Here is a 115,343-nt window from a genome sequence, read left to right on the forward strand (position 1 = left end):
GCACAAGTCTCGGTCAATGGCTGGATCAACTTCGATGGGTTTGACGGTGGTGGATTTTCAAACAACGAAATTCCAAGCACGGATGCCCCGAGCAACTTCATCGCCGCGTTCTGGGATGACCTGGATATGCGTACTCAAGGAACGGTGCATACCTACCACGACCAGGCCAACAGCCGCTTTATCATCCAATGGACGGATGTAGAGAAGTCGTTTGATGATGGATCAGAGCTCACGTTCCAGGCCCAGCTCTACACCAATGGGCTTATCCGCCTACAGTACCTTGAGATGGAAGGGACAATGAGTGCCTCTACAATTGGTATTGAAGCACCTGCCGGGCTTGACGGCCTGCAAGTCGCCTTCAACACGCCGTATGTCGAAGACGAGCTTGCGATTGACATCGAAGCCGTCCCGGACTTCATCGCGGATGTGAACCCGGCCTCGGGCTCACTCGCTGGAGGCGATAGCGACGACGTATCCATTACGCTCGACGCTGAAGGCGTTGCACCGGATACCTACGAAAATGAGCTGGCACTGACGACGAATGATCCGAATGCTGAATCGACCCTGATTCCGTTCGACATCACCGTTGACGCCGGCCCGGCCGCCATTGCGGTGAACCCAGACGAGATTGACTTTGGTGCGTTGATCGAAAACGATGAGGCCACCGAAAGTCTGTTTGTCGATAACGTAGGCGGCGATGATCTGGAAGTAACCAGCATCACCTCCGACAGCGACGACTTCACCGTCGATATCGAGACGCCCTTTACCGTTGGGTTTGCTGATCCAGCGCGCGAGGTCCCCGTGACGTTCTCCCCCACATCGGTTGGGGACATTAGCGGTACGATTACGGTTGAGAGCAACGCCGAAGACAATGAAACCGTAACGGTTGAGGTGACCGGCGAAGGATTGCCGGCTCCGGTCATTGGCGTAGATCCCGAGAGCATCGAAGCCACTGTTGACGTAGGAGCGACCGAGGAACGGACGCTCACCGTAGATAACACCGGTGGAAGTGATCTCGACTTCGAAGCGATTGTCATCACTAACGGGGAAGATGTAGACCCCGAAATGGTCGCTGCTCCGTTTGAAGGCCGCACCGGCACAAGCACGTCGGCAGACGCCTTCTCAAGTCAACGTCCTGCAGGCGAATCGGCCACGCCGATGCCGTTTCAGGCCAGTGACTTTGTGTATCAGCTCGATGATGGATCCAGCGAAAACGCACTCGGCGCAGGTGGAGGCGACATTCTCTGGCTGAATGCGTTTGAAGCGATCGAAGGCGCCACGACCATTACGTCGATTGCCTCGGCGTTTGGAAGCAGTGAAGCATCTGGTCTGCCTGAAGGCGAACCGGTCGAGTTCTTGCTCTACGACGACCCAACCAACAACGGCGATCCAAGCGATGCCGTACTGCTTGAGCGGGTCGAAACCACAAGCGAGAACCCGCACACCGATGAGTTTCAGGTGGTAGACATTGCCCCAACGGACGTGGAAGGCACGTTCTTCATTGGCGTGGTCTATCGCGACTACGTGGATCAGCAGTTCCCGGCTCCGATCGATGAGAGCAGCCCGTCGCAGGGCGCCTCGTGGGTGGTAGCCGATGCGCAAGGCGTCAACGAGAGTGATCTCGGCGACAATGAATTGGGCCCAGATAACATCGACGAACTGGGCTTCCCCGGCAACTGGCTCTTGCGCGCCGACGGAACGTCGGGTGTGGTCGCTGTATCGCCTACCTCAGGTACTGTAGCGCCCGATGAGGCGACGGATCTAACCGTCACCCTCGATGCTACAACCGCCGAACCGGGCACCTACGAAGGAAGCATTCGTCTGTTGAGCAATGACTTTGCGAATAGTCCGCTCAACGTACCGTACGACGTGTTCGTCGATGCCGGCCCCGCACAAATTGCTGTATCGCCTCAAGTCCTTGAGTACGAGCCGCAATTGGTGGGAGCAACCGCTACCCTCTCGTTCGAGGTAACGAACGAAGGCGGCGACCCGCTCGCTGTAGACGACGTGGTCTCTGACTCCGACGACTTTACGCCGTTGGCAACGAGCACGGACTCGCTCGGCTTTGGTGAAACGGCAACCATTGCGGTTGACTTTACGCCAACAACAACCGGGCTGCGTGTTGGAACGCTCACGGTAGAAAGCAACGCCGAAAACCGTCCCAGCATCGAAATTGCTGTCGTCGGTGAAGGATTGCCAGCACCCACAGCGGGTGTAGATCCCGAATCGTTTGACGTGACTGTACCCATCGGCGAAACGCGCGATGAGACATTGACCGTCGAAAATACGGGAGAAGCCGATCTGGATTTCGAGCTCGAACTGATTTCGGATCCCTCTTTGGCCTCACCTGCAGCGGTTGCTGCTCCGTACCGTGGCGAGAGCATGGCTGCATCCGCAGGAACTGACCGTTTTGCGTCAGCTGCTCCTGTTGGAGAAGCCACGCCGATGCCGTTCCAGGCCAGCGATTTTGTCTATCAACTTGACGATGGATCCAGTCAAAATGCACTGGGTGCTGGTGGAGGCGATATCCTCTGGCTTAATGCATTCCAGGTCGTAGAAGGTGCTCCGATTATTACGGAGATTGCCTCGGCTTATGGAAGTAGTGAAGCTGACGAGTTGCCTGAAGGCGCTACGGTGGAGTTCTTGCTGTACGACGATCCAACCAATGACGGCAATCCAAGCGATGCCGTATTGCTGCAGAGCGTCGAAACCACAAGCGAGAACCCACACACCGATGAGTTCCAAACCGTTGAGATTGAGCCCACCGAAGTGGAAGGCACGTTCTTCGTAGCCGTGGTGTACCGCGACTACGCAGACGGGCAGTTCCCGGCTCCGATCGATGAGAGCAGCCCGTCGCAGGGCGCCTCATGGGTTGTGGCTTCCGGTGATATCAATACAGAGGATCTCACCGACAATGACCTCGGCCCGGACAATATCGATGCGCTGGGCTTCCCTGGAAACTGGCTCTTGCGAGCCGATGGCGAGGCAGGCGAGACAGAAGTCCTGCCTCCAATCCCAGATGAAGCGATTGCGTTCTCACCGGACGCTGGTACCGTGGCTCCGGGCGAAAGCCAAGAGCTCACCGTCACGTTCGACGGTACCGAGGTGCCTGCTGGGCAATATGCCGGTAGCATCCGCGTGCTAAGCAACGACCCGGTGAACAGTCCGCTCGATGTGCCCACGGAGTTGCTCGTAGATGCGGGGCCGCCCTCGCTTACGCTCAATCCCGAAAGCCTCGAGTTTGATGCGCTGATTGTGGGCAACACAAGCACGCTCACCTTTGAGGTTGGCAACGAAGAAGGCAATCCGCTGGTGGTTGAAGAAATAACCTCCAGTTCAGGCGACTTCATCGTTGATGTGGAGACCCCGTTCGCCGTTGGTGCTGAAGACGAAGCACGCGAGGTTAGCGTGCAGTTTGCTCCAACTGCAGCGGGAACCCGCTCAGGTGAACTTACCATCGAAAGCAACGACCCTGATCAGGAAACGGCAACGCTTCCTGTTGAAGGAGAAGGCATTGAAGCGCCTGTCACGGCACTCAGCCCTGAAGTGCTGCAAAGCACCCAGGAAACCGACCAAGAAGTCGATGTGCCGCTGACCGTCACGAACGATGGAGCAGCCGGTAGCACGCTTGAGTATAGTTTCCCAGCCTTTGCGGCAGAAGCAGCACTCAATCAGCCCGGCGTACAGCTGAACAACACATCGAGCATCGTCAGCGGAACCCGCGACTTCGACAAAGGAGACGTGGATCCGCTTGCCGGTGAAGGTCACCCTGTGCTTCTTGGCGCGGGCGGCCCCGATGAGTTCGGTTACACCTGGATCGACAGCAACGAAGAAGGCGGCCCGACATTCAGTTGGGTGGATATCTCCGAGGATGGAGAGGCTCTTCCGATTGGAGATGAACAGATCGAAACGGTAGACCTGCCGTTCGACTTCCCCTTCTACGGGGATACCTTCTCTGAGATCAGTGTTGGCGACAATGGAGCACTTACCTTCACCGGAGAAGTGCCTGGGTTTATCACTGGCGAAATTCCGGGTGATGGGACTCCAAGCATTGCGCCGTTCTGGTTTGATCTAGATCCCAGCGCGGGAGGCGAAATCTATGCGTACGCTGATAGCGAGAATGATCGCTTCATTGTACAGTATGATGAAGTGCCCCCGTGGACATTTGGGATTACCGATGACGCCTACACCTTCCAGATCATCCTGACAGAAAATGGAGCTATTCGCTACCAGTATCTGGATATGGATGGCATAACGGATGCAGCAAGTATTGGCATTCAGAACCTGGACGGAAGCGATGGTATCCAGATTGCTTTCAACACCGACTATGTGGAGAACAATCTGGCCGTTGACGTTGCCCCTCCGGTAGACTTCATCACCGCAGTCGATCCGATTTCTGGGTCGCTTGACTCCGGCGAAAGCCAGGAGGTAAGCGTTACCTTTGACTCGGAAGGGCTCCTGCGCGATGTCTACGAAGATGAGCTCGCAATCTCAACGAACGATCCGAGCCGGACATCACCGCTGCTGACCGCCATCCTCTCCGTTGTCGGACCGGATGGACCCACCGTAGAGAATCCCATTGCTGATCAAGCGTTAACACTTGGCGGAGCCCCCTTTGAGGCGGATCTTGCCGGCGTGTTCAGCGATCCGATTGGCGACGGACTCGACTACGAGTTGGAAGTGCGTGGTGAAACCATCGTAAACGCTGAGCTTGATGGAAGTCAACTCACCGTAGAAGCAATAGCCGGAGGCAGCGCTGAAGTGCTCGTCACGGCATCCAATATCGATGGAACGGCCCAGGCTGGTTTCCTCGCTACGGTTGGGCAGCTTGCGGTAAATGTCGACCAAGACTTCGGCGATGCCGATGGCGAAGTTGGCAGCTACCGTCTGGTTGGACTCCCCGGTGTCATCGAGACGCCGCTTACGGATCTGATCAGTGGCGAAGCCGGTCTGAACTGGCAAGCTTTCTGGGACGATGGAGACGACGATGAAGGGTTGATTCGCTTCAGCGATGCTCCAGATGCGTTCACCTTCGTACCGGGACGTGGCTTCTGGCTCACCAGCCAAGAAAGCTTCACCTACGAAGCTGAGCATACGGCCATTGAGCTGCAGGAAGAGGATGGCCGTGTTGCTATCCCGCTGCACGACGGCTGGAACATTGTTTCCAACCCGATGGGCATTGACCTCGATATCGAGGACATGGATGCGCTCAACGACGGGGCCATTAACAATCCGCTCTGGTCGTTCAATGGCGCGTTCAGTGCCGACAGTACATTTGCCACGGCCCGCGATGGGGAAGCGTATTACTTCCTCAACGATGGTGGCATGAGCGAAATGGTACTGCAGCCCGGCGATTCGGATGAAGAGGAGGCCGCGATGGCCGCCGCAACAACCGATGAAGCCGATGTGCCGCCAATGCTGCGCCTGAGCGCTCAGCTACAAGAGCGCGACATCGCTTCGACGGTGCAGCTTGGCGTGACGGATGGATCGGTTACTGCTGATGCACTCATTGCTCCGCCTACGGACTTTGAGATGGTCAGTCTCCGTATCCAACCCGATAGCGATGTGGATGCCGCACAAAACCGCCTCGTTATGAACGAGCAGCGGATACTGCGTGGAGAGGGTGAAACCTTCGACCTGGAGCTGAGCGCGCGTGGCGACACGCCGGTCGAGTTGCATGTCGATGGGTTGGACGCCCTGGGCAACCATGAGGCTGCCCTGCTCCATGCCGATGCTGGCACCACATACGACCTGCGCACCGAAGGACCGGTTGAAATCACCCCTGGTGATGAGCCCGTCACCCTACAGGTGGCCATCGGTACGAGTGCGTACGTTGAGCAGCAAGTGGACGAGGTGCTGCCCACAGAACTCACGCTCACAGCGTATCCGAACCCGGTACGCGGACAGGCAACTGTTGAATACACGCTGACCGAAGCCGAAGAGGTACGGTTCGAAGTGTATGACGTGCTTGGCCGTCGGGTTACTACGCTGACCGAAGGACAGCAGCAAGCTGGAACCCACGAGGTGCAATTTGACGCCAGTGGGTTGGCCAGCGGTGTTTACTTCGGACGTCTGACTGTGGGTGGGCAAACGCTCACGCAGAAGATCACAGTAGTTCGATAACCCGCTCGTGAGTCACTAGGGGAGAGGCTTTCCTCTCTCCTGGTGGGCCTCGCGAATATCTAATAGCGGCATGCGATCTTCAACTGATCGAAATGTATCGTCTACCTCCGACACTGCAAACCCATAAGACTTTTTTCTCTATGCGTTTATTACTACCACGATCGCTAACCACTGCCGTCTTGGCTCTGACACTGTGCTTCGTCTTCGCAGCCTGCGACGACGGTCCAGTGACCGGCGAGCCTCGAATTGGCACCGATGCGGATCCCCCCGTTCCCAGTGCTGTCACCGCTGAGTCGGGTGATGCTGAAGTCAGCTTAACCTGGGAAGGACAAGACCCGGCGTCTAACTTTCGGGCTACCTCCTTCGCTGTGTATCGGGACACTGCTCCGTTCGATGATGTAGATGAGGATCTGCTCCTTGACGAAACAGGCAGTGATTCATTCACTGATGCAGAAGTGCAAAACGGGACCACGTATTACTACCGGATCACGGGATTCACCGGCGACACAGAGGGACAGGCTTCCGAGCAAGTTTCGGTAACTCCCTTTGCTGAACCGGGACGTCCGTCTTTGACGGAGTAAATCCGTTAGTCAATTACTTATCACGTTGCGAAAAGGGAGCTCTCGTTACCGCGAGAGCTCCTTTTTGCATGATTGTACCGTTCCCACTGCTACAGAGGCAAAAGGCGCGTAAGGAACGGAAGGGTGACATCATCAATTCAATGACTATCAATCACCTACCGATTACCCCTCTGCAGCGTCATGTGGGCTCGATATCAATCCGTATTTCAGTTTTTGCTCAAGGGGTTAGCCATCTACGGCATCTGGTATGTCGTGTACGACCTGTATCTATTGCCCGACGGACGCCTCGATGAATGGCTGTCTGTAAACGTGGCCAACGTCAGCGCATTTCTAATGGGCGCACTCGGATTTGAAGCGGTTGCCGACTACCGCTCGGTACTCATGGCGGGGGTGCCCGGGGTGAAAATCATCAACGGCTGCAACGGACTCACAACCATTGGGCTGTTCATCGGATTTGTAGCTGCGTTTCCCGGCTCATGGAAGCGACGCCTGTGGTTTATTCCGTTAGGCATCCTCGTTGTTTATCTGGCAAATATCTTTCGCGTGCTGGTTATGCTGGGGCTGCAGCTGTACTGGCCGGCTGCCTTCGATCCGATGCACTCGTTTGGCATGACCACCTTCTTTTACGTTGTTGTGTTTGGTCTTTGGATGGCGTGGGTGCATCTCAACGAAGATCAGTTGTCGTCGTCTTCCGAGTCTGACCCTGATGCAGAAGAGCCTTCGTCTTCAACAGCACCCGCGCTGTCGTAGTAGTGTGTCACTCCTCAATCTGCGGGTAATGCTTGGATCCCAAACGTACCGAGAAAACCCACACCCTTGTCATTGCGAGCGGAGCGAAGCAATCTCATTGCTTCCAGACTGGATACAGCCGCCCAATCAACGGCATGAGATCGCACCCCAGGAGTTACTCGTTCGCTGCGCTCACAGCGCCGCGTGGGTCGCAAGCTCCCTCCCCGCGATGATAATTTTGGAACATGACTTTCAGGTGTGACAGAGCAGTAAGCATCTATGATGACACTCGATACGGTCACACGCTCTCTGCAGGCTATTGCAGTACGTCTGCTTTTGATGGGATTGCTATTTGTGGGGTACTGGACCGCGTGGCGTCCGGCTCGTGCTATTATCCTGAACGAAGCCGCTGTACCCGTCTTGCAGTGGAGCGCCGACCATGAGGAGCAGGTGCGCCCTACGGCGGGTCCCGTGCGGCTGGAGTTGCCATCCGGAGCTGACCGATCTATGCCGGCCCCAGCAGGTGTCACGTTTTTGCTACCGGCCCTGTTTTTGGTCGCTGTGTTTCCAGACCGGCCATACTGGCTTATCTTCTGGGCGGGACATTGCCTGCTTTTTGTGTTCATCATGCTTGCCTGGGCCGCAGCACTCATGCATACGCCCGGCGCTGAGCCCATCGCCGGATTTCTACAAACCTACGGCGTGGATATCTACAGTATGGGGCTTCCTATCATCTGGTGGGCAGCGCATCGGCGCCGCGTAGCACGTGCATCGTAAGGGTACTATCCCTTACTGCCCTTGAGGCCCGAGAGGCTGCGCTCGGCCAACAGGTTCACATCATAGGTTTGGATGCGACCCGCCTGCAATTCGAAGCGTTCCTGGGCCGCCTCTATCATGCGGTGCATCAGTTCGTCGAACGGCACGCCGCTGGGCTCCCATAGATAAAATGAAAACGAGCCTGGTATGGTGTTGATTTCATTGAAATAGACTGCTCCGGTATCCGTATCCATCATAAAGTCGATACGAGCCACTCCTGCACACTCAAAGAGTTGGAAGACGCGTAGGCCCAAGTTCTGAATAGACGTAGTGGTGTCTGCATCCAAATCAGCAGGAATGATGCGATCTAATGATGCCATCCCTTCTGGCGAGGCTGTTTTGCTTCCGGAGGCACCGTCTTCGCGCATGTATTTGTCTTGGAAAGAGAGGACGGCTTCTTCCGTTGAAGGAAGCGGCTCTTCAAGAACGCTGGGCATAGCTTCTGTTGGAGAGCCAAGTACCGAGCAGTTAATCTCGCGGAGGTTGATCACGGCCTCTTCCACGATTACCTTGTCATCGTAACGAAAAGCATCCTCAATGGCGGCATCAAGTTCGGTCCGAGTGTCGGCTCGTGTAATTCCGATCGACGAGCCGCAGCGTGCGGGCTTCACCACCACAGGCAAGCCCAACGTATCGATACACACATCAAGTTGATGCTCTTCGTGGTGAGCCCAGTCGGATTCACGCAGCGCCACAAAGTCCACGACCGGAATGTCCGCATGCTGGCATAGTTGTTTCGAGAGCACCTTGTCAATGCCGATGGCCGACCCTGCGACACCGCTGCCGGTGTAAGGAACGCCAAGCGTTTCGCAAAGCCCCTGCACGCTTCCATCTTCGCCCGGACCGCCATGGAGCCCCAACAGCATCACATCAATGGTGTGCTGGATTGGGGTGTGCCACAGGCGCTTCCATGCTGAAGATGGCGGCTGCGTCACAACCTTCGCCGTGCCATACCGGCCCGGATGCATTGAAACAGGATAGGCGTTTGCCCGCAATGCGTCTATGTCGCGATACGTATCCACCGCAAGAAGGTCGGGGCCTGTATACCAGGTGCCGTCTTTGGCAATGTAGAGTGGAACAGGACGGTAGCGACTTCGGTCGAGCGCAGCCGCCGCCTGAAGCGCCGAGATGATAGACACTTCGTGTTCAGGAGCCACGCCTCCCAGGACGATCCCCACCGTTGTTTGCGAAGAAGACACAGACACATACCTACAAATGAGACAACCAACGACACCACCGGCACCGGTCCGGATCATCCATCAACAACGGGGTTTTTAGGACGGAGTGCAAGAACTATCGGCGGTGCCGCTCATTGATTGCGTGTCAAACTGAACTATTGCGCATCTATGCACTAGTCCCCAAGGGCGTGCAATACATGCGGTTGTGTTGCATTCACTGATGTTGTATCCACTGAACTCCAGGTTACTGTGCGTTTAGCCATTCTGTCGGATATCCACGCTAACCTGCAAGCATTAGAGGCGGCGTTGCGTGTCGTGGACAAGGCGCAGGTTGATGCCGTCTACTGTTTAGGAGATATTGTAGGATACAACGCAGATCCCCAAGCGTGTTTGGACCTGGTGCGTACGCACTGTTCTGTCGTTGTACAGGGCAACCATGATTATGTCGTGGGTACAGGGCAAGGAATGAACGTGCTACCAAGGTCGGCTCAAAAGGCAGCACAGTACCATCGCGAGGTGCTTGCGGAAGAAGACCTAGCGTACCTACGCGATCTGCCGCTTGTCGAGACAACAGATACGTGTACCTTTGTACACGCTACGCCGGATGTCCCGCAGGAATGGAAGCATCTTTCAGACTATCGGGCGATCCAAGCACAGTTCGACCACTTCAATACCCCGTTTTGCTTCACCGGCCACACGCATATTCCTGCCGTGATTGCCGATTCGCTTGGCGTGTTTGAAGTGCGTGAGGGACATCGATACCTCATCAATGTAGGAAGCATAGGACAGCCCCGCGATCATTCTCCCAAAGGCAGTTTGGTTCTGTTCGATACGACGTCGCGGCTTCATCGATGCGTCCGGTTCAGCTATAATGTGGATGGAGCCGTTGCGCGTATCGAGGCCGCTGACTTACCCAGCCGTCTTGGTCAACGGTTGCGACAGGGACAGTGAAAACAAGGACAGAGCATGTGTCATACTCCAACCTGATCTTTTCGGATGCGTGTCAGTACACACCACAGTCCTTTTTGTGTGTATACCTTGCAGCTTATGAAGCGACTCAACTTTACCCTTGACGAAGAAGCCGTTACACTCCTAAACGAACTGGCCGAAACGTACTACGGCGGCAACAAGTCGCGCACGGTGCGGGCAGCGCTGGAAAGCTTGGCCACGCATACCGGCCACGACGGATGGGTCATATCGGGATATACGCCGATACAGCTTGATCACGAAGCATCGTGCTATACATGCGGTACGCATTATCACGAGGGCGACTTTTTGCTGCGTCCCGTTTTTGAGCGTGGCGCTAGCCCCAAAGCACTGTCCACAATTCCTGCTGAGGAATGGCTCGACTGTCCTGATTGTGCTGAAGAACGTACGGTATAAGCGGCTGCCTTAGAAGGGGTATCGAATGCGTTCGACCCTTGCGTACCCGTGCAGGAAATCGGGACCGATGCCAAGGCACCGGACACAGAGGTGATAGCAAGCAAAGCGCGAAGAAATGGGTACAATGGGCGATTGAACTTTCGTTTGCAACGCCCATCCCGTACGTTAGCAAGTACATAGACTTCGTGCGTTGATTATTACGGCTTGGCTTATAATTTCATGACTGCTTTTGGGTGTGCCACGCTTCCCCCTGATACATCCTTTGCCGAGCGCTTTGCCCAGCACCATCACATTCCGTGCGTTTCAGCAACCGTTACGCAGTTTCCAGATGGTGAACTCGAACTGCAATGGCCGCCTGAACATCTGCACGCGTCCATGATACTGGTCGCATCCACAGCCACAACGCCAGACCAGTCGGTGCACGACCGCCTGATGCAGCTTGTTTTTGGCATCCATCAGCTTAAAACGGCAGGCGTAAACACATGCATTGGAGTTATTCCCTATCTGGCGTATGCCCGCAGCGACAAACGGAGTACGCCTACATCGCTCATGGGCCTGAACATTGTGATGCAACACCTCCAACAGGCTGGGCTAGATGCCTTGCTTACAGTGGATGTGCACACGCCGGCAGCCCTTCACAACGCGTTTGCTGGCCCGTCGTGGTCGGTAGATGCCACCGCACAAATGGCTGATGCCTTGCGGGGACACCTTCCCGATGACGAACCCTTGGCCGTATGCGCCCCCGATGCGGGCGCTTGGCGGCGTGCCCGAGCCTGGGCCGATGCGCTGGCCCCGCATCGGTCGGCTGCTACCGAACTGGCTCTTGTTCACAAGCAGCGCGTACATCCTGACCAAGTAACCGAAGAAGCCTTCACGGGCACCGTTGAGGGACGCACCGTCGTGGTTGTCGACGACATGATTAGCACAGGAGGCACCATGGCACAAGCTATACGAGCATGTCGAAAACGGGGAGCAAAAACGGTGTGGGCAGCCGTTACACATGGTCTATTTTTGAACGAGGCTCCTACACGTCTAATCGAGGCCGGACTCGATGGGCTGCTCGTAGCCAATACCTTATCCGCTGATCGAATAACAGGAACCCCAATTGCCGAGTGCACACATTACGTGGATGTGGCGCCCCTCTGTGCGCAACGTATCGACCGGGTGTGGATGCGTCGGTAGAGGCGCTTGGTTTAACGAAAGATCATGCAAGAGCACAAATGCAACTGGAACCGAGTGCCCCGCCTCTCGTTTTGACCCACACATAGCGAATCATGGGGCTATAGCTCAGTTGGTAGAGCGCTGCAATCGCACTGCAGAGGTCAGCGGTTCGAATCCGCTTAGCTCCACGGCCCCTAACCCTGCTTCAGCTCCCGCTGAGGCGGGGTTTTGTTGTGGCGGGATGTAAACCACCTATCTGATCTGAACAATCATCTGAATCCTAACCATGCAACACCGCAATCGGCTGTTGGTAAACATTAGGTAGAGTGGAGGGCTTGCCTACACGGAAAAGCCCCCTCACTAGATTTCTCATCAACCGCTGTTGCCTCTTTGATTGCAACCTCTCCGGACACGACCGAATCGGCTCTCATTGTGGGGGTTATTACCCCCGATACGTCGCGCTGGGCCGTGCGCGATAACTTGAACGAACTGGAACAGCTGGCGCGTACCGCCGGCGCCCACGTCAAAGAGCGGGTGACGCAGTCGCGCACTCGCATTGACCCGGCTACTTTTATCGGGTCGGGCAAAGTCAAAGAAATTAAGCGCATGGTTGCAGATCAAGGCATTGATCTGGTCATCTTTGACGATGACTTAGCGCCTGTGCAGGTCCGCAACATCGAGCGGCAGATGGATGCGAAGCTCCTCGATCGTTCCGGGCTGATCCTTGACATCTTTGCGGGGCGTGCCAAAACGGCGGCAGCTAAAACACAAGTCGAACTGGCGCAGCTCGACTATCTGCGCACGCGGCTCACCCGTCGATGGACGCACCTTTCCCGTCAAAAAGGAGGCATCGGAACGAAAGGGCCCGGCGAAAAGCAAATCGAGACCGACCGTCGCCTGATTGATAAGCGCATGGCAACGCTTCGTGAGAAGCTGGAGCAGATTGATCGTCAGCGAACCACCCAACGCAAGGCGCGCACCTCGCAAACACTTGTCTCGTTGGTCGGATACACCAACGCAGGCAAGTCAACGCTGATGAACGCGTTAGCGAATGAAGATGTGTTGGCCGAAGACCAACTCTTTGCTACGCTTGATGCGACCACACGCACCATCACGCTGAGGGAAGACGAAGAGATTTTGTTGTCGGACACGGTCGGTTTTATCCGTAAACTGCCCCACCGTCTCATTGAGAGCTTCAAGAGCACACTCGATGAAGTGCGCACATCCGACCTGTTGCTCCACGTTATCGACGTTACCCACCCGCGCTTCGAGGACCACATGCGCGTGGTTGATGAAACGCTGGAAGAGCTTGAGGCCAACGAGTTGCCTACTCTGCTCGTGTTCAACAAAGTGGATGCGCTAGAAGACACCCACTTGCTTCGGGCGTTGCGTCGAGACTATCCTGATGCGGTGTTTGTGTCAGCCCTGCGTGGCATGGGGTTGGCCCAGTTGCGCGACGATCTGCTGGCGCTGATCCGAAAGGATTACGTAGAACGCACTGCAGTGGTGCCTGTTACCGAGCCCGAGCTCATCGCACAGATTCACCGTCTGGCCACAGTAATCAACGAGGAGTACGTGTACACCGACCACGCTGGACAAGGGGATGGAGCCAACGGTCCTCAAGCAGTGGCACAAATACACTATCAGGCCCCTCCGCACCAAGACCGTCGCATTGCGTCGATGATTGATGCACTGGATTATGGACGCTTGCAAAGCAATGAGACCGCCGAAGTGGTCACGTAGTGGTGTGTCACACCTGAATGTTGTAGTCCGAAGTTGTCATCGCGAGGAGGGAGCTCTGCGACTGACGCGGCGCTGTGAGCGCAGCGAACGAGTACTCTTGGGGTGCGACCTCATGTCGTTGATTGGGCGGCTGTATCCGGTCTGATAGCATGAGATTGCGTCGCTCCGCTCACAATGACATGCTTGTGTGTCTTCGTACCATGTTTGGGCATATCGGCACCACCAAGATGGACGTGTGACATTGACAGCTTGTACCGCGGCTACATTTCCACCCGCAAGTTGTGCCGAGCCTGAAATATACGAAGGGTATGGGCACAACGGCACGTAGATTGCTTTATATGTATTATGCATACGCTCCCTCAATTATTGCCGGGTTGCCCGGACAGAGCGCCATGAAAGTGCAAGAAGCGATACACACTGACACACCGGCTCTTAATCCTACCGATACGGTGGGAGATGCCCTGGGCGCGCTTATGGAGCATCACGTTCGTCATCTTCCCGTTGTGGATGAAGACAACACGCTCCTTGGCATGATGTCCGAAGAGGTGTTGCTGCAGGCAGACAATCCTGATCATACGGTGGGCGACTTGGTTACTCCTCATCCAGTGGGGGTGCATCCCAATGATCATATTTTTGAAGCGGCTCGTACTATGGTGCGCCATGGGTTAAGCACCGTTCCTGTAACGGATACCGAGCATCAGTATCTGGGATTAATACGCCGGTATGACATTTTTGACCGTTTTGCTCAAATGCTTTCAACGCATGCATCAGGGGCTATTCTGGCACTTGAGGTGAGCCCGCGTGACTACGCGCTCGCAAAACTGGTGCACCTGGTTGAGCAAAATGAGGCCAAGGTGTTAGCGGTAGCCTCCGAATCGCCTGAGCAGTCTAGCACCGGCAAAGTACGTGTAACCCTGAAGCTAAATGTGATCGATACCACGCGCCTGCGTCATGTGCTTGAACATCACGGTTACGAGGTCGTAGCTTCCTTTGGCGATGAAGATGATGAGCTTCTTGACCGTATTGAGGCGTTTATGCACTACCTTGAAGTGTAACGCCTTCCCCCCATCCCTTCCATCGGCATGAGTTCGCGCCTCTGGAGTCGCTCTCTGGGGGCTCAGTGCGGGCTCATGCCGTCCTTTTGCTCTTCTCTGAAGTCTGCCCTTTTCGGCTATGTCGGACACCCCCGCTGCAGCTGCTGTATTTGAATCCATGACGTTGCTAGCTGCGCTTTCCACGGCATCAGATGTGCACCAGGGTGTGCAAGAACGTCGCGCTGGGAATGATCCTACGGCGCAAGAGCCTGTGGAGGTAGCCATTGCCCGATTGCAACGCGTACGCGATCCGTTTTGCGATGCGGCGCTTTACTTGATGCGCAGTACAGTGCCCCAAGCGGCAGCCAATGACGAATTGGCCACGGTGGTACGTCACTTCGATGAGCGCATGAACGTCTATCGACTCGGGCAATGGGCCCACGATATTCATCAGGCGCTGCTTAGTCTGTATCCGCGCGTGTCTGAAGCCCTTGTTGAAGAGGCTCGTGGGCTCTCCGATATCGCTTTAGCCCTGGCCGAGGCACCCACCTCTGTGTTCATAGACGAGCTATACGTTGTGGCGCAGCACGCTCTTAGTCTTATCACATGGGTAGAGCAAGAAGTGAGTTTGTGATAAGCCAGACGGGCGTCAAATAGCAAACCGGGACGCCCCAAAGGGGGAGCCCCGGTCTAGCGCGTAATGCATTACAACAGACACTCGTGTTTCGGTTTACGCAGTGCGTACTCCTTTCAGATGAGGGATCACATCACGTCCGATGCGCTCGACCTCCTCGAGCATCGGGCTGCATTGTACCAGTATCAGGTCAAGACCGACGTCGGCGTAGGCGTTCAGACGCTCCACAATCTGGTCGGGCGTGCCTACCAAATTCGGACGTAGCCCCCGGTTGGAGACGGAGTAATCTTTCAGGTCGACCTCGGAGTCCAGCTCTGAGTTCTCCACGAAGTCGTCGTAGCTATCGAAGCCCTCCGCTTCGTAATTGACTGTGGTGATGCGCTCCAACTCTTCTTGTGCTTCCGCTTCTGTGTCGCGGCAGATCATGTACGCGGCCATACCGAACTGCATATCGTCAGGGTCGTGACCCGCCTGAGCGCGGCGCTCACGCAGGTCTGCGATGTTGCCAGCGATCTTATCGACCGAGCCGCCATGCATCAGGTAGTGGTCGCACTGTTCGGCGATGAACGTACGCCCCGCTTCAGAGCCCCCGCCGGCGTACAGCGGGATACCGTCGTCTTGCACCGGCTTCGGAGCGAGTACGGTGTTTTCGATTGTGTAAAAGTCGCCATCGTACGAGAAGCGATCTTCGGTCCAGACGCCGCGCATGATGTCTACAAACTCGCGAGAGCGTTCGTAGCGCGAGTCATGGTCGATCCACTCGCCCGCATACATCTTCATCTCTTCCTCCCACCAGCCCGAGACCAGGTTGATTTCGAAGCGCCCATCTGACATGTGGTCGATGTTGGCGGCCATCTTGGCAGCTACCGCCGGTGTGCGAAAGCCCGGACGCAGCGCCGCCATGAGGCGAATATCCTCGGTAACCGGCGCCAGTCCAGCGGTGGTTGTCCAGCATTCCAGGCTGGGCGCCTCAATGCCTTTGATGTCGTTCAGGTTCAGTTCAGCAATTAGGATGGTGGAGAAGCCCGCCCGGTCAGCGGCCTGGGCCACCCGCTTGTTGTATTCAAACGTGGGCGGCATGCCCTCGTCTTCAACGTTGCGGAGCCATCCGCCAAAAATGGGAAGCCAGATGCCAAGATCGATCATGGGTACAGAGGGATTCGGAGAGTAAGTCAAATAAAAAAGAGCGCACCGACACGAAGCCGATGCGCTCTATGAAGCCGTAGCTTCCGTTGCAGTAGATCAATCTACTGCAGGAATTAGTCCGCGTGCTTCGAGCGCATCGACGATCTGATCCACGCAGGTTTCTACGTCATGTTCGTCGGTGCGAACGACAATTTCAGGATCTTCTGGTTCTTCGTAAGGGGCTGATATGCCAGTGAAGTTCGAGATCTCGCCCTTCTCGGCTTTCTCGTACAGTCCCTTAGGATCCCGCTCTTTACAGACCTCGATCGAACAGTCTACGTGCACTTCCAAGAAGCGGCCCTCAGGCAGCAACTCGCGCACGCGATCACGATCATCGCGATAGGGCGACACGAAAGTACACAGCGTAAGGGTGCCTTGCTCAAAGAAGAGGCGCGAGACCTTGCCTACGCGACGCACGTTTTCTTCCCGGTCGTGGGCCGAGAACCCCAGATCACCCGAGAGTCCATGGCGCACATTGTCGCCATCGAGGTGCATCGTTTGGACATCGCGATCGAAGAGGCGTTCTTCCAGTGCTTTGGCGACGGTGGACTTGCCTGCTCCTGACAGGCCGGTGAACCACATGACAGCCGCTTTGTGACCGTTGCGCTCTTCGCGTTTCTCGCGCGGGATTGCGAGTCCCTCCCACGTCACATTCGGGCTTGTTTGTTGCTCTTTGGAGGTTTGGGGTTCCTCACCAACAGCGGCTACGTCTTGCCCCACGCCACGAATCATGCCCGCCGCAACGGTCGCATTCGTATCGGGATCAATCAGAATGAAGCGCCCTGTGTGTCGGTTCACGCGGTATGGATCGATAAACAGCGGGTCGGCTGTTTCGATTTCGACGCGGCCAATTTCATTGAGCGTCAGGGTGTTTGCCTCTTCGCGATGCAGCGTGTTCACGTTGATGCGATACACCAGGTTCGACACATACCCCTGCGTTTCACGCGTGGTGTGCTGCACAATGTAGGGCCGATCTTGGCGGAGCTTTTCCTCGTCCATCCAGCACAGGTCGGCATCCACACGGCGTGTGTTTTCAGGACGGTTGCGGCTGCGCACGATCATGGAGCCTCGGCTTACGTCGATCTCGTCGGCGAGAGAAATCACCACCGATTCGCCCGGACCGGCTTTTTCCTGTTCGCCGTCGAGGGTGACGATGCTTTCAACTTCCGTGCTGATCTTAGAGGGAAGCACCACCACTTCTTCGCCCGGACGCACACTGCCTGAAGCAACTTGTCCTGCGAACCCGCGAAAGTCCTGGTGCGGACGGATTACGTTTTGCACGGGAAAGCGAAAGTCTACCTGGTTGCGATCGGTCTGCGTCTTCACCGTCTCCAGGCGGTGCAACAGTGTAGCGCCCTGATACCACGGCGTCTTCTCGCTTTCGGTGACGACGTTGTCGCCCTTAAGTGCCGAGATGGGAATGAACGTAATGTCATTCACATCGAGCTTGTCGGCGAAGCCGCGGAACTCGTCCACAATCTCACGGAAGCGATCTTCGCGGTAGTCAACCAGGTCCATTTTGTTGACCGCCACAATCATGTGCGGGATTTGGAGCAGCGACGCGATGAACGCGTGTCGATGCGACTGTTCGAGCACGCCTTTGCGTGCATCAAGCAGCACAACAGCAAGCTCGGCGGTCGACGCACCGGTTACCATGTTGCGGGTATACTGCTCGTGACCAGGCGTATCCGCAATGATGAACTTGCGCTTCGGCGTGGCAAAGTAGCGGTATGCCACATCAATGGTAATCCCCTGTTCGCGCTCGGCTCGCAGGCCATCCGTAAGAAGCGCGAGTTCGAGGTCGTCATCATCGCGGTGCGTGTTGCGCTTGATCTCGGACATCTTCTCCTCGAAGATGGCTTGCGTGTCATAGAAGAGCCGCCCAATGAGCGTGCTCTTGCCGTCATCTACGCTTCCGGCAGTGGTGAATCGAAGTAAATCCATAAGAGGGAATCATCAGTTAAATATAGAGGAGCAGGTTCGGCGTGGGGCCGATGTAGAGTTAGAAGTAGCCTTTGCGCTTGCGATCTTCCATTGCTGCCTCGGAGCGCTGGTCGTCGGTGCGTCCGCCCCGCTCTGAATGGTTCGCCGTGGCTACCTCCTCAATCACTTCAGGGATGGTGGTAGCTGTTGATTCAACGGCACCGGTGCACGTCATGTCGCCAATGGTGCGAAAGCGGACCATTTTTTCGGCGTAGTGCTCGCCTTCGCGCAGCGAGATGTATTTGGACTTCGCCAGCAGCGAGCCGTCGCGTTCCACCACGTCACGCTTATGAGCGAGGTAGAGGCTTGGGATCTCCAACTCTTCACGGGCGATGTACTGCCACACGTCGAGCTCCGTCCAGTTGCTGAGCGGGAAGACGCGAAAGTGTTCTTGCGGATTCCGTCGTCCGTTGTACTGATTCCAAAGCTCGGGGCGCTGCTTCTTCGGGTCCCACTGTCCGAACCGGTCGCGGTGTGAGAAGAAACGCTCTTTAGCACGTGCTTTCTCCTCATCGCGGCGCGCTCCGCCAAGCGCTGCATCGACATCAAGTTCATCCAGCGCGTCGAGGAGCGTCACGATCTGCAGCTTATTGCGGCTGGCGTTCGGGCCCTGCTCTTCTTTGACGCGTCCTTTGTCGATGGATTCTTGCACGGTGCGCACAATCAATTCGGCACCGATGCGCTCCATGAGATCGTCGCGGAAGCGAAGGGTCTCTGGGAAGTTGTGGCCCGTATCCACATGCAGCAGTGGAAACGGGATGGGAGCCGGGTAGAAGGCTTTGCGGGCCAGGTGCGTCATGACCAGCGAGTCTTTGCCGCCCGAAAACATGAGCACGGGGCGCTCAAACTGAGCGGCGGTCTCACGAATAACGTGAATGCCCTCTGACTCTAATGTATCGAGATGTTTGGCTTCGTCGGGTGATACGTTCATACGTCGCGTGTCGCGCTTGAAAAACGCTATCGAATGATGTAAAAAAGATACGTGTCGTGTTGAGGCTTTATTTTATGCATCAGCTGTTGCCGAGGCGTTGACCGCCTCACGAAAATAGTCGAGGGTTTTGCGAAGGCCCTCGCGCCGGTCAACGGTGGGGCTCCACCCTAATGTTTCGCGAGCCTTCGTAATATCGGGCTCGCGCACCTGAGGGTCGTCTTTGGGAAGCTCCTCGTACGTGATGGTGCTCTTCGAGCCTGTCAGGTCGATGATCTCCTCGGCAAACTCCTTGATCGTGATCTCTTGCGTATTGCCAATGTTGACGGGTTCGTTTTCGTCGCTTAGCAGCAGGCGGTAGATCCCTTCGACCAAGTCGTCGACATAGCAGAAGGAGCGTGTTTGGCTGCCATCGCCGTAGACGGTAAGCGGCTCTCCGTTAAGCGCCTGACTCATAAATGTGGGCAGCGCGCGTCCGTCGTCGATGCGCATGCGTGGGCCGTACGTGTTGAAGATGCGTACGATACGCGTCTCCACACCATGGTAGCGCTGGTACGCCATCGTGATGGCTTCAGCAAACCGTTTGGCCTCGTCGTACACGCCGCGCATCCCAATGGGGTTGACGTTACCCCAGTAGTCTTCGGGCTGCGGATGTACAAGCGGATCGCCGTAGACCTCGCTGGTGGAGGCGAGCAGGAGCCGGGCATTTTTCGCTTTGGCGAGCCCGAGCGCTTTGTGCGTGCCCAGGGCGCCTACTTTGAGCGTCTGGATCGGCAGACGCAGGTAGTCGGCGGGCGAAGCGGGGCTTGCAAAGTGCAGCACGTAATCAAGCTCCCCGCTAACGTGAATGAAGTTCGTTACGTCGTGCTTGATGAACGTAAAGCGTTCGTCATCGCGCTCGAACAAGTGGGCGATATTATCGGTCGAGCCCGTGATGAGGTTATCCATGCAAAGGACTTCATGGCCTTCGGCAATGAAGCGGTCGCACAGGTGCGAACCAAGAAAGCCGGCACCGCCGGTGATGAGTGTGCGAGGCATAAGAATCAGGGAGCATCGGTGAAAAAAGCGGGAGTGAGACGCGAAACTCACTCCCTGTAGAAGTGGGTTGGTCGTAGCCAGGCGACGCGCTACGCGGGTTGTCCGTTTTCGGCGAGGGCTTCCTCAATGGCGTCTTCATCGCGTTCCGGTGGCAGGCTCGGGCGCCCGATGCTGGAGTAGATGAAGCCCATCTCGGCCATGTGCTTCGGATCGAAGACATTGCGTCCGTCGAAGATCACCGGTTGGGCCAGGCGGTCGCGCACATCGGCCAAGTTGGGACGGCGGAAAGCGTTCCACTCGGTGCATACAACGAGCGTGTCGGCCCCGTCGAGGGCGCTATACATATCGTCGGCGTAGTCGATCGCATCGCCAAATACGTTGCGCGTGGTTTCGATGGCTTCGGGATCGTATCCTACGATTTCGGCGCCCGCTTCGAGCAGGGTTCGGATGATGATGTGCGACGGTGCTTCGCGGATGTCGTCGGTATTTGGCTTAAACGAAAGTCCCCAAATGGCGATTTTCTTATCGGCGACATCGCCATCGAAGTATTCGATGACCCGCTCGGCAAGCATTTTACGCTGCCGGTCGTTCACCTCTAGCACCGAATCAAGAATCTTGAAGTCATACCCATTTTGGCGTCCGGTGCGGTGCAGTGCCTGCACATCTTTTGGGAAGCAACTGCCCCCAAACCCGATACCTGCATACAGGAAGTGCCGACCAATACGGTGATCTTTGCTAATACCGAGCCGCACCTTATCGACGTTGGCCCCCACTTTTTCGCAGAGATTGGCGATCTCGTTCATAAACGAGATGCGCGTGGCGAGAATGGAGTTGGCCGCGTACTTGATCATCTCGGCCGAGCGTTCGTCGACCACAACGATGGGGTTGCCCTGACGCACAAACGGCTCGTACAGGCGCGTCATCATATCGGCCGCCTTGTCGCTGGAGGTGCCAATAACAACGCGGTCGGGCTTCAGGAAGTCGTCAACGGCTACGCCTTCGCGCAGAAACTCGGGATTGGAGACGACATCGAACTGCTTGCCTGCTTGCAGACCAGCATTTTCGAGCACATTTCGTACCTGGTCGGCGGTGCCAACAGGAACGGTGCTCTTGTTAATGATCAGCCGATAGCGCTCTTCGTCTTCGTTGTTGATGAGTTCGGCGATGTCGCCAGTTGCCTGCAGCACATACGAAAGATCGGCTGAGCCGTCTTCACCAGGAGGCGTGGGCAGGGCAAGAAAGATCAAGTCGGCGTGGGTAACGCCGTCGGCCAGGTCGGTGCTGAAGGTAAGGCGCCCTTCGCTGGTGTTGCGGTTGAAGTAGTGCTCCAGGTCTGGTTCGTAGATGGGGAGTTGCCCGTTACGGAGCTGGTCGATTTTGTTCTCGTCGATGTCAATGCAAACGACGCGGTTGCCCATTTCAGCGAAGCATGTTCCAGACACCAGGCCTACATAGCCGGTGCCTATAATTGCGATGTTCATAAGTCGGAGGTTCTCAAAGTTCGAAAAGAAGTAGACCGTATGGTCCTCCTGTTGGCGTGGAGCTCACCTCCGGAATATAAGAGGAGGTGTTCATTGCGTAGTGCATGGTTCGGAGACATGCACAAGGGAGTATTGGTGTATAGATGAGCCGGGGTATGGCGCACAGGTGTGCACGTTTGGCGTTTAGGAGGATGTTGCATGCTTTTCAATCTCCCTACCCGTTCTTATGTTGCAGGAGGCATTTGCATCTGGTGTTGCCCTGCGCTTGCTTCGGGTTCGGCAACAGTAGGTGATTGCTTGCTCCGTTTAGTATGAGGTTCGTCAGGAGCTTTGCACCCCGGCGGCCGCATGTGCTTAACATGGCTAATGCACATCAGGGTTGCAACGAATGAGCCTGTGGAAGGTGCAGCGTGCGTACATCTTTTCGATGATACACGCGTCTATTCCCCCAAATTTCGCGTTTTTCCTTCAGGGAGGCGGGTAATCCTCTTCATCAGAACGGGCAACACGCTGTTGGTTCTTGGGGCGCGTCTTGTTATATTAACGCACGTATGCAAATTGACCAATCGTGCTGCCACCTGTGTCTATTCCTCTGGCTCGCCCCGACATTACCGATCATGAGCGTGCTGCCGTTGCATCGGTGATGCAAGGAGATCGGCTATCGATGGGACCGGCATTAGAGCGGTTTGAAGAAAAAATGGCAATGCGTTGCGGCACCGACCATGCGGTGGCCGTAAGCAGTGGAACGGCTGCGCTTCACTGCATTGTTCGAGCGCTCGACTTGCCCAAAGGCGGAACAGTCATCACCACGCCGTACAGCTTCGTCGCTTCGGCAAACGTGCTCCTTTTTGAAGGACTAACGCCCCGATTCGTAGACATTGACCCTGAAACCTACAACATCAACCCTGAGCGTGTTGAGGCAGCATGCACCGACGACACCTGCGCGATTCTTGCCGTCGACGTGTTTGGGCGTCCGGCTCCGTGGCAACGCCTGCAGGACATTGCGGATGCCTATGATCTCGCCCTTATCGCCGACTCCTGTGAGGCGCTGGGGGCAACATCCCATGACCAACCGCTCGGGGCCTGGGGCGATGCCGCGGCATTTGGGTTTTACCCAAACAAGCAAATCACAACCGGGGAGGGAGGTTGTATTACCACCAACGATGCAGCGATTGCCTCCATCTGCCGTTCGCTCCGCAATCAGGGGCGGGCTACCGATGGAGCGATGCGCCATGTGCGCCTCGGGTACAACTACCGGTTGAGTGAACTTCAGGCTGCGCTGGGGGTTGCCCAACTTGACCGCCTCGATGAGATTTTGTCAGCCCGTGCTGAGGTTGCCGCCCGGTACCATGAAGCCCTTGAACCATTTGCGAGCGATTTGCGTCGCCCGGCTCTTACGATAGCAAACGGTACGCGAAGTTGGTTCGTCTACGTGGTTGAACTGCGTCCTCCCTGGTCACGCACGCACCGCGATGCACTTTGCGAGGTGTTACGTACGGCGGGTATTGGGTGTGCGCCGTACTTCCCGGCGATCCATCTACAGCCGCTTTATCGGGAGCGTTTCGGGTTCGCCCGGGGCACGTTTCCCCATTGCGAATCGGTATCGGCTCGCACGCTGGCGCTCCCATTCTTTGGAGCGCTCTCTGATGCGCAAATGGACCGCGTTGTTGAGGCGCTGCATACCTATCTCCCGGCCTGTGCACCGTCTGACGCCGTTTCCTCATCGGCTTCGTTATGACTTATACCTTCTGGAAGCCCATTTTGGATCGTCTGATTGCGGGAGCGGTGCTTGTTTTGCTTAGTCCTGTACTGGGTGCTATTGCGGTTGCCATTATCCTGCTCGATGGGCGTCCGGTTCTCTTTACACAGCAACGGGCCGGGTATCGAGGACGTCCATTTCGCATCTATAAGTTTCGCACACTGCGTCAGGAGGCACACGACCCGGCATGCCCACAGGCGCACCTGACGCGTACCGGCGGGGTGTTGCGGCGTTGGGCGTTAGATGAACTCCCGCAGTTATGGAACGTGTTGCGTGGCGATATGAGCCTGGTGGGTCCGCGTCCAACCCTGCTCGATCAGGTTGCCCAGTACGAGGCGTTCGAGCGGAAACGGCTGGAGGTAAAGCCGGGACTTACGGGCTGGGCACAGATCCACGGACGCAACGCGCTTTCGTGGCCCGAGCGCATTCGGCTTGATGTGTGGTATGTACGTAATCAGTCGTTCTGGGTGGATGCAAAGGTTGTGCTGCATACCCCAATCGTGCTGTGGCACGCTACTGGCGTGTATGGTTCAGCAGGTACCAATGAGACCTTCCGTGCACAGTCGTTGTCTCCCGAGACCAAGAGCATTACGGAATGAAGCGTCTTGCAATCGTAGGGGCTGGTGGGTTTGGTAGAGAAGTGGCTCAATTGGTGGAGGAAATCAATGCCGAAGAAGAATCCCAGTGGATGATCGAAGGCTTTGTTGATGACGATCCTGCTGTACATGGTCGGTCATTCCTGGGATATCAAGTCATGGGAGGCAGCACAACTCTTAAAACCCCCGAGTCTCCTATTGAAGCAGATGTGTATGTGCTTGCCATTGGCAACGGACAGGTGCGTCGTCGTCTCTTCAATGTGGTGTCCCATTCAACACTGCAGTCTGCGACGCTCATTCACCCCTCAATTGAAGTTCATAGAAGTGTTACTATTGCCCCTGGGGCAGTTGTGTGCAATGGAGCTACGCTAACAGTTGACATTCGTATTGGAGCGCATGTTATCATAAATTTGGGTAGCACAATTGGACATGATACAGAGATCGAAGCGTTTGCAACCCTGCATCCGGGCACGCACTTGTCTGGCAATACGCATGTCGGTGAAGCATGCGAATTGGGTACGGGAGCGGTTGTGCTGCCTGGCGTTCGTATTGGGGCAAAGGCTCGTGTGGGAGCAGGGGCGGTGGTCACAGAAGACGTGCCGGCTGGAGCAACGGTAGTCGGCGTTCCGGCTCGTGTCGTCTCATAGCTGTCTATTGAAATACCGCTGCCTTTGCATGCACATTGTTCTGTTCCTACAATACTACCACACGCCCGACTGCCCCACCGCAGCACGCCCGCATGCGCTTGTCAATGCGCTTGCCACGGATCACAAAGTTACATTAATCACAACCCAAACGGGACGGCAGCGCCGGATTACCTTCAACGATGACTGGGTGCCGCCTACTGTATCAGTTCATGAGTTGGTCGTCCCATATCGCAATGAAATGCGTCCACTACAGCGCATACGGGCCTTTGGGCAGTACGCGGCAAAAGCCACCTTGCATGGGTTTCGAATCGACGCGCCTGATGTGATTTTGGCGTCTTCTACACCATTATCGGTTCCCATGGTTGCAGCATGCGTAGCCCATCATTACGGCGTCCCCTGGATATTCGAGGTGCGCGATCTCTGGCCCGATTTTCCGATCCAGATGGGCACGGTGCCCTCGGCCTGGGCGCAGCGCATGCTGTATGCGCTGGAGCGCAAGCTGTATCACAGCGCGGCTCATGTGGTCGCCCTCTCGCCCGACATGGCTGCTCACGTGCAAGGGTATGTTGGGCGCAACCGCGTGACCATGAATCCATACGGCACCGACCTTTCACTGCTGCGAAACGCATCGGCCAAAGACGTGCTCTGTGATGTAAGCAATGAACAGCATCTTGTTCTCTACGCCGGTTCGTTCGGGCGTGCCAATGCTATTCCGACGTTGCTCGACGCTGCCGCTCGACTGCAAGATCGCTCCGATATTGTCATGTTGTTTGTTGGAGCCGGGTACCATGAGCCGACTGTCCGTGAGGCAGCTCGGTGCCTGCCCAATGTGCGTCTGCTGCCCTCACAACCGTATCCACGCACACTGGCCCTTTTCAAGCGAGCCGATCTATCTATTACCTCATTCATCAATCGACCGGTGCTTAATGCGAACGCTCCGGCTAAGCTTTACGATAGCCTGGCAGCAGGCACGCCTGTCATTGTAACGAATGGCGGATGGACAAAGCGACTTGTCGAGTCTGGAGAATGCGGTTGGTACGTGCCTCCTGAAGACCCCAATGCTTTAGAATTGTGCATTCGGCAGCATGCAGATGCACCCCGATCCAGCCACAACCGCTGGGCGCGCAACGCAATTAGCCTCGCCCACACCCGGTTTGATCGCGCATGCCAGATGCAATCCTACAGAGAGTTGGTCGAGACCATTGTTTGACGCGACAGTACATAACAAAAATCAGACGGGCCTTTCCAGGCAGAACGGGCTTATGTACTAGCAGTACAGAGCGTGATCCACGCTGAAGAGTAGTTGGTTTCACCCGACTTTTTTGTTCAGTACCGTGGCGGAAAGCCGAGTTTCATCAAAAATAGTACATAAATAACACGACTTAATCGATGGTTGCGTAAAAACGTCTTACATTGCATATTAGTGGGTAGTATCTCTAACGATGTTAAGAAAAGTGAAGTGCTATCCGTAAGTTTAGAGACTACCCTTAACACAATCTGCTTTTGATCGGGCGCATTTTATCATGATCAAATCGATCAGTTCTATACCACGTTGGATTCGGCGTATTGCCTGGCTGGGAGTTGATGGTGCCATTCTTGTCGTGGGGTATATTGTTGCCCAGGCGCTTGTTGGAGGAGCGGACTTAACGGAGCAATTTGTGGGTCTAACCGCTGCCGGAGCAGGGCTACTTTACCTGGGCGCACTCGCTTTTGCCAAAGGATATGCGCGCGAGGTCCACACACTCCATCTTCGGGCGTTTGTACGCATGGCGGCTGCACTTACTGCCGCTGCACTGGCAACGATGGCTCTGCTATATTTAAGCGACTCTGGAGCCTACATGCCACGTGAGGTTGTGCTCGTACACTGGCTGATGGGAATGGTGGGCATGCTTGGCACCCGCGCCATGGCCCGCCTTATTGTGGAACAGCAGCGGGTGCCTGCCACACCCAATAGGCATCCTGATCCCATTACTCTAGAAGAGGTTACCGATCGCCCTGCTTCGGACATTGATACCAACGCACTGCGTAACGTGCTGGCCGACCGTACCGTTGTGGTCACAGGAGCAGCAGGGTCGATCGGGAAAGAGTTAAGCCTGCAATTGCAAGCGCTTCACCCCTTTCGGTTGGTGCTTGTCGATATGAGCGAGTACAACTTGTATCAGTTGCAGCACGCCCTGCGGGAGCATTCCTACGAAGGGAGCATCGAGCGGTGCTTGCTCGACGTACGCAATACCGAAGCCATGCAACGCCTTTTTCAGCGCGTTGCGCCCGATGTGGTGATCCACACCGCTGCTTACAAGCATGTACCGTTGATGCAGCACCATCCCGCCGAGGCATTTCACAACAACACGCTTGCCACGCTTCAGCTCCTCGAGTTGTGTGAAGCGCATGACGTGGAAGACTTTGTGTTCGTATCCACCGATAAGGCGGTAGAGCCTACCAGTGTGTTAGGGGCTACGAAGCAACTCGCGGAGTGGTACGTGCGCTCAGCCACCTCGCCGGTGCAGCGTACCATTGTTCGATTTGGCAATGTGTTTGGCAGCCGGGGTAGCGTGGTGCCGTTCTTTGAAAAGCGATTGGCAGAGGGCAAGCCCGTGCCTATCACGCACCTCGATATGGAGCGCTACTTTATGAGCACGTCGGAGGCCTGCAGCCTCATTTTGCATACGCTGGTGCTAGATGCCCATCCCGTATATCTGTTTCGGATGGGCGAGCCGGTGCGTATCATGGATCTTGCCAGGCAGTTGGTGCAGCGCTGGTATCCTCACCTGCCCGCAGAAACAATGATTGATGTGGTAGGGCGGCGTCCCGGAGAAAAGCTAAGCGAAGTATTGGCCGGCCCCGAGGAAACGGTGGAAGACACTGCGCATCCCTCTATACTCGGCGTACAAGGCACCATGCCCCACAGTCGTACCGAGCTCGATTTGCACATCCAGCACATTGCGCGCCAGTGTCGTAATCCCGATGTGCCTGCATCGCATCTTCGGCGGCTCATTATCGATCCTTCTGCAGGAGCGGCCTCATGGATGCATGCCGACGAGTAGTTTGCCCATTACTCTGCGTAGACTCGTATGCATGTTCTGGTCATTCCCTCCTGGTTTCCCACGGACGTAAAGGCATCAGGAGGGTATTTTTATGACCAACTTAATGCAATTCAAGCAGCAGGGCACAGCGTGGGCGTTGTGTATCCGGAGCACCATAGCCTGCGGCGGGTCACATTGCAAGCCCTTTTGCACCACCGCTTTCAAATACGCTGGCGTATAGAGCATGGGCTGCCTGTTCTCCGGAAGCATAGCTGGAATGTGCGTTCTCGACTCAACGGCACCTTCGCCGCACGTATCCGCGATGCCGGGCAGTTAGCCGAGCGTTATGCAAACACGTATGGAACGCCAGACCTGATTCATGCCATGAGCGCCCAATGGGCAGGAGCTGCGGCAGTGCGTATTGGAAGGCAGTGGAACCGGCCGGTTGCGCTTACCGAGCATTTTAGCGGATTTGCGCGGGAGACACTGCTTCCTGAACAGCGATTGAGGGCCCGGCGCGCGTTTGCGCAAGCTGATGCCGTGGGGGCTGTGAGTCCGATGATGCGCGATGTGCTTCAGGAAAAATGGGGCGGTCCGTCGTCAATGCGTATCGTTCCCAATTTTGTGGATACGGACTTTTTTGACATCCCCCAGCGCACGGCTCCCCCTCCGCTACGGTTTGTGACGGTTGGGCGTCTGGTGCCGGAAAAGGGCGTGGATGTGCTGCTGAAAGCCTTTGCGCAGGCCTTTGAAGACACCCCGTCGGTAGAATTGCACATCGGCGGAGACGGCCCCGAGGCGAAGGCCTTGCAGCATACGGCACAGCAAAAAGGCATTGCGTCACAAGTGAAGTTTCATGGACACATATCTGGAACGGAGGTGCGCTCCTTGCTTTATCAAGCGCATGTATTTGTGCTACCAAGCCGATATGAAACCTTCGGCATCACAGTGCTAGAGGCATTGGCTACGGGATGCCCCGTGCTCGCAACACGATGTGGCGGTCCAGAGTACACAGTAACTGAACAAACTGGGTCGCTTGTGGCCCCCAACTCTGTTAGCGCGCTCGCCGCGGGGCTTCGTCGTATGCAGCACAAGCATGATCAGTATGTCCCCGAAACGCTTCGGGCCTCCTTGCACAATCGCTTCGACCGTCGTACGTTTGTAAGACAGACGAAGGCCTTGTACCGTGAGGCAATGGCATCGTATAAAGGAAGGGCGTTTTGAATGTAACGAGACAAGGCTGGCGCGGTACATAACAGATAGGACATCCCATAAAGATCCCTTATAACGCCAGTGGCTTTTCCCTTATCACTCACGTATCCTCATACTATCATGATGCGGTTTTGGGTACCCACTTGGTACGTGTTATCCACCATTGTTGGGCTGTTAGCTGTTGGAGGAGCGCAAACCCTGAAGGCGCAACATGGCGGGCTAGACTATGACACCTCTTGGTACGAGCCCGGGATGCCGTACATCCAAATCGATGTAGCCGAAGACGGTGTATATCAGATAACAGGCAGCGACATCGCCGAAGCCCTTCCTGATGGACAAACCCTGGATAGCATCGACCCGTCAACAATACAACTCTTTGAGCACGGCACCGAAGTGCCCATTGATCTGTCGGCTGAGGAGACACTAACCGATGACGATGCGCTGACCTTTGTGGGGCTTCGGAATCGGGGGGATGACGAGTTATGGGCGTATAACGATAACGCGAACTGGCAGAGTAGCGACCACCGCAGCCTGTATACCGACACCACCACGTACTGGCTTACGTGGGGACAGACGACTGAAGGGATGCGGTACGAAGCATCAAGTCACGAGCCCACTTCTCCTACAAGCACGGTGCGCGATACGGCATGGGCCGAGCACGACACGCGATATTACTTCGGACGTTCAGGAGAAAACTTTACGCCCATCTACTCCAGTTCTGAGGGCTATTACTGGCATCGTTTTTCGCACAGTGGTACCGCCGAGCGTATCTTCGAGTACACGTTGCCAGTAAGTCGTCGCGATGCGGCGGCCAGCACGCCTTTGACCCTCACCGTACGTCTAGATGCAGAAACAAGCACCTGCCATCGGGTCGAGGCAACGGCACGACTCACTGATGGAAACGGCATGACCTACGAATCACTCGACGAGGTGTCCTGGCAAGGCCAAAACCGTGCTACCATCGAAACGACTGTCGACCCGTCGCGCATTCCCGACGATGGGCTTGACGTGCGGCTTATCTCCTACAACGACGGATTCGATAGCAGTTGTCCGCCGCCCTCTAGTACGCCCAATCGTGTGCTCCTGGACTGGATTGCCGCCGATTACGATCGCACCCTTGCTGCGCGTCCAGGAGAAGACTGGCAGCACTGGACGCTTGCAAGCACGGGTTCGCAAACATTTGAGTTGAGCGATCACAACGGCACGCCTATTGTGTACGGCCCTGAAACCGCCACGAAAACCGAGGGCGAAACCGTCACGGTAGTTGCCGAGGATTCCGACGATACCTTCTGGGCTGTAGGCTCCAACGGATACCAATCGCCGGAAGGGATGGAGCCGCACATCGCTACCGACTGGGTCGATACCGACTTACACAGCGCCGATTATGTGCTGATTACACCGCCTGCGCTCGAAGAAAGTGCCCAGGCGATGGCCGACTATCGCAGCATTCAGGGCGGATACGAAACCGTCGTGGTTCCGCTGGACGACATTTTCGCAGCCTTTGACTATGGGCGTCCCACTCCCATTGCTATTCGGCGGTTCGTGCACAGCACCCAGAGTTGGAGCAATGCCCCCGACTTTCTAGCGCTTTGGGGAGATGCGCAGCACCCCATCTACACCAATCTAGGAGGAGATGAGCGCGTGCCCGATTGGAGCATTCCATCATTCGGCTATTCGCCTTCCGATGGGTGGTATGCCATGCAGCAAAGCGGACCGAGCGACTGGAGTGAGTTTCTTGCCATTGGGCGCATTCCTGTGCGTACCAACGCGCAAGGTGAGCTCTTTATCGACAAAATCGAGGAATACGAGTCAGCTCCCCTCGATCTATGGCAACAACGCATGATGTTGGTAGCCGGGGGGACCTCAGCATCCGAACAGCAATCCCTGCAATTTTACTCCAATCGATGGGGCGAATGGGCCACAGGTACCGAAGATTCGCTTTACGTTGCTGGGATGGATACCACCCGCTACTACAAGCAGGTGGATGACCCGCTTGACTCCACCTTTCGTGACTCCCTGGCCGTAGACCTTGAGCGCGGCGCAGGCTGGCTGAATTACTTTGGGCACTCGGGCGCGCAAACCTGGGAAATTGTGACCGATCCGCCCGAAGAGTTTAACAATGCCGGACGGCTCCCCGTTGTGGTATCGCTGGGATGCCGCACCGGCGCGTTTGCTGGGCGCACCTTTGGAAATACGAGCAGTGGTTCGTTGGGCGAGCGTCTGGTGGTGGGGCAGCGCAACGACGACGGTACGCCGGTAGCGGGCTCTGAAAACGGAGGGATTGCGCATTGGGGCACCTCGGCTTTGGGCAATCGCATTCCATCGGCACGGCTGAACGACGAACTCATTGAGCGTGTGTTTCAGGATACCGTGCGGGTACTTGGCCTCGCTACGCAAGAAGGCAAAGCGGAAATTGCCGATCGGTTTGGAACCAGCACCACCTACCGCGACCATCTGATGCAGTACGGGCTGCTTGGCGATCCGGCCACAGAAATAGCCATTGCAGGCAAACCCGATTTCCATATCACTAGCGACGCGATTCGTTTGTCCTCGGCCGCCCCTATTCCCGGCGACGATCTAGACATTGACGTGCGCCTTCGTAATCGAGGGCTTGTTGCCCACGATAGTGTGACCGTTGCGTTGACCTGGACACGCCCCGACGGATCTACCAACACCAAAGAGCGCCGCGTGCCTCGCTTTGCAGTAGAGCGCGTTGAAACGTTTACATTGGCAGTGGACGAACAAGCTGTAGGCACCAATCAATTTCGGGTCGCTATTGACCCTGAAAACGAGTACGATGAAGAGGTGCTTACCAACAACGAGGCCACCCGCGAACAGGTCATTTTTGACACGGGTGTAGAACTCATCTCCCCCATTGATCAGCATGCCGTCAATACATCTACGCCGACGCTTCGTATGAACCTAGTGCGGCAAGCCAATTTCGCTGAAGACCTTACGGTAGAGATGCAAGTCGATACGGTGGACACGTTTGACTCGTCGGCGCTCCAAACACACACTGAATCGGTCAGTGGAGCGCTGCTGGAGTGGACGCCAAGCCCTTTGGATGACGCCACAGTGCACTACTGGCGCGCTCGTCTCGTCATCGACCCGAATGCAGAGCCTATCTGGAAAACGGGGCGCTTTATCGTTGATACCGAGCGTCCAGATGTTGCCTGGAATCAGCGGGACGCATTGTTTGCAACAAACACAACCGATGATGTTCGCTTCGATGCGGCGGCGCAAGGATGGGCGTTTGATACGTTCACCAACAACGTGAGCATCTATTCGGAACGCGGGCAGGGCGAGAACACACATGGTTTCGTGATCAACGGATCGGCCAACTACCTCTACCTTTCTTTTGGGTTTGGCCTTCTGGTGATGGATGGCACCACCGGTGAAGTGCGCGATGCCCAAGCCTTTCCAACGTACGATTTGCGCTCTGATCTCATTGGCGATAATGGCGATCAGGAGGAGGCGATCGAAGCCATGGCTGAATTTTTAGATACGGTGCCTGAAGACGGTGACTATATCTTCCTGCGGACTCGGCATCTGGGCCGAGAGAGCGGAATCACCATTCCCGATGAGGTCAAAGACATGCTCCGTAACATGGGCACCGATCCGGCGGATGAGCCCTACAGCGCCGCCATCGATACGCTCGATTACCGCCACGTGTGGGCATTGAAAACACAGAAAGGCGATCCGGCCGAAACCGAAGAACTCGTAACCGATCCTAGCGCCGAGCCCGACGAACGGAACATCAACGGACTCGATCACGAGATTGCGTTTGCCCGCGCCTCGGGCACGGTACAAACGCCGCCTATTGGGCCCGCTTCGGGATGGGGAGAAATTGAGTGGCATGCTGAAAGTCCATTCCCTGATAGCGAGATGCGAGTTGATGTCCGATCGGCATCCGATTCCACGTTGCTTATCAGCGATCTAACGGGATTGGAAGTTGCACATACGCTTGATGAGATCGACGCCGAAACCCATCCGTACATCTTTCTGGATGCTACGTTGCGTAATGAGCCCGACCGTGTGCCGCCTCAGCTCCGCGCCTGGTCGGTTGACTACGCGGGGGTGCCTGAACTTATTCTAGACCCGACTCCACTGGCCGAATTGCCCGACACGTTACAGGAAGGGGCCGACTTGCCCGTTGAAACACGGGTGGTAAACTGGGGCTCAATAGAAGCGTCTGAAGTCACGGTGCGTTATGCCATCAATGATGCCGGAAACGTCACGGAAACAGCGACGGTCGATACGCTCGGTACCCTCGCTCCTGATGCCAGTTACGACAGCAATGTGACGATCTCTACGCTCGGCCGTGTGGGCACAAATGCCCTCAACGTACGTGTGCAGCAAGATCGATACGAAGAGCGCATCGACATTAACAATGCAACAACAACCCCGTTCACGGTTACCGCGGATCAAACCATTCCGGCGGTGAAAGTACGTGTTGAAGGTCGCGAACTTCCAGCCAACCCCGAACCACTGGTTAACCTGACCGACCCTGCACTTCCCTATGTGTCTACGCGGCCCACATTTGAGATCGTCATCGAAGATGATAACGAACTCAGGCCTATTGAGAATCAGGAGTTAGTAGATGTGTACCTCAACGATGAACAGATTGAGTATGACGGTGAGGTGCTCACTTTTGAGCCAGCCACCGATGAGCAGGATGCACGTGTATTGTACGAGCCTGATTTGTCGGGGCGTGATAGCACCTACACACTTCGCGTAGAGGCGGAAGATGCAAGTGGAAATGAACTGGAGGAGGCCTACCAGACGCACGTTCGCGTTGAAGAGGATCAGCAGATCGACGTAATGTATCCGTATCCGAATCCGATGGTCGACCATACGCAGTTTGCCTTTCGGATTCGTGGCGGAACCACCGCTCCCAGCGACCTGCGACTGCGTATCTACACCGTATCAGGACGACTGGTGCGCGAGTTGCGAGGTGAGCAGGCCAACGATGGAGCCGGGCTCCGCAGCACCGACTGGAATATGATTCGCTGGGATGGGCGCGATGCCGATGGCGATCGCGTTGCTACTGGGGTCTATCTGTACCACGTTCGCATGGAGGGCGACGAAGGAACGCATGAGGGCGAGGTGGGCCGTGTTGCGGTGATTCGATAAAGGGAGCTCGCTAATCCAGCCGCTTCTTTGAATTGTACACATACGCCTCTGATAAGGGCTGCAACTGTGGCAGATGGTTGCTACATTGCAAATAGAACATTGCAATGCACCATCTTTCGTCTTTTTCCACGCTCCTCTGCGAGATTTTATGACTTACGCTGTGATTATGGCCGGTGGCATTGGTAGCCGCTTTTGGCCCGAGAGCCGCAAAGATCGTCCTAAGCAGTTTTTGAACGTGTTCGGCGATGCCACGCTGATTCAAAATACGGTGGGGCGTTTGCAAGGCATTATTCCGCCCGAGCGGTGCCTGGTAGTTACGCATGAGCGCTACGTAGAGCAGGTGCAGCGGCAATTGCCGGCTATTCCAGTTGAGAACATTCTTGCAGAGCCCATCAGCCGCAATACCGCTCCGTGCATTGCTTACGCGGCACACAAGATTCAGGAGCGCGATCCGGAGGGTACTATGGTGGTGTTGCCAGCCGATCATATCATACGTAACGTGCGGCGCTTTCATACAGTACTAAACACGGCCATTAAGGCAGCACAAGCGCCTGATACACTGGTTACTATTGGCATTCAGCCTACGCACCCAGAAACGGGGTACGGCTACATTCAATACGACGGACCCACGGACATTTCTACCAACGATGGCGAAGCACCGGGGGCGTATCCGGTCCGCACATTTGCCGAAAAACCAGATATAGCTACCGCTGAGCGCTTTCTGGATTCGGGCGACTTTCTTTGGAATAGCGGTATGTTTATTTGGCGGGCTGATACCATTTTAAGTGCGATTGAGTCGCACCTGCCCGACCTGCACGAGGCTTTTCAACCGGTGGCACAGTCGCTGGCCGAAGGCCAGGCCGAGCCGCTCGAAGATGCATTCGAGGCTAGCCCAAGTGTATCCATCGACTATGGTGTGATGGAGCAGGCCGAGACGGTCAAAGTGGTGCCGGGCTCATTCGGGTGGAGCGACGTGGGCGACTGGCGCGCCGTCTACGAGCTCAGCGAAAAAGATGAGCATGGCAACGCGCTGCAGGGCGAAGTCATCATGCATGACTCCAGCCGCTGTTATGTACAAGCCGACAACCGCCTCGTTGTACTGGTTGGGATTCACGATGCTGTCGTGGTAGACAGCGGCGACGCCGTGCTCGTGAGCCATCGCGAAAGCACGCAGCAAGTCAAGAACGTGGTGCAGTACCTGCACGCACATCAGCTGGATGAGTATGTATAAGTCTTCGTAGCCCGTCTACACCGGTCGGTGTCCGCCTACATACACAGGCGGTATCGGTCCGGGCTACGTAGCTTACAGCGCCAGCGTAAGTCCCGCTTTAAACGAGCGCCCCATCCCCGGCTCGAAGTAGTTGTCGTTGGCATTGATCGAGACTGAGCCGTTGTAGGTGGTATCGAAGACGTTGCTGACCTCCACATACGGGCGCAGTGTGCTACCGGCGATATTGATGCCCGTATGTCCGAGGCGCATGTCGAGGAGGGCGTAGCCGTCGGAGACCGCCGTGTTCTGGTTGTCGGCAAAATAGTCGTCGACCGCATCGTAGGAGAGGCGTAGCCATATGCTATTCGACTGAGCTGTTGCCGTTGCCGAGAACCGCTGATCGGGCACGCCCGGAACGCGGTTGCCTTGTAGATCATCGTCTTCGAAGACAATGCGGTTAGCGGTGTACGAGGTTTCGAGCGTAAGCCAAGACTGCGCATCCCACTGTACGGCCAGCTCTACCCCTCGATGCGTATTCTCGCCGACGTTCTGGAAGAACGCGCGTCCGCCGCTATCGGGAATCTCAAACTGGACGAGACGATCGTCCACCCAGAGTTGGTACACCGCTATGTCGAAACGCAGGCTGGCCTCTGCCCAGGCGCCACGTGTGCCCAGTTCTACGCCCCGCGTGCGCTGCGGATTAAGCTCGGGATTGAAGCCTCCAGGATTGCCGGGTCGGTTAACTAACTCGGTGGTGGTCGGCGTTTCAAATGCGGTGTTGTAGTTTGCAAAAATGAGCGCCGGACCGGTGTCGTAGGCTAGCCCGACGCCTGGACTGAACGCCGAAAAGGTGCGCTCGCCCGATTCGTCGATATCGTCGACCTGAAGACGATCGTCCAGCTCAAAGTCAACCACATCGAGGCGTCCGCCCAGCGTAAGGCGCAGGCGATCGGTAAGCGGAATCCGCGTGTAGCCGAAGGCCGAGCGGCTCACCACCGTTTCGAGCTGGTCAAGCACCACATCATCGGTAAACTCGCGCTCGGGGATGTTCGTATCAAAGTTGATGCGGTCGTCGTGCTGGATGTTGGCGTCAGCGCCTACGTTCCACTCCACCCCGCTCAATGTGCCGCTCAAAGCGGTGCGTACACCACCGTAGAGACGGTCAAACTCGACCAGGTTGAACGGGAGCGGGTTTGCCAGATCCCGGAATCCGCTGTATACAGTTGCATCCATTTGCATCTCGTCCTCGGTGTGCGTCAGGCGGGCGCCAAGGTGGCCCTGCGTACTTTGCTTGCCCGCGTTAAATCCATCGAAGAGCCCATTGGCCTGCGTGCGATCTTCAGCGACCTGCTCGGCAGTGAGCGAGCCCGGGTTGCGCGCATCCTGATCGACGAACGCACCGACTAGGTTGAGCTGTGTGTTTGAGGCCAGCCCGATGCGTCCGGTGAGCAGGGCGCGGGTGAAGCGGCCATCGCTGTTATCACGGAAGCCGTCGCGTCGCATATCCGACACCGCCACGCGCCACAGATTTCCGTTCGGGCGCACCACGGCCTCGGCGGCGAACTGTTGCAGGCCATGGCTGCCCACGCCCGCACGGAGTTGTGCTGTTGGGGCATCGGCAGCGGGTGTGGAATCCAGGAAGAGCGTGCCCCCACTCCCGTTGCCCCAGAAGAGCGACGATGGACCGCGCACGGCCTCGGTGCGACGCACAAACACCGGATCCACAATGTCCAGGAAGGCCTGTCCGTCAGGCATGGTAAGCGGCACGCCGTCAAGGAGCGTCTGCACGCCGCGTACGCCAAACGGAGAACGCCATCCCATACCACGCACCACCAGGCGTTCGCCCAGGGCGAAGTGACCACGGTCGTTCAGCCACACGCCGGGGATATTGCGCACTGCATCGCCAATAAATATGGGCGCTTCAAGACTCGTTTCAAGGTCCGAGCGGGTGTCCACGGACACCGTAAAGGGCGCACTGCCCTCCGTTTCGAGTGCGCGGGTTGCCTCAACGGTTACCTCTGGAAGCTCCACGACGGTTGTATCTGCCTGCCCGAAGAGGGGCAGCACCAGACCAAATGCAAGAAAACAAGCGATAACAGCAGAGCGATACATACAGTCGGAAGAAAAATGGACAGCAAAACACGTGTAACGCAACGCCTTCCTTCAATGACCGATTCGCGCCGCTCGCTACGATTCCGCAATAGTGCATAACCCGTATAGGTTTGAGGGATGCGGAGCGCGGTGCATCACACCTATCCTGGTGCGACTACGCAGACTCGTTCCATTCGGGCGGATGAAGGCGGCGCAGGCGAAACGAGTTCGCTGTAACGAGGGCACTGCTGCCTGCCATAATAATGACCGCTGCGATAGGGTGAAGCAGTCCCGTCAGGGCCATGCCCACTCCTATGCCGTTGTATGCGAACGTCCACGCCAGATTTTGCTTCACGATACGTGTCGTCTGCGCCGACAGGTTGGCCAGCCACGGCAGCATGCGCAGGTCGTCGCGATAGAGCGTAATGTCGGCGGCTTGCAGCGTGACTGGCGCCCCCTGCACCACAGCGATGCCCACATCGGCCTCGGCCAGCGCAGCAGCGTCGTTGATGCCGTCGCCCACCATAGCAACCGGGCCGTCGGCCTCGCGCCAGCGCGCCAGGGCTTCGATCTTCGCTTCGGGGGTCTGCCCCGCTGTTACAGGCAGATTAAGCGCGTCGCCCAGTCGCTGCGCCGCCTCGGGCTGGTCGCCAGTAAGCAACTGGAGCGTGTAGCCGTGGTTGCGGAGCGCGTTGAGTGCGGGTGCGGCGTCGGCGCGAGGCTGCTCCGTCAGCAGAAGCACCCCGGCCACCACGTCATCGTACGTCACAAACAGGCGGACGCGTCCTGCTGCTGATGGCACGGCTTCGGAAGGCGGCGCTTCAATTCCGAGTCGGTCAAGCAGCGCAGAGCTCCCCACCCCGATGCGCCGGGGTCCGGTGGGCGTATCTACCTGTCCTACAACACCGGCTCCGGGTACTGTGTGCACATCGTGAGCGGCAGGCGGGGAATCTGTTTTGGGAGCCTGCGAGGCAGCCGCTTGAATGGCTCGTCCCAGCACATGATGCGTGTTGGCCTCAACGGCTGCGGCATATTGCAGCAGCTCTTCTGGATCTGGAACGGATTCTTGAGCGGATGCGAGGGCCACCGCCTCAACCTGCACCTCGTCTGCCTCAAGGCGGCTGAGCGTTCCTGTCTTGTCGAACGCGATGGTGCGTACGCGATGCAGGTCGAGCAGCGTCTGCCCATCGCGGATGAGCACGCCATGCTTCGAAGCCCGCCCGTGTGCAAGCACCCGAGCGAGGGGTACTGCAAGTCCGAGCGCACACGGACACGTGATGAGCACCACGCTCAGGGCCACGTAGAGTGCTTTTTCGGCGCCGGCGGCTATCCACCAGCCTGCGAACGCCCCCAGCGCAAGCACGATAACACTCGGAATCAGCACGCGCATGATCTGCTCGGTGCGCCGTGCCAGACGGCTGGGGCGTGCCAGCGCCTCCTGCATGGCCGATTCTATGTGCTCCATGCGCCGGTCTGCGCCGGTAGCTGTAATCCGTAGCGTGAGCGTGCCGTCTACGACATGCGTCCCCGCAAAGCAGCGGCTTCCTTCCGAAACGGCTTCAGGTGTTGACTCACCGGTGAGCTGGCGCGCATCCACAAAACTCTGCCCGGCTTCCACGACGCCATCGGCGGGCACCACGTCGCCTGCATGCAGACAGATGCGGTCGTCGGGCTGCAACGCATCGGCAGGCACGGTGTCGTTCGTGGGGGCTACGCGCTCGTAGGTCGTATCGGGCACCGAGAGCAGTGCACCCAGCACGCGGCGCGCCCGGTGCTTGCTGCGTGCTGTGAGATAGCGCCCCAGCGTGTAGAGCGCCAGCAGCATGACAGCTGTTTCGAGGTAGACCGGTCCGGTGCCTCGCACGTATGACAGTACGCTTACGGCAACGGCGGCAGAGGTGCCCAGTGCAAACAGAAGATGCAGCGACAGCCGGCCCTGGCGGAGCGTATGCCAGGCCGCTCGCAGTACGGGCACGCCTAGCAGGACGAGCGCTGGCAGTGCCGCCAGCACCAGCACGAGGTGGGCGGTGCCTACGGCGTGCTCCAGATTACGAAGCGCCTCGAACCCGTATTCGGAGCTGATAGCCAGGCTCAGCACCATTGTGAACCCAGCAAGCAGCAGCCCGATAATGGTACGGCGCAGTAGAGGGGCGAGCGTCGCATCACTCTCGTCGACGGCTTCGCTGCCGACCGTTTCATCAAGCATCTGGCAGCCATAGCAGCAGTATCGACCGTCTCCGTCAGAACCCGAGATGGGGGCATCAAGCAGCGGAAGGTCGCAATGGTCGCAGCGCTGCATGGCATCGTTTGTCTAATCATCTATGCTATCGCCGCATGAGCAAAACTACTCATCGGCTACTTCTGCTTCTTCAGGTTCTTCGCCTTCTGGGAAGCCCTGGTTCTCGGGTTGGTTGAGTTCGTCGGCTGTCCAGGCAGCTGTTCGATCGGATTCGTATTCGCGCAGGATGCTCACCTGCTCAGCCGTAATCTCGGAGGCGTCGTTGCCCCACTCGCTGCGTATGTGCGTGAGCACGGCGGCGATTTCTGCATCATCGAGCTGGCGTTGCCATCCTGGCATTACGCCGTTATACTCTTCGCCAAGCACCTCCATCGGCCCTTCCATGCCATGCAGCAGGATGCGAATGAGGCGCCCTTCATCGCCAACGACCCAGTCGGTTTCGACGAGCGGCGGAAACTGCCCGGATACTCCCATACCGTCGGACTGATGGCAGGTCTGGCAGCGGTTATTGTAGATGCGTCCGCCGTCTACAACGCGTTCGGCGGTTTCGTCTTGAACTGTTGCCACTGCGTCGCGCCCCTGTAGCCAAGGATCAGCGCTAAAGTCACCAACGTAGCTCCCCAGGTAGTACACGTTGAACAGGATCACGCCGAAGATAATCACCCAGAGCCACATAGGCGGCGCTTCGCCGCCTTCCGGGCGGAGCGGCTCTTCGCGAAACAGCGGTGCGAGCATGTCAATCGGCTCGGGCGTTTCGTCGGGATTATTCGCCGACGTGGATTGATGCCCGGCGGCATCGCCCTCATTAGGAGATGGCGCTTCGTCAGGGTTGGGCGCGTCGGGGCGGTTCGGGTCTTCGGGCATAGCAGGTCGGGCGTTCGTGCAAGCAGCAGATAGGCAAGCAGCAGACGGGCGGTAGGCTTATTCCTCTTGTTCGCGAAGCTCCAGGGTCATGAGGTATTCGTAGAGCCAGAGGGCTTCCTCGGTCGCGACAACAACCTGGCCTTCAGGTGGCGCATACTCACCGCCGATAGGAACAGTCACTTCCGAGGCGAGGACCTCATCCTCGCTCTTTACCTCGAACAAGTACGGGTAGGCAGGCATGACCGACCCTTCGCTCACCGAGCGCGGCTGGTACAGGTGAGCCAACTGCCAGTCGCGACTGGGCTGACGCGTAGCAATGTCGTGCAGGTCGGGGCCGGTACGCATTGTGCCCAGCTGATGCGTGTCGTCGTACACGTAATCGCCGGGAAGCGAGCCGCGAGGGCCCCATCCGCGATCCATGTCGTTTCCAAATCCATCGGGGCGCACCTGTTGGGTATGGCAGTACATACACCCGTCTCGCATGTAAATTTGCTTGCCCATACGCTCTTCGAATGTGTAGTTGCGCGTTCCTTCGGTTGGCTCAATGGCTGCAAGCTGCAGGCTGGGTACCAGCGCCAGAGCCGTAAAGCTCATAAGGATCGCGGCGAAGGCCCCCATGAAGATGAGCAGTGCTCGTGTCATAACAGGTTAGCAGTTGTGGTGAACGGAACGGAGCATAGCGCTTCTTAGAGGCCGGGGCGCTCTTCAAGGGAGGCTTCCACATCTGTAGCGCGCGACCCAAACATGCCTTCGGGGGCTGGACGGAAGTACGTAGGTCCGGTCTGCGCAATGCCGCTGCGGCGGATAATCCGGTACAGCAGATAGGCAAACACAAAGTGGCCAATGACCATGAGCGTGCCGCCTACCGAGCGGGCCCAAAGCCACGGCTTCAGATCTTCAACAATCTGCAGGAAGGCAATGTCTGCATCCAGCAGTTGGAATCCCTGAATGGTTCCACCGATGGTGAGTGCTGTTACGTACATGCCAATCCCCAGGCCCACCGTCCAGAAGTGGATGCTGATGAGGCGCGGGCTCTCCCACTCCCAATCCATAATACGGGGCATGATGTAGTATACCGCTCCGAACAGGATCATCGTTGCAAAGGCATACACCCCAAGGTGGGCATGCCCGACCACGTAATGCGTAAAGTGCGTAACCTCTTGCCAAAAACGGAGCGACTGAAACGACCCCTGCAGGCTGACAGCTGTGTAGCTCATAGCGCCAAACACTACAAAGCGGAGGGTGGGGCTGTAGATCAGTTTTTTGAAGTGCCCGATGACGGTCATGTGATGGTTGACAGCTACCACCACAACGGGAATGATCATCATCATGCTAAAGACAATAGAGACGGTTTCGCTCCATTGGGGTACAGGGCCTCCTACCAGGTGGTGCACGCCTGCCCAGTTGTAAAAGAGCGCGAGCGTCCAGAAGCCCAGGTACGACAGGTGATAGCTGTACACCGGGCGCCCGAGCACTTTGGGAATGAGGTAGTATGCAGCGGCAATGCCGATAGGCGTAATCCAGAGCCCGAGGATGTTATGCGCAAACCACCAGTTGGCCATAGACTCAGGCACCCCGCTATATATAGGCAGTAGAAACGCAATAACGAGAAACGGTCCCCAGATCATAGCCGCACCGGTGTACCAGACCGAAATAAACAGGTGGTGGACACGGCGATGCTGAAGCGTGATCAGGAAGGCCGCCGTAACCATCACCATGGCCGGCACAATAAAAGCAAACGCGACGACCGGCATCTCAACCCACTCAATAGCACGCGAGTACCCGGCTAAGATACCGATGGTGCCGATGACCATCCCGATATTCCAGAGCACGACACTGCTCATTAGCAGCCATCGGCCACGAAGATTTGTTTTTAGGAGGCGCGCCCATAGCCAGGTAGCCACTCCTACCCCGGTCATAGAAATCCACCCGTAGATCACGGTGTTCAAGTGTGCTGGACGCACGCGCCCAAATGTGAGCCAGCCCTGCTGTACAAGCCAATCGGGCATGTTGAACTTGAGGCTGGCAATGATTGCAAGCACCGATCCGATAAGCAACCAGAATGTGCCGCTGGCAATGAATGCGACAACAGGCCACTTGGTTGAGCGGTCGACAGCACGACGCCAGTTAGCCTCAAGCACCTCGGTCTCGGAAGCTTGGGACTCAGGCATCGATATCGACCCCGACGAAGAGGAATCAGCCATGGTAGAGGGAGAAAAACCCAGATTGTAGAAAACGGCGTGCAGCGTCAGCTACGACGCAGAGGAAGACGATCCGTTAACAGGCAGGTCAGACGGTGGATCGTTCTCAGGAGGGTGGCTTAAAGGGGCGTGACCCGAAGAAGTATTTTCTTCCTCTTGCCAGAACACCTGGTCTTGGGGAACGCCAACGGGCTCGTCCTCATCGAAGATGACATACGCCCCCGATTCAAGATTGGAGAACTGTCCGGCCTGTATGGATCGGAAGAGCACCGTCAATGTGATGGCAGCCCCCGTAATGAGTATAACGAAGATGGTAAGGAGCGGTACGTACGTCATGAGTACAGAGAGGGGATAGACGAGAGCGACTGGGCCTGTTTATCTGCTATAAGCTCTGGAGGGTTTTCGATATGCAGCATGCCCGACTGCCCGTCGGTGTTTGCCGCATCATCAGGGTCCTCCATATTCTGAAGTACCATCCATACGATGACAACGAGGAAGATCGCAGCTCCAATATAGAGCGAGAGCACCAGTCCACCTGTGGCCCGCTCAATGTCGAACTGTGAATTGTCGTACGAGGAGTTGCTCATAAGAAAACGGCTCGTTTCAGAACTTGCACTTATAATTACATTTTATCTCGAAAAGGGTTGCGTTAAAGCAGTGTGCAAAGTACAGATGGATTTAACCAAGTCATACTTCCGTTTGGAAAAAACATGTAATCGAAATGGAGTATGGGCAATGCACCGTTGCATAGCGATTGTAGTAAGGTGTCAATTGAACAGCAATCATGTGTAGTGATGCCTAGCTGTTGCCCTTAAGCAGTTCAGCAGAGATGCGATGACACATTCGAAGGGGTCTTCTCACTCTTACTTAAGTGTCGTCACACGTCCGTTTTGGGTAGACCCTGCTCCGTTCATGCATTGTCATCTTGAGCGGAGCGAAGCGGAGTCCTGACACGAGCGCAGCGACTGATGAACGCAGTGAATAAAGATCTCCTCCGAAATGGACAGGGCCTCTCGATCGATCAGAGTCTGCTGAGCGTTGGGGAGATGGTTCGGCTGCGCTCACCATGACAGATTTTTTGTTATTATCATCGGGCAGGCTGTCACTCCCCCTGAACTCCAACTTTGACACGTGATCTTACTTAGAGCAGCAGTTCAAGAAAGCCGTATCTGATCGTTGCCCAATGTGGGTTTATGATCGGCTTTCTTTCTCTGATATGCTCTCTTCGAAAAGGCATAGGTCGAGGGAAGAGATGTGAATAGACGTTAACAAAAGTCCGATCAGAATCCGTCTGGGGAGGAATTGTGGTCTGTATTTTCGTGCGTTGGTGGGTTTGTGGGATCCAAACAGCTTCGAATCAATGTATACGATAGATACACACGCTGTTACCCTTGTCGATTTTAATCTGTCATGGCTAATGAACTTGTCCCCAGTGAGCGTCTTGAAGAGGCAGCTAGTCGTTTTAAGCTGTTGAGTGAAACAGTGCGGTTGGAGTTGCTAAACCAATTACAGCAGCATGGCGAGATGACAGTAAGTGAGTTGGTCGAGGCCACGGGGCATCGGCAGGCTAACGTGAGCAAGCATCTGGGTATGATGGCGCGCGAGGGGCTTCTTGCACGACGCAAAGAGGGGCTGTATGTGCACTATAGCATCAACGATCCCACGATTTCAGCGCTCTGTATGCTGGTGTGTGGACGCCTGCGCGAAGAGGAGTTGTCGTAGCTCGTTTTCGGTTCACCTCCATCATTTCTTGCAGGAGGACGGCATAGCTCATATGTTTAGAGGCATCCTTTCTCTCTAAACAAACGGTATGTATTATGATGCGATGGCTTGGGTATTGGAGCGCCGTGATCGTCCTATTTGTGGGGGGATGTGCCGGTGAGCAGACGGAGCGCGACCCGTTTACCGATCTCCCCCACGTGGAGTTTACCGAGGTAGTTGAGATCACGGATGACCCGTCGTACGACCTGTACTTTGACTCTCATGCCTTTCGAGATGTAGCGGTTGGCACCGACGGGGCCGTGTTTGCAAGTAACTACATGCAAGCCTTTGTCTTTCGATTTGATTCTGAGGGCACCTATCAAGAGACCATCGGAGAGGAAGGGCAAGGCCCAGGTGAGTTTGAGCACACGCCTGGCCTTACGCTTTCCGCAAATAGCGACACCCTGTATGCACGCGGACGCTTCAATGGACGCTCGGTGGGTGTCTTTGAGCGTGCCGAAAGCGGGTTTGCGTATGTTCGTACCATGATGCTGCCCGAGCACGAGCGTCATCAACCTCGGACCATCTATGCGGTAGGAGCAGATCGGCTTGCGGTTGAGTATCGTCCCAGTCCCCCCCAAAATCGAAGCGACTCAGGCTTCGTTGCAACGATAACTCCAGACGGAACTGTCGTCAAGGATACGCTCTGGACGTTCCCCGCAGATGTCGTATGGCAGTCTGACCCAGAAGAGGGGGGAGGCGCAATGGTGCAGGTTCCGATTCCGTACGGTAGTGCGTCTGTAGTGCGTTCGGGTCCAGATGGCTCTATGTATCACCTATGGACCGGCGATGCGGAAATCACGGTCCGCGATGGATCTGACGGTTCGGTGCAGAAACGTATCACGCACTCCCAAGCGCCTATACCGCTTGAAGACACAGACATCGACTCGATTCTAACAGAGCAAGTCAACGTATCCCTTGACGAGCGTGGTCCCGAGCCTATTCGAGAACAGGTTCGCACCGTGATACCAGATGCTGCTGTGCCATTGGTCGATATGTGGGTCGATGCTGATACTGGGGCGCTTTTAGCTCAGCGCCCGCTCCATCCGGATGCCAACCTGATACTGCTCGATGAAGACGGAACCCCGCAATACACAGCCAAACTTCCTGCAGAGCTAGATATTTTTGCCTTTCGGAACGAAAAGGTATACGCGGTGGATACCGATGATGCTACGCCCCCTACCATTCATATCTTCCAAGTGGACGCGAATTAGAGGCGCGCGCCATGCGAAATCTTCGTTTCAGCGCGTTACTTATGTCCATGAAAGGGCGGCTGTCTACGTGCTAGCCCCTACCTGAGATTATGGGCATGCTTTGTATTTGTAACTTCTCTTCGTCAGCGTCCCACTACTGCTATGATCCGTCTATCTCGTCTTGTCGTCCTTCTTGGCATTTGCTGGGGACTGAGCGTTGCCCCTCTTCTGGCACAAAATATCGACGATGTGCTTCGATACAGCGAACGCAACCCGGCAACCGGCGCCCACGATATGGGATGGCTTGGGGCAAACACCACAGCCGGTGCCGGCAGCTACACCGCGCTGTTTGGAAACCCAGCTGGACTGGGGTGGACGCCTGAATCAACCGTTTCCGGTGTGCTGCTGGGCGGACTGACCAATAACGAAACTCGCTTTCAAAGTCCATCAGACGGTCTATCGGGACCGTTCAACGACACCCAATCGGGGTATCGCATTGGCAATGCAGCGGTTACCTACCGGGTACCCACAGCCCAAGGATCGCTTGTGTTTGGAGGGGCCATCAACCGCACACGCTCATTCGACCGCACGTTTGTAGCCTCGGGAATGAATGCGCAAAGCTCGATCACGGATACGTTTTTGCCGACAGCATCGGGGTTCAGTGTGGATGGAGATGGCGATCTAAACTTTGACCGCAACATCTCGCGGATCGCCTTCCTTGCAGGGGCCATCGAATTTTTCGATGCGGACTTCCAGGAAGGGCGCTACCCATTTGATCAGGCTGTGGCGCCAGGGCCCGTGTTTGGAACTAACATCGAGCAGCGTGACGACTTGATTGAAACCGGCGGGCTATATGAGGCTAGCTTTGGCGGAGCTGTTGAGGTAGCGCCTCGCGTTATGCTTGGTGGGTCGTTCCACGTGTCTTTTGGGTCGTACACGTTCGATCGCATTTTTGAAGAGGTTGATGTAAACAATACGCACACCAACGATCTATACGATGTGCTGCTTGACGATGGCTCGCTACTGCGAGGCTTTGATGCACTAACAGTTGAGTCTGCTGTAAATGCAGAACTGACAGGCATTGGGGCCCGGTTTGGCGCTTCGGCCATGCCAAACGACTTTGTCAAAATTGGGCTCACGGTGGCCACTCCGACCTATTACACCGTCACTGAAACCTTTGGCACACGCATCGAAACGTTCTTCAACGAAGGCGGATCGCTGTCAGCAGGCAACACCGATGGTAGCGAATTTGAGTACGATATTCGCACACCGTGGCAGGTGTCGGCGGGTACTGAAGTGCTGCTTGGGCCGCTTACCGTAGCCGGTGATGTTGAACTGGTCGACTGGTCTACCATGAACATTTCTGCCGACGGAACCAGCTTCTCGCGCGTCAACCGCCAAATTCGCGATCTGGATATGACGGTCAATGCCAAAGGCGGCGTCGCGTATGACATCAATGCACTCACGTTGCGTGGTGGAGTTGGCTATCAGCCCAATCCCAGAAGCAACAGTCCACAGAGCGACCGCACGTTCTTCTCGGGCGGATTTACGTATCAGTTTGGGCCGCAGTTAGCCTTTGATCTGGGCTGGATGCAAGAGCGGTTCGATGATCAGTTTGTGTCGTACGACGATATCGATGACTGGAATCTGGATCCTGATGACCCGGCGGCACGCGATGCGATTACGGCTCCACGCATTACCGAGTCGATCGTGCGCAACTCATTTAGTGTGGGAGTGCGCTATCGGTTTTAAGCAATGCATCGCCTGTCTATGACGGTTCAATGGGGAGCTTAAATTAAAGATGCGGCTCCCCTCGCCCCAGGACATTAGTTGCTGTTTTGCTCCGCACGGCGTTGGCGCATCAGACGACGATAGTCCTCAGCGGCGCGGTTGTGTTCGCGCAGCGTGCGGCTAAAGGTGTGCCCGCCGTTGCCGTCGGCTACAAAGTAGAGGTAGCTGTGAGATTCAGGGTTGGCTACAGCTCGTAGCGAAGACGGCGAGGGGTTCGTGAGTGGTCCAGGAGGCAGCCCGCGAAACTGATAGGTATTGTAGTCGTGATCGATATCGTAGTCGACAAACAAAAGACGTCGTTTGCTGCCTTCGGCCTCCATAACGGCATATTGCACGGTTGGGTCGGCCTGTAGGGGCATATCAATTTCAAGGCGGTTGAGGTAGACCCCCGCCACACGTGGTTTTTCATCGGCCAGACTGGTTTCCCACTGTACGATGGAGGCCAGGATGACGGCCTCGCGAGGGCTTAGGCCTTGTGTATTGAGCCCGTCGATCAGTTCACGTTCTACGAACGCATCAAATGATTCTTTAATGCGGCGCACCACAGTTGTGGCAGAGGTCTGCCAGTAGAAGTGATACGTATCCGGCAGCATGTAGCCGAACAGATCGGTTGGGGTGGTGTCAAGTGAGTGAGCCAGGCTGCTGTCTTGCAATGCTTGCAAGAAGTCGGAGGTATCAAATGCCATTTCGCGGGCCGCCACACGAGCGGCTACCTCGGGTTCGGTACCGGGAGGAATGCTTACACGAACCGGCGTTTGCAACCCTTTACGCAGCACATCGAGCAAATCCCAGTTCGAGGTGCCCGACTCAAAAGCATAGTGACCGGCTTTGATTTGGTCGCGCCAGCCGGTGGCGGTTCCAATAAGGCGAAATGTAGTGGGCGAACGAAGGAGGCCTGCTGTATCAAGGCTGTCTACTGTTGCATCAAACGAGGCTCCGCTTGGAATCTTGACGGTGCGTTCGCCTTCAAACGAGGGGGTGTTGCTTCCAAATGTGATAACCCCAAGTCCCGCGGTTACGAGCAGGCCAACGACCAAGACAATAGCCAGTCCCCATCGCATTAGAGAATACATCATACTGGTGGAATAGAAAGAACAGGAGGATCAGTCCGTTTTGCCCTCGTACGTGCGTTGTTCTAACGTGCGTGTTTCCTCAACGATTTGCTCAAAGATGCGCCGTACCGCGTTGTCTGTAAACGGTCCGTTGTTGTGGGTGATGATGTTTTCCATGACCTCGGCCTCTCGGCTGGGTACGTAAGCCCGCATCCCAATGGTGTTTTTGATGGCTCCGATAACGTGCGCATAGGCCGTCCGTTCATTGAGCAGCTCAACCAACTGCTGGTCAATATCGTCAATTCGATCGCGCAAGGGACGCAAATCGTCTTCGCTTGGCGGTTCGGAAAGCGAAGGCAGGCGGTCGGAAAAGCGGGCGGCTTGTTCGAGGCTTTCGTTGAGGTCGGGTTTAGACATACGGTAATAAAACAGCAGAACGAAAAACACATACCCGCAGGTTATGCGAGTGTGAGGCGAGGATCTATGTCAAGGGTGGGGGTGGAAGTAAGGGCTCCGGCGTGCCAGCGTAGGCGGGCCGCTGTTGCAATCATGGCGGCATTGTCGGTACAATACGCTAAGTCGGGCAGGTGCAGGCGGATGCCCATGTCATCGGCAAGGCGTTGTAGGTCAGTGCGTAACTGCCGGTTGGCTGATACACCACCCACCACGGCTACGTCGTGCACCTTGGTCTGGTCCACGCTGCGGCGCACCGCATCGACCAGCACATCTACAACGGCTTGCTGAAAAGATGCACAGAGGTCGGCCTGGTGGTCGTTGAGGAAGGCTGCGCGTTCGTCGTCAGGGAGGTCGCGCAAGAAGTAGAGCACCGATGTTTTGAGACCGCTGAAGGAAAACGAGAGGTCGTCAAAATGGGAGCGTGGAAAATCGTGGAAGGTGGGAGTGCCCTGGGCGGCTTGGCGATCAATAGCGGGACCGCCGGGGTATCCCAGGTTCAACATTTGTGCCACCTTGTCAAATGCCTCTCCGGCAGCATCGTCGCGGGTTTGGCCCAACGTTGTGTAGGAAAAGTCTTCCTTCACGTGCACCAGTTGGGTATGCCCACCCGAGACGATGAGGCACAGATAGGGCGCATTGGGGCCGGCACCGTCGATATGAGGCGAGTACACGTGTCCTTCAAGATGGTTGATGCCCCACACCGGGCATCCAGCGGCATAGCCAAAGGACTTTGCAAAGCTGAGCCCGACTAGCAGGGCACCGGGTAGGCCGGGTCCGTAGGTAACAGCTATGCCATCGAGTTCAGACGGATCGATCTCGGCTTCGTCGAGCGCCTGTTGTACGACGGGTCCGATGTAGCGCTCGTGGTTGCGCGAGGCCAGTTCGGGTACGATGCCGCCGTAGTCGGCGTGGATTTCGTGCTGAGACGACACGATGTTGGAGCGCAACGTGCTGCCAGCGATAACTGCTGCGGCGGTGTCGTCGCATGAGGTTTCAATTCCCAGAATAACAGGCGCATCGGCCATACAGGCAATACAGGTTGTGCGGGGTGGAAAGCAGTCGGGCAAATGCGTATGAACCACCAAAAGGTTCCACGGCAGCAACAGACAAACGCCCCACCTGCTGTATAACAGGCGGGGCGCATTGGGGGAGGGCTGCAAAGAAGGGGGCAGGATGTTTACGCGGTGACCGTGGATCGGCGTTTCAGGGCCGAAAGCCAGCGCGTGATGTCAATATCTTTCGGGCAGGCTTCGTTGCAGTTAAAGATGGTGTAGCATTTCCACAGGCCGTTTTCCGAATCGACAACATCAAGGCGTTCGCCTTCAGCTTTGTCGCGTGTGTCGAATGTGTACCGGTATGCTTTGAGCATAGCCGCGGGGCCCAGGTAGTCGGGGTCGGCCCATGTGCTTGGGCAGGCATGCGTGCATGCTCCACACATGATGCACTTGGTGGCCTCCTCGATGATTTCGTGCTCGGCCGGTGATTGCTTGCGTTCGGTTTCGGGTGCGGGTGTATCGTTGATGAGCCAGGGCTTGACTTCGCGGTACTTCTCGAAGAAGCGGCTTTGGTCAATGACTAAGTCTTTGATGACAGGCGCAGCCGGGAGGGGGGCAAACCGTACTGTTTCGCCATCGCCATCGACGAGGTCTTGCACGAGCACCGAGCAGGCCAGTTTGTTTTCGCCGTTGATCTGCATGGCATCGGATCCGCAGATTCCGTGTGCGCAGCTTTTGCGCAGGGACAGTGTGCCGTCGATGTGCCACTTTACATGGAGCAGCAGCGCCAATGCACTATCGAGCGGATCGGCGGGTACCTCATACGACTCCCAGTGGGGGGCGTCGTCTTCTTCCGGGTTGTACCGTTTTATTTCTACGTTCAGTGTCATAAGTTAGGCAGGGGATAGGGTGAGCAAGACCGGAAGGCCGGGCAGAGAGTCGGCCCGGCCCGAAACGAGGCCGCTGAATTAGTACTTGCGCTCTTTCGGCTCGAATCGCGTGATGACCACATCCTTGTCGGCAAACTCGTACTCGCCGTTGCAGTCGCTGTAGAATAGCGTGTGCTGTAGCCAGTCGTCGTCATTGCGGTTTTGATAGTCTTCACGCGAGTGAGCACCTCGGCTTTCGGTGCGGTAGTGCGCACTAGCGGCAATGGCTTCGGCATAATCGACCATGAAGCTAATCTCCACGGCATCCATCAAGTCGGTATTGAACTTTTTGCCTTTGTCCTCCACCACTACGTTTTGGGCTCGTTTGCGTAGCGACTGCAGGTCGTTGAGCGCATCGCTTAGCGTTTCATCGGTGCGGAAGACGCTGACGTTCGACATCATGGTCTCCTGCAAGTCGGTTCGAACGTTCACGGTGGGTTCGCCGTCGGAGGGGGTGTTTGCAAGCAGGTCGTCTAGCAGCGTACGAATGTCTTCTTCTGGGTTGTCGGGAAGCGCCGCATGCGATTTCCCATTACGTACTTCTTCGGCCATCGTCATGCCGGCGCGGCGTCCAAACACTACCAGTTCCAGAAGCGAGTTCGTGCCCAGGCGGTTGGCGCCGTGCACGCTTACGCACGCGCACTCACCTACAGCGTAGAGACCGGGTACCGACGTGCCACGTTCTTTCGTTTCTACGCGTCCATCCGCATCTGTGGGAATGCCGCCCATAGCGTAGTGGCACGTCGGAGCAACAGGAATGGGCTCTTGCTTGGGGTTGACGCCCATGTAGGTGCGCGAGAACTCCGAGATTTCGGGAAGTTTTTTGTCGAGCACCTCATCGCCCACGTGGGTGAGGTCGAGGTGAACATAGTCCTTGCCGTTCACGCCGCGCCCGGCGCGAATTTCCTTGTAGATACACTGCGAGACCATGTCGCGCGGAGCCAGGTCTTTGACCGTTGGCGCATAGCGTTCCATGAAGCGCTCGCCCTCGGAGTTGCGCAAAATGCCGCCCTCACCACGGGCCCCCTCTGTAATGAGGATGCCGAGGCGATACAGTCCGGTTGGGTGGAACTGAACGAACTCCATGTCTTCGAGCGGGATGCCAGCGCGCAGCATAATAGACATGCCATCACCGGTGCCGGCATGTGCGTTCGAGGTCGTTTTGAATGCGCGCCCGTATCCTCCTGTCGCAAAGCATACGATCTTGGCGTGGAACGTGTGGATTTCGCCCGTCAGGATTTCGTAGGCCACCACACCTGAGCACTCGCCATCGGGTGTCATGATGAGGTCGAGCACCTGAAACTCATCATAAAAGCGAACGCCCTGTTTGGTGCACTGGTCGTAGAGCGTGTGTAAGATGGTATGGCCAGTGCGGTCAGCGGCGTGGCAGGCACGGCGTACAGGTGATTCGCCGAAGTTGCGGGTGTGGCCTCCAAAACGCCGTTGCGAGATGGTGCCTTCCGAGTTTCGGCTGAACGGAACGCCGTAATGCTCCAGCTCCACAATGGTCCGGGGGGCGTCTTTGCAGAGGGCTTCTACGGCGTCTTGGTCGCCCAGGTAATCGCTCCCCTTTACGGTATCGAAGGCGTGCCACAGCCAGTGGTCTTCTTCTTCGTTGCCAAGGGCCGCACTGATACCGCCCTGTGCGGCTCCGGTGTGCGACCGCAACGGATGGAGTTTAGAAACAACAGCGACATCGGCACCGCCTTCTTTGGCATACAGAGCGGACATAAGGCCCGCGCCGCCAGCGCCGACAATAACGACATCATGGGAAAATGTCATGGTGGTACAGGAGACAAATGAGCGAAACAGTCAGAAGCAGGTCACAACAAGAAACGGTGCCAGTGTCACCAGCCTGCGGTCATTACGGAGTATGTGCCAATAATAAGGAGCACAAGGGCCAGCGTCCACGAAAGCACTTTTGCCGTTTTGCGGGCCATAGGGTTTCGTACGTAGTCGGCAATCACATTATTGAGGCCATAGAAGCCGTGGTGCAGTGCAACAATCAGAAATAAGATGTTGAATCCTTTCCAGAGCACGGCGTAAACGGGGTCCGCCAAGCGAAGCATTACCACGTCGTACGGGGTGACTTCAGCATCCTCGCCAAAGCGTTCTTGAACGGCCGCTTGGGCTTCTTCCGAGTAGGTGGGCAGTACGCCCTCCTCAATTTGCTCGGTTGAAATTACGTCGTGAGAGACGCTTGCGGTTTGGTAGTCGTAGTGCTGTACCCAGAAGTGGGTGATCAGCATAAAGATGAGAAACGTGCCGGTGATGCGGTGCAGAAACCAGTTCTGCGCGTTGGATTTTGAAGCAGAGCGCGAAGCCATAACAGATCGAGGTCAAACGAAGCAGGGCAGACAGAAGGGAGAGCTTAGCCGAGGAAGAAGTAGTCGGCCAGCGAGTACAGAATGGGGTAGCCTCCCACAGCGATCAAGACAACCGCCACAATGAAGAGGGTCCAGAACATGCTCTTCTGTTTGGGGCTCCATCCCAAAAAGTCAATGAGAACGATGCGGAGGCCGTTCAAGGCATGATATACCACGGCGGCCAGCAGCAAGAACTCTCCGATCTTGAAAATGGGAGCGTGGTAGCCTGCAATGAGCTCGTTGAAGGCGGCACGATCGGTGAGGGCACGAAGGCCCCACACATGTACAACGAGGTAAAGGACAAGGGCTACGCCGCTCAGCCGGTGAGCCATCCAGGCAAACATGCCTGTACGGACCCGATACCACTGAAAGCGACTGTTTTGCGAGGCGGTGCTGGCAGAGGACGACTCCGCAGCGGTTTCAACGGTGTCAACAGCCATAAGGCAAAGAGAAACGGTGTGAGGGTGAGGGTGCAAAAGGCGCCTGGGGCGCGTGCAGGGCAGGGCACAGAAAAAGCCAGACGGGGTACCTACAGATATGAATCTCCGACTGTAAAGGTTTCGTGACCAGCCCGCTATCTGTAGGGGTTAAACCGTGCGGCAGCCGAGATCGTTCTCGACTGCCGGAGTACGGTGTGCGCTTAGGCGCGCTCGCTAATGGGGGCTACAGTACGATCGTGTTCTCCCACATAAGCAGCGCGTGGACGGATCAGTCGGTTGTCGGCCCACTGTTCCAGCAGGTGTGCCGTCCAGCCTGCAGAGCGGCTAAGAGCAAAAATGGGAGTGAAAAGATCCGGATCCAGCCCCAGCATATAATACGTGGACGCGCTGAAGAAGTCCACGTTCGGGTCAAGACCTTTCTCGGATTTCACCGTGTTAAGAATGGCCATGCTATAGTCGTACCATTTAGTGGCCCCACGCTCCTGGCTAAGTGCTTCAACCTGGTCGCGCAAGATGGCGGCGCGGGGGTCCATGGTGCGGTACACGCGGTGGCCAAAGCCCATAACCCGTTCTTTATTGGCCAGCTTTTGCTGTACATACTCGACCGGATCTGCGCCTTTCTCGTCTATATCGAGCAGCATGCGCATGACTTCTCGGTTGGCGCCCCCATGAAGCGGTCCTTTTAGCGCGCCAATGGCACCAGACACCGCCGAGTACATATCGGAGAGTGTTGAGCCAATCACACGGCTGGTGAAGGTGGATGCGTTCAGCCCGTGGTCGGCATGCAGTACCAGGCAGGTATCGAATGTGCTTTCCGCCTCTTCGCCGGGGTCTTCGTTATTGAGCATGTACAGAAAGTTGTACGCCATCGACTGATCGTCGAGGGGGGCGACGGGCTCATGGCCGTTGCGCAATCGCGAAAAGGCAGCAATGATGCCAGGTGTGCGGGCTAGAAGCCGAGTGGCCTTGCGGCGATTGGCTTCGGGGGAGTCATCGTCTGCCTCCTTGTCATGCATTCCAAGAGCAGAAATGGCTGTACGGAGCACCGCCATCGGGTGAGCGCTCTCAGGCGCCTGGCGCAGAATATCGATTACCGGGGCAGGTACGTTGCGCGCCGCGCGCAAATCGCTCTTCAGGGCGTTGAGTTGCGATTGGTTTGGCAGGTCGCCATTCCAAAGCAAGTAGACCACCTCTTCAAAAGAGGCATTCTCAGCCAAGTCGTAAATATTGTATCCGCGGTAAACGAGTTCGCCAGCGTCGCCATCGATGGAAGAAAGCTCCGAGGAGAGCGCAATAACGCCTTCTAGTCCACGGACTTCTTCAGATCCATTTGTATCGGCCATGTGTAATTGGTGCGTTGGTCAAAGGAGTTGATTAGGCAGCCAGGGGAGGGAGCATTCCTCCGAGAGCATGTGCGCAGAGAGGCTAGTCAAGGGGGTAAGCGCTTCCAACATGCGTGTCTGCGCGTACAGCACATGCAGAAAGGGGTCTTGGTGCAAGAGGTCGTGAAAGGGGAGGCTTGCATCTACGTACAAGCTCTATGCGTACAGACTGCATAGGCAAGCGATGCAAACGGGAGAGCAATGGCCTGCTTCGCGAAAATACCACTGAGGCACATCCCTCAACACTTCCTCTGAACGAGTGTCTTTGCTGTAGAACTCGTTCCCACTGTGGGAAAGCTACATCAAAAATGCAGGCAAAGCAATCGACAGTCAAGAAGACCCTGTTTTTGTATGCATGTTGCATACGCATGGTATGAAAGAAAGGGTTGCGATAAGAAAGAATTTCCATTAAAAGCCATGGGCGGTACAGTTGGAGGTGAGATGCCGAGCCGAAAAGTCAAGATCAGATTGAGGGATCATTTCGACCTTCAGGTGGATTAGGGAATAGAGAGTTGTTATACTGACTTCCTAAACGTGCGTAAGGACGCGCGTCACAAACATCGAATAACATGACATGTGCGTCCACGGAACGTTGTGTTAAGACACCGTGCTTTGTTAGCGTCTCTGTTATCAAGCGCATAAACGAAGCACTCGTGTGTCCATGCCACCAAGCAACTCCCGGCGGTGCCTTGCTGCAGCTAAGCATAACACTGCAGACGGAATCCTGACAGGATCCTGTTTGGCATGCCGATAAATGCTTGCAAACCATATTGAACGCGACTGCGCACGCTTTTTGCTTTGCCTTACAGAGAAGCCATTGCGCTTCTTGACTGTTTTTCTCGCCTTCCCTTGTTCATTAGCTGTCCGTGTACGCGTACTGCGCGCGCTTCGGATGGTCACGGATTCCTCTACCTTGCATTCCTGTAGAGAGGGCGTACCCGCCCCCGGTGTTCGGATCTTTGCTTTACACCTACAGCGTGCCACAGGCCCGCTGCTCCTTTTGGGTGCCCTTCGTTGCTTAGCCCATTCTGCGACTTATTCCCCCTGACCCCCGAAGGCGTACGTGCGACACGGCTTGTACCGCCTTATGCCTAAAGAAATTGTAGTCAATGTATCCGATACGCGAACGCGTATCGCCATTGTAGAGGATAACAAGCTTGCTGAACTCTACATTGAAAATGCCGAGCACAAGCGCACTATTGGTAATCTCTACTTGGGGATTATCCGGCGCGTGATGCCCAGCATTCGAGCCGCTTTTGTCGATATCGGGCAGGAGCAAGATGCGTTTCTGCACTTCTCCGATATCGCAGAAAATCTGCCGCAATTGAAAGAGCTACTCAACCAAAGCACGCCCAAGGTTGAGCACATCGATCTGCCCAACAACCTGCGCGATCGCAACATCAATCCGGTTAAGCACCTGAGTCGTAATCAGCGCCTGCTTGTGCAGGTGAAGAAGGAGCCGATTGCCAACAAAGGCAGTCGCATCTCAACTGATATATCGATGGCGGGGCGCTTTTTGGTGCTGGTACCGCTTTCGAATGTGGTGGCTGTTTCACGCAAGATCGAAAAAGAAAAAGAGCGCAATCGCCTGAAGGCCCTTGCTGGTAGCCTCGTGCCCGACGGGTTTGGTGTTATTGTGCGCACCGTTGCCGAAGGCCGTGATGCAAAATCGCTCGACAAAGACCTGCGGCTACTTTTGGAGCGGTGGCGTCGCGTGGAAAAGCGGCTTGGGCAGGCCAGCAACGCCCCCACACTTATCCACGAGGATGTGGATATGGCATCCTCAATTATCCGTGATCAGTTCTCAGAAGATTTCGATCGCATTCTCATCGACCATAAGGCGCTGTTTCATAGCGTGCGAAGCTACGTACGTGCGGTGGCGCCGTCAATGGTGTCGCGTGTGGAGTATCATAACTCCAACACGCCCGTATTTGAAGCAGCAGGCATTCAGCAAGGCGCCGACCGCGCCTTCAAAGACCGCGTGGAGTTACCTTCGGGCGGCTACCTGTTTATCGAAAAAACCGAGGCCATGCATGTGGTGGATGTAAACTCGGGACGCTCAGGACGTGGCAAATCGCAATCCGAAAACTCACTCGATGTGAACCTGGAAGCGGCTCGCGTGATTGCCCGCCAGGTGCGTCTGCGCGACATCGGCGGCATCATTGTTGTCGACTTTATCGACTTACGTGACAACGATGCGCGGCGGAAGGTCTACGAAGAGCTCAAAAACCGTTTCGAAGATGATCGCGCTGTCACGAAAGTGCTGCCGATGAGTGACTTTGGGCTGGTCGAGATTACCCGGCAGCGGTTGCGTCCAAGCCTTACGTCGTCGTTTGCCTCATCGAGCGGCGCTTCCGTCGAAGATGACTCCGACGTGGAGCGCTACCGGCAACAGCTGCGGGAAGCGCATAACCGCACCAAGCGATTGGAGAAGCGCCTGGAGCAGACGAAGAGCACGCTGGAAGAGCGTGACGCCCAGCTCGCTGAACTCGAACAACGACAAGGCAAGCAACGACAAAGAGGGTCGCAGAATGGTCAGGATCAGCACCAGATAGATGAGATTCGCGAACAGGCAAAGGCAGCCCAGAACCAGGTCAACCAGCTAAAGAGCGAACTGGGCCAACTCAAAAAGGCACTGGAAACCGAGAAAAAAGAACACGCCGCTGCGCGTGAGGCCCGCGACGAGGCCCAGGAAGCTGCTCGTGCGGCTCGTCAAGAGGCCGATACAGCGCGCACTGCCGCACTGCCGACCCCGCCCGACTCCGCCGATGCAGCACGTCCAGCCGAAGAGGTAGTCGACGCGCTAGACACATGGATCGCTGAGCACGCCAGTCAACATGCCGCCATCACGATTCGCGTCCATCCATTCCTGGCTGCTTTCCTTACGCGTGCGGTACCCAGCTACCCCACGCAGTGGTTTATGCGTCACTTTGTGCGCGTACACCTCGAAACCGATAATACGATATCGCCCCTCTCGTTTGCCGTAGAGGAGCCGCAAACCGGGAAGGCGCTCGTAGAGGCCTAGCAGGCACACCCCTCCACGCCGCGGTTTTGCGAATCAGGTGCATGAAGGATGGATACAGACACCATTATCGAGGAGCTTACCGATGTTGCCGAGCGTATGGGCATGGAGGTGCGTGTTGAAAAAGGCAACTTTCGGGGAGGGCGCTGCCAGGTAGGTGATACTACCGTTATCATGCTGAATAAGCGGCACATGGCCGATGTTCAGCTTGCGGTGCTTGCTAATAGCCTGCGCGAGGCCCCACTGGATACGGTCTACCTGAAGCCCGCCGTGCGCGACGCCCTCGAATCCGTCTGGGCCGATGCGGATGCCGCCAATGATTCGTCTGCTCCCAACGCTTCCGACAACTCGTCATCCAGCGCAAATGCCTGAAGACAGCCCGCCGCTCCGTGTTACCATGTTGGGGACGGGTACTTCCACCGGTGTGCCAGTGCTGGGCTGTTCGTGTTCGGTGTGCACTTCCTCTGATCCGCGAGACAAGCGGCTACGGTGTGCCTGCTACATTGAAGCCGGACCGCTGGGCATCCTTGTCGACGCCGGCCCCGACTTTCGGCAGCAGGCGCAGCGAGCGGGTATCCGCCGTATTGATGCGGTATGCTTTACACACCATCACTTTGATCATACAGCAGGCATCGACGATCTGCGCCCGTTCTTTTACCAGAACCGGCGCCTTATGCCTTGCTTTGCTAATTCCAACACCGTGCAGAAGCTGAAAAAGCGCTATAGCTATATCTTTGGCGATACCCCGTATCCCGGAGCTGCCCGTGTGCAATTGAAAGCCGTCGATGAGGCGTTTACCGTCCAAAGCCGATACGACGACGGTTCGAGTCTCCACATACAGCCCGTGCCGCTATGGCATGGAGACACCCCTACGATGGGTATACGCATCGGCGCGTTTGCGTATCTGACCGACGCCAGCGCGATTCCGGAGTCCAGCTTCGACTTGCTTGACGGGGTAGAGGTACTCGTGCTGGATGCGCTGCGGCCAGATCCGCATCCCACGCATTTTAGCTTCGACGAAGGCGTGCGCGTAGCCAATCGCATTGGCGCACAAGACACGTACTTTATCCACATGACTCACGCAGTACGTCACGCCGAACAAACTGCCGCCTTACCCGACCATGTGCATCTGGCCTACGATGGGCTGGAACTCAAGGTGCCGGCTCCGTCGGAGTCATGCACGGGCTAACAGCAAACGCGTTTTCTTTAGCATCGCCCCCTGCCACCCATACCCACCGTCTATGATTGTCGTTCTGAATGGTCCAAATCTGAATCTGCTTGGGATCCGCAATCCAGAGCATTACGGCACCGAGCCGCTCGAATCCCTCGAACAAAAGGTCAGCGCGGCATTTGATGACCTTACCTTCGAGTGGGTGCAGAGCAACCACGAAGGGGTGCTCATCGATACCCTTCATCAGGCACATGCCACTCGGGCTATGGGTGTTGTGTTCAATCCGGGCGGATACACCCACACCTCGGTAGCGCTGCATGACGCTGTAGCAGCCATCGATCCGCCTGTGATAGAAGTGCACCTCTCCAATATTCATGGACGCGAAGACTTTCGTCGGACTTCTCGCGTAGCGCCTGCCTGCATCGGACAAATTAGCGGACTCGGCCCTGCTGGGTACTTACTCGCTGTGCAATATCTGCAGATGCGTGGCCCCATTGCATACGACGAGGACCAAAACCAAGGAGAAGACCATGAAGCAGACCATGGAACGGAGCCCACCTCCTCCGAGAATACATAACGGCTCTCGTTCCATCGGTTTATTGCTTCGCTATGTCAGGATACAAAGGCCACATTACCGGCGCGATTCTCTTCTTCGTCGCGTACATTGTGATGTTTGGCTATGCGCTGGCGCTTGGACTGCTACACATCTACTTTGACCCGCTGGCTGAACCGCTCACTACGATGATGTATATCGCTGGGTTGTTTGTGGTAACACTCCTGTTTGGGCTGTGGCCGGATGTGGATACCGACTCGAAAGGCCGACGTATCTTCTACCGCATTTTTCTGGTGGTTGATCTGTATCTCATCGTGGTCGGACACTACGAGGCGGCGGCCTATTTGGGGTTGTTGGCTATTTTGCCGGGCCTGGGGCCCCATCGCGGTTGGACGCACACGTGGTGGGCCATGCTGGTCGTGCCCTTGCCGTTTTTGGTAGTCCCTTATTTCCGGTTTCCTGAGATGGCTTTTGTGGGGGCCCCCTTCTATGTGGCGGCGGTCGTAGGATACTTCAGTCATCTTGTGCTTGATGGACTGGTTATCCCCAAAAAGTTGATGGTGTGGCGCGACTAACACCCTTCTCCTCGCCTTCCGGTTTGCATGGCTCCCTCTAATTCGTCCACTTCCGAAGCCCCCGCCGACGCGTCGCCATCGTCCAGCGCGGCGGGCGTCGTTGCACTGGGCATTTTCGTGAGTAAAATCCTGGGCCTGCTGCGTGAGCGCGCCGTCGCGTTCTACTTTGGTGTAGGCGCCCATGCCGATGTGTGGCAGGTGGCTTTTCGCGCGCCCAACTTGCTGCAGAACCTGCTGGGCGAGGGCACCATCTCAGCGGCGTTTATTCCCGTCTACAGCCGCCTGATTGACGAAGACCGTCCCGAAGCCGCCGCCCGTTTTGCCGGAGCCATCTTCGGACTCCTCTGTGTGGTGGTCGGGCTCGTTGTGCTGGCAGGCATCGCGCTGGCTGAACCGGTCGTGGCCGTACTCGCCCCCGGCTATCTGGGGGATGCGGAGCGCGTGGCAGCAGGCACCCTCAGCATCAACCGGTTTGAGCTGGCCGTACAGGCCGTACGCATCATCTTCCCGATGGCCGGCATTCTGGTGCTCTCAGCGTGGGCCCTCGGCATCCTCAACAGCCATCGTCAGTTTTTCGTGCCGTACGTAGCCCCGGCGCTCTGGAACGTGGCCATCATCGGCGCACTCATTGGCGGTGCCTACGCCCTCAGCGGCACGCCCGGTGCCCCAGATGCGCTCACCAGCGACGCGCTCTCGCGGCTCTTGCTCATTGCTTGTTTCGGAGCTGTAGGGGGCGGACTCCTCCAGTTTGGGATCCAACTGCCGTTTGTCTGGCAGCACCTCGACCGGCTCTATCTCTCCATCTCGACCCGCGTGGAGGGCGTGCGTGAGGCCATTCGGGCGTTTGGACCGGTTGTGGCCGGACGCGGCGTGGCGCAGATCTCGGGCTACATCGATCTGTTTCTGGCCTCGCTCCTCGCCGTGGGTGCACAGAGCGCCGTGCGCTACGCCCAGATCTTCTACCTGCTGCCCGTCAGCCTTTTCGGCATCTCCGTAGCCGCCTCTGAACTGCCCGAGCTCTCGCGCCTCACCACCGAGCGCGCCAAGACCTTCGGCACGCGCATGCGCCGCTCCATCCACCAGATCGCGTTCCTCACGATCCCCACCATCGTAGGCTACCTCTGCTTCGGGTTTCTAGTGGTGGGCCTGCTCCTGCGCACCGGCCAGTTCGATGCGCAAAGCAACTGGCTTGTCTACATTGTGCTGGGGGGATATGCACTGGGCATCTTGGCAACCACCGTGTCGCGCCTCCTGCAGAACGCCTTCTACGCCCTCGGCGATGCCAAAACCCCTGCCCGGCTGGCGGTGGTGCGCGTGGTGATCTCAACCGCGATCGCGGTGCCGCTTATGCTCTGGCTGGATACGACCGCCGTGCCTGATCTGGTACCCGTCGCGACGGACGACCCGCTCTTTCTGGGCGCACTCGGACTCAGCCTCGGGGCCAGCGTGGGTGCCTGGGTCGAGTTCATCTTGCTGAGGCGTGCCCTGCGTACGCATCTGCCCACGCTTTCGCTCGTGGACGGGCGCACCATCGTCACGCTCACCGGACTCGCAATCGCGGCGGCGCTTCCGGCGCTTGGCGTGTGGGCGCTCCTCGCCGGTGCATCCATCTGGGTCGTGGCTCCCCTCGTGGGGGGCACATACATCGTGGTGTACCTGGGCAGCACATGGCTCCTAAACCGTCCGGAACTGATGGCATGGGTGGATCGGTTTGTGGGGTGATGTGCGAAGGGCTGTTTGGGAGACGCAGCGATGGAGACGCAGCGGCGCTGCGTCTCTACGTCAACAAATACGTTAACCTTTGAATCTGATTTGCATTTTTATGTCTGATGCGTTGCTGGTAACAGGTGGATGTGGCTTTATCGGGTCGGCGTTGGTGTGCCACCTGCTCGATGCCACCGACCACCGCATCGTCACGGTGGATGCCCTCACGTACGCTGGTGACCCTCGCAATCTAGGTCCGGCCCGCTCGCATCCACGACACACGCTCGTCGAATCCGACATCGCCGACACCGAGGCGATGCACGCGGTGTTCGAAGCGCACCAGCCTGCAGGGGTACTCCACCTGGCCGCCGAATCGCACGTGGATCGCTCGATCGACGGACCCGCTCCGTTCGTAACGACCAACGTGCAGGGCACAGTAAGTCTGCTCGAAGCCGCTCTCGTGCACTACGAGTCGCTCGACGCCGAGGCGCAGACGCGCTTCCGGTTCGTGCATATCTCGACCGACGAGGTGTTCGGGCAGCTGGGCGATGCAGGGCGCTTCCAGCCCGATTCGCCCTACGCACCGCGCTCGCCCTACGCCGCCAGCAAAGCCGCCTCCGACCACTTCGTGCGTGCCTGGCACCACACCTACGGACTGCCCACGCTCATCACCAATGGCTCCAACACCTACGGTCCGCGACAGTACCCCGAGAAGCTGATTCCGGTGGTGTTGCGCAGCGCGCTGAACGGCGATCCCATCCCCGTCTACGGCGATGGCAGCAACGTGCGCGACTGGATCTACGTGGACGATCACGCCCGCGCCCTGCATCGGGCCTACACCCACGGCACGCCCGGCGAAACGTACCTGGTGGGCGGCGGACGCGAACTGCGCAACATCGAACTGGTGCACATGCTCTGCGGCCTGTTGGATGCGGAACACCCGCGCTCCGGCGATGGCTCCTACGCCGACCTCATCACGTTCGTCGACGACCGGGCGGGACACGACTACCGCTACGCGCTCGACGCCTCCGCCACCCGCGATGCGCTCGACTGGCAGCCTACCACCAATTTCCACACGGGATTGCAAGAGACGGTGCAGTGGTATCTCGACCACCCCGAACGGCTGGAGCCCGAGCCGCACCCTGCGTAGCAACCCCCCCATTTCACATCCCCTCTGAATCGAACAACCGACCGATACGCCGCCCCCGGCGGAGGGATCTCAACGCCTGCCGTCAGCCCATCTGATACCGCGCACAAGAAACCACCCCGCTCCCCTGCAAAGAGAACACGCTGAAACAGAAGGACGCAAGGAAGGGGGGCGTTCAGTATGGAAGGCCTCGTACCGTCACAGCGTGTACGTGTTTAGCGGCGTGCTTCCTGATCGCCGGGGACGCAAGCGGTCCCCGGCTATGGATTTTGCTCACATCGCACCGTTCTGTAGCCCGGGATCAGGAGCGAAGCGGATATCCCGGGCGGTCATTGTACCACGCTAAACAGGTACCACAGCGTGCTGTGACGCCTCCACGGCCTGTTCTAAGCTCAGCAGCCACGGGCAAACCAGCACTACTACGGCAGGTAAATGTTCAGCCGGATGTACGTGTCGTACTGCGTGCGGCGCTGCACGGCGTCGACTTGCTGCCAGCGCTCCTGACGCAGGCGCAGGCGTACGTCGAACCGAAAGTTTTCGTGGAAGCGCCAGTAATAGCGGGCCTCCGTCATCCACTCGTTCGGGCGGAAGTCGGTCGAGATGAGCCAGTGCGGACTGTTTAGCCCACCTTGCACTGCAAACGAGTGGGCCCCGCCTATGTCGAGCAGGTTAAGCGAGGCCTGCAGTCCAATCGGGTCGAGCGAGGCATTGGGATCCAGACCGAGCACCTCGTTCGAGAGCGGCGTAGGCACCCAGCCTACTTCAGCGGCTACGGCAAGGCGCGCTTCTTCGCCAATGGACCGCTCGGCCATGCTGTGGAGCGACACCGCCACGTACGTCTTCTCGCGATCCGGTCCGGTTGGCGCAGCGGCTGGAAGCACGCTCACATGCAGTCCGTGATGCACGAGCGGACCGACCGGGCGGCTGCTTTCGACCAGCCCAAACCATCCGATGTTACTCCCTGATGCGGTGAACCGTAGCGGACTCCGGAAGGCCGTGGTGGGCGGGCTTGGCGTGTGAAAGGCTGCCACGTGTGCGGTTTCGTGCGATGTGAAGCGGTGCTGCACGTGCACGCCGTCGGTCCACTGCACAGCAATGTTCGACCCGTCGTTGCGATGCAGTCCGCGGCCCATCATGTCAGGCAGGCCCAGTCCCAGGCGCAGGCGTCCCGCATCCACCTGCCACTGCTTGTTAGGCTGCCCGCGCACAAAAAGCCCGTCGATCCCAATGTCGCCCGCCGCATAGCCCCCGCTTCCGGGATAGTAGCCGAGTCCACGCACGGTCCAACTCGGCTGTGTGGAGGCAAAGCGGATGGCCCCCGAGGCATGCACGCTGCCCCACGATACCGGCTGCCACGATGGGCGCACACGGAGCCGCCCCGACAGCGAGTGCTCGTCGATGTCCGAACCGTCGCGCGCCTCTCCCCAGGTGCCATAGTAGCCGGTGCGCAGATGCGAGGTCACACTCCAGTCGCTTTGCGCCCACACGGTCTGCGCACCGCTGCTCGCAAGCACAACACCAATCAGCGCTGCGAAAAACACAAGACGAGACGGATTCAGACGCGCAGATGCAGGCTGCATGGGAAGCGATAATCATTTCATAACACAGAAGACAGCATAAAGCATACAGAAATAACGGATGAAAGAAAAGTCGCATCCCACAAAGCCTCTATGTATTTTTGGGAGGCTTGCTCTTCCCACGATCATTCTACTGCCATGGCGCCCACGCTCGTATTCGACGTCAACGAAACGCTGCTCGACCTGAGTGCCCTCGACGCGCCGTTCGACGCTGCCTTTGACACGCCCAATGTACGTACCGAATGGTTTACCCAGGTACTGCAGTCTGCGCTGGTCACGACCGTGCTCGATACGTATGCCGACTTCAGTCAGATTGCCGATGCCGCACTCACAATGGTAGCTGCCCGCCACGACAGAGCGCTATCGGAGGCGGAGCGTCGTGCCATTCTCGACACGGCACGCCGGCTTCCCCCGCACCCAGATGTCCCCGACGCGCTGGAGCGCCTCGCCAGTGCCGACCTACGTCTGGCGGCCCTCAGCAACGGAGCCCCCGATGTCTTGCACGCTCAACTCGACCATGCCGGACTCATCCCGTTCTTCGACGAGATCCTCTCCGCGCATGCCGTCCGCCGCCTTAAACCTGCCCCCGATCCCTACCACATGGCCATGGATGTGCTGGGGGTATCCGCGTGCGACATGGGGTTTGTGGCCGCCCACACGTGGGATGTGGCCGGGGCGATGCAAGTGGGATGCCCGACTGCGCTCATTCTGCGCGACGGCGTGGTGCCCGACCCGCTCGCTGCGCCCACCGATCACACAGCGAATGATTTGCAGGTTTTGGTTGATCAGCTGCTTGCTGGATAGCAGCTGGCAGTCTGTTTAAAATAGGTGGATGCGACTCGGCTCCGTTTTCACACAATCACAGCCTAAACCGGCAACTTGTATGCAGGCACGGGAATACAACTGCTTGTAACAACAAGTATTCTTCTTCAGCCCGCTTTGCCTCCCATGCGCTATTTTGCTTTTTTTGCGACTCTCGTTGTCGGCCTTTTCCTCGGATCGATGACCACAGCCCAGGCCCAGGCTGACGACCCTGACGAACTGTTCGTGGTTGTCACCTCCAATGATGCGCAGACCCAGATGATGGCGATGGTACTCGCCAACCAATCCCTTAACCAGGGCGCCTCAGTGCGCGTGCTCCTGTGCGGCGACGGCGGACGCCTTGCGCTCGCTAACGAGGAGTTCCCGGTTTTTCAGCCTGCCGACCGCACTCCGCAGCAGCTTCTACAGCGCCTGATAAACGAGGGAAGCACCGTTGAGGTCTGCGCGATCTACCTGCCCAACACCGATGCCGACGAGTCGGATCTGGTTGAGGGTATCGGCGTCGCGCAGCCTCCGGCTATCGCTGAGCACATGATGAAGCCGACTGTGCGGTACTTCACGTTTTAATTGCGCACCGTCCCCATTCCGGCGCCGGCTCCGTGCCGATGTGTAGACAGACTGCGCATCGGCACGTTTGGTTGTGGGCGTGTGATAGCTCTATTGAGGAGGCGAAGACGTGTGTGGCCCCCCCCCCGCGAACCCTTTGCGGCATCTGGCCGGTTTTTGTAGCAACGGCGACGATCTGTTGGACAGATTAGCACACGCATTATGGCTACGAATACCGCACCATCGATCACGTCTGTTTCGTGGGGTAGCGTTACCGTTGAGGGCTTCCCCAAGCCGTTCAAAGATGCGAAGCTGTATCCGGGCGGCGCGCGGGGGTGGGACTGGAACGAGACGGGCACTTCGCATTCGCCCGGCATTCAGCCCTCCGATGTGCGCGAACTCCTCGACCACGGCGCCGAAGCGGTCGTTCTCGCGCAGGGCTTCCACGAGCGTCTGCAAGTGAAAGACGAGACGCTCGCTTTTCTTGAAGAAGAAGGCATCGATGTGCACGTTTTAGACACCGAACTGGCCGTGCAGCGCTACAACGAACTGCGCACCGAACAGCCCACCGGCGCGCTGATTCATTCGACGTGTTGATCCAGGGTATGCTACTTCTCTGCCACAGATCAATCTTCGGGTAACACATGGTCCCCTAACGTACCGAGAATAACTCACAATCATGTCATTGCGAGCGCAGCGACGCAATCTCATGCTATCAGGCCGTATGCAGGCGCCCAATCAACGGCATGAGATTGCACCCCAGGAGTACTCGTTCGCTAGCGCTCACAGCGCCGCGTCAGTCGCAGGGCTCCCTCCTCGCGATGACAAGTTTGGACCCTAACAATTACGTGTGACACAGTACTACTCCCGGCGGCAATCGGTAGTGCGGTGGGTGTAGGCAATGAAGGTGATGCGCCAGGCGTCGCTGTCGTGAAGCAACTGGATGGAGTTGGAGCCGCAGTGGCTAAACGTGTCGCCTTCGTAGAACTGGAAAAACATCCAGACGTGGGCAAGGTCGCCATCGATCTGTACCTCGGGGTCGAAGTAGGGTTCGTTCCAGGGCGTATCGCCGCTTTCAAGGGCATCGACAAACCCGTCGGTGGTTTGCACATCTGGAAGTGCGGTGTCGGCATCGGTACGGACAACAGTCATGCGGGCGTCGGAGTGCAGTACAGCGCGGGCGGCGTCGCCATCGCGATTCCGCATCGCGTCGAACAGGGCATCGACAGCGGTCAGCACCTGGGCGGCTTCGGGCGTAGCAGCATCAGCCGCCGAGACGCCCTCGGGGACGGATTGCCCCTTGACTGGAGTGGTGAGCGCGAAGCCAAGCAGTAGCGCTATGCTGCACAGCGTGGCTGCAAATTGTGTTAAGGTATGCATGGCCGGGGTGGGGAGATAGTCAACGCGGTGTGCAAGTTTTCCGTTATCTTTGTGGACGCCCATCCCCCTTTGTCGGTACGCGACATTTCCCCCTTCGCGAAGGGGGAAACACCGAACAGCGTAAGAGAATGGGGGAGGTCAGGACGGCGTATTCTGCTACAAGGCCATCAGCAACGAAAAAAAGGTAGTGGATAGACGCTAAATGATAAAGCAATTGAATGCAGCAGCTCTCTCTTCTTCGAACCCCCTCTCCCTACGGGTTTCTCCCCCTTGGCCAAGGGGGAGATGTCGGCAGACAGAGGGGGTTTGAGCAGATTGCGATGATGTAAACCACAGGCAATCATTTAACATTGAACCGCTACCGTAAAAAAGAAACCTGCACATGCCGTTAGTCAGATAAAAGCGAAGATCTACTGCTGCTGTGCCGGTGCGGCAAGTTCAATAAGGTCGATCAGTTCTTGCTCGAAGTGGATGTTGTACCTTGCAAGTTTGCCGGTGTGATCAAAGTATCTGGAAGGATTTTTGATCTTCTCTAAGCTGGTACCCGTCTTTCTCAGCCTGCGAGGGTTCTTCGGAGACTCTCGGATGTTGGAGAACGCGTCACTACGATCTGACTCGGTAGCGTTTGCGTAGTCTTTGTAGTGATCCCAGTCAGGGCAATACGAAATGTCTAAAGCAGCTTGAAGAATGGTGAGGTCAATATCTCTGTACTGAGTTTCTCTAACTGACAGAGGATTAATCAACTTATCGACTTCATCATGTTTGGCTTTGCTTTGTTGAAGATCATTGTATAGTGTTTCTCGCTTCTTTCGCAGCGCAATAAGAAATGCCAGAAAGGCTCGTGCTGCAAGAGGAATAGGGTTTCGCTTACTGAGAACATGATGCACTAACGAAAAACGAGCAAAGTACTGCTTCTGCGCTCGCAGTTTCAGGTCAAATGCTTCACACGACCATGCCATAACGGCACGTATTAGCTTGGAATCGTTATCACCTGCAAGAGGGCTAGAATGAGACTTTGCAACACGAAAGTTTCCCAACCCATGGTGGTCGAACAGGAACTGCGCGAACCGTCCAGGCTCGGGGTCGGGGAGCTTGTAGTCCAGGTTTACAAAGCGGCGTAGGTAGCCTTTGGCGTTCATGCCCTGCCCGTACATCGCTTTGATAGAATGCCGGAGTTGATTGGGATTGGTGACAAGTATGAAGACAATGCCAGGTACATTGAAGAGGTGCTTGATGCGCTCCAGAAGCTCAACCGCGAAATCCGGACGACACCGGTCGAGTTCATCTACGAAGAAGAAAAGTGGGCGGCCTTTTTCGTCCTCGTCTTTACCATTGCTCAGGTCATTGACAAAGGTCTCTAACTCTTCTTTGAAGTCATCAACTGCATCTTTCTTCTGGTGATGTGCATCAATCAGGTCGCTGCTCCCTTCTGCCAGTGCGTCTGCAATGAGTTCACGGGTTTCACCATCCATCACCCCGAGTGAGCCAAGCTGGATTGCCAAGGGAATAGCGCGCTTCAAAAGTCTTCCGCCCATTTCCTTCAAGGCTTCTGATGTCTCGCCTCCGCTATGTTCAATGACCAACTCATCGATTGCATCGATGAACGCAATGAGCGGGTCATCCGCGAAGTCATTTTCCCACGCGTTGAAATAGAGCGATGTGTGCCCCTGATTTTTCAGCTTCTGCGCCCACATTTCTACAAATGTGGTTTTGCCGGTGCCCCACGGTGCGTTGAGACCCATGACGTATGGCTCCTCTGCAGAGCTGAGCAAATCCGTCAAGAAGTCAGCGGTGGGTTCGCGGTTGAGCTTATCGTTTTCGAAGGGCGCGTCGCTCGGTATCTCTGGAGACTCAACTTGGTCGGGTAGCATAGAAGTATAAGTGCTCAGGAAAGGGCACGAGTTGATATAACAGAGGATACGTGATGCAAGGTGACGCGTCAACTGCATCAGTACCAAAAACAAAGCGCCCGGCCTCTTTAGGGAGAAACCGGGCGCATCCCGCTAAACTACGTCATCTTGTTCGGGCAGACTACTCCGCCAGCCAGTGGTCGAACCAGCTGCGCAGGCGCTCCATGCGATCCACCAAAAGCCATGGCTCGCCGGTGCGTGAGAGGCCGTGTGCAGAGCGCGGGTAGCGCACGAACTCGACCGGCACCTCTTGCTTGATGAGCGACATAAACCACTGCTCGCCCTCGGGCATCGGCGTGCGGTAGTCCTCTTCGCTGTGGATGATGAGCGTGGGCGCTTCTACGTTCTCGACGTAGCTGAGCGGCGAGATCTCGCGATACAGGTCGCGCTCTTCCCACGGATAGCCGAAGAACTCCCACTCCATCAGGCCCTGCGCGTCGGAGGTGCCGTACATGCTTTCCCAGTTGGAGATCGAGCGGCTCGTAACGGCTGCAGCAAAGCGATCGGGGAAGCGGGCGGTGAGCCAGTTGGTCATGTATCCGCCATAGCTGCCCCCAGAGACCCCAATGCGATCGGGATCGACAGCCTCATACTCGTTGAGCACCGCATCGATGCCCGTCATGAAGTCCTCCTCATCCATCAGGCCCCACTCGCCACGGGTGGCGTACATGAAGTCGTGTCCGTAGGCCGAGGAGCCGCGCGGATTTGGGTAGAAGACGAACATGTCTGACCCTGAAAGCGCGTGGAAGGTCTGGAACCAGGTGTTGCCATAGGCCGCATGTGGACCGCCGTGGATCTTGAGGACCATCGGATACGATTCATCGGGATCGTAATCGACGGGTTTGATGACCCAGCCCTCGATTTCAGTGCCGTCTTCAACGGTCCACGTAATCGGTTCGGCGGGCTGCACGGTGCGGTCGGCCATCCACTCTTCGTTGAAGGCGGTAAGCTGCGTTTCATCGGAGCCGTCGGGGCGGGCGATGAACACTTCAGCGGGTGTCACCGCGTCGGTAGCGGTGTAGGCCATCCAGTCGCCGTCGTCATCCGGTGAGATACCGCTGAGGCGACGCGCTCCGTCGGTGACCTGTTCGACCGATCCGCCGGTGGCGTTTACGGCAAAGAGATGCGCATCGCCACGCGTTTGGGCAGAGAAGCGCACGTGCGTGCCGTCAGCGCTCCAGTGCGGGCTGCCGGGACGCAGGTCCCACTCGGGCGTCAGGTTCTGCGGTTCGCCGTTGGCGGTGCCATCGTCGTTCAGTGCCACGCGGTGGATGTTCGTCGGGGCACCGCGCTCAGCCGTGCTCTGAAACGCCAGGTGCTCGCCGTCGGGAGCAACTGCCGGACTGCCCTGTCCGCCTTCCATCTCCAGCAGCAGCTCGGGCGCGTCGCTGTCGGTGTGCAGCACGTACAGGTTAGATGTCGGATCCATACTAAACGGATCGTCTTCGTCGGGGTCGCTCACGAAGTAGATGGTTTCGCCATCCGGGTGCCACGTCACGTTGCGTACGTGATAGGGCAGATCGGTGCGGATGTCCGGTTCACCGCCCTCGGCATCCACCACGTGCAGCTGTCGCTTGTCGCGGTGCTCGGGGTGGGGCAGCCAGTCGGAGGTGCCGTCGCGCTTGTAGTTCATGTGGGTGATGACGTGTCCGTCGAAGCGCGTGGTGTCGAGGGTGGATGTGATGGCATCGGGCGCGATGTGTTCGGCCTCGTCGCCATTCAGTCCGTTCTCTTCGTCAGCCTCGGGGTCATCGTCGGGGGCACGTACGAACGCGATCTGGCTGCCGTCGGGGCTCCACACGGGCGGACGATCAACGCCTTCAATCTGAAAGGCCTCGCCACCGGGCGCAGTCACGCGCAGAAAGCGAATGGTGTTGGGATCGTCGCCTCGCTGCGACTGGATCGCCAGCACGTCGCCATCGGGCGACCAGCGCGGATTAAAGGACTGCACGCTCGCATCCGTGAACTTGAACGGTTCGCCATCGGGCGTGCCGTCTACGAGCTCCTGCATCCAGACGGTGCGGTGGCGGGCGTTATCTGCTTCCTTGCGATCGGTGCGGGTGAAGGCGAGAAGCGAGCCATCGGGCGAAAGTGCTGCCTGGCTAACGCCAACGGTGTGGTAGTAGTCGGCGGGCTGAATGCCATCTTGGGCGGTGGCCTGCGAAGAAGCCATCACCAGGACAGCGCCCAGTAGCAGGGTCCATGCGTAACGGGGCATGTGCATAACGGTATTAGCAGGTCGGTGAGTAGAGTGGCCGTTTAGCAATAAACCGAATTGTCGGCCCAAAATCGAGATGGTGTTACGAAATGCAAGATGCGGCACATGGACTTGTTGGAGCCTATCACCTCATTCGACAAAGGTGCTTCAGGCTAAAGCGTATCAGAAAAGCGCTTCCATTTTGTTCACAGGATATTTTAGTGTGGTGGCCTTGACAGACCAAAATAAATAGTGTATTGTGGTGCCGTAACAAAAAATAATAAGGCAAACGGAGTTTTGAGCTATCAGCTTGACGATATTGATGCGCACATTCTTGCGCTATTGCAAGAGGATGGTCGCATGCAGCGCAATGCGATTTCAGAGCAGGTGGGGCTTTCCGTCTCAGCTGTGAGTGAGCGCATGAGCAAGCTAGAGGCGCATGGTATCATTGCGCGGTACCATGCCGTACTCGATGCCAAGCGGTTGGGTGTTGATATCACAGCATTTATTCGGGTGTCGGTAGATGGGTCGGAGCACTACGACCGGTTTGTAACCACCGTAACGGCAATGGACGAGGTGCTTGAGGTGCATTCCATTACCGGTGAGGGATCGCACATCCTGAAAGTGCGCACGCAGAACACAACCACGCTGGAACGCTTGCTGTCACGCTTTCAGGCGCTACCTGGTGTGTCGGGCACATCGACAAGCATTGTGCTCAGCTCCTTCAAAGAAACGCGTACGCTGCCTGTTCAAGGCTCCGATGCGACTTCCTGAGTCGCACAGCCGGATCCGCTAACTGCTTCATTCTTTTTGTTTAACCTATCCGTTATGACTGACTCGGCCAAGATCTTAGATCGCATAAAATCGGAAGAGGTAGACTTTCTCCGTCTGCAGTTTACCGATATTCTGGGCACGGTAAAGAACGTCTCGATTCCGGCTCATCAAGCCGAAAAGGCGTTCAAAGAGGGCATCTACTTCGACGGCTCCTCGATTGAGGGCTTTGTTCGTATCCAGGAGTCGGATATGCGTCTAGAGCCCGATCCTGACACGTTTGCGGTGCTACCGTGGCGCAGCCGCCGCTCCGACGATACAACATCGGCGCGCCTGATTTGCGATGTGATGAATACGAGCACAGGGGAGGCATTCAAAGGTGACCCGCGGTATGTGCTGCGGCGCGCTATTGCTCGGGCCGACGATATGGGCTTTGAGATTAATGCTGGCCCGGAGCCCGAGTTCTTCATCTTCGAGAAAGATGAAAAGGGCCGTGCGACGACTGAGACGCACGACTCAGGCGGCTACTTCGACTTAGGGCCCAAAGATATGGCGCAGGAAATTCGCGCCGAGATTATCTACATGCTTGAGGCCATGGGCTTCGAGGTCGAGGCCAGTCATCACGAGGTGGCGCGTGGCCAGCACGAGATCGACTTCAAGTACGACGATGCGCTCACCACAGCCGACAACATCGCGACGTTCCGTTCGGTGGTGCGTGCAGTAGCCGAACTGCACGGGGTGCACGCCACCTTTATGCCGAAGCCCATTGCAGGCATCAACGGCTCGGGGATGCATACGCACCTGTCGCTTTTCCAGGGAGATACTAACATCTTCCACGACGATGACGACGAGTTCAACTTGAGCACCGAGGCGTATCAGTTCCTGGGTGGAATTTTGGAGCATGCGCCGGCGCTCACCGCCATCTGTAACCCAACGGTAAACTCGTACAAGCGATTGGTGCCCGGGTATGAGGCGCCCATCTACGTAGCATGGAGTGATGTGAACCGCTCCGCTCTCGTACGTAAGCCTGCAGCGCGTGTCCCAGCGGCCTCTCGCATCGAACTGCGCTCGCCGGATCCCTCGTGCAATCCGTATTTGGCGCTTGCGGTGATGCTACATGCAGGACTTGACGGGATCGAGCGTGGTCTAGAGGCGCCCGGACCCGTACGGGAGAACATCTACGACTTCACCGAGCAAGATCGCATTGACCGCGGCATCGAAACGCTGCCCAGCACGCTCGGGCAAGCCATCACGGCGCTGAAGGATGACGACGTCATCTTGGATGCGCTTGGACCGCACGTTAGCGAGAAGTTTGTCGAGGCGAAGACCATCGAGTACACCGAGTACCTGGCCTCCGTTTCGGGGTGGGAGTTGGATCGTTACCTGGAGACGTTCTAACGCATCCCCCGCTACATTTTCTGCAGCACCGACGCTCAGCGGCAGCCCCGCTGGGCGTCGGGTGTTTTAGGGGGATGTGCTGAACATGAGGTGTGCCTATCGGATGGCTGAACGTGTTTAGCGACGTGCTTCCTCTAAATTCCCTATCCTCTGAGCTGTGGTTTATACACAAACCAATCTGAGTAGAGAGAAGCAGGACAGGGACTTCCCTCTTTGTTTGAGACGCTTGAGCGAACCTCTCTCCGTAGCGACGCGGTGAGGCCTTAAAGTTACGTTTTTGTGTATTGATATGAGAGATGTGGTGGTGAGAGTGGGCCCGATCTACCATAACCGCAATATGGACGCCCCTCATCCTGCCCTTCTCCCCAGGGAGAAGGAACTTGTGAGTGGTGCGTGGTGAGTGTTCGCACTTGGTGTCGCCCGTTGCAAGATACCCGATCACCACTCGAATCAATTCTCCCTCTCCCGCCGACCTAGTCTATGCACACAACCTGAGATGGTGATAATCGTTGATGATCGCTTGCCTGTTCTGAACTCGATTCAGGATCCACTCGCCCGAGCAGACGCCCAGGTGGTTTCTTTTTGTGGGATCCAACAGTCTCTCATTGAACAGACAGTGGAGGAGTCAAATCTCCCATCAACGAAATACCAGAGACAAAGTTATGTGCAAGGACTAGCCCGCCGACAGAGGGAATAAGGGTGAGGGGGTTAACCATCAGAAAAACAGCATGCTGGCAAGCACTTTAGTTTGCAGGAGCAGTGACTGGAAGCGAACCGCCGCCAGCGTTGCAGAGCCGGGATCTACCCTGACAGCGTAGCCAGATTATTGGTCCAGTACAACCCAAGCTTTGACCTATGATACGGCGATAGGTCATCCCTTTCATGTCCCCTATCGTTCAGCCGGTGTGTTGCTGTACGCCTCTTTGACAGAGAACGCAAAGCGATCGTCAAGCTTGCGAGCTACAATCTCCTGAAAGGTATCGCAGATATCGGCGGGGACCTCCAGATCCATGCGTTTTCGTGATGTGTCGGACCGCCGTGGCTGGTAAAAGAAAATGAAGTGCGTGCTCTCCTCGGTGGGCGTAACGGTGTAGTCTACAATCCGACCCCACGGAATGGCAGTGCTAATCTGCTGCACGTCATGAATGAGACCATACTCGGTTACCACCACGGTCCGGGCATGCCACACCGCGATAAACCAAAACACGCCCAGGGCCGGATACGAAAGGGCCAGGATGGGAGAGATGGTATAGCCTAGCGCATAGGTAGCTCCAAACCCAGCAGCTACGCCACATAGAAAGAGGGGGGGGCCAATAGGAATGGCGGTAAGCGGGCCATTGCGCCAGACCAAAAGCGGCTTACGGATGCGCAGACGCCCGATGACAGCCACCAACATGGCTACCGAAACGAGCACGGTAGCTCCTACAACCACAACGATGTGTGCAGTGGTAAGCACAGCCATACATCCACAGGAGACAAGCGTGCGAGAACAGATACGCGGCCTTATGCCGAGGCGGCCTCCGGCGTCCAGAGGCGCGCCACCAGCATCTCAGCAGCCAAAAAAATCAACGCCATCATCACAAAGACGTTCCAGAGCGCCCCGCCGGCTTGCTGTTGCTCTAGAGCAGCAGCAACGGCTTCAGGACGCGCCTCAACCGACACGGTTTCAACGGCAGGCACCCCAATCTCTTCAAAGTGCGCTGCGGCCTCGTCGGGCGGGGCAGGGCGGAGGTCGGTTAGCGTTGGGGCGTGGTTCACCGCTACGTATTGCAGCACGGCGCTGTCGGTGCGCAGCGTGTACACGCCGGGCGTTGAAATAGGCGGTACGTCGATAGTCCAGCCGCCAGGACGTGGATGCGCCGTGGGATGCAGCGTAGTGTCATCGGGGCCTTCCAGGCGTATCGACTCGGCCCGATCGGCCTGGCGAATAGTGAACGTTTCGGGCTGGCCGGTTTGCAGCGACGGCCCTTCTACAGAGGATCCGGCCGAGATGTAAAACAACGACCGATATAGCAACGGCACAAAAAGCCCTTGCGTGGGTAGTTCGCTCCATTCCAGATTGGGTGCTACTGCCGATACCAGTGCGCGCCCTTGTCCGGGGCGCCACTCATGCAGAAAGGGGGCGCCGGTAGAGAGCGACATGAGCGTTTGGCCCTGTCCGCCAGCAGGGGCTATGTCAAGGGCAGCCCATACGGCAGGCCGCTCCAGTTCCGGAGAACGCGTGGGATCAGAGGCATCGAACATGCCTGCAAACAGCGGATGGTCGAAGGCGGCATCATCGAGCGTCGCGATGGATGTGTCGCCCTCAGGATCGCCGGATAGTCCGGTTGCCTGTCCGCCGCCCCACGCCTCAAACAGTGCGCTATAGCTTTCCAGGTCGGGGGTAGGGTGGGGGAAAAGAAATGCTCCTCCGCCTTCTTCCACGTACTGCCGGAGTCGGCTGCGTTCGCCGGAGGCCAGGCGCTGCGGACCCACCAACAGCACCGCGTCGTAGTCCTCCAGATTGGTGCGCGAGAGGTCGGTGCGGTCAATGGTGGTGGTTTCAATGCGGATATCGTCGCCCGCCACAGCATCCGATAGGGCAAGTTCTACAAATCGGGTGGGTTGCCCCGATTCACGGACCAGCAGCACCTCCCGCGTTTCGGGCACATAGAACGACAGGTAGCGCGTGTCATCGGAGGCAAAGGCATCGCCTTCCAGTTCAATGCGCGCCTCCACCCATCCGGCGTCGGGCGGAGAGGCGGCGAATGTGGTGGTTACAGAGTCGTCGGCCACGGGCGATACGTTCGATTGGGCCACGCGCTCATCATTGAAGTAGAGCGAGGCGGTTACCGACTCGGGGGCATCTCCGATGTGCGTGATGGAGGCTTCGATATCGATGGGAGATCCGGCTTCGATCATCGGGCTGGCAACGCGGGCGTGAGTGACCCCTGTATTCGGACGAGGCTGCGTATCTACCGGGAGCAGCGCCAGGGTGACGTCATCGGGCCAGCTGGTGCGGAGCGAGTCGCCCAGGCGCGTGCGCTGGAAGTCGGATGCTACGTATACGACCTGGCGAGGCTGGGCGGCGTTGGCAACGGCCTGGGCAGCGTCGAGTGCCCGATCGGCGAGGGCTGGTGTGCCTCCGGAAATAGAGAGCGCGTCGAGGTCAGACTGAGCCGCCTCGGCAGTGCGTACCAATCCTGAACGCGCTCCTTCGTCGGGAAGCGTGGGCCAGATGCCAACCTGGTCGCCCGTCCCTACGGTGCGCAGCACGCCTTGTGCTCGTTGCGTGGCCTGGTCGAAGTAGGCGCCGCTTGGTCCGTCTTGGATCATAGAAGAGCTGTTATCCACTACCACACCAATGCTCGACCGCGCATCGGGGCCAAACATCGTGCCGGTGCCCTCGCCCCAGTAAGGCCGCGAAAACGCGAGCACCAGACACGCCAGCGCAAGGATGCGAAGCGCCAGCAAGAGCCATCGTTTTACCTGAATGCGCTGTACGGCGGCCTTTTCAATGGTCTCCACAAAAGCCAGCGAACTAAAGTCGACAGTCGTGGGCTGGCGCAGGTTCAAGAGGTGAAGCATGAGCGGAATGCCTACCGCTACAAGGGCCAACAGCGCAAACGGATTGAGAAACGTCACAAGGGTACGGAAGCCGAATACAAAGCAGCCACGAGCATGCGCATCAACCTATGGCGGAAGGAGGCAGTTCCGTGCAGTGCAATGCAAAGCGGCTCAACCGAAAGCACCGCGACAGGGCGTTGCATCCATTCCGCATCAAATTATTCGAGCCTGTTGCATCACCGCAAAACACGACGGATTGCATGCGCGTATCGACTCTTCGCGCGCAATGGGTACAGTCTTTGTAACCATTGGTGTACCCATGCTTTCCCCTTTGGCCATTACGGTATCGTTCCCATGACTGACTCGCCCTCACTTACCCACGCTGACTTGCAAGGAGGCATTCGTATGTCAGACGCTGCTGGTTCCCCCGATTCCATTCGAACAGCTGTGGCTACCGGTACAGTTGTTATCGGTCCAGAAGCCTTCGAACGCGTACAAGAGAAGACGATTCGTAAAGGCGATGTGCTAAGTGTCGCCCAAATTGCAGGCATCATGGGGGCGAAACAGACCAGCAAGCTGCTGCCGCTGTGCCATGATGTCCAAATCGATGGGGTGGAGGTTGAGTTTTCGCTGGATGCGGAGCGGCATGCCATTGTCATCCGGGCGTTCACCAAGTCGATGGGCATCACTGGCGTAGAAATGGAGGCCCTCACCGCGGTATCCATTGCGGCGCTTACCATATACGATATGTGCAAGTCGGTGACGAAAGAGATTCGGGTTAACGATGTGCATCTCCTTGCCAAGACCGGCGGCCAAAGCGGCAACTGGAAGTCTGAAGAGTAGCCACTTTGTTCGTTTCGCTCCTGTTGCAAAACTCTCCATGTATGTCCGATTCTGCTCCGTCTGATCCGTCTGCGCGCGTTGCCCAGGTAAGCACGTTTGCCGCATTGGGTACGCTCTCGTGTACGCAAAACGTTACTCACGAAGTGCTTGCCGATATTGGCGACATTGAAGGCATAGAGCCCGACTTGGTCGCTGAAGAGACGCTTTGTCTGTTGGCAACCGTTACCGCACGAGCCTTGGAAGTCGGCCTGCGTGCTGTGCCTGATGTGGCCGAAGTGGTTGCCCCCGTTGTGCAGCAGCTCCCCTTTCAGTATCGCGACTACCTGATCGGGCATGCCATGATTCAGGAGGAAAATCCCGAATTGGCGCAAACCGCTGAAGCGGTGCGCGAGCGCCTCACACGCAAACAGCGCTTCTACGACACGCACTTCCCCGAAGACCAATTTCCCGGCCCACGGGCTCTAAAGCCCAAGATGGAGCTGTGGATGGGCCGCGTAAGTCCGCCCGGCCTGCCCAACTCCCCACAAGAGCGCATCAAAACGCTTCCCGTGCTGGATATGGTGGCCGCGCACACCAAACTTATGCTGGCATACGGACGCCGCGGGGAGGTGACGTAGTGCTCTGTCACAGGTCAAGGTTTGGGCAACGCATGTACCCCTAACGTACCGAGAATAACTCACACTCTTGTCATTGCGAGCGGAGCGACGCAATTTCATTGCTGTCAGACCGGATGCTGCCGCCCAATCAACGGATGAGATCGCACCCCAGGAGTACTCGTTTGCTGCGCTCACAGCGCCGCGTCAGTCGCAGGGCTCCCTCCTCGCGATGACAATTTCGGACCATAACTTTTAGGCGTGACACAGCAGTAGTACTCTGTCACAGGTCAAGGTTTGGGTGGACAAGCCCCCGCTTGCATCCTCGTCGCGATGCTCTGCGTCGCGACGGACGAATGGACGCTCTGCGTCCGACCCCGCGTGGCGACGCAGAGGGGCCGCAAGGTCATACCTGGGGGGCATCGCCACGAGAAACGGGATGTTGTCGCATTCGCAGGTCATCCTGACGCCGCTAGGCGAAAAGGATTCCGCGCTCCCAAACGATCTAAACAATCAGGTATGACGTAGCAGCAGCACGCTGTAGAACTGTGGGCCGTATAGACAGGACATGCAGACCCTGGGAATCGGTATACGCATCCGGCAAAGCACGGCGTATCCGTGTTGATGACTTGCGCAATGCATGTCGCAAAAACTTGACTTTGTGACGTCTTTTTGTAACTTTTATTAGACACAGGGCCTGGTTTACCGGGTCGGTTTCGTTTCTGTGTCGTGCCGTTCCTACCCGCCCCGCGTCCGATGAACGTTCCCAACACATCCTCCCCCGGCTCCGATTCGTCGTCGTATGCTACGGCGTACCACGCACCCGTGCTTGCCTCTGCCGTATGTGAAAGGCTTATCACCAATCCGAGCGGTGTGTATGTAGATGCGACAGCGGGCGGTGGGGGGCACACCACAGCGTTGCTCGATGCGCTGCATTCCGATGGGCGCGTCATTGCGATTGATCAGGATCCGGATGCGCTGGCAACGGTGCGCGAGCGGCTACATCCAGCGATCGAAGCGGGACGGCTACACGTTCTGCGAGGCAACTTTCGCGCACTGCCACGCTTGCTTAATGAGGTGGGCGTTTCGAGTATCGATGGGCTGCTGTTAGACCTGGGCGTGTCCTCGCATCAGATTGATGCGCCAGAGCGCGGGTTTAGCTTCCAGGCCGAAGGGCCCCTCGACATGCGTATGGATCCCAGACAGGGACTCTCTGCCCACACCATTGTCAATACATGGCCGCACGGCGATCTGGCGCGCGTTATCAGCCGATACGGCGAGGAACGATACGCAGGCCCCATCGCTGGTGCCATTCTGGATGCGCGCCCCCTCGATACCACCACCGACTTGGCGCGTGCAATTCGTAGCGAGGTCCCCGGTCATGTAGTGACAAAAACGCTGGCTCGTGTCTTTCAAGGCTTACGCATCGCAGTAAATAGTGAGCTGGATGCTCTCGAAACGGTGTTGCAGGAGAGCCCGGCCTGGATTCGAGCCGGGGGGCGCATTGCGGTGCTTAGTTACCACTCGCTTGAAGACCGCCGCGTAAAGCGGTTTCTGCGATATGGCAACTTCGATGGCACGCCGCAGCGCGATTTCTACGGGACGCTCATTGCGCCGTTTGAGCCGATAGCGCAGTCGCCCCAGTCGGCTTCCGACGAAGAAATTGAAGCCAACCCGCGTTCAAGAAGTGCACACCTGCGCATCGCCGAGCGACGCCCCGATGATGCGGCCGGGCCGCCCGTACCATGATGTGCTTCCAGTGAGATCGATGCTGTTGAACGATCCCGCACCACGTTGACCAGCCGAAGTCCCCTTCACCCCCACTGGTTTCTCATTCATTATGCCTTCCTCCTCTGGTTCATCACGCTCGACCGCGTCGCGCCAGTCGGGGCCGCGCCGGGCGCCCGGAGCCGTACCGGGCCGCGGTGGGCGCCGAAAGTCGCACGCCACCCCCCGTACGCCGAAGACAGAAGATACCAAGGCGGCCTCGGAGGCTCGTTCCTGGAAGCGCCATGGAACGGCTCTGCCGGGCTGGACGGATCTGGAAACCGGAAATAGGCGCCGCCGCACATCCTCGGAGCGCACAGGGGAGCACTTCGTAGAAAAAGTGTCCACCCTCAAGTTTGCATTGGTCGTTATGTTGCTGGCCGCGGCATTTACGGCCTACGTAGGGCACGTACAAGCAACGCAGCAACTGCTTGAAGATCTTCAAGAAGCGCGTGCAGAAAACCAATCGCTGCACCTGCAACACAATCGACTCAATGGCGAGTTTGATCGTCGGACCGGCCCGCGAGTCATCCACGAACGTGCTCGCGAACTGGGACTTCAAGAAACGGTTCGCTATGGGGCCACCTTACCAGCGCCCTCTTCTGATGAGGCGCCCTGATTGTCGGCATTCGTTTTCCTTTGTCTCACATAACCGGGCTTAACCCTGACTGTGAACGCGCGCGACTCCATTCGCATCCGGATGTACATTGCCCTGCTGGCGCTGGCTGTGGTGCCCCTGCTTGTGATGGTTCGCATTGGCGGGATTCACCTGTATGAAGCCGATGAGTTGCGCGAGCGCGGTCTGCAGCAAGCGCACTCCGAGCAAACCATCCCCGCGATGCGTGGCTCCATCTTAGATCGCAATGGGCGCGCTTTAGCCATCAACACAGCGGAGTATGACCTGGCGCTGGATCCGACCATCGAGGGATTTGCAGAGCAGGCCAGTCAGTTCTACAACGACCTCTCCGAAATTACCGGTACCGCGGCGTCTCGATACCGCCAGCGTGTGGAAGACCGGGCAAGTCCGCAGTACGTGATGATTACGCGCGGCCTTAGCGAGCAGCAGCGCACCACCATAGAGCGGTGGGATGTGCCAGGGCTCATTTTAACGCCTCGGTTTGCGCGCACCTACAGTCACGGTACGCTAGGGGCCCACATTCTGGGACACATCAGTAGCGATGGACAAGGGCTGGCCGGGCTGGAGCTACAGTACGATGAGGCGCTTACCGGCACGCCCGGATCGCGAGCGGTGCAGCGCGATCGGCACGGACGCATTAAGGCGCTTGTCGGCGGAAAGGTGGTAGAGCCTGTGCATGGGGAAAACCTGGTGCTCACTGTAGATGTGGTGCGACAGGCGGCACTCGAAGATGAGTTGCAGCGCGGCGTAGATGCTCATAATGCCGCATGGGGCACTGCTGTAGCGATGGACCCCCACACCGGCGAGGTGTTGGCGATGGCCAATGTCCCCACGTACGACCCCAATCGCGCCGCTGCGTTTGGCGAGGCCGATCGGCGCAACCGGGCGATTACAGACCGCTTCGAACCCGGGTCTACGTTTAAGTTTGTAGCTGCCGCTGCGGCATTGGAGCAAGGGTACATCTCCCTTTCTGATACCATTGACACCGGACAGGGCTCGGTAACTTACTACGGCCACACCATGCGCGATGTGAGTGCGTATGGAGCCATTCCGTTTCGCGAGGTCCTGTCGAAGTCAAGCAACGTGGGCACCGCGCACGTGGCCGATATGATTGACGAAGGAGCGCTCTATCAGTACGCGCGCAATTTTGGATTCAATCAGCCCACATGGATCGATCTTCCGGGCGAGGTGAGTGGAGTGCTGCGCCGTCCGTCGGAATGGAGCCGCACGACTCGCACGTCTATGAGTATTGGATACGAAGTAGCGGTTACCCCTATCCAACTGCTTACAGCGTATAGTGCTGTAGCCAATGGGGGATACCTGGTGGCGCCTCATATTGTACGAGAACGCCGCGACTTTACCGGTGCCACACAGTGGACGGCCCGGCCCGACACCATCCGCAAAGTGTTGCAGGAAGAAACGACGCACATGCTTACCGAAGCGTTCGAGGAGGTCGTGCAAGATGGCACTGCTACACGTGCGCAGATTGACGGGCTCCCCATTGCAGGCAAAACCGGAACAGCCCTCGGCACGCGCGACGGCCAATACACCCGCGACCAGGCGCGGGCGTCGTTTGTTGGCTCGTTCCCGGCTGATGACCCGCAGGTGGCCTTGCTTGTTATCATTGGATCGCCCCAGCAGAGCATGTATGGCGGAGAGGTCGCCGCTCCGATATTTAATCGCATTGCACGCCGCTGGCTGACCACGCTTCCCGATGTGTCGCGTCGCCTAGCGGGCACAGTCGAGATGCCCAGCGACACGCTTGATATGCCCGACGACCCAGGGGCTGCACAGTCCATTGCGCTTGAAGCGAGTGATACGTCGGTGCTTCCCGACTTTCGTGGCACCGATACGCGCAGTGCCATGCAATGGTTAGAAGCGCAGGGCGTGTCGGTATCGATTGAGGGCCGCGGAACCGTGGTGTCGCAGTCGCACGAACCAGGATCCGATTTGCCCGACACAATCACATTGACTAGCGAATAACCCGCATGTCCCTCTTGCCTTTGTTTGCTCCTTCACGTACCACGCCCGGCGCACCTGCCCCTTCGCGTACGCTGCGCACAACCGAGCTGTACGACCGTCTTGCCGAAGCAGACTTGTTGCAAGAGGTCGTGCCTGGCGAACAGATAGATCCCGAGACGGCATGTACGCTCGTACACATCACCGACGATAGCCGTGCCGTGCGTCCCGGCGCATGTTTTGTCGCTGTTTCTGGACATGCCACCGATGGGCACGACTATATTTCCGATGCTATTGAGCACGGAGCGGTTCTGGTGATTGCCGAGCGGCTCCCGGAACAGGCCCGCTCCCGGTTCCCGCAGGTTCGTTTTGTATGTGTATCCGATGCGCGCAAGGCGCTCGGACATGCCGCCGCCGCATACTATGACGATCCTGCCCAGGAGCTTACCATGATTGGGGTCACGGGTACGAATGGAAAAACGACGACAGCCTATCTCACCTATCATGGTTTGCAGGCCACCGAAACGCCAGCCGGGCTTATCAGCACCATTGAGGTGCGCAGCCCAACGCTTTCAGTCAACGCAGATCTGACCACGCCGGGGGCCGTTGACTTACAGCGCACACTTCGCCGCATGGTTGATGACGGGTGTACTGCTTGCGTGATGGAGGTCTCCTCACATGCGCTCGACCAAGCGCGAACGGTGCCCGTCGCCTATGATGTGGCTATCTTCACCAACCTGACTGCCGATCATCTCGATTACCACGGTAGTACCGCCGCTTACCGTGCTGCCAAAAAGCAACTCTTCGACGGATGCCCGCCCGATGCCACCGCGCTCTACAATGCCGACGATGAGGCCGGGTCCGAGATGGTGGCAACGACCCGTGCCCGGCCCGTATCGTACGGCACGGATCCTGCTGCCGATATTCGCATCCGCAACATGAAGGTGACCTTGCGTGGCCTTTCGATGGAGCTCGACGGCCATCCTGCTTCGTTTCGTGTAACGGGCCGGTTTAACGCGTACAATTTGGCAGCGGCGTACGGAGCGTTACGCGCCACCGGCGTTGATGCCGATCAGGCGAGGCAGGCCCTCGTACAGGCTGACCCCGTGCCGGGCCGCTTTGAGCGGCTTCCACTTGACATTGGCCCCACCGTCATTGTTGATTACGCGCATACCCCCGATGCGTTAGAGTCGATCTTGCAATCCTTACGTCCACTTACACCCTCCAGCGGGCGCCTGTGGTGTGTGTTTGGGTGCGGTGGCGACCGCGATACCGGCAAGCGCCGTGTCATGGGCGCGCTCGCCGAATCGTATGCCGACCGAGTCATTGTCACCAACGACAATCCGCGCACCGAAGACCCGCAGGCGATCCTCAACGACATCCGGCGTGGTATGAGTCGGCCTGCCGAGGCCCAATGGATTCCCAATCGCAAGACGGCCATCCATACAGCGGCGCAGCAGGCTGGATCGAATGATGTGGTGCTCATCGCCGGAAAAGGCCACGAAACGTATCAAATCATTGGAACCGATCGCCACGCTTTCGACGATCGAGCTGTGGCCCGGCAGTACTTTTTAGAGTACCACGATACGAATTTTCACGAGACCCCTTAACTGCGTTTCGCGCGACTTCAGTCCGTTTTCAGGAAGCCGCGTATATTACTCCCCACCCGCTTGTGCATGCTCTACGAACTGCTCACCCTCATACACGACACCCTCGACCCGCCCGGCTTTCAGGTCTTTCAGTTTATAACCGTACGGGCGTCGCTTGCGGCTCTCACGGCATTGCTCATCGCGCTGTTTGCAGGCCGCCGCATCATCGAATGGCTTAAGCGACAGCAGCTTGGCGAGCAGGTGCGTACTGGCAAGGAAGCCGGCGCCATTGATCATACGCACAAAGCAGGTACGCCCACCATGGGAGGCGTCATCATTCTGCTGGCCCTGCTGGGCAGTGTATTGCTATGGGGCGATTTGCGTGAGCCGTACGTGTGGGTTGCCATCATAGCAACCGCATGGATGGGGGCTGTTGGCTTTGCTGACGATTACATCAAAACGGTTCGCAAACAGAAAGACGGGTTGCCGGCGTCTGTCAAGCTCGGCGGACAAATCAGTATTGGCATCCTGGTCGGAGCCGTACTCTATTTTATGCCAGCCCTTTCTGATTATAACAGCCTAACACATCTCCCGTTTGTGCCCGAAGGCACACTCGACTACTATTTCTTCCGTGACTGGGTTGGGAGCGTTGATCTGGGATGGATTGTCTACATTCCCATCGCGGTATTTATTATGACGGCCTGCTCTAATGCGGTAAACCTGACCGATGGCCTCGATGGCCTCACTGCAGGCGTTACCGCGTTCGTCTCACTCGGACTGCTGGCGCTGGTTTACATTACGGGGAATATCAACCTCGCGTCGTTTCTAAACGTCATGCATCTGCCTGGTACCGGAGAGCTTACCGTCTTTTGTGCTTCAATGGCTGCGGCATGTTTTGGCTTTTTGTGGTACAACGGATACCCTGCCTCCGTCTTTATGGGCGATACAGGAGCTCTTGCCTTAGGGGCAGCAGTCGGGGCGCTTACGCTTATGGTACGTAAAGAACTGTTGCTTCCGTTACTTGGCATCGTCTACTTGGCTGAGGCGCTGTCGGTTATCATCCAAACCAGCTATTTTAAGTACACACGCCGCACCACCGGCACCGGCCAACGCGTGTTTCGGATGGCGCCCTTGCATCATCATTATGAGGCGCAAGGCACCCACGAGGCCAAAATCGTGACCCGCTTTTGGATCGTTACTGCGCTCACCGTTATTGCTGCGCTGCTCACCCTTCGTATCCGCTAACGCCGAATCACCATGACGCCTTCCGATGTCGCCCAGCAGTCGGTCACCGTAGTTGGTGGCGCCCGCAGCGGACGTGCGGTAGCCACGCTCCTGGCACAGGCCGATGCGCGCGTGTTTCTGACCGAACACGGGCCACCGCCCAACGGACTCGCTGACGCCATGGAGACGTACAACATTCCGTACGAGGTTAACGGCCACACCGACCGAGCGCTACAGGCCGACCTGATCGTGGTGAGCCCTGGCGTACCTACCACCGCCCCTTTGATACAAACCGCATTAGATCAGGGGCTTCCAGTGGTGTCTGAAATAGAAGTGGCCTTCTGGTTTTGCGAGGCGCCGATCATTGCCATTACGGGTACAAACGGAAAGACCACCACCACAGGCCTCGTGGCCCATGTGCTCAGAAAAGCCGAGTCGCACGACCCCGACCGCCGCGTTATTGTGGCGGGAAACGTCGGCGTCGCGTTTTCAGAGCATGCAGCAACAGCAGGCCCCAACGATGTGGTGGTGCTCGAAGTCTCCAGCTTCCAACTCGACCACGTGGATACGTTTCGCCCACGCGTAAGCATTCTGTTGAACATTACCCCCGACCATTTGAATCGGTATGGGGACGATGTGGAGGCGTACGCAGCAAGCAAAGCGCGCATCATGGCTCAGCAAGCAGCAGGCGATACCATTGTGTACAACGCTGACGATGTCCGCACGCGTCGTGCTATTACAAGTCAGGCCTCCGCCGAAGCATCGGTGTGGGCCATGAGCCAGCAGCGTGCGGTCGTGCCCGGCATCTATCAACGGGAGGAGGCGTTGTGGATGCACACGCCCTCGCTGGATGAAGCGCTCATGTCCATCCACGAGGTCTCGCTACCCGGGCCGCACAATCGCTACAATGCGATGGCCGCCGCCTTGGCAGCACATGCCATGGAAGCGCCGCTCGATGCAATCCGAACCGGATTGTCTACGTTTGAAGCGGTACCACATCGACTTGAACCGGTGCGCACCGTAGATAACGTACGCTTTGTGAACGACTCCAAAGCCACCAACGTAGATGCGTTACGCTATGCGTTGCAAAGCTTCAATACGCCCATTGTACTCATTGCGGGCGGACGAGACAAGGGCAACGACTACGAACCACTCCAGCCGCTCGTCCGCGATCGGGTTCGGGCGGTTATTGCGATAGGCGAGAGCGCCAACACGGTGCATAGCCAATTGGGCGTTCATGCTGCCGAGCAGTGCAAGGCGAACACGATGGAAGGCGCCATTCAAGCGGCGCGTGCATGTGCGCACCGGGGCGATGTTGTACTGCTGAGCCCTGCGTGCTCTTCTTTTGATATGTACACCAATTACAAAGAGCGCGGCGACGTTTTTCGGCGACTGGTACAGGCGATATAGCCTCTTACAGCCGCATTTCGCTTGTGCTTTCTTATCCACCTGCTTTACCCACGCCTGCCGTGAAGAGACTGCTTCGCTTTATAAAAGACCGGTTTTACGCGCTTCCTCCAGCCGATAAGTATGTAACGTGGATTGTGCTTGTGCTGGCCGGGGTGGGCGTGGTGTCTGTGTACAGTTCCATCACGTTTTTTGCTGAAGCCCGGTCGGGCGGCAACACCGAGCTTTTTCTGGTGCGCCACGTAACACGTGTTGGGCTGGCCCTGGCCGCTATGTTTATTGTAAGCTGTGTGGACTACCGGGTGCTGGCCCGATATAGCAAAATAGCACTTGTTGGATCGCTCATTTTACTGGTCGTCGTAAAGGGAACAGGCATGGTCACCGAGGGCCCAAGCCGTTGGCTCACGTTTCGCGGCTTCGGGTTTCAACCGTCCGACCTTGCTCGCATGTCGCTTGTCCTGTACGTGGGCGTAATGCTCACCCAAAAGCAGGAGTACATCAAAAGCTTTAGTCGATCGTTTTTGCCGATTCTGTTTTGGGTGGGCATCACCGTGCTTCTGGTTGGGCTTGACGACCTTTCCACGTCGTCGGTCATGATTATGGCTGTGCTCGTTATGTGCTTCGTAGCCCGCGTAAGTACGCTTCAAATTGGCGGACTTGGCATGCTGGGGGTTGCGCTGGCATTAGGACTTATTATGGCCGAGCCGCACCGCGCCGCACGCGTGGAGTCGTTTGTGGGAACGAACATCTTTGCGGCGACCGATGCCGAGTACGTGCTCGACCGGCAAGGTGAAGGGTATCAGGCCGATCAGGCCCGCATTGCCTTCGCAATGGGTGGGTTCACGGGCGTCGGTCCTGGAAAAAGCATTCAGCGGGACTTTTTGCCGACGCCCTACAATGACTTCATTTTTGCGATCGTCGCCGAAGAGTATGGGCTCATAGGAGCATTGCTGCTGCTCATCGGGTTTTGTGTGCTGCTCTTTCGAGGCTTCATGCGCATCGCGCGCGACGCCCCCGACCCACTCGGCTCGTTTCTTGCTGTTGGGCTCACCACGCTCATCGTGCTCTACGGCTTCATTCATGCCGGTGTATCGTGCGGGCTGCTTCCGGTAACGGGGTTGCCCATGCCGTTTGTGTCGTATGGGGGAACCTCAATGCTGGCGAATGGCATCATGGTGGGCATTCTGCTCAATATCTCACGTCAAACCCAGAAGTCGTCATGAGCACTCGTCCTCCTCGTATTCTAATGGCTGGCGGCGGAACGGGCGGCCATGTCTATCCAGCTATTGCCATTGCCGATGCGTTGCGTACGCTGCATCCTGAAACGGTTGTTGTGTTTGCTGGCACGCGTGATCGGTTGGAGGCGCGGGCCGTTCCGGATGCGGGATATGCGCTGCACCCCATTACGGTAAGCGGGTTTCAGCGCGCCTGGACATTAGACAACCTGATGTTTCCTCTCAAATTGGTAAAAGGGCTGGTGCAAAGCTGGCGTCTTATTGGGGCACTCGACCCGGATGTCGTAGTCGGTACAGGCGGATATGTGGCGGGTCCTGTTGGTCTTGCTGCGTGGCTGCGCGGCGTACCGCTGGTTATCCAAGAGCAAAATGCGTATGTGGGCGTCACCAACCGGTTGCTCAGTCCGCTGGCCGCCTCCATTCATGTCGCTTTTCCTGAAGCGGCTGCCCGGATGCCCGAAACGCGCACCCATCAAAGTGGCAATCCGGTTCGCGAGTCGCTTCTCAAGGGCAATCGCGGTACCATTCGGTCTATGTACGACATTCCCTCGCACGCTACTGTACTTCTCATCACCGGTGGGTCACTGGGCAGTGCAGCATTGAACAAGGCGTTGCAGGCCCATTGTCATGCGCTGCTGAAGGCACACCCACACCTGCACGTGTGGTGGCAAACGGGGCGCCGCTACTACGACGATGTGGCAATTGCCGTCGATGGTCATCCCCGCTTACGCCTCATGGAATATATCGACCGGATGGACCATGCGTATGCGGTGGCCGATCTGGCGCTCTGCCGTGCCGGGGCTCTTACCTGTAGCGAGTTGCTGGCAACTGGCACCCCGTCGGTGCTTGTCCCCTCTCCAAACGTTGTGGCAGATCATCAGACGAAAAATGCGAACAGCCTGGCCGACGCCGGAGCTGCACGGGTGCTTCCCGAGGCCGACGTGCCAGCGCGCTTGCCTGAACTGTTAGGCACGCTGTTGAGTACGCCTTCTACACGCCACCAGATGGCCGATGCAGCGCGGGCCCATGCCTTGCCCCACGCTGCCACCACCATTGCCCGCGATGTGCTGCATCACGCATCTGTTTCTGTATCCACCGCTGCATCCCCCCCCTCATGACCACTCTCCGACGACAACCGGCCCTCGGACGCATTCGCCATGTTCACATGGTGGGCATCGGAGGCATTGGAATGAGTTCCATTGCCGAAGTGCTTATCAGCCGTGGCTATCGCGTTACCGGCTCTGATCTGAAAGAGAGCGATGTAACGCACCATCTCGAAGACATTGGGGCCACCATTGCGATTGGACACGACGCCGACCATGTGGGCGATGCTGACGTGGTGGTCTACTCCTCCGCCATCGATCCAACCGAGAATCCTGAAACAAAAGCTGCCGAAGAACGCCGTATCTCACTGATTCCCCGAGCAGAAATGCTTGGCGAACTGATGCGGATGAAGTTTGGGGTTGGCATTGCAGGTACGCATGGGAAAACGACCACCACGTCTATGGTTGGGCTCGTTACCACCGAAGGGGCCTTCGACCCCACCATAATTGTAGGCGGTAAGGTGGCTGTCTTCGGCTCTAACGCGGTGGCTGGTGAGGGCGACATCATCGTCATTGAGGCTGACGAATACGACCGCACGTTCCTACGCCTTACACCGTCGCTTGCCGTCATTACCAGCATCGACGAGGATCATCTCGACATTTACGACGATCTCGACGACATCAAAGACGCGTTCGTGCAGTATGCCAATAGCGTGCCCTTCTTTGGAGCGGCTATCATTTGCCTCGACGACCCCGATGTACAGTCGATCGTAGGACGCATTGAGCGGCGTGTTATTACCTACGGTACTACGCGACAGGCCACCATTCGCGCGGAAGATATCGTGCCCGATGGGCTCAGTACGCATTTCACCGTACTGCACGGTACGAAGAAGTTGGGGCGTGTTACACTACCAGTGCCCGGGCTGTATAACGTCCGCAATGCGCTTGCCGCTATTGCCGTTGGATACGAACTGGATATTCCGTTCGAGCATATCCAAGAAGGATTAGGGCGATTCTCGGGGGTGCAGCGCCGCTTTCAAGAAATTGACACGGTGAACGGTATTACCGTGATTGATGACTATGCGCATCACCCCACAGCACTGCGCGGCACACTCGACGCGGCCAGTCAGGGCTTCCCCGAGCGTCGTCTCGTAGCCGTTTTTCAGCCCCATCTGTACTCACGAACGCGCGACATGCTCGACGATTTTGCGCGCTCATTTTTTAATGCTGATGTGCTGGTTGTAACTGATGTCTATGGGGCCCGCGAAACGCCAATAGATGGCGTGAGCGGCGCCACACTGGCCGATCGGGCTGCCGAGTTTGGACATCGGACTGTGCAGTGGGTGCCTGCTCTCGACGACCTACCAGAGCGGCTTGTTGAAATAACCCAGCCCGAGGATGTTGTTATGATGCTGGGGGCCGGTGACATCTGGCGGGCCAGCCGAGCCTTCGTAGATCAACTGAAAACCCACTATGCCGTATCCTCTGACGTAGAACCTACTGCCTCATGAAGCGGTCTACGTATGCATCAGGGGCATCCGGCGCACCTGAATCGAATGATAACGAACAACCGACCGCCTTGTGGTTGTCGGTTCGTAGTCGACGCCTTGTAGGAGCAGGGCTCGTTCTCGTCATTGTATTATTAGGTGTTCGTTGGTACACGGGAACGGCCCACACACCCATCGTTACAGGCACACAGGTACTGGCTCCCGATTCGGTGGTTGCGCGTGTGCATGTTGACCCCGAACAACCGTTGCGATCAATAGATACGGAGACGGTAACACATCAGATTGAGCACCACCCTTGGATTAAAACAGCCACGGTACGTGCCCAACGATTTCGAAACCGTCTTGCGTTGCATATAGAAGAGCGCACCCCGGTGGGACGCGTTGTAGACGATGCAGGCCAGCTTGATTTCTATCTGGATGCATACGGCTACGCCATGCCCCCCCGCGCCGATACAACCTTCGATGCGCCAAGCGTGCATGACGAAACACTTACGTACCAAGAGGTTGATGCCGTTGCGAACGATGATCTACAGGCCATGCTTCAGGCCCTTGCCCAATCGGAAATGACAGCCGACAAAATTTCTGAAGTACATGTGGATCCCAACCATACCATCCACCTGTATGTAACGCATCCTTCAGGAGATTCTGTTGCGGTGCGGTTTGGAGAAAACGAGTATTCGAAAAAACTGCGCCACCTCGAAATGTTTTACGATCACGTACTGGAATCGACGACGGACTCTATCGGCACCATTGATCTGCGGTTTCGGGAGCAGATAGTTACACAGCCCTAACCCAACCAGGCATCCAAACGTACACACGTATCTCTTAACGACCGATCATACTTCATCATGGATGGACATATCGTAGTAGGGGTAGACATTGGAACGACCAAGGTGTGCGCCGTTGTGGCCGCCGAAGACGACCTAGGGCGGGTTAACATTCTTGGTATGGGCATGGCCCCTTCCGATGGACTCAATCGCGGGGTCGTTGTAAACATTGACCGAACGGTGGAGGCTGTTGGACAAGCCATTGCAGAGGCCGAGCGTGCTGCCGGTGTCGAAGTGCACAGCGTTATCGTTGGCATTGCAGGAGATCATGTCCAGAGCTTTCGAAGTCGTGGGGTGGTCACCATCCGCCATGGCGAAATTACCGAGCAAGATGTGCAGCGCTTGCTCGAAGATACTATGCAGGTGGCTATGCCGAGCGACCGTGAGATCCTGCACGTCATCCCACAAGAGTTTATTGTGGATGGCCAAGACGGCGTTGCCGACCCGGTAGGAATGAGCGGGGTACGATTAGAAGGCCATGTGCATATTATCACTGGACTTGTATCCGCCGCCAAAAATATTTACCGATGCATAGACAAAGCAGGATTCGAGGTGGCCGACATTGTGTTAGAACCGCTGGCGTCGTCGTTTGCGGTGCTACACGATGATGAAAAAGAGGTCGGTGTGGCTCTCATTGATATCGGCGGCGGTACGACCGATATTGCGGTGTTCGAAGACCATACGATTCGCCACACGGAAGTCATTGCAGTGGCCGGAACGAAGGTAACAGATGACATTCGCAAAGGTGTGAGCGTGATGCGTCAGCAGGCAGAGCAGTTGAAGCGGCAGTTTGGCACGGCGCTAGTTGACTTTGCAGATCCGAGCGAACAAATCGAAATTCCAGGTATTGGGGGGCGGCCCGAAAAAACGATTGGCCGCGACACGCTCGCGCAGGTCATTCAGCCACGTATGGAGGAAATTCTGGAAATTGCAGCAATAGAAATAAAGCGTAGCGGGTATGGACGCCACCTTGGAGTGGGATGTGTGCTTACTGGAGGCGGATCACTGATTCCGGGGACCGCCGAGTTGGCTGCCGAGGTACTCGGCATGGAAGCGCGCATCGGGCGTCCCATGGGACTTGGAGGCGGACTTGTTGAAGAGGTGAGCGATCCTAAATTTGCTACTGGCGTCGGACTGGTACTGTATGGCATGCGTCCTGAAATCATGGGAGGGACGACGTTAAATGAAGACATAGCCACTCGCAAAAATGGAAAAACAGAAGGCCAAACGCTTATGGAACGTCTAGCCGACCGCATGAAGTCATGGTTCGATGAACTTTAAATCAACCAGGGGCTATTAAGAGCTTCTGTGCGCCTTGTACTTTGATGGAACACATTTTGTGAGGCTGGTGAGTCGTGCATATATCTTGAAGAAATATGCAAAGCCCCTTTCTTATTTGCATTTTGTATCCTATGTTAAAGCGTGTAGTTGAGAAGTAGCGCTACAGTACCACCCATTGTGGGTTAAAACGACCGACAGTGTACGCCAAAAAGACCGAACACCACATCGACTGCACACATACATTAAGGTAACAGTGCATTGCTTTTGCGCGAAACTGCTCATTTCGCGATGTGCACTTGGCTCTGTATTTGTATCTAATCTGGAGGGATTATGGAAGACAGTGAAAAAAGCATCAGCTCGCGCTTCTCTTTTGACGATGCCGCGAACGAGGAGGCTCAGATCTGTGTCGTCGGGGTTGGCGGCGGAGGAGGAAATGCCATCAACAACATGGTGCGCACAGGAATTCGCGGGGGCGTCGAGTTTGTCGCTGTAAATACCGATGCGCAGGCACTTGCCGAAAACAAAGCCCCACAGAAAATACAAGCAGGGCGCACGCTCACCAAAGGGCTTGGAGCTGGAGCGCGTCCTAGCGTGGGAGCCGAGGCTGTGGAAGAGAATAACCACGAAATCGAGCAAGCGCTTGAAGGCTATGATATGGTCTTCATTACAGCTGGAATGGGCGGCGGTACAGGCACCGGAGGAGCTCCTGTTATTGCCTCTATCGCCCAAAGCATGGACATCCTCACCGTTGCCATTGTTACGAAGCCATTTTCGTGCGAAGGAAAACGACGCATGAAGACCGCTGAGGAAGGCATTGAGCTACTCCGCGAAAACGTGGATACGCTTATTGTTATCCCCAACGAACGGCTGCTTGATATTGCAGACGATGACACGAGCCTGATTGAGGCCTTTGCTAAAGCGGATGAGGTGCTCTACAATGCCACGCGTGGCATTAGTGACCTTATTACGGTTCATGGTATTGTGAACCTTGACTTTGCTGATGTGAAGACCACCATGGAAGATGGTGGCACTGCGCTAATGGGCTCGGCTACGGCCAGCGGCAGCGATCGAGCCGAAAAAGCTGCCATACAGGCCATCAGCAGTCCATTGTTAGACGGACTTAATATCGCAGGGGCAACGAATGTGCTGGTCAACATTACGTCAGGGCGTTCGCTGACAATCCAAGAAACCACAACGGCTACGAACATCATCAAGGACGAAGCCGGTGATGACGTTGAAGTTATTCTGGGTACAGTCGTTGATGAAGAGCATCAGGAAGATTTCCGTGTAACGGTTATAGCTACAGGGTTTGACAAAGGGGAATCTGTTGAAGAAGAGCAAAACCGTTCGGCTCCCGAAGAGTCACAACAGCGTCGCGGAGGCGTACGACGTACTGTTCCAATAGACGGACAAGGTCCGTACGACTACAAAGGGGAGCAAAGCCTGCGTACGCTAGATACGCCTGCATATGAGCGACGCCAGGCTCGATCAAACAACGATACTTCCTCCGAAAAGAACCAAAGGGGCAACGATCAACAAAATCGATCGTCGGGAGAAACGTCGGGCGACCGTTCGCAAGAGCCACGGATTCGCCGGCTAGGAGCAGATGATTTAAACGATCGTAAGGATCGTGACAATCGAGCCCGGAAAGATGACTCGGATACTCCAGCGTTTCTTCGCAAGATGATGGACTGAGCCGTGCTGAATTCGCAATTGTATGAGAGCGTGATATAGTTGTCTTTCCGATATTCAGTTGTCTCGGGGTGCCCAGAAGGCCGAACTTTAGTACAGGGATGTCAAGAGATAGACGATGACTTTGCTTGGCATCGTTGGGCACGCCTTTCTTTGGTGCGGTAGAGCACAATAGCACCCACATTGTTTCATTTTTCTCCCCACCTTAAGAGGGCCCTCCAGAGCCCCACCACGGCATTGCTAAGCAATGCTGGACGACTTGAGCACCGTCCTTTTCGTGGTTTTTGCGCGGATCAACGAGAGGCCGTTTGGTTTCTACGTCCGCTGTGTCAACAAGAAAGCGCCACGCTGCCCTCCATCAGGAGAAACGCGTGGCGCTTTCTGTTTGATATCGGTTTGTTGATATCGGTTTGGGCACGCGGTGTATATCTAGAACACCTATCTAGAACACCAAATACATTAGAACGCCGAAAAGAGTCCCCAACCCGATGAGCACAAGTCCGATGGCCCGGACACGTAGTGCGGTGATGAGTGCTCGGTTTGACGTCGTCCGATCTGCCAGTTCCATAGCGCCATACACAAAAGCCGATCCAATGAATACCATTACGGCGGCTAGCCCAAGCATGGTGTCTTCGTTAAACAGCACCATCAGAATTAGGAGAGCAGATACAGCAATTAGGACAGCAAAGGCAACGCCTGGGCTGAAGTAGCGAGACAAATCCATGAGCTAGCTATCCATTTTCTCAATGGTAATGTTTTTAATAACATCACCTTGGTGAATTGCGTCAACAGTGTCTTGGCCGCCTTCTACAATGCCAAACACAGTGTGCTTGCCATCGAGGTGATGTTGGGGCGAACGGGTGATAAAGAACTGACTTCCATTGGTGTCAGGGCCTGCATTCGCCATCGAGATAACCCCCAGTTCGTGAGACAACGGATTGTTGTCTACTTCATCGTCAAATTGATAGCCAGGTCCGCCACGGCCTGTGCCTTCGGGGTCGCCTCCTTGGATCATAAATCCGTCAATAACCCGGTGAAATGAAGTGCCGTCATAAAAGCCTTCACGGGCCAAAAACACGAAATTATTGACGGTGCGCGGCGCATGTTCAGGATGCAAAGTAAGGGTGATTTCCCCTTTTGCTGTTTCAATGGTTGCCCGATAGGTTGCATCCGTATCGATCGTCATGTCCGGCGGAGTATCCCACTGCCGATGGTCAGCCATAGGTGTACGGTGAGGAGGTTGTATGAAACGTGTAAACAAATTACAGGTACGGTATAGCACCCATTTTCCACCATTCGTGTTTCGGCAAGGTTTTGCTCCCTGTTATTCTGGAGGTGCAGCCGTGCCTCTCTTCAAGATGACAGCGTTTGAAAAGGGGAAGCCACCTTCAACCGTTGACGGGTGACATAGCAGTGGCAACTATAGCTACGATGACAGGGGAACGCAAAAAACCAGGCAAGCATGCTCACCCATACATGCTTGCCTGGCAACACGGAGGCCTCCGCGGTTATTGGCCCGCGGGGGAATGAAGTGAGAGAAGTCTCCCACTTCGTTTTGTTATATCAACAAGGCTTGTGCCAGGCGAGAGGAATGACAACAGGGGGGGGACAGCCCTCATGGACAAGGAGCATACCGTACGCTGCACGCTACAGCGACATCTCAATCTGTATACAATACCCTACGTTGAGGCCATCGTCTGTGGCAATCGCTGCAGCCAGCCAAGCATGATTTCGTTGAACTCCTGGGGATGTTCAATCATGGGAGCATGGCCGCACTTGTCAATGAAGTGAAGCTCGGCGTTCGGGAGACGGTCGCGAAATTCTTCGCCGACATCGGGAGGAGTGATGACATCGTCATTACCCCACACAAGGAGCGCAGGCATGGTGAGGGTATCAAGCTGATCGGTAACAATCTCCTTGTCTGCCGAACGTGCTATTTTGATTAGCCGTAGCGCTCGTGGGCGATCATTCACGAGGTCCATCATCTCGTCTACAAGTTCTTCGGTTGCGTGTACCGGGTCGTAGAACGTAAGCTCGGTACGCTCACGAATGAACTCCCGATCATGGCGTCGCATGGTTGAGGTGCCCAGGTGAGCTTCGTAAATACCAGAGGACCCTGAAAGGACCATGGCTGCTACGCGTTCGGGATGATCGAGCGCGTGAAGCAGAGCAATGTGACCGCCTAATGAGTTGCCAACCAGAATCGAGGTAGATACGTCAATGTGTTGCGTAAAGTCATGCAGGTAGTCAGAGAGCCCTGGTACGCTCGTTTGACGAATAGGCAGTTCGTAAACCGGAAGAACAGGTGTGATGACGCGATACCCAGCATCGGAAAGCGCTTCTATCGTATCTGTCCAGTTGCTCAAGTCGCCGAGCATGCCATGTAAGAGTACAATGGGGGGATGCGAGCCATTTCGAGGCCCTTCATCAAGGTACGTGAAGTCGGCAGATTCGTGGACAGCAAAAGGGGTATCGTGCATGGAGGCGATCAGCACATCAGTAGGTAAGAAAAAAGCCCCTTCTATTCCAGATGAAGGGGAAAAGGTGGAGGGTGTTTACCGGATAAGCCAGCAGGAAGCAGTCCGGTCCGTATCGTTTATCTATATGCAGGGCTGTCTTACAGGTTGCCTGATGCGTTACAATCCACGAGAGCAGCAGGAGCATCTGTAACGCTCCATTATGCACAGCCGTTGCAGGGCCAAGCATAGCATTTTGCCTGTGCAGATACGCCCTGTGTGAGCAGCAAAACGCATACGACGATATAGTCACTTCAACCATACTAAATCGTTCCCGGAATGGCTATTGCTTATCTATAAACACAGAAATAACGGGGAAGACCTCAGAGTTGCTCTATTCTCAACCAAGTGCTCATGAGCTTTGAGCACATCACGGTTGCAAGAAACATGTGAGGTCGGTACCATACATAGTGGAAATATCCAGTTAGATCGTAATGCGATATTGCGATTGCACTGACGCGTTGTGTATCCTACGCCTATACGTTTTGCACAGCGTAGCTGGTCGATCTTGACCCAGCCCTTCATTTTGCTTGAGTTCATCCTGCACTGTAGCCCGAGGATGCCATGCCTGATAACAACACAACCCGAATCGGAATTTGGAGCGCCCTTATCGGTGGGGCCATTGGTTTTGGCCTGGGCATGCTCTTCGCGCCACAGCGTGGCCCGAATGCCCGTCGCCGGTTGGCGTATCAAATCGAAAATATAGCGTCTCAAACTGGTTCGTATGTGCGCGAGTGGACTGCGCCCTCGGGGGGCAGTAGTGATGCGCGTCGCACCCGTGATGCCCTTGTTGCTGATGCACAGGCTCGGGCCAATCACATACGCGACGATATAGACTCTCTGCTTGACGAGCTTAAAAAGCAGCAAGAAGATCAAGCTTCCTCGTGAAGCGCTGTTCATTCCTCCTGCTTCTAAGTTGCTGGCAGGCGCCTCGGCACCGAGGCACCGCACACGCCCACCCTCTTTCATTCGGCACTGCAGTCCTACATGCCCAACCTCACCGTTTTGATGGCCCCCTCCGACCAAAAGCAGCCGGGGGGCAATCCGTTTGCACCTGACATGTTCGACTACCGAACATCAGGAACCTTCAACTACTTCGATGCGCTCAACCCCGAGCGTCGCGCGCTTATCGACACGTTGCACAATGTGCTCGATACGCATGATACCGACGAATTGAGCGCGCTCTTTGGGCTTGAGGGGCCCGCCCTGGATGAAGCGCTACGCGTAAACAACGAGATTTACGACGCCCCACTCATGTCAGCGCTCGATCGGTATAGTCCAGGCATTATGTATGCTGCCATGGACTTTGCGAACCTGCCCACTGGAGCCCAGCGCCGTCTGCTTGAAAACGGAATTATCATTTCGGGGCTCTTTGGATTGCTTCGACCCGATGACCTGATACCAAACTATCAGCTCAAAATCACAAATGAGATCCCCGACATCGGTCTGCTCACCGACTACTGGCGGGATACCATCAGCCCCGTACTGAACGATTACCTAGAGGGACGCTTCGTGTGGGATCTCCTCCCCGATGCTCACCGAGGTGCATGGAACGATTCGCACGATTATGAGGCCCGTGTCGTCGTGCATTTTGAAGAAAACACCGGAAGCGGATATGAGCCGGTACCTCCCGAAGAACTCGACATTCAGCGGGGCCAGTTTGTCAACTATGTGGTGCGCGAAACCGCCGAAGAGATCGAAGATCTGGAAGAGTGGGAAGATCACCCCGATGGGTTTTCGCTAGCAAAACGGTCTACGAAGCACGACGAAGCCACTCGTACATGGCACGTGTACATGCGGCGGAGCTGACCACAGTGCATGAACTGTGGTCGCCGCGTTTTTTATCTTAACAATGGTGCCTTAACCGTACTATGCAGCGCCCTGTTTGTATTGGTATTGCCGGAGGGTCAGGGTCAGGCAAAACAACCGTACTTAAGCGCATTGTAAGCGCTATTGGATCGGGGCGTATAGCCATTCTCGACCATGATGCATACTATCGGGACCTCGGACACTTGCCCCCCGAAGAACGTCGGACATTTAACTTCGACCATCCCGATGCCCTCGAAACGCCCCTCATGCGAGAGCATCTAGATGCGTTGCTAGATGGCGTTGCAATCGAAAAGCCCGAATACGATTTTACCGAACATCGTCGTCTCAACACCACCCGTACGGTTCAGCCGCGCCCTGTTATCATCGTAGAGGGCATTTTAGTGCTGGCCGAGCCCGTGCTTGAGTCCCAAATGGATATCAAAATTTACGTCGACACCGCCGACGATGTGCGACTCATGCGTCGCATTCGGCGCGACCTGGAGGAGCGAGGGCGCACCATTGAAGAGGTGCTCTCGCAATACGAACGCACAGTGCGCCCCATGCATCTGGAGTTCGTTGAGCCCTCGAAGCGCAAAGCCGATGTCATTATCCCACGCGGTGGCAAAAACCACGTGGCTATTCACATGGTCCTTGCTCGGATTCGCGACCTGCTGCGTAAGGCGCAGTCTTCTCCGTTTTCGCAAGCCACGTAAATCGTCTAGTGCTCTGTCGCAGGTCAATGGTTGGGTTGCAACGTACCTCTTTCAAACGTTGTCATCTTGAGCGGAGCGAAGCAGAGTCGAAAGATCTCCTCCGAGGTAGGCGAGGCCCCTGTCCAGTTGTATCTCCTCGACGTTCAGCAGCTACGGGCGAACGAACAGATCTGCCCATTTCGTGGAGGATTTATTCACTGCGTTCGCCTGTCTCAGACGTGATTCGGGATCTCGCTACGCTCGTGTTTCGACTCTGCACCTGCTAGACGTAGTTGCTCGGCCCACAGCCCCGCGTCGGTCGCAGGCTCCTTGCGATGACAAATTCGGACCATACCATTCAGGTGTGACACGCCCTTAGTGGCTTCTCTATACGCCTAATCCATGTACGGATTCGTGCAAAATAACACCGTTGTAGCACTCCAAAGACGCATCTTTCTTATACTATGAAGTACTATATTCTTTCAGAAAAGTAGCGGATCGTGTTTTTTGCGCTCCAGTTACGCATCCTACTTTCATGTAGCCGGGCTATCTGTGCACTTATCATGCACGGGAAACCCTAGCTAGGGAATATATTGTTGACCTCGTCCTTTTTAGAAATTTAGTCCCCTACTTGAATATGTTCATTGATGCATCTCGCTTTTTTACGCCGCTGCGCATTGCACCGCTACTGGCTTTTCTTGTCTGTGGGCTTGTCCTCGTAGGATGTGGAAGCGATGACACCGGTCCTGCGCCTTCGGATTTAGAAGGCACCTATGTATTTGATCGATTTGAGTTTACCGTTCAAGGCGTTGACAACTTTGATGTGCTCAACGATACATTGGTCACATCGGAGCGTTCTCCACGCCTTGAGTTTTTTGGAGGCAACGCACGGGTCAACTTGGTCTATCGGATGGAAGGCAGCCCCGGCAGTTCTGTCATCGATGGGCAGTTTACCACGCGGCGTAACAACCAAGTGACCATCGATTTTAGCCAAGCCAATGCCGAAGACCGCGAGCAATTGCTGCTGCCCGAGGTCGTCCGCTTTGATATTATTGATGGCCGAATCCGGCTTAGTGCCAGCCAACGTCGAGAAAATGTTGACTTGCGCAGCTATTCGCCCGATCGGTACGACGGACTCACGCAGCCGGTGAATGGCACGCTTGAACTGCGCCTGAATCGTATTGCGGATACCCCCGCTGCCCTCTGGTACGACGAATAATGCATTTCACTTCATTCCGTATTTTCGATGCCTCGATCCGTCTCTCGACCCACCCCTCCCTTTATGATTTGTTTACTGATACAACGCCTTGGCTCTGCTTCACTGCTATCTCGCCAAACTCTACCGGCGATAGTTGTGGCATTGGCATGGTTCGCAACCAGTATAGCACCCGCTACCGCTCAAACCACCGAGCGTAACATCGGATATACGCTCTCGCCCACCGTAGAGTGGTTCCAAGGCGAAAACGCCTCCGGACTCCAGTCCGATGTGCTCTTTGGAGGCGAAGCCGGCATCAACCTGGGCCGTTATCTTGAACTAAGCGGAGAGGCTTTGTATGGCCCAAACTTTCAAACCGACTTCAACCAGTTTGACCCGCTTGCTGGGCTCATAAACCGAGACGTAGAGGTGCTCCGGTACGGGGCGCGCGTGCGCACCAACTTGCGCACCGATGGCGTCATTCCCTTCTTAAGCTTTGGCACCGGCGTTTTTCAGGTGGATCCGGATGGGGCCGATCTTTCCCGTACGATCTATTCTAGCGCCGAAGCGGGCATCACGTATGCGTTTGCCGGCCGTTACCGCGTATCGCTGGGCGGAGAGGTGCTTGGCTATCGCAACAACGCCGCCACCGCTTTCCTGAGCAGAGAACTCCCTGAGGAGTTCTTGACCGGAGAAGAGCGCGTACTCAACCCCTCGCTGCGGGCCAGTGTCACGCTGTTTCTGGGTGGCCGCCCCCTCGACGAGGAAACACGCATCGACCAGTCGTTTCGACAGCAGTTTGGAGACGGCCTGCGCGGAGTACGGCTCTCGGTAGATCCGTTTCTCGCACGGATGGAATGGAATAATGCCCTTGGCATGCCCAAAGACCAAAACATGCGTGGGGTGAATGCAGGGGTAGAACTAGGGTCCACGTTGAGTCTGCACGGCTTTTACGCACGTGGATCTGCAGGTACGGATCTCTTCGACGATGTTACGGGCAGCTTCGAACGCACGCAGATTTACGGCGGCGAGGTGCGAGCCCGTCTGCTCCCCCAATCAGCTGAAGCGCCGTCTCCGATCTCACCGTATCTCATTATTGGAGGGGGCTACTACGACGTGTTGTCTGGACACAGCGCTGAATTGCCCGAAGATTCGTTCACGCCCGCCGATCGGTTTTTTGCTTCAACCGGACTGGGCGTTGACATTCCTCTTGGCGAAACCTTTGCTCTGACGGGGTCGGCCCGATCGATCTTTATGGAATCGCAAAACCCCACCGGAGCCGCTGATACGGAGATCTATGGCAGCCTGGCGTACTCTATTGGAATTTCCTTTGGGATTGGCGGACGCGACCGGCGTACGGCGCCTCAACCAACCCGAGCCGATGAGGCCCGTACCGAGCAAGAACGCTTGCAAGCCCGCCTCGACTCCCTCGAACAAGCCCAACAGCAGCCCTCTATCGAGGAACGCATCGCACAGCTGGAAGCCCAAGAGCGAGCCGTCATGCGTGGCGACACGCTCCGCCCCCCCCGCACCGAGGAGCGGTTTCGCTCTAACATATCAGGAGAAACAATGACGGTGCCCGTGCCTGAAGTGGGATCGGTGTACATTCGCTTTGGTGAGGGCGACCCAGACGTGCGCCGCCTGCGCCCTGACGAAGAACGTCCGCGCGAGCGCCCCCTTACCGATTCGGTAACCGCCGATGAACTCCGGTCCGCCATCCAAGAGGCTCTCGGCGCACGTGTCGAAGAAACGGAAGACCGCCGCCTCACCGATGAAGATATCGAGCGAACGGTAGAACGTGCGCTTCGTGATCTTCGCGACCGTGACCCTGATCGTACGCGCGCTGATGATCGTACGCGCGCTGATGATCGACGCGTTGCCGAGTTGCGTGCAGAAATCGACGAGTTGCGCCGCGAACTGCGCCGCGTCCGCGATGAAGCCCCACGTGAGCGCGTGCGCGACACCGAGCGCGAACGCGATATAGATACGCGGATACCTGGACGCCCATTTTACAGCTCGTTCTTTGGGCGCCCGCTTACCAACGTAATGCCTATAACTGGCTTCCGGGCTGGTGTTGGACCTACGCAGTATCAGGTAGGATTCCGGGCTGACTATCGGCGCTCCGTCAATTCGAGCTTTCGATTCGTTCCCGAAGTCGTGTTTGGGACGAGCGCCAGCACGCGGTCGGTGGGCATAACAGCGAATGCCGTGTATTCGTTTGGAGAAAGCTTTGCGCGCGAATCCACTGGACTGGACCTGGAGCCCTATGCAGGTCTCGGGTTTGGGTTGGCCAGCGCCCGTGCGCTACGCCTGGGTGTGGTGAGCAATGTCATGGTTGGAGCCGAGTATCCGCTGGGGCAAGGGGCGCTCTTTGCTGAGTACAGCACACTGAACGTGTTTGATGTCAGCCGTTTCTTCATTGGATACCGGCTGCCGTTATAGAGCTCCGCATCAGTCTGAGGATCTCATAAACATGCACCTAAAAGCGCCCTGTCCGAATTGTGTCGGGCAGGGCGCTTTCGTGATTGAAGGAAGATGTGCACCAGTACGGGCTACCCAAAAATCGATTCCAGTCCGTCTTTAACCGCATCGCCAGCGGTGCCAGAATGGCATTCGAATAACGTGGGGCAATTGAAATCCCAGGTGAGCACATACGCATCGTGCGGATCCAGATCGGTGATGTGATTGATGCGAATCTGCGAGAACCGCTCCACCGCCGCCGCTGCACGCCCATCCTGGTGATGCTGTAAAGCCCACTGTCCATGCTCAATCATGTATCCAATCGAGAGCGCGTGGCTAAGGGTAACGGCAAACCGATAGGCACCAGCCTCTAAGGCTTCGCCTCCTTCTTGACGCATGTAGTCGGACCATTCGTGGGCATCGCGGAATGCGAGCACAGCGGTTTTCATTGGGCCGATCAGCGTTTCAATGGAGAGGTGCGACATGGTATGCTTGAGCTCGTCGCGCAAGAGCCCCAGTTGCTGGTTGTGCTCGACCCGATGTGCAATCTCAACCGCCAGATGATGCGGACTGGCATGCCAACCGGTGGCCCGATGGCCCTGATTGAGGTGCGCCATGAGGCCCGTGTCGCGTCGGGTGCCCAGCCGGCCAAAAATGTGCATGGCCCGCTGATCCACATGATCGGCCTGGTGCGTTGCATGCAAGGCCGCCAATGGAGCCAGCAGGTTTGTCAAATCCTCGTTAGCATCGGGCGCGTCAAGCAGACGAACGCAGCGGTAGGTGAGGTGAAACGCCGACTCATAGCGTGCCTGCATATCCGCCAGTGTTTCTTGGACAAGCGGATTGTAGGCGAGCTCCTGGTCCTGCGCATTCCAGGTTTCTGCAGCACCGCGGGCCAGCGCCATCGTGCGGCGCAGGTGACTCACGGTGAGCACAGCGTGCCAGATGTGCTGCAGCGTACGGGCGGGACCGTGTCGGGGCGCCTCGGCTTGCAGGTGCGTTGCGGTCGTGTCTTGCAGACGTAGGGTTGCCGCCGGCGCGTCGCGATGCACGGCAGACGCGAAGTGGGTCCCAATGTGTACGCCGTTTTCTGGAGTTAGCGTATCCACAAGAAAAAGATGGCGAACGTCGTTTTCGTCGTGTGCGAGTACGAGAGCTGCATCGGGATAGGTGGCTGCATGCGTGTCCACGCGTCCGTTTAGACGCCAGCCCTGTTCGGTGGCGGTGGCACGTAGCGCATCCGAATGGTTGCCGACCGGATCGGGGATGCCCCACAAGTCGGCAAGAATCGCCTCGCTTGGAGTGCGACTGGTGAGGCGGGGAATGACCGTGTCGAGATGGTCGGCGGTGCCGGTGCGCAACAGCGCGTGCAACGCAATGTCGGATGTGGCTACCAGTTCCATGAGACCGGGGGCTTCTGGCGCCATAAGGTGAACCAGTCCCATTTGCACCATACGACTATTCGAGCCGTGCTCTTCGGTCTGTGCACGATGGAGCAATCCATGGGGGACCCAGGACGCACGGGCGTTGGTCCACGTTTCAGGGACCGGTGGTCGTCGGATTGCAGCCCCCCAGGGCGTGTAGGGAGAAGCGGTGATGCCAGAGCCGGTTCCACGCTGCGCTTCGTATCGCTGCTGCTGTCGCGCGCCTTCGGTATGAAAAAGGTCTTCTAGCGCATCGAACAGGTCGGCGGGCATGTGGTGTTGAAGCACCGTGCGCAGTACCCGATCGGCACCAAACTGGTTATCGAGTTCGGGGGCGGTTCGGTCAATGAAGGACATATAGAAGCTCGCTGAGTGAGAAGGGTAGACGCATGTCGCATGTCCCTTCGCACGGCGATTGCCTCTATACAATGCGACCCGGTTCGGGCTCGATCTCGGGGCCATCGTATCCGAAGATACGTTTGACCCACCGCGTAACGCGGGCCGATTGTTTTTGGGCATACCACTGGTCGGCTACGCGTCGGGCAGCCAGACCGTACGAAGGGTACGGATGTATAGTGTCAGAGAGAGCGCGTAACGTTACGCCATTGCGCATAGCCAGTGCGAACTCGCTGATAAGCTCACCTGCCCGTGCGCCAAGCACGCTGGCTCCCAGAATCTTGCCGTTCCATTCTTTGGCGTACACCTTGATTTCGCCCAGCGTATCGCCATCGGTAATGGCGCGATCGACTTTTGAATAGGGAAATCGATACGTTTTGAACGATGTGCCGCTCGATTCAAGTTCAGCCTCGGTAGCGCCTACGTGAGCCAGTTCCGGATCGGTGTAGGTGACCCACGGCACATGCTTCGTATCAAAGCTCGTGGGCACCTTGAGGAGTGCCTTCGTTATGGTCGTTTTGGCCATGTGCTCGCTCATGTGTGTAAACTGGTAGCGCCCCGTCACATCGCCCACCGCAAGGATGTGCGGCTGATTGGTTTGGCCGGAGTCGTTCACGGGAATTCCTTTTTCGGTGTGCGTGATACCTGCAGCATCCAGGTTGAGTCCTTCAACATTGGGCTGGCGTCCGGCAGCGATGAGGAGCTCGTCGGCCAGAACGGTGTGTTCAGTTTCGCCTTCTTGAGCCTGCACACGGATGCGCCCGTCGTCGGTCGCTGCCACCTGACGGGCCTGTGTGTTCAGAAGGAAGCGTACCCCCTCATCTTCCAGGCGGGCTTTAAGCATCTGGGTAAGCTCGGGGTGGTCGTTGCGTAAGATACGGTCGTCCATCTCGATAACGGTCACCTCCGAGCCAAATCGGGCGAAGGCCTGAGCCATTTCGATGCCAATAGGACCAGCCCCCACAATGGCAAGATGATCGGGCTGCTCGTTGAGTTCAAACAGCTCATGGTTCGTGAGATATGGCACGCTGTCGAGCCCGTCGATAGGTGGTACCAGCGCACGTCCGCCGGTTGCAATGACGATTCGGTCGCCGCGCACGTGACGCGTACCGTCCTCATGGTCGATAGCAACGATGTGGTCATCCACAAAGCGAGCGGTGCCGTGGACCACCTCAATGCCCATGTCTTCAAAAATTTCAGGGGCGTCGGCATCTTCGTACACCTCCTGGCGCAGCGCTTGCATTCGGTTCATGACGGCTGAGAAGTTGACACTAGATTCTGGCACCTCTACGCCGTACTGGCCGGCCTTCTGGACGGTATGAGCCACCTCAGCACTTTTCAGGAGTGCCTTACTGGGGATGCAGCCGTACCAGGTGCAATCGCCACCAAGCTTGGCTTTCTCAACCATTAGCGTGTTCGCGCCGATGTTTGTGGCTACGCCCGCTGCGGTGAGGCCCCCTGCGCCGCCTCCAATAACAACAACGTCAAAGGTGTTGGCGTCATCCACATCGACGGTTGAGTTGGGCGTGGCAGTGCGCACCTTTTGTACGGTGGCTACCATGCCGTATCCTACCATGCCTGCAACAAACAGGTAGACCCAGAGCGGCAGGTTCTCGCCCACAGCAAACAGGTACAGGTAGGCCGACACCAGAAAGAAGGAGGCAGAAAGCGTGGGCATCACGGTAGAATGGCCCAGCCGGAGGTTGCGAATGAGCCAGGCGACCGAAGCTGAAAAGAAGGGAATGGCCCCTACGTAGATGCTCCCAAAAATAATTGGATCAACGCCATATGTGGCACCAAGCCCCATAAACCAATGTACAAACGCGCTCCAGATGTCCGTCATCGTACATCGCTGTTAAGTTGATAGGCCTATGTTGCATGCAGCTTACACGGCTGCATACACGCGGTAGGTGCAGCCCTGCAGGAAACTGTTACAATCAAAGGCAGGTCGTACGCACAGGAGCAGGTGGGTACGACGCGTTTACGATGCCCGAAGAGATGAAAAGAGCGTTACGCCGGGTGATAGGAGGGAGCGTTGGTGGGGCGGTCTGCCTTTGATTGGGCGGAAGCACGTGTAGCCTGCTTGACGGCGCGAGCTGTGCGGCAGGCCCGGGCTTTGGCGCGTACTTTTTGAATGGTTGCTACCACGCCATATCCTACGGTGGCTGCAACCATCAGATAAATCCAGACGGGCAGGTTCTCGCCGGTCCAAAACAGGTATACGTACGCCAGCACCATAAAGACCATGGTAGAGAGAGCGGGCGCGGTGATGTCGTAGCCCTTGCGTACGTTGCGGACCAGCCACACCACGGATCCCCAAAAGAAGGGGATCGTGCCTACATAAAGGCTCCCGAAGATGAGCGGATCCACACCGTATGCATCGCCCAGCCCCATGAACCAGTCAGAGGCAAATACCAAAACGTCTATCATGCAAGAGTGCGCGAAAGAGCAAAGCGAGCAAGGCCCGCTGTGAGGAAGCTCTGGTGCGCAGTTGTTAGGAAGGTTATGCGATAACCACCCAAGGAAACGCATCTTGACTAATGTTGTGTTCCCGCACATCAGCACAAGTAATTCCAAAGGGGCGCATCAGATCGCATGACTTACCATTTTCTCTCAAGATTGCTTTCTTTTCATGTCATATTTGCAATAGGGGGTGGTCGGTGGGTGATCTGGGCGATGAACTGCAGGGAAATCGCAAAGTACGATACGTCCGTTTTCTTGGTATTCTGCTTTTTGATTTATGACCGTACAGCTAGAGCGCATCAACGACGCCATTCAGTTTCAGGGGACGAATGCGTCGGGGAATCAACTGACCATTGCTTCGAAGGCCGATCAAGACGGGGTAAGCCCCATGGAAATGACGGCCATGGCGGTGGGGGGATGCAGCAGCATCGACATCCTTATGATTCTGGAGAAGCAGAAGCAGCCGGTTGAGCACTTTTCGGTTCAGGTTGATGCGGAGCGTGCAGACGAGCCGCCACGCGTGTTTACGGATGTGCACATCCATTATACCCTGACCGGTGATGTAGACCCGGCAAAAGTGCGTCGGGCCATTGACTTGAGTCTGGAGACCTACTGCTCCGTATCCAAGATGGTAGATAAGACGGCGACCATCACCTACCAGTTTACGCTCAATGATGAACTGTACGAGGGCACGGTGCAGGAGGGGGCATGAGTGCATCCTCCCTGTACGCGAGCGAATCATCCGTACGTTTCCACAAAGTCGTGATACTGCTCATCCGTACCCACCATGAGCAGTTCGCGTCCGGGCTCTAACGTGGTGTTGGCTGTAAGTTTAGTGATGATGTCTTGGTTTGGACATACGACTGCCACCACGGTGAGTCCCGTGCGGGCCCCAATGTTGCTTTCAGCCAATGTCTTGTGATAGAGAGATTCGGGCACGGTACGGGTAAACAGATCCAGGCCTTCACCCATAACCACCAACTCTTTGTCCATAAGCACAGCCCAGATAGATTCGAGGCCGAGCATAGCATAGCCAAGTACAAAGTCGGCTCCAGCCCGGTGGATGGCCTCCATATTGCGCCGGTGCACGATGCGGCTTACGATGCGGAGCCGTTCGTTGAGACGGCGACAGTACGATGCCAGATAGATGTTTACCGCATCGTCGTGAGTGGTAAGCAGCACAGAAGGGGTACTTTGAATGCCAGCCTCGTCGAGCAATGCGTAGTCGGAGGCATCGCCTTCAAATATGGTAAGCCGGGGAAGATCTGAGGGGGACTGGCCGTCAGGCGACCCCACCTTGGTTGGGTCGGGCCGGGCATCAGTAGGCCGAATGTGGTTGATGACAGCTTGGTCATCAAGGCGGCGTAAGGCTTGGCAACGGGCAGGGTCGCGCTCTACGATATTTACATCGATCTCGCGCTTTAGAAGCGCCCGTGCTGTTGACTCGCCAACAGTGCCTCCACCAATGACAAGCACCGGATGGTCGCTGATGTCGTATGGACTCAGGCGGTTGTCGAGCGCGTCGATTTGCTCTTGAGTGCCAATGACAACGGGAACGCTAGACGCCGTAAGTTCAACGTCAGGGCGGGCGGGTTCTAACGTGCCACGCTCCCAGACGCCGATAATGCTCACTCCGGTTGTTGCGCGGAGTGTGGTCTCGCGAATCGTCTTGCCCTCCAGCGGTGTGTTTTGCACCGGCATCTCAGCCAGCACCAGATTTTTATAGCTTCCAATAGGGTGCACTTCGCAGTGGCGGGCGTTGATGCGGTTGGCAAGTTGTTCGCCCAGCATTTGTTTAAGTGGAAGTACATCAGTGCATCCGGCCAACTCCAGAATATCAATAGCATCGCGCGAGTGCGCAATCGCCGTGATGGGGGTATCGGGGGCCACCTCACGTGCTGTCAGCGCGATGTTTGTATTTTCGACATCGCTGCGGTTGGCAATGATATGGCGGGCATGATCGGCGCGGGCATGTACAAATGTGTCTTGGCTATCAAAGTCGCCACAAATGACCGATGCATCATCCAGGTAATAGTCGGATGCCTGGTCGGGGTCGCCTTCAATAAGCACGTACGGAATGCTCTCGGTAGTCAACCGATCGATAAGTCCTGGTGTAATGGGTTCATGGGCGCAAATGATGACGTGATCGGTCATGTCGGAAGGCACCGATCGGGGCGCACGCGCATGGATTTGGGCCTCTAGCCAGGGCGCGTAAAAGTAGCGGATGAACGCAAACGGAAGAACAATGAGTAGCAGCACAATACCCGTCCCCACAACAAACATGCTGTACACGCGCCCAACGTCGGTGTAGAATGTAATGTCTCCAAATCCGAGTGTACTCATGGTAACGAGCGTCCAGTAAAAGGCAGACACCCAACTGTGGTCTTGGCCTTCTACATGCCACATGAGTAATTGAAATCCTACCGACAATAGGATAACAACACCAATCAAGAAGATCAGGTATTTGGAGAGCGCAACCAGATTGCGCCGCGCTTCCTTGTCCTCAAACAAATACGCGAGTTGTGTGCTGTAGAACTTCATGGAAAAGCGTGAGTGGGTGTTTGGAGAAGAGCAGGTAACAGATGCGTAAATTGACCGTGTTCGCATAGAGTTTCCTGCACAAGACATGCAATGAGGAGCAATTTACCTTCGAATTGCTGTAATCAAATTATTAGGATGGCCTCTTTCGCACATATTGTGCACAGGCCTATTCGCTTTTTAGATGTTCCCCTTGTATACTGAAAAACACTGTACGCGCAAAATCAAAAGCAGGCTCGAAGCCTAAACGGACCAATTTATATAGCGTCCGCCTGATTGTTGAGACGTCAATGCGTACGGTGCCCACCGCTTGTAATTTACCCTGGTTGAGTCTACTGTGTTATGGCTATTCGGTACACCCCTGCTGCCTGTTTGGGAGCGCTTCTACTGCTTGCGCTACTGGCAATGCCAGCGACAGGCCAAAGCGTTGCGCACTACTGGAACTTTAATGATTCGGCAGGAGGCGATGCCCCCTGGCCTGAACCTGTAGAGGCCACGCAAGGCGACGGGTCGATTACGTATTCGTTTGCCCCGGAAAACTTAGACGACTTTGGAGGGACAAGCGACAATGCCCAGGGCGGTGACCCCGCAGGCGATAGCTTTTCTGTAGTTGGAGAGAGTCAGAACGGAGAGCATTTCGATCTGAATGTATCTACAGCCGGTCTGGAAGCCATTGAGATCGCGTATGCCACGCGAGGCACGGGTACGGGCTTTGATACGCACACCGTTTCGTATAGCACCGACGGCGGCGGTTCTTTCGAAGAATTAGACACCTTCACCGATCGCAACGACTCGTCGTGGGATGTGCTCACGGCGGATCTGTCAGGTATCGATGCGGCCAACGACAATCCCGACCTGGTCATACGCATCACGGTCGATGGCGCCTCATCAGGCAGCGGTAACAACCGCTTCGACAACATTACCGTCAGTGGATTCTCGGAAGACGATGCGCCGCCGGAAGGCGTTCAGCCTATCGCTGATGTGCGCGAAGATGCGCGCAACGCCGGAAGCGGCGAGGTAACCGCCACCATGCAAGGCACCGTTACCCGTTCCCGAGGCGACTTCACCTATCTGCAAGATGCCACTGCGGGGATGACTGTGCGCCAAACCGAGGGCGCTTTTGCTGATGACGTGGCCGATGGCACCATTGCCGAGGGCACTGAGATTGAAGTAACCGGCACCATCACCTTCTTTAACGGACTTACGCAGGTTAACGAAGATGACCTCGACGAATACGAAATCGTGTCGCAGGGCAATGAGCTGCCCGCTCCGCAACTCGTTACGCTGAATGACATTGCCAGCGACGGCGAATCGTTCAAGGCACAGCTGCTTGAAGTGGTTGACCTCGACATCAGCGCTAACACATCTTCGTTTGAAGCGGCCACCACGTATGACATCAGCGATGGGTCGGGTAGCGATCTGGAGCTGCGCATCCCGAATGCAGGAGACACCGATCTTGAGGGCGAGTTGATTCCCTTAAGCGATGTCGTCTTTACTGGTGTGTTAGGGCAGTTCAATGGAGATGGACCGGGCGATCCCTTTCCGGATGAAGGCTACCAACTCCTGGGTATTGAGCAGGGCGATGTTGACGGAAGCACTGACCCCGGAGACGACTCCGATGTGATTTCTATTGAAGATGCCCGGGCCGAGTCCGATGGCACAGAAGTCACCGTAGAAGGCATTGCCACGCGCTCTCGTGGACGCTACGTGCGCATTCAGGATGAGACGGCAGGAATCGTGATCTTTGATAGCGATGCCGACTTTAGCGATACGGTGGTAGAGGGCGATTCCATTCGCATTACCAGCACGCTAAGCACCTTCAATGAAGCGCGCCAGCTTGATACGCCGCCCGATGATTTGCTTATTCTCTCGCGGAATAACGATCTGCCCGACCCGCAAGAAATTACGCTCAACGAACTGAACACCAACGGCGAAGCGTATGAGGCCCAGCTCGTGCAGGTCGAGGACGTTACGTTCGATACCGACGACTTGCTCTTTACGTCAAGCACCAGCTACAGCATTTCGGATCCCACGGATACCGGCGAATTCCGTCTGCAGCAAGACCGCGACACCGCGCTCGATGGTGAGCCGATTCCGCAAGAGCCGTTCACCTACCAGGGCATTGTAGGACGGTTCAATGATGTATTTCAGCTGGAAGGCGTGAACATTCGCGATGTCTCTATTGGTGACCCGATCGATACCGCTGATGCGCTTATCTGTCAGATTCAGGGCACAGGATTTACAACACCTGCCGAGGACCTTGAAGTGACCACCCGCAATAACGTGGTCACTGTGCTGGCCGATAATGGCTTCTATATGCAAATGACCGAGCGCGAAGACGAGTGCGCCGACCAAGCCTCGCGTGGGCTCTTTGTGTTCACCGGAGGCAGTCCCAGCGTAAACCCAGGTGATCTGGTAGACATCACGGCTACGGCAGTTGATTTCAACGGCTCCACTCAGCTTGCTGAAGGCCCCGACATTGAGGTGGTAGGTAGTGCCTCCATTCCCGACCCCGTCACGTTCGATGCGAATACGCCAAGCACCGGCCCGCAAATCGTTCCCGATTTGTATCGCTACCAGAGCATGCTGGTGCGGGTGGAAGATGGGATCACCACCAGCGCCACTGACAACTTTGGCACCTTTTACGTAGATGCAGGCGGAGAGCTCTCCATTGAGCGCACCTACCGTCAACCCGGCATTGCCTTTCCCGGGCAAGAAGGCATCCCCGTGTGGGATGGTAACCAACAACTGTTTCAGATTGACGCTGCCCCGAGCGACCTCCCGAGCAGTTTTGATGTGGAGGTGCCACGCGGGGTGGCCGTGAACGTGGCGGAAGGACCGCTCACCTTTGCGTTTGGAGAACATGTGTTGTGGCCGACCGAACTCGATGTAGACGCCCCTGAATCGCTCGACGACTTCGAAGACCAGGTGGTCAGCGGAGCGCGTGAGCTTGAGGGCGACGAGTTTAGCATCGCCACGTTTAACCTGTTCGACCTGTTTGGGCCCGGCGATGGCGACTCAACACCGGGTGGATACGCCGATCGGCTGGATAAGCAGGCCGTCTACATCTGCGATCTGATGCAGGCGCCCACAATGCTTGGCATTCAGGAGGTAGGCAGCCAATCAACCCTCGAAGACCTGGCCGATGCCATTGAAGACGAATGTGGGGTGTCGTACGGAGCCTACACACCGGCTGACCAACCTTCCAACTTTACAACCGCTGCTCTAGTACAGAGTGATGTGGAAAACGTAACCACCCAAGGGCTTGGAGCCGACGAAACGTTTGGCAACAACAGCCGCGTGCACGACCGGGTCCCGTTTCTTGTGCAAGGCACCATCGAAGCCGAGGGCGAAAACGTGCCCATGAGCATGCTGGTGCTGCATAATCGCTCCCGCATCGGCATCGAAGACCCATCTAATCAAGACTTCGTTATCGAGAAGCGCCTGGCGCAGAGCGAGTCGGTCGCACAGATGGTGCAAGACTTTCAGGAAAACAATCCGGGCTTGCCCCTTGCTGTAGTGGGCGACTTCAACGCGTTTGAGTTTACCGATGGCTATGTCGATGTGCTCGGTGAAATCCAGGGCACGGTTACGCCGGGCGATCAGTTGCTCGAAGGCAATGTAGAGGTGTCGCCTCCCCTTACCAACCAGGTCACTGAACTGCCGCCTGAAGACCGGTACTCCTTTGTCTTTGAAGGAGCCGCCCAGGTGCTCGATCATGTTCTTACCAACCAGGCGCTTGATGCGGGCGTGACGTACCGGTCGTACATCCGCGCCAACAGTGACGCCCCCTCATCCTCCAGCAGCTTCATTGGCGATGCGAACACCACGCTGCGCTCGTCCGATCACGATGCCATGGTCACGTATGTGAGCCCCTCGGAGCTCAACCTGGAGCTGATAAGCGTGGATGTGGAGCGCTCGTTTGACGACCCCACCAGCAGCGCCAGTTACCGTCTGGTTGGCCTTCCGGGCAATGCTGATGTGGATCTGGCCGAAACGCTCACCGGCACCGCCGGGCCTGACTGGCGCGCCTTCCGCGAAACAGGTGAGGCGGAAGACGAAGACGCATTCCTCGAAGAATATGACGGAAGCGATGCGTTTGCCTTCCGCCCCGGACGCGGCTTCTGGGTGATTGCACAAGACAATTGGTCATTCACAGGAGAAATTACGACCTTTACCGGCAGCAACGGAAGTCTGTCTGTGCCTATCCAGGAGGGGTGGAACATCGTCTCGAATCCGCTTGATAGCGATGTAGATTGGAGCGCTGTGCAAAACGAAAACAGTACCAATGCGCCCCTCTGGCAGTGGGATGGCACCTGGAGCGAAACGAGCACCTTCTCCAGTGCCACCAGTGGCGAGGCGTACTACCTCCTGAATGAGGACGGCCTCGACGAACTGGCCTTCCCCGACAATGCCAACCAAGCGCAGGCCCCACAGGCCGATGCCACAGAAGCAGACGAGCACCTCCTCGGGCCGCTCCACCTTACGGCGACCGTAGACGACACGCCCGTTTCTGGAGTGAGTGTGGCCTTTGATCCTGAGCGTAGCGAGACGCAAGCGCACCGGGCGCCGCCCGCCCACTTTGAGAC

Annotated in this window: 88 protein-coding genes and 1 tRNA gene (2 of these 89 running past the window's edge); 55 read left to right on the forward strand and 34 right to left on the reverse strand. The window is 56.7% G+C overall.

Annotated elements, in window-relative coordinates; all coding sequences use genetic code 11:
* The 4 genes from ACZ5AL_RS00765 to ACZ5AL_RS00780 form a co-directional block, all read left to right on the forward strand.
* On the forward strand, window positions 1-6,123 hold the 3' portion of the coding sequence (locus ACZ5AL_RS00765; RefSeq protein ID WP_464511515.1) for a choice-of-anchor D domain-containing protein. 2,289 nt of this gene lie to the left of the window's left edge; the window shows 6,123 of its 8,412 coding nt (coding positions 2,290-8,412); its start codon lies beyond the left edge, outside the window; the stop codon is at window positions 6,121-6,123.
* A 140-nt stretch (window positions 6,124-6,263) separates the two neighbouring features.
* Window positions 6,264-6,704 (forward strand): hypothetical protein, encoded by a 441-nt coding sequence (locus tag ACZ5AL_RS00770; protein ID WP_464511516.1) that lies wholly within the window; start codon window positions 6,264-6,266, stop codon window positions 6,702-6,704.
* A 180-nt stretch (window positions 6,705-6,884) separates the two neighbouring features.
* Window positions 6,885-7,454: an exosortase X gene (gene xrtX / locus ACZ5AL_RS00775; protein WP_464511517.1), complete on the forward strand. Its 570-nt coding sequence runs from the start codon at window positions 6,885-6,887 to the stop codon at window positions 7,452-7,454.
* A gap of 258 nt (window positions 7,455-7,712) precedes the next feature.
* Window positions 7,713-8,210 carry a hypothetical protein gene (locus ACZ5AL_RS00780; RefSeq protein ID WP_464511519.1) on the forward strand — a complete coding sequence of 166 codons (498 nt, stop codon included), beginning with the start codon at window positions 7,713-7,715 and terminating at the stop codon, window positions 8,208-8,210.
* A gap of 5 nt (window positions 8,211-8,215) precedes the next feature.
* Here ACZ5AL_RS00780 and ACZ5AL_RS00785 read toward each other — a convergent pair whose 3' ends face one another.
* Window positions 8,216-9,448: a D-alanine--D-alanine ligase family protein gene (locus ACZ5AL_RS00785; protein WP_464511520.1), complete on the reverse strand. Its 1,233-nt coding sequence runs from the start codon at window positions 9,446-9,448 to the stop codon at window positions 8,216-8,218.
* Window positions 9,449-9,676: 228 nt separating this feature from the next.
* On the opposite strand from ACZ5AL_RS00785, the gene ACZ5AL_RS00790 reads away from it, so the two are divergent.
* From ACZ5AL_RS00790 to ACZ5AL_RS00820, 7 genes are all read left to right on the forward strand, one after another.
* Window positions 9,677-10,378, forward strand: coding sequence for a metallophosphoesterase family protein (locus ACZ5AL_RS00790; protein ID WP_464511521.1), 702 nt, complete (start codon window positions 9,677-9,679; stop codon window positions 10,376-10,378).
* A gap of 96 nt (window positions 10,379-10,474) precedes the next feature.
* Window positions 10,475-10,810, forward strand: a complete 336-nt coding sequence (locus ACZ5AL_RS00795; protein WP_464511523.1) for a hypothetical protein — start codon at window positions 10,475-10,477, stop codon at window positions 10,808-10,810.
* Between the two features lie 219 nt (window positions 10,811-11,029).
* Complete coding sequence (locus ACZ5AL_RS00800) at window positions 11,030-11,992, forward strand: ribose-phosphate diphosphokinase (RefSeq protein ID WP_464511524.1); 963 nt, start codon at window positions 11,030-11,032, stop codon at window positions 11,990-11,992.
* 94 nt (window positions 11,993-12,086) lie between these two features.
* A tRNA-Ala gene (locus ACZ5AL_RS00805) sits at window positions 12,087-12,159 on the forward strand.
* 202 nt (window positions 12,160-12,361) lie between these two features.
* Window positions 12,362-13,714, forward strand: coding sequence for a GTPase HflX (gene hflX, locus ACZ5AL_RS00810; RefSeq protein ID WP_464511525.1), 1,353 nt, complete (start codon window positions 12,362-12,364; stop codon window positions 13,712-13,714).
* A 338-nt stretch (window positions 13,715-14,052) separates the two neighbouring features.
* Window positions 14,053-14,769, forward strand: coding sequence for a CBS domain-containing protein (locus tag ACZ5AL_RS00815; RefSeq protein ID WP_464511527.1), 717 nt, complete (start codon window positions 14,053-14,055; stop codon window positions 14,767-14,769).
* Between the two features lie 118 nt (window positions 14,770-14,887).
* Window positions 14,888-15,382: a hypothetical protein gene (locus ACZ5AL_RS00820; protein WP_464511528.1), complete on the forward strand. Its 495-nt coding sequence runs from the start codon at window positions 14,888-14,890 to the stop codon at window positions 15,380-15,382.
* A 96-nt stretch (window positions 15,383-15,478) separates the two neighbouring features.
* On the opposite strand, the gene ACZ5AL_RS00825 is transcribed toward ACZ5AL_RS00820, so the two are convergent.
* The 5 genes from ACZ5AL_RS00825 to ACZ5AL_RS00845 all read right to left on the reverse strand — a co-directional run bounded on the left by ACZ5AL_RS00825 (window position 15,479) and on the right by ACZ5AL_RS00845 (window position 21,997).
* Window positions 15,479-16,525 (reverse strand): LLM class flavin-dependent oxidoreductase, encoded by a 1,047-nt coding sequence (locus ACZ5AL_RS00825; protein ID WP_464513306.1) that lies wholly within the window; start codon window positions 16,523-16,525, stop codon window positions 15,479-15,481.
* A gap of 99 nt (window positions 16,526-16,624) precedes the next feature.
* Window positions 16,625-18,511, reverse strand: coding sequence for a sulfate adenylyltransferase subunit CysN (gene cysN / locus ACZ5AL_RS00830; RefSeq protein WP_464511530.1), 1,887 nt, complete (start codon window positions 18,509-18,511; stop codon window positions 16,625-16,627).
* Between the two features lie 58 nt (window positions 18,512-18,569).
* On the reverse strand, window positions 18,570-19,481 hold the full coding sequence (cysD, locus tag ACZ5AL_RS00835) for a sulfate adenylyltransferase subunit CysD (RefSeq protein ID WP_464511531.1): 912 nt from the start codon (window positions 19,479-19,481) through the stop codon (window positions 18,570-18,572).
* A gap of 72 nt (window positions 19,482-19,553) precedes the next feature.
* Entirely contained in the window at window positions 19,554-20,516 is a 963-nt protein-coding gene (locus ACZ5AL_RS00840) for a UDP-glucuronic acid decarboxylase family protein (protein WP_464511532.1), read from the reverse strand.
* An 89-nt stretch (window positions 20,517-20,605) separates the two neighbouring features.
* The gene (locus ACZ5AL_RS00845; protein WP_464511534.1) at window positions 20,606-21,997 is read right to left on the reverse strand and encodes a UDP-glucose dehydrogenase family protein; all 1,392 of its coding nucleotides are present in this window, start codon (window positions 21,995-21,997) and stop codon (window positions 20,606-20,608) included.
* Between the two features lie 580 nt (window positions 21,998-22,577).
* On the opposite strand from ACZ5AL_RS00845, the gene ACZ5AL_RS00850 reads away from it, so the two are divergent.
* From ACZ5AL_RS00850 to ACZ5AL_RS00885, 8 genes are all read left to right on the forward strand, one after another.
* Window positions 22,578-23,735 (forward strand): DegT/DnrJ/EryC1/StrS family aminotransferase, encoded by a 1,158-nt coding sequence (locus tag ACZ5AL_RS00850; protein WP_464511535.1) that lies wholly within the window; start codon window positions 22,578-22,580, stop codon window positions 23,733-23,735.
* Entirely contained in the window at window positions 23,732-24,355 is a 624-nt protein-coding gene (locus tag ACZ5AL_RS00855; protein WP_464511536.1) for a sugar transferase, read from the forward strand. The genes ACZ5AL_RS00850 and ACZ5AL_RS00855 overlap by 4 nt, the downstream gene beginning before the upstream one ends.
* On the forward strand, window positions 24,352-24,999 hold the full coding sequence (locus tag ACZ5AL_RS00860) for an acetyltransferase (protein ID WP_464511537.1): 648 nt from the start codon (window positions 24,352-24,354) through the stop codon (window positions 24,997-24,999). Before ACZ5AL_RS00855 ends, ACZ5AL_RS00860 begins: the two co-directional genes overlap by 4 nt.
* A gap of 28 nt (window positions 25,000-25,027) precedes the next feature.
* The gene (locus ACZ5AL_RS00865) at window positions 25,028-26,209 is read left to right on the forward strand and encodes a glycosyltransferase family 4 protein (protein ID WP_464511539.1); all 1,182 of its coding nucleotides are present in this window, start codon (window positions 25,028-25,030) and stop codon (window positions 26,207-26,209) included.
* Window positions 26,210-26,522: 313 nt separating this feature from the next.
* A complete protein-coding gene (locus tag ACZ5AL_RS00870; protein ID WP_464511540.1) occupies window positions 26,523-28,043 on the forward strand; it encodes a polysaccharide biosynthesis protein in 1,521 nt (506 codons plus the stop codon).
* Window positions 28,044-28,070: 27 nt separating this feature from the next.
* Window positions 28,071-29,246, forward strand: coding sequence for a glycosyltransferase (locus ACZ5AL_RS00875; protein ID WP_464511542.1), 1,176 nt, complete (start codon window positions 28,071-28,073; stop codon window positions 29,244-29,246).
* Between the two features lie 108 nt (window positions 29,247-29,354).
* Window positions 29,355-34,367 (forward strand): C25 family cysteine peptidase, encoded by a 5,013-nt coding sequence (locus tag ACZ5AL_RS00880; protein ID WP_464511543.1) that lies wholly within the window; start codon window positions 29,355-29,357, stop codon window positions 34,365-34,367.
* A 148-nt stretch (window positions 34,368-34,515) separates the two neighbouring features.
* Window positions 34,516-35,598 (forward strand): mannose-1-phosphate guanylyltransferase, encoded by a 1,083-nt coding sequence (locus tag ACZ5AL_RS00885; protein WP_464511544.1) that lies wholly within the window; start codon window positions 34,516-34,518, stop codon window positions 35,596-35,598.
* Window positions 35,599-35,670: 72 nt separating this feature from the next.
* Here ACZ5AL_RS00885 and ACZ5AL_RS00890 read toward each other — a convergent pair whose 3' ends face one another.
* From ACZ5AL_RS00890 to ACZ5AL_RS00920, 7 genes are all read right to left on the reverse strand, one after another.
* Window positions 35,671-37,689, reverse strand: a complete 2,019-nt coding sequence (locus ACZ5AL_RS00890) for a TonB-dependent receptor family protein (protein WP_464511546.1) — start codon at window positions 37,687-37,689, stop codon at window positions 35,671-35,673.
* A gap of 154 nt (window positions 37,690-37,843) precedes the next feature.
* Window positions 37,844-39,967 carry a heavy metal translocating P-type ATPase gene (locus ACZ5AL_RS00895; protein WP_464511547.1) on the reverse strand — a complete coding sequence of 708 codons (2,124 nt, stop codon included), beginning with the start codon at window positions 39,965-39,967 and terminating at the stop codon, window positions 37,844-37,846.
* A gap of 45 nt (window positions 39,968-40,012) precedes the next feature.
* Window positions 40,013-40,771, reverse strand: coding sequence for a c-type cytochrome (locus ACZ5AL_RS00900; protein WP_464511549.1), 759 nt, complete (start codon window positions 40,769-40,771; stop codon window positions 40,013-40,015).
* A 57-nt stretch (window positions 40,772-40,828) separates the two neighbouring features.
* Complete coding sequence (locus tag ACZ5AL_RS00905) at window positions 40,829-41,413, reverse strand: cbb3-type cytochrome c oxidase subunit II (RefSeq protein WP_464511550.1); 585 nt, start codon at window positions 41,411-41,413, stop codon at window positions 40,829-40,831.
* 44 nt (window positions 41,414-41,457) lie between these two features.
* Complete coding sequence (locus ACZ5AL_RS00910; RefSeq protein ID WP_464511551.1) at window positions 41,458-42,975, reverse strand: cbb3-type cytochrome c oxidase subunit I; 1,518 nt, start codon at window positions 42,973-42,975, stop codon at window positions 41,458-41,460.
* A 48-nt stretch (window positions 42,976-43,023) separates the two neighbouring features.
* The gene (locus ACZ5AL_RS00915; protein ID WP_464511553.1) at window positions 43,024-43,308 is read right to left on the reverse strand and encodes a hypothetical protein; all 285 of its coding nucleotides are present in this window, start codon (window positions 43,306-43,308) and stop codon (window positions 43,024-43,026) included.
* Entirely contained in the window at window positions 43,305-43,559 is a 255-nt protein-coding gene (locus tag ACZ5AL_RS00920; RefSeq protein WP_464511554.1) for a hypothetical protein, read from the reverse strand. The genes ACZ5AL_RS00915 and ACZ5AL_RS00920 overlap by 4 nt, the downstream gene beginning before the upstream one ends.
* A gap of 823 nt (window positions 43,560-44,382) precedes the next feature.
* Here ACZ5AL_RS00920 and ACZ5AL_RS00925 point away from each other — a divergent pair.
* The 3 genes from ACZ5AL_RS00925 to ACZ5AL_RS00935 all read left to right on the forward strand — a co-directional run bounded on the left by ACZ5AL_RS00925 (window position 44,383) and on the right by ACZ5AL_RS00935 (window position 47,678).
* Window positions 44,383-44,694, forward strand: coding sequence for an ArsR/SmtB family transcription factor (locus tag ACZ5AL_RS00925; RefSeq protein ID WP_464511555.1), 312 nt, complete (start codon window positions 44,383-44,385; stop codon window positions 44,692-44,694).
* A gap of 95 nt (window positions 44,695-44,789) precedes the next feature.
* Window positions 44,790-45,947, forward strand: a complete 1,158-nt coding sequence (locus ACZ5AL_RS00930) for an NHL repeat-containing protein (protein ID WP_464511557.1) — start codon at window positions 44,790-44,792, stop codon at window positions 45,945-45,947.
* A 141-nt stretch (window positions 45,948-46,088) separates the two neighbouring features.
* A complete protein-coding gene (locus tag ACZ5AL_RS00935) occupies window positions 46,089-47,678 on the forward strand; it encodes an OmpP1/FadL family transporter (protein ID WP_464511558.1) in 1,590 nt (529 codons plus the stop codon).
* A 74-nt stretch (window positions 47,679-47,752) separates the two neighbouring features.
* On the opposite strand, the gene mltG is transcribed toward ACZ5AL_RS00935, so the two are convergent.
* The 8 genes from mltG to ACZ5AL_RS00975 all read right to left on the reverse strand — a co-directional run bounded on the left by mltG (window position 47,753) and on the right by ACZ5AL_RS00975 (window position 55,298).
* The gene (gene mltG / locus ACZ5AL_RS00940; RefSeq protein WP_464511559.1) at window positions 47,753-48,793 is read right to left on the reverse strand and encodes an endolytic transglycosylase MltG; all 1,041 of its coding nucleotides are present in this window, start codon (window positions 48,791-48,793) and stop codon (window positions 47,753-47,755) included.
* 27 nt (window positions 48,794-48,820) lie between these two features.
* The gene (locus ACZ5AL_RS00945; protein WP_464511561.1) at window positions 48,821-49,186 is read right to left on the reverse strand and encodes a chorismate mutase; all 366 of its coding nucleotides are present in this window, start codon (window positions 49,184-49,186) and stop codon (window positions 48,821-48,823) included.
* Window positions 49,187-49,227: 41 nt separating this feature from the next.
* Complete coding sequence (gene tsaD, locus ACZ5AL_RS00950) at window positions 49,228-50,250, reverse strand: tRNA (adenosine(37)-N6)-threonylcarbamoyltransferase complex transferase subunit TsaD (protein ID WP_464511562.1); 1,023 nt, start codon at window positions 50,248-50,250, stop codon at window positions 49,228-49,230.
* A gap of 152 nt (window positions 50,251-50,402) precedes the next feature.
* Entirely contained in the window at window positions 50,403-51,110 is a 708-nt protein-coding gene (locus ACZ5AL_RS00955; protein ID WP_464511563.1) for a succinate dehydrogenase iron-sulfur subunit, read from the reverse strand.
* Window positions 51,111-51,188: 78 nt separating this feature from the next.
* Entirely contained in the window at window positions 51,189-52,931 is a 1,743-nt protein-coding gene (sdhA, locus tag ACZ5AL_RS00960) for a succinate dehydrogenase flavoprotein subunit (protein ID WP_464511564.1), read from the reverse strand.
* A 65-nt stretch (window positions 52,932-52,996) separates the two neighbouring features.
* A complete protein-coding gene (locus ACZ5AL_RS00965; protein WP_464511565.1) occupies window positions 52,997-53,476 on the reverse strand; it encodes a succinate dehydrogenase hydrophobic membrane anchor subunit in 480 nt (159 codons plus the stop codon).
* Between the two features lie 44 nt (window positions 53,477-53,520).
* Entirely contained in the window at window positions 53,521-53,955 is a 435-nt protein-coding gene (gene sdhC, locus ACZ5AL_RS00970; RefSeq protein ID WP_464511567.1) for a succinate dehydrogenase, cytochrome b556 subunit, read from the reverse strand.
* Between the two features lie 200 nt (window positions 53,956-54,155).
* Entirely contained in the window at window positions 54,156-55,298 is a 1,143-nt protein-coding gene (locus tag ACZ5AL_RS00975) for a citrate synthase (RefSeq protein WP_464511568.1), read from the reverse strand.
* Window positions 55,299-56,424: 1,126 nt separating this feature from the next.
* On the opposite strand from ACZ5AL_RS00975, the gene ACZ5AL_RS00980 reads away from it, so the two are divergent.
* The 7 genes from ACZ5AL_RS00980 to rfbB all read left to right on the forward strand — a co-directional run bounded on the left by ACZ5AL_RS00980 (window position 56,425) and on the right by rfbB (window position 63,512).
* Window positions 56,425-58,362: an Rne/Rng family ribonuclease gene (locus tag ACZ5AL_RS00980; RefSeq protein ID WP_464511569.1), complete on the forward strand. Its 1,938-nt coding sequence runs from the start codon at window positions 56,425-56,427 to the stop codon at window positions 58,360-58,362.
* Between the two features lie 48 nt (window positions 58,363-58,410).
* Window positions 58,411-58,731: a hypothetical protein gene (locus ACZ5AL_RS00985; protein WP_464511571.1), complete on the forward strand. Its 321-nt coding sequence runs from the start codon at window positions 58,411-58,413 to the stop codon at window positions 58,729-58,731.
* The gene (locus ACZ5AL_RS00990; protein ID WP_464511572.1) at window positions 58,724-59,548 is read left to right on the forward strand and encodes an MBL fold metallo-hydrolase; all 825 of its coding nucleotides are present in this window, start codon (window positions 58,724-58,726) and stop codon (window positions 59,546-59,548) included. The genes ACZ5AL_RS00985 and ACZ5AL_RS00990 overlap by 8 nt, the downstream gene beginning before the upstream one ends.
* A gap of 52 nt (window positions 59,549-59,600) precedes the next feature.
* On the forward strand, window positions 59,601-60,107 hold the full coding sequence (locus tag ACZ5AL_RS00995) for a type II 3-dehydroquinate dehydratase (RefSeq protein ID WP_464511573.1): 507 nt from the start codon (window positions 59,601-59,603) through the stop codon (window positions 60,105-60,107).
* Between the two features lie 32 nt (window positions 60,108-60,139).
* Complete coding sequence (locus ACZ5AL_RS01000) at window positions 60,140-60,658, forward strand: metal-dependent hydrolase (RefSeq protein ID WP_464511575.1); 519 nt, start codon at window positions 60,140-60,142, stop codon at window positions 60,656-60,658.
* Window positions 60,659-60,685: 27 nt separating this feature from the next.
* Complete coding sequence (gene murJ, locus ACZ5AL_RS01005; protein WP_464511576.1) at window positions 60,686-62,380, forward strand: murein biosynthesis integral membrane protein MurJ; 1,695 nt, start codon at window positions 60,686-60,688, stop codon at window positions 62,378-62,380.
* 100 nt (window positions 62,381-62,480) lie between these two features.
* A complete protein-coding gene (rfbB, locus tag ACZ5AL_RS01010; protein WP_464511577.1) occupies window positions 62,481-63,512 on the forward strand; it encodes a dTDP-glucose 4,6-dehydratase in 1,032 nt (343 codons plus the stop codon).
* A 416-nt stretch (window positions 63,513-63,928) separates the two neighbouring features.
* Here rfbB and ACZ5AL_RS01015 read toward each other — a convergent pair whose 3' ends face one another.
* Window positions 63,929-65,089 (reverse strand): hypothetical protein, encoded by a 1,161-nt coding sequence (locus ACZ5AL_RS01015; protein WP_464511579.1) that lies wholly within the window; start codon window positions 65,087-65,089, stop codon window positions 63,929-63,931.
* Between the two features lie 135 nt (window positions 65,090-65,224).
* Between ACZ5AL_RS01015 and ACZ5AL_RS01020 the strand changes: the two genes are divergently transcribed.
* From ACZ5AL_RS01020 to ACZ5AL_RS01030, 3 genes are all read left to right on the forward strand, one after another.
* Window positions 65,225-65,890, forward strand: coding sequence for a haloacid dehalogenase type II (locus ACZ5AL_RS01020; RefSeq protein WP_464511580.1), 666 nt, complete (start codon window positions 65,225-65,227; stop codon window positions 65,888-65,890).
* A gap of 144 nt (window positions 65,891-66,034) precedes the next feature.
* Window positions 66,035-66,475 (forward strand): DsrE family protein, encoded by a 441-nt coding sequence (locus tag ACZ5AL_RS01025; protein ID WP_464511581.1) that lies wholly within the window; start codon window positions 66,035-66,037, stop codon window positions 66,473-66,475.
* Between the two features lie 201 nt (window positions 66,476-66,676).
* Complete coding sequence (locus ACZ5AL_RS01030; RefSeq protein WP_464511582.1) at window positions 66,677-67,051, forward strand: Mth938-like domain-containing protein; 375 nt, start codon at window positions 66,677-66,679, stop codon at window positions 67,049-67,051.
* A 264-nt stretch (window positions 67,052-67,315) separates the two neighbouring features.
* On the opposite strand, the gene ACZ5AL_RS01035 is transcribed toward ACZ5AL_RS01030, so the two are convergent.
* The 3 genes from ACZ5AL_RS01035 to ACZ5AL_RS01045 form a co-directional block, all read right to left on the reverse strand.
* The gene (locus ACZ5AL_RS01035; RefSeq protein ID WP_464511584.1) at window positions 67,316-67,834 is read right to left on the reverse strand and encodes a nuclear transport factor 2 family protein; all 519 of its coding nucleotides are present in this window, start codon (window positions 67,832-67,834) and stop codon (window positions 67,316-67,318) included.
* 410 nt (window positions 67,835-68,244) lie between these two features.
* Window positions 68,245-69,705, reverse strand: a complete 1,461-nt coding sequence (locus tag ACZ5AL_RS01040) for a KAP family P-loop NTPase fold protein (protein WP_464511585.1) — start codon at window positions 69,703-69,705, stop codon at window positions 68,245-68,247.
* A 160-nt stretch (window positions 69,706-69,865) separates the two neighbouring features.
* Entirely contained in the window at window positions 69,866-71,968 is a 2,103-nt protein-coding gene (locus ACZ5AL_RS01045; RefSeq protein ID WP_464511586.1) for a S9 family peptidase, read from the reverse strand.
* Between the two features lie 270 nt (window positions 71,969-72,238).
* Here ACZ5AL_RS01045 and ACZ5AL_RS01050 point away from each other — a divergent pair, with 270 nt between their 5' ends.
* Together ACZ5AL_RS01050 and ACZ5AL_RS01055 are read left to right on the forward strand one after the other, a co-directional pair.
* A complete protein-coding gene (locus ACZ5AL_RS01050) occupies window positions 72,239-72,715 on the forward strand; it encodes an Lrp/AsnC family transcriptional regulator (protein WP_464511587.1) in 477 nt (158 codons plus the stop codon).
* 54 nt (window positions 72,716-72,769) lie between these two features.
* Complete coding sequence (locus ACZ5AL_RS01055; RefSeq protein WP_464511589.1) at window positions 72,770-74,110, forward strand: glutamine synthetase family protein; 1,341 nt, start codon at window positions 72,770-72,772, stop codon at window positions 74,108-74,110.
* An 889-nt stretch (window positions 74,111-74,999) separates the two neighbouring features.
* On the opposite strand, the gene ACZ5AL_RS01060 is transcribed toward ACZ5AL_RS01055, so the two are convergent.
* On the reverse strand, window positions 75,000-75,572 hold the full coding sequence (locus tag ACZ5AL_RS01060; protein WP_464511590.1) for a hypothetical protein: 573 nt from the start codon (window positions 75,570-75,572) through the stop codon (window positions 75,000-75,002).
* A 41-nt stretch (window positions 75,573-75,613) separates the two neighbouring features.
* Window positions 75,614-77,734: a BatA domain-containing protein gene (locus ACZ5AL_RS01065; RefSeq protein ID WP_464511591.1), complete on the reverse strand. Its 2,121-nt coding sequence runs from the start codon at window positions 77,732-77,734 to the stop codon at window positions 75,614-75,616.
* A gap of 276 nt (window positions 77,735-78,010) precedes the next feature.
* Here ACZ5AL_RS01065 and moaC point away from each other — a divergent pair, with 276 nt between their 5' ends.
* The 14 genes from moaC to ftsZ all read left to right on the forward strand — a co-directional run bounded on the left by moaC (window position 78,011) and on the right by ftsZ (window position 95,264).
* Window positions 78,011-78,499: a cyclic pyranopterin monophosphate synthase MoaC gene (gene moaC / locus ACZ5AL_RS01070; protein WP_464511592.1), complete on the forward strand. Its 489-nt coding sequence runs from the start codon at window positions 78,011-78,013 to the stop codon at window positions 78,497-78,499.
* A 41-nt stretch (window positions 78,500-78,540) separates the two neighbouring features.
* Entirely contained in the window at window positions 78,541-79,116 is a 576-nt protein-coding gene (locus ACZ5AL_RS01075; RefSeq protein WP_464511594.1) for a hypothetical protein, read from the forward strand.
* Between the two features lie 732 nt (window positions 79,117-79,848).
* Window positions 79,849-80,841: a 16S rRNA (cytosine(1402)-N(4))-methyltransferase RsmH gene (gene rsmH / locus ACZ5AL_RS01080; protein WP_464511595.1), complete on the forward strand. Its 993-nt coding sequence runs from the start codon at window positions 79,849-79,851 to the stop codon at window positions 80,839-80,841.
* A 91-nt stretch (window positions 80,842-80,932) separates the two neighbouring features.
* Window positions 80,933-81,478, forward strand: coding sequence for a hypothetical protein (locus tag ACZ5AL_RS01085; protein ID WP_464511596.1), 546 nt, complete (start codon window positions 80,933-80,935; stop codon window positions 81,476-81,478).
* 51 nt (window positions 81,479-81,529) lie between these two features.
* The gene (locus ACZ5AL_RS01090) at window positions 81,530-83,479 is read left to right on the forward strand and encodes a penicillin-binding transpeptidase domain-containing protein (protein WP_464511598.1); all 1,950 of its coding nucleotides are present in this window, start codon (window positions 81,530-81,532) and stop codon (window positions 83,477-83,479) included.
* Between the two features lie 5 nt (window positions 83,480-83,484).
* Window positions 83,485-85,065 (forward strand): UDP-N-acetylmuramoyl-L-alanyl-D-glutamate--2,6-diaminopimelate ligase, encoded by a 1,581-nt coding sequence (locus ACZ5AL_RS01095; protein ID WP_464511599.1) that lies wholly within the window; start codon window positions 83,485-83,487, stop codon window positions 85,063-85,065.
* Between the two features lie 66 nt (window positions 85,066-85,131).
* Window positions 85,132-86,289: a phospho-N-acetylmuramoyl-pentapeptide-transferase gene (gene mraY / locus ACZ5AL_RS01100; protein WP_464511600.1), complete on the forward strand. Its 1,158-nt coding sequence runs from the start codon at window positions 85,132-85,134 to the stop codon at window positions 86,287-86,289.
* Between the two features lie 12 nt (window positions 86,290-86,301).
* Window positions 86,302-87,678 carry a UDP-N-acetylmuramoyl-L-alanine--D-glutamate ligase gene (murD, locus tag ACZ5AL_RS01105; protein WP_464511601.1) on the forward strand — a complete coding sequence of 459 codons (1,377 nt, stop codon included), beginning with the start codon at window positions 86,302-86,304 and terminating at the stop codon, window positions 87,676-87,678.
* 23 nt (window positions 87,679-87,701) lie between these two features.
* The gene (locus tag ACZ5AL_RS01110) at window positions 87,702-88,898 is read left to right on the forward strand and encodes an FtsW/RodA/SpoVE family cell cycle protein (RefSeq protein WP_464511603.1); all 1,197 of its coding nucleotides are present in this window, start codon (window positions 87,702-87,704) and stop codon (window positions 88,896-88,898) included.
* Window positions 88,895-90,028, forward strand: a complete 1,134-nt coding sequence (murG, locus tag ACZ5AL_RS01115; RefSeq protein WP_464511604.1) for an undecaprenyldiphospho-muramoylpentapeptide beta-N-acetylglucosaminyltransferase — start codon at window positions 88,895-88,897, stop codon at window positions 90,026-90,028. Before ACZ5AL_RS01110 ends, murG begins: the two co-directional genes overlap by 4 nt.
* Window positions 90,025-91,464 carry a UDP-N-acetylmuramate--L-alanine ligase gene (gene murC / locus ACZ5AL_RS01120; RefSeq protein ID WP_464511605.1) on the forward strand — a complete coding sequence of 480 codons (1,440 nt, stop codon included), beginning with the start codon at window positions 90,025-90,027 and terminating at the stop codon, window positions 91,462-91,464. The genes murG and murC overlap by 4 nt, the downstream gene beginning before the upstream one ends.
* Window positions 91,461-92,252: a cell division protein FtsQ/DivIB gene (locus ACZ5AL_RS01125; protein ID WP_464511607.1), complete on the forward strand. Its 792-nt coding sequence runs from the start codon at window positions 91,461-91,463 to the stop codon at window positions 92,250-92,252. The genes murC and ACZ5AL_RS01125 overlap by 4 nt, the downstream gene beginning before the upstream one ends.
* Window positions 92,253-92,309: 57 nt before the next feature.
* The gene (ftsA, locus tag ACZ5AL_RS01130; protein ID WP_464511608.1) at window positions 92,310-93,569 is read left to right on the forward strand and encodes a cell division protein FtsA; all 1,260 of its coding nucleotides are present in this window, start codon (window positions 92,310-92,312) and stop codon (window positions 93,567-93,569) included.
* Between the two features lie 330 nt (window positions 93,570-93,899).
* Window positions 93,900-95,264 carry a cell division protein FtsZ gene (gene ftsZ, locus ACZ5AL_RS01135; protein ID WP_464511609.1) on the forward strand — a complete coding sequence of 455 codons (1,365 nt, stop codon included), beginning with the start codon at window positions 93,900-93,902 and terminating at the stop codon, window positions 95,262-95,264.
* A gap of 439 nt (window positions 95,265-95,703) precedes the next feature.
* Here ftsZ and ACZ5AL_RS01140 read toward each other — a convergent pair whose 3' ends face one another.
* From ACZ5AL_RS01140 to ACZ5AL_RS01150, 3 genes are all read right to left on the reverse strand, one after another.
* The gene (locus ACZ5AL_RS01140) at window positions 95,704-95,985 is read right to left on the reverse strand and encodes a hypothetical protein (protein WP_464511611.1); all 282 of its coding nucleotides are present in this window, start codon (window positions 95,983-95,985) and stop codon (window positions 95,704-95,706) included.
* Between the two features lie 3 nt (window positions 95,986-95,988).
* Entirely contained in the window at window positions 95,989-96,483 is a 495-nt protein-coding gene (locus ACZ5AL_RS01145) for a peptidylprolyl isomerase (RefSeq protein ID WP_464511612.1), read from the reverse strand.
* 457 nt (window positions 96,484-96,940) lie between these two features.
* Window positions 96,941-97,741, reverse strand: coding sequence for an alpha/beta fold hydrolase (locus tag ACZ5AL_RS01150; protein WP_464511613.1), 801 nt, complete (start codon window positions 97,739-97,741; stop codon window positions 96,941-96,943).
* 600 nt (window positions 97,742-98,341) lie between these two features.
* Here ACZ5AL_RS01150 and ACZ5AL_RS01155 point away from each other — a divergent pair.
* From ACZ5AL_RS01155 to ACZ5AL_RS01175, 5 genes are all read left to right on the forward strand, one after another.
* The gene (locus ACZ5AL_RS01155) at window positions 98,342-98,665 is read left to right on the forward strand and encodes a YtxH domain-containing protein (RefSeq protein ID WP_464511615.1); all 324 of its coding nucleotides are present in this window, start codon (window positions 98,342-98,344) and stop codon (window positions 98,663-98,665) included.
* A 99-nt stretch (window positions 98,666-98,764) separates the two neighbouring features.
* Window positions 98,765-99,586: a peroxide stress protein YaaA gene (gene yaaA / locus ACZ5AL_RS01160; RefSeq protein ID WP_464511616.1), complete on the forward strand. Its 822-nt coding sequence runs from the start codon at window positions 98,765-98,767 to the stop codon at window positions 99,584-99,586.
* 62 nt (window positions 99,587-99,648) lie between these two features.
* Window positions 99,649-100,299, forward strand: coding sequence for a uridine kinase (udk, locus tag ACZ5AL_RS01165; RefSeq protein ID WP_464511617.1), 651 nt, complete (start codon window positions 99,649-99,651; stop codon window positions 100,297-100,299).
* Window positions 100,300-100,909: 610 nt separating this feature from the next.
* On the forward strand, window positions 100,910-101,497 hold the full coding sequence (locus tag ACZ5AL_RS01170) for a hypothetical protein (RefSeq protein WP_464511618.1): 588 nt from the start codon (window positions 100,910-100,912) through the stop codon (window positions 101,495-101,497).
* Window positions 101,498-101,560: 63 nt separating this feature from the next.
* On the forward strand, window positions 101,561-103,915 hold the full coding sequence (locus ACZ5AL_RS01175) for a hypothetical protein (RefSeq protein WP_464511620.1): 2,355 nt from the start codon (window positions 101,561-101,563) through the stop codon (window positions 103,913-103,915).
* Between the two features lie 110 nt (window positions 103,916-104,025).
* On the opposite strand, the gene ACZ5AL_RS01180 is transcribed toward ACZ5AL_RS01175, so the two are convergent.
* The 3 genes from ACZ5AL_RS01180 to ACZ5AL_RS01190 form a co-directional block, all read right to left on the reverse strand.
* Window positions 104,026-105,714 carry an acyl-CoA dehydrogenase family protein gene (locus ACZ5AL_RS01180; RefSeq protein WP_464511621.1) on the reverse strand — a complete coding sequence of 563 codons (1,689 nt, stop codon included), beginning with the start codon at window positions 105,712-105,714 and terminating at the stop codon, window positions 104,026-104,028.
* Window positions 105,715-105,778: 64 nt separating this feature from the next.
* A complete protein-coding gene (locus ACZ5AL_RS01185; protein ID WP_464511622.1) occupies window positions 105,779-107,596 on the reverse strand; it encodes a dihydrolipoyl dehydrogenase family protein in 1,818 nt (605 codons plus the stop codon).
* Between the two features lie 167 nt (window positions 107,597-107,763).
* Window positions 107,764-108,183, reverse strand: a complete 420-nt coding sequence (locus ACZ5AL_RS01190) for a hypothetical protein (protein WP_464511624.1) — start codon at window positions 108,181-108,183, stop codon at window positions 107,764-107,766.
* Window positions 108,184-108,493: 310 nt separating this feature from the next.
* Here ACZ5AL_RS01190 and ACZ5AL_RS01195 point away from each other — a divergent pair, with 310 nt between their 5' ends.
* A complete protein-coding gene (locus ACZ5AL_RS01195; RefSeq protein WP_464511625.1) occupies window positions 108,494-108,928 on the forward strand; it encodes an OsmC family protein in 435 nt (144 codons plus the stop codon).
* A gap of 26 nt (window positions 108,929-108,954) precedes the next feature.
* Here the strand turns inward: ACZ5AL_RS01195 and ACZ5AL_RS01200 are convergent, their stop codons facing one another.
* Window positions 108,955-110,757 carry a potassium channel family protein gene (locus ACZ5AL_RS01200; RefSeq protein ID WP_464511626.1) on the reverse strand — a complete coding sequence of 601 codons (1,803 nt, stop codon included), beginning with the start codon at window positions 110,755-110,757 and terminating at the stop codon, window positions 108,955-108,957.
* Between the two features lie 339 nt (window positions 110,758-111,096).
* Between ACZ5AL_RS01200 and ACZ5AL_RS01205 the strand changes: the two genes are divergently transcribed.
* Window positions 111,097-115,343 carry the 5' portion of a T9SS type A sorting domain-containing protein gene (locus ACZ5AL_RS01205; protein WP_464511628.1) on the forward strand. It continues 589 nt past the right edge of the window, so only the first 4,247 of its 4,836 coding nucleotides appear in the window; its start codon is at window positions 111,097-111,099; its stop codon lies off the right edge, out of view.

Source organism: Natronotalea proteinilytica, assembly GCF_055379935.1.

What these genes read in the sequence shown, in the direction of transcription:
- ACZ5AL_RS01020 (WP_464511580.1), top strand. Translation starts at nt 65,225, where the DNA reads ATGGCGCCCACGCTCGTATTCGACGTCAACGAAACGCTGCTCGACCTG.
- cysD (WP_464511531.1), bottom strand. Translation starts at nt 19,481, where the DNA reads ATGAACGTATCACCCGACGAAGCCAAACATCTCGATACATTAGAGTCA.
- ACZ5AL_RS00815 (WP_464511527.1), top strand. Translation starts at nt 14,053, where the DNA reads ATGTATTATGCATACGCTCCCTCAATTATTGCCGGGTTGCCCGGACAG.
- ACZ5AL_RS00980 (WP_464511569.1), top strand. Translation starts at nt 56,425, where the DNA reads ATGCCTAAAGAAATTGTAGTCAATGTATCCGATACGCGAACGCGTATC.
- ACZ5AL_RS01155 (WP_464511615.1), top strand. Translation starts at nt 98,342, where the DNA reads ATGCCTGATAACAACACAACCCGAATCGGAATTTGGAGCGCCCTTATC.
- ACZ5AL_RS00995 (WP_464511573.1), top strand. Translation starts at nt 59,601, where the DNA reads ATGATTGTCGTTCTGAATGGTCCAAATCTGAATCTGCTTGGGATCCGC.
- ACZ5AL_RS01075 (WP_464511594.1), top strand. Translation starts at nt 78,541, where the DNA reads ATGTCCGATTCTGCTCCGTCTGATCCGTCTGCGCGCGTTGCCCAGGTA.
- ACZ5AL_RS00920 (WP_464511554.1), bottom strand. Translation starts at nt 43,559, where the DNA reads ATGAGCAACTCCTCGTACGACAATTCACAGTTCGACATTGAGCGGGCC.
- ACZ5AL_RS01030 (WP_464511582.1), top strand. Translation starts at nt 66,677, where the DNA reads ATGGCTACGAATACCGCACCATCGATCACGTCTGTTTCGTGGGGTAGC.
- murD (WP_464511601.1), top strand. Translation starts at nt 86,302, where the DNA reads ATGACGCCTTCCGATGTCGCCCAGCAGTCGGTCACCGTAGTTGGTGGC.
- murG (WP_464511604.1), top strand. Translation starts at nt 88,895, where the DNA reads ATGAGCACTCGTCCTCCTCGTATTCTAATGGCTGGCGGCGGAACGGGC.
- ACZ5AL_RS01025 (WP_464511581.1), top strand. Translation starts at nt 66,035, where the DNA reads ATGCGCTATTTTGCTTTTTTTGCGACTCTCGTTGTCGGCCTTTTCCTC.
- ACZ5AL_RS00935 (WP_464511558.1), top strand. Translation starts at nt 46,089, where the DNA reads ATGATCCGTCTATCTCGTCTTGTCGTCCTTCTTGGCATTTGCTGGGGA.
- ACZ5AL_RS01040 (WP_464511585.1), bottom strand. Translation starts at nt 69,705, where the DNA reads ATGCTACCCGACCAAGTTGAGTCTCCAGAGATACCGAGCGACGCGCCC.
- ftsA (WP_464511608.1), top strand. Translation starts at nt 92,310, where the DNA reads ATGGATGGACATATCGTAGTAGGGGTAGACATTGGAACGACCAAGGTG.
- ACZ5AL_RS00975 (WP_464511568.1), bottom strand. Translation starts at nt 55,298, where the DNA reads ATGGCCGATACAAATGGATCTGAAGAAGTCCGTGGACTAGAAGGCGTT.
- ACZ5AL_RS00865 (WP_464511539.1), top strand. Translation starts at nt 25,028, where the DNA reads ATGCACATTGTTCTGTTCCTACAATACTACCACACGCCCGACTGCCCC.
- ACZ5AL_RS00875 (WP_464511542.1), top strand. Translation starts at nt 28,071, where the DNA reads ATGCATGTTCTGGTCATTCCCTCCTGGTTTCCCACGGACGTAAAGGCA.
- ACZ5AL_RS00910 (WP_464511551.1), bottom strand. Translation starts at nt 42,975, where the DNA reads ATGGCTGATTCCTCTTCGTCGGGGTCGATATCGATGCCTGAGTCCCAA.
- xrtX (WP_464511517.1), top strand. Translation starts at nt 6,885, where the DNA reads ATGTGGGCTCGATATCAATCCGTATTTCAGTTTTTGCTCAAGGGGTTA.
- ACZ5AL_RS00820 (WP_464511528.1), top strand. Translation starts at nt 14,888, where the DNA reads ATGTCGGACACCCCCGCTGCAGCTGCTGTATTTGAATCCATGACGTTG.
- ACZ5AL_RS01180 (WP_464511621.1), bottom strand. Translation starts at nt 105,714, where the DNA reads ATGTCCTTCATTGACCGAACCGCCCCCGAACTCGATAACCAGTTTGGT.
- ACZ5AL_RS00925 (WP_464511555.1), top strand. Translation starts at nt 44,383, where the DNA reads ATGGCTAATGAACTTGTCCCCAGTGAGCGTCTTGAAGAGGCAGCTAGT.
- ACZ5AL_RS01200 (WP_464511626.1), bottom strand. Translation starts at nt 110,757, where the DNA reads ATGAAGTTCTACAGCACACAACTCGCGTATTTGTTTGAGGACAAGGAA.
- ftsZ (WP_464511609.1), top strand. Translation starts at nt 93,900, where the DNA reads ATGGAAGACAGTGAAAAAAGCATCAGCTCGCGCTTCTCTTTTGACGAT.
- ACZ5AL_RS01185 (WP_464511622.1), bottom strand. Translation starts at nt 107,596, where the DNA reads ATGACGGACATCTGGAGCGCGTTTGTACATTGGTTTATGGGGCTTGGT.
- ACZ5AL_RS01085 (WP_464511596.1), top strand. Translation starts at nt 80,933, where the DNA reads ATGCCTTCCTCCTCTGGTTCATCACGCTCGACCGCGTCGCGCCAGTCG.
- ACZ5AL_RS00990 (WP_464511572.1), top strand. Translation starts at nt 58,724, where the DNA reads ATGCCTGAAGACAGCCCGCCGCTCCGTGTTACCATGTTGGGGACGGGT.
- sdhC (WP_464511567.1), bottom strand. Translation starts at nt 53,955, where the DNA reads ATGGCTGTTGACACCGTTGAAACCGCTGCGGAGTCGTCCTCTGCCAGC.
- ACZ5AL_RS01055 (WP_464511589.1), top strand. Translation starts at nt 72,770, where the DNA reads ATGACTGACTCGGCCAAGATCTTAGATCGCATAAAATCGGAAGAGGTA.
- ACZ5AL_RS00770 (WP_464511516.1), top strand. Translation starts at nt 6,264, where the DNA reads ATGCGTTTATTACTACCACGATCGCTAACCACTGCCGTCTTGGCTCTG.
- ACZ5AL_RS00880 (WP_464511543.1), top strand. Translation starts at nt 29,355, where the DNA reads ATGATGCGGTTTTGGGTACCCACTTGGTACGTGTTATCCACCATTGTT.
- ACZ5AL_RS01095 (WP_464511599.1), top strand. Translation starts at nt 83,485, where the DNA reads ATGTCCCTCTTGCCTTTGTTTGCTCCTTCACGTACCACGCCCGGCGCA.
- ACZ5AL_RS00890 (WP_464511546.1), bottom strand. Translation starts at nt 37,689, where the DNA reads ATGTATCGCTCTGCTGTTATCGCTTGTTTTCTTGCATTTGGTCTGGTG.
- ACZ5AL_RS01150 (WP_464511613.1), bottom strand. Translation starts at nt 97,741, where the DNA reads ATGCACGATACCCCTTTTGCTGTCCACGAATCTGCCGACTTCACGTAC.
- rsmH (WP_464511595.1), top strand. Translation starts at nt 79,849, where the DNA reads ATGAACGTTCCCAACACATCCTCCCCCGGCTCCGATTCGTCGTCGTAT.
- ACZ5AL_RS01125 (WP_464511607.1), top strand. Translation starts at nt 91,461, where the DNA reads ATGAAGCGGTCTACGTATGCATCAGGGGCATCCGGCGCACCTGAATCG.
- ACZ5AL_RS01060 (WP_464511590.1), bottom strand. Translation starts at nt 75,572, where the DNA reads ATGGCTGTGCTTACCACTGCACACATCGTTGTGGTTGTAGGAGCTACC.
- sdhA (WP_464511564.1), bottom strand. Translation starts at nt 52,931, where the DNA reads ATGACATTTTCCCATGATGTCGTTATTGTCGGCGCTGGCGGCGCGGGC.
- moaC (WP_464511592.1), top strand. Translation starts at nt 78,011, where the DNA reads ATGACTGACTCGCCCTCACTTACCCACGCTGACTTGCAAGGAGGCATT.
- ACZ5AL_RS00965 (WP_464511565.1), bottom strand. Translation starts at nt 53,476, where the DNA reads ATGGCTTCGCGCTCTGCTTCAAAATCCAACGCGCAGAACTGGTTTCTG.
- mltG (WP_464511559.1), bottom strand. Translation starts at nt 48,793, where the DNA reads ATGATGTATTCTCTAATGCGATGGGGACTGGCTATTGTCTTGGTCGTT.
- ACZ5AL_RS00945 (WP_464511561.1), bottom strand. Translation starts at nt 49,186, where the DNA reads ATGTCTAAACCCGACCTCAACGAAAGCCTCGAACAAGCCGCCCGCTTT.
- ACZ5AL_RS00885 (WP_464511544.1), top strand. Translation starts at nt 34,516, where the DNA reads ATGACTTACGCTGTGATTATGGCCGGTGGCATTGGTAGCCGCTTTTGG.
- ACZ5AL_RS00870 (WP_464511540.1), top strand. Translation starts at nt 26,523, where the DNA reads ATGATCAAATCGATCAGTTCTATACCACGTTGGATTCGGCGTATTGCC.
- mraY (WP_464511600.1), top strand. Translation starts at nt 85,132, where the DNA reads ATGCTCTACGAACTGCTCACCCTCATACACGACACCCTCGACCCGCCC.
- udk (WP_464511617.1), top strand. Translation starts at nt 99,649, where the DNA reads ATGCAGCGCCCTGTTTGTATTGGTATTGCCGGAGGGTCAGGGTCAGGC.
- ACZ5AL_RS00780 (WP_464511519.1), top strand. Translation starts at nt 7,713, where the DNA reads ATGATGACACTCGATACGGTCACACGCTCTCTGCAGGCTATTGCAGTA.
- ACZ5AL_RS00930 (WP_464511557.1), top strand. Translation starts at nt 44,790, where the DNA reads ATGATGCGATGGCTTGGGTATTGGAGCGCCGTGATCGTCCTATTTGTG.
- ACZ5AL_RS01145 (WP_464511612.1), bottom strand. Translation starts at nt 96,483, where the DNA reads ATGGCTGACCATCGGCAGTGGGATACTCCGCCGGACATGACGATCGAT.
- ACZ5AL_RS00985 (WP_464511571.1), top strand. Translation starts at nt 58,411, where the DNA reads ATGGATACAGACACCATTATCGAGGAGCTTACCGATGTTGCCGAGCGT.
- cysN (WP_464511530.1), bottom strand. Translation starts at nt 18,511, where the DNA reads ATGGATTTACTTCGATTCACCACTGCCGGAAGCGTAGATGACGGCAAG.
- ACZ5AL_RS00905 (WP_464511550.1), bottom strand. Translation starts at nt 41,413, where the DNA reads ATGACACGAGCACTGCTCATCTTCATGGGGGCCTTCGCCGCGATCCTT.
- murJ (WP_464511576.1), top strand. Translation starts at nt 60,686, where the DNA reads ATGGCTCCCTCTAATTCGTCCACTTCCGAAGCCCCCGCCGACGCGTCG.
- yaaA (WP_464511616.1), top strand. Translation starts at nt 98,765, where the DNA reads ATGCCCAACCTCACCGTTTTGATGGCCCCCTCCGACCAAAAGCAGCCG.
- ACZ5AL_RS00860 (WP_464511537.1), top strand. Translation starts at nt 24,352, where the DNA reads ATGAAGCGTCTTGCAATCGTAGGGGCTGGTGGGTTTGGTAGAGAAGTG.
- ACZ5AL_RS01140 (WP_464511611.1), bottom strand. Translation starts at nt 95,985, where the DNA reads ATGGATTTGTCTCGCTACTTCAGCCCAGGCGTTGCCTTTGCTGTCCTA.
- ACZ5AL_RS00895 (WP_464511547.1), bottom strand. Translation starts at nt 39,967, where the DNA reads ATGCAGCGCTGCGACCATTGCGACCTTCCGCTGCTTGATGCCCCCATC.
- ACZ5AL_RS00800 (WP_464511524.1), top strand. Translation starts at nt 11,030, where the DNA reads ATGACTGCTTTTGGGTGTGCCACGCTTCCCCCTGATACATCCTTTGCC.
- ACZ5AL_RS01045 (WP_464511586.1), bottom strand. Translation starts at nt 71,968, where the DNA reads ATGCACATGCCCCGTTACGCATGGACCCTGCTACTGGGCGCTGTCCTG.
- ACZ5AL_RS00900 (WP_464511549.1), bottom strand. Translation starts at nt 40,771, where the DNA reads ATGCCCGAAGACCCGAACCGCCCCGACGCGCCCAACCCTGACGAAGCG.
- tsaD (WP_464511562.1), bottom strand. Translation starts at nt 50,250, where the DNA reads ATGGCCGATGCGCCTGTTATTCTGGGAATTGAAACCTCATGCGACGAC.
- ACZ5AL_RS01190 (WP_464511624.1), bottom strand. Translation starts at nt 108,183, where the DNA reads ATGATAGACGTTTTGGTATTTGCCTCTGACTGGTTCATGGGGCTGGGC.
- ACZ5AL_RS00855 (WP_464511536.1), top strand. Translation starts at nt 23,732, where the DNA reads ATGACTTATACCTTCTGGAAGCCCATTTTGGATCGTCTGATTGCGGGA.
- ACZ5AL_RS00915 (WP_464511553.1), bottom strand. Translation starts at nt 43,308, where the DNA reads ATGACGTACGTACCGCTCCTTACCATCTTCGTTATACTCATTACGGGG.
- ACZ5AL_RS01015 (WP_464511579.1), bottom strand. Translation starts at nt 65,089, where the DNA reads ATGCAGCCTGCATCTGCGCGTCTGAATCCGTCTCGTCTTGTGTTTTTC.
- ACZ5AL_RS01175 (WP_464511620.1), top strand. Translation starts at nt 101,561, where the DNA reads ATGATTTGTTTACTGATACAACGCCTTGGCTCTGCTTCACTGCTATCT.
- rfbB (WP_464511577.1), top strand. Translation starts at nt 62,481, where the DNA reads ATGTCTGATGCGTTGCTGGTAACAGGTGGATGTGGCTTTATCGGGTCG.
- murC (WP_464511605.1), top strand. Translation starts at nt 90,025, where the DNA reads ATGACCACTCTCCGACGACAACCGGCCCTCGGACGCATTCGCCATGTT.
- ACZ5AL_RS01195 (WP_464511625.1), top strand. Translation starts at nt 108,494, where the DNA reads ATGACCGTACAGCTAGAGCGCATCAACGACGCCATTCAGTTTCAGGGG.
- ACZ5AL_RS01035 (WP_464511584.1), bottom strand. Translation starts at nt 67,834, where the DNA reads ATGCATACCTTAACACAATTTGCAGCCACGCTGTGCAGCATAGCGCTA.
- ACZ5AL_RS00795 (WP_464511523.1), top strand. Translation starts at nt 10,475, where the DNA reads ATGAAGCGACTCAACTTTACCCTTGACGAAGAAGCCGTTACACTCCTA.
- ACZ5AL_RS00840 (WP_464511532.1), bottom strand. Translation starts at nt 20,516, where the DNA reads ATGCCTCGCACACTCATCACCGGCGGTGCCGGCTTTCTTGGTTCGCAC.
- ACZ5AL_RS00845 (WP_464511534.1), bottom strand. Translation starts at nt 21,997, where the DNA reads ATGAACATCGCAATTATAGGCACCGGCTATGTAGGCCTGGTGTCTGGA.
- ACZ5AL_RS01000 (WP_464511575.1), top strand. Translation starts at nt 60,140, where the DNA reads ATGTCAGGATACAAAGGCCACATTACCGGCGCGATTCTCTTCTTCGTC.
- ACZ5AL_RS00955 (WP_464511563.1), bottom strand. Translation starts at nt 51,110, where the DNA reads ATGACACTGAACGTAGAAATAAAACGGTACAACCCGGAAGAAGACGAC.